We start from the raw sequence: 112,485 nt of genomic DNA on the forward strand, positions 1-112,485 counted from the left end.
TGCACGCGGCGGCCGTGCAGGCCATGCAACTGCCGGTGCCGCCAGAACGCCTGGAGCCAGTGGCCCATGCCGCGCATGAACATGCGCTGGCCGTGGAGTCCGGCGACCTGATCGCCATCCACCGCACCAACATGGCCTTCCACCGATTGTTCTACGGCCTGTGCGACAACCCTTATCTGGAAGAGTCGATACGCCTGCACGACTGGCTGAGCTTTCCCGCACGCGCCTATGCGATTGCCGACCAGGAGGCGCTGGTCGTGGCGCGGCAGGAGCATGCGTTGATGGTCGAGGCGCTGGAGGCTGGCGACAGGAATTTGCTGTGCGACCTGGCCCTGCGCCATATGGGGCGCGCCCGGCAGATCTATGCGGAGCGCTATCTGCTGCGCTAGCGGTATGCCACTGTGTGGCTCAATGGCGCCCTACAAGGGCCCGGTGCACGCCAGCCGAACCCGCACCTCCTTGTTGGCGACCAGGGCCGGGTCGGTCGCAAGGACGAGTTTTCTCTCCCCTCCGCTGCCCAGGTCGGTCAGGCCTTCCTGCAGTTCCTGCCGGACGCCCCCTCGGTTCACGCTGCTCGTGTAGGTCGCCAGAGCCGAAAGGCATCCGCACTCGCCAATCGATTTGCGCAGTTGAACACGGGTGTTCGCCCACACCACGTTGGACTCTGTGGAAGTCTTCGTCGCCGTGATCGACACGCAGGCTGAAAGATCGTTCTGAAACGTTATCTGGTCGGCAGGGGCGGCAAAGGCGGACCCAGCCAAAAGAGCGGCCGATATTGCGTATCTGTTCATGCCGTACAAGTGTGCCTCCGTTCGGTTGGATGCCCGATGCCGTGCCCAAAAAACAAGGCGCACGAGGCGCCTTGTCATGGGTCAGCGGGATGGGAGTTTCAGAGACCGATTTCCTTGTTGTACGCCTTGCGCGCCGTCACGGCCGTGTCCGTGAAGTCGGTGAACACGCCGTCGATGCCCAGGCGGTAGTAGGCCAGGTATTCCTGCACGGGGTCGCCCTTGTACAGGCCGGCCAGGCGGCCCGGCTCGTTGCGGAAGGTGAAGCTGTGCACGATCAGGCCGGCCTTGTGGGCGTCGCGGATCAGGCCCGTGTCCTTGACGGTGTTCACGTCCTTGAGGCCGGCGCCGTCCTTGTAGGGCACGACGGAGTGGGCCAGGACCTGGGGCTTCCAGGGGCCGATGCCGTCGGCATAGGTCTTGATCTCGGCCAGGCCTGCGGGCGTGAGCATGGTGGCGAAGGTGCGCGCGTCGCCGGCCAGGGTCCAGCTGTAGGGGCGGCCGCTGATGAAGGTCCACTCATCGTTGGTGATGTAGACCATGGAGCCGTCGCGCAGATTGAAGTCGTTGCCGTCGATCAGCTGCACGCCCTTGGCCTTCATGCCGGCCTGGCGCAGGTACTTGAGGCTGGCCGGGTCGAAGCTCTGGATGTAGATGGGCGAATCCTTGGCGTTGAGCTTGTTCTGGTCCAGCAGCTTGATCACCGCGTCTTCAAACGGGCGCGAGCCGGGCGCGCCGCAGCCGTTGGCGATCGCCTGCTGGTTGTTCCAGTACGGGTTCTTGGTTTCGGCGTAGACGGGGATGGTGCGGCCCAGGGCCTTGCCCTTGGCGGCGGCGATGTCCAGCACGTCCTGGGCGCTGATCAGGGGCAGCTTGCCGTTCCACTCGGTGGGGCGCTCGCTGCGGTTGTCCAGGATCGTGCCGCCCAGCCAGGTGCGCAGCTCCTGCATCGTGAAGTCGCTGATGGACCAGTCGTTGCGGTGGTCCTCGCCATCGACCACCAGGGCCTTGAGCACGGACTTGGGATCGTTGGCATCGAGCTGGTCGCTCAGGTATTGCGAGGGGCCGTTGGCAGGCACGGCGGGGTACTTCACGTTGACCAGCACGCCGGCCGCAGTGCGCTGGCGGCGCGCCACTTCGGCATTGGTCTTGGCCACGTCGGCCACGTTGGTGCTGTCGCTGAGCCAGGCGTTGTGGCGGGCGACCAGCTGGCAGTCCTTCGTCAGGTGCATGTCGAGTTCGAGCATGTCCGCGCCCGCGTCGGCGGCGGCCTCGTAGGCCATGCGCGTCTGCTCCGGGAACTTGCCCGAGAAGCCGCGGTGGGCGATCACCTGGGGCTGCTTTCCGTCGAGCGTGAGGTAGAACGAGCCGCCGTCGCCGCCGCAGGCCGTGAGGACTGCAGCCGCGCACAGGGACGCGAGCAGGGGAGTGCGGGAAAAGGACATAGGACGTTGGGTCATATCCGAAGCAGTGGTGGGTTGATGAACGGCGCGCAATGCGCCAGCTCAGCAGCGTATGCAGTCAGCCGTGTCGGCACCATGACAGTGCGCCCCGTAGGGCCCGGATTGGCGTTTTAGCGACGGTCGGTGGAAATTTGCCGACCCTCCGACACAGGGTTATCCCCCGAACAGGGGCGCCAGCGTGGCACGCAGGCGGTCGCCGGCGTCGGGCGCCTCGCTCGGGCGGATCTCCAGCGAACGCTCCACCGTGCCGATGTGCTCCAGCAGCAGGGCCTTGGCGCCCTCGGTGTCGCCGCGCTCCAGGGCCTCGACGATGCGCTCGTGCTCGGCGCAGGACTGGCTGGCGCTGTGCGTGGACTGGAACAAGGTGGCCGCCAGCGTGGTGCGGGCCGTGAGGTCGCGCAGGGTGAGCGCCAGCAGGCGGTGGCCCATCTGCTCGGCCAGGCAGACGTGGAAGTCGGCCAGCAGGAAGGCGCGCGTGGCGGCGTCGGCGCCCGCAATGGCCTCCTGCTCCTGGGCGATGTGGCGGCGCAGCTGGCCGATCACGCTTTGCAGGGGGCGCCCGGCCTCGCCCAGGATGCCGGTCTCGATGATGCGGCGCGCCGCGAAGGCGTCCTGCGCCTCCTCGGCCGAGGGCTGGACCACGTACCAGCCGCGCCGGGGCTGCACCTGCACGAAGCCGCGCGCCTGCAGCTGCATCAGCGCCTCGCGCACCATGGTGCGGCTGACCTCGAAGTTGTCGGCCAGTTCCTGCTCCCCCAGCCGTTCGCCGGGCGCCAGTTTCTGGGCCAGGATGGCTTCGACGACGCGCTCGGCGATGTGCTGGGGGCTTACAGGTGTCATTGCGTTGCAGGGTGGGCAGGAGTCACGGTTGCGGGGACGGCGGCGGCGCCGGAGGGCTCGGCGTCGGGCCCCTGATTGTCGGCCAGGCCGTTGAGCACGGCATGGGCGCGCTCGCGGTCGATGTCACCTTCCCAGGCCGCGATGGCCACCGTGGCCACGCAGTTGCCGATCAGGTTGCCCAGCGCGCGGGCAATGCCCATGAACCAGTCCACCGACAGCACCAGCACCAGGCCGATGGCGGGGATGGCCGGAATCGCATGCAGCGTGGCCGCCAGCACCACGATGGCCGAGCCCGGCACGCCGTGGGCGCCCTTGGAGGTCACCAGCGCAATCGCCAGGATGGTCAGCAGGTCGGCCATGCCGATGGGCGTGTTCGTGGCCTGGGCGATGAACACGGCCGCCAGCGTGATGTAGATGGAGAAGGCGTCCAGGTTGAACGAGTAGCCCGTGGGAATCACCAGACCCACGGTGGAGTCGCGCACGCCCAGGTTGCGCAGCTTGGCCATGATCTGGGGCAGCACGCTGTCCGAGGAGGTGGTGGCGAAGACCACCATCAGCTCCTCGCGCAGGTAGCGCAGCAGCTTGATCAGGCTGAAGCCCGAAAAGCGCATCACCAGGCCCAGCACCACGAAGACGAAGAAGATCACGGCCACGTAGAACAGCAGCACCAGCATGCCCAGCTGCTTGAGCGAGCCTATGCCGTACTGGCCCACGGTGAAGGCGATGGCGCCCAGCACGCCCAGCGGCGCCAGCTTGATGAGGATGCCCATGATCTTGAACAGCACGTTCGACAGCGTGTCGATCAGCGCATGCACGGGCGCGCCGCGCTCGCCCAGCATGGTCAGTGCGCAGCCGAACAGCACGGCGAACAGCAGCACCTGCAGCACGTCGCCCGTGGCAAAGGCCTGCACCACGGTGGTGGGGATGAGCTTCATCAGGAAGTCCACCGTGCCGCCGCTGGTCAGCTTGTCGGCGTTGCTGGCATAGGCGCTCATGGCCGAGGCGTCGAGCTTGCTCGGGTCCACGTTCATGCCCGCGCCGGGCTGGAACACGAAGGCCAGCACCAGGCCCAGCACCAGGGCGATGGTGGTCAGCACCTCGAAGTAGATCAGCGACTTGACGCCGACCCGGCCCACGCGCTTGAGGTCGCCCGCGCCCGCGATGCCGTGCACCACCACGCAGAACACCAGCACGGGAATGATCATCTTGATGAGCTTGATGAAGCCATCGCCCAGGGGCTTGAGTTTCACGGCCCATTCAGGGGCCAATATTCCGGCGAGCACACCCAGGATGAGTGCGATCACCACCTGTCCGAACAGTGATCTGGCAAAGCGGCGCATAGTCGTCTTTCGCAAGTTGTGGAATCTTGTATGCAAGTGGCTCTGCAACTTGCATGCAAGAATGTAGACAAGCGAAACGCGTGCCAGCAGAGGGTATTCCCTGCGGATTTGCGGCACTCCAGAGAAGTTCAGCCCTGACTTTTTCTGCATGAAATCGGCAGATGCGGGCGGGCCTCCCCGCCGTGGTGCAGGGCGGGGGCCGGCATGCCCGCGCATGGTGCGCGCGGCGTGCGGCAAGGCTGTGCAGGCCCCGTGCCGGGGCATGCGCGAGGGCGGCGCAGGGCGCGCCGCCCGGGGGGGATCAGCGCAGGTTGCGCTCCATCGCGCGGTCCTTGATGAAGAAGGCCGCCAGCAGGCCCAGCGTCACGCCGAACATCACATAGAAGGCCGGCGCCATGGGCGAGCCCGTGGAGCGGATCAGCCAGGTCACGATGAACTGCGCGAAGCCGCCGAAGATCATCACCGCCACGTTGTAGGCCATGGACATGCCGGCCGAACGCACCTGGGGCGGGAACAGCTCGGCCATCACCGTGCTGAACACGCCGAAGAACACGGCCACGAACACGCAGACCACCAGCTGGGTGATCAGCAGCTTCTGCACCGTGGGGCCGTCGGTCAGCCAGGCATACAGCGGGTAGAGCACCACCAGGTAGCCGATCAGCGAGCCGATGGTCAGCATGCGGCGGCCCACGCGGTCCGACAGGGCGCCGAAGAACGGCATGATCACCACCATCAGCGCGGCGCCGGCCATCTGCACCATGAAGGCATCGCGCATGGGCAGCTTCAGCGTCACCGTGGCATAGGTCACCAGATAGGTGAAGGTGATGTAGATGGACACCGTGGCCGTGACCACCAGGCCCATGCCCACCAGCGTCTCGCGCGCATGCGTGCGCAGCATCTCCATGATGCCGATCTGGCGCGCCTTGCCGCTGGCCTGCGCGGCCTGCATTTCCTTGAAGACCTCGGGCTCCTCCACATGGCGGCGGATGTACAGCGCCACGGGAACGATCAGCAGGCCCACGGCGAAGGGCACGCGCCAGGCCCAGGCCATCAGCTCTTCCTCGGTGAAGATCTCGGTGATCAGCGTGCCCGTGGCCGCGCCGATCAGCAGGGCCAGCATCTGGCCGGCCATCTGCCAGGAACCATAGAAGCCGCGCTTGCCGGGCGGTGCCAGCTCGATCAGCAGTGCCGTGGACGTGCCGAACTCGCCGCCGGCCGCAAAGCCCTGCAGCAGCCGCGCCAGCACGATGAACAGCGGCGCCAGGATGCCCACCGCCGCATACGTGGGCGCCAGCGTGATCAGCGCGATGGCCACGGCCATCAGGCCGGTCACCATCACCATGGCCGCCTTGCGACCCTTGCGGTCCCCGTACAGGCCCAGCAGGACGCCGCCCACGGGCCGCATGAAAAAGCCCACGCCGAACACGGCCGTGGTCATCAGGATGCGGTTGATGTTGTCGTCCGGATTGTCGGGATTGCTGGGGAAGAACAGCTTGGCGACGATGGGTGTCATGAAGGCGAACACCAGGAAGTCATACCACTCCAGCGCGTTGCCGATGACGGCAGCCACGATGTTGCGGGTCGAGACGGTTTGCTTGGTCAAAGCAGGGTCCATTTCCGAAAAGGGATTGAAAAGACGGCAGTCACGCCCGGGGCATGGGTCGGCGTGCCTGCCCGGGCCGCAACCCGGGCGTACACTGCTTCGCCATATGCAATGCCTATGCCATGGCCTGCGTCGTCCACGAAGGGCGGCGCAGGCCATGGCGCAGATGGAACCACATGACTACCTGGAAAAACACCCGCGACTGGCTGGAAACACTGGTCGCATTCGACACCACCAGCCGCAACTCCAACCTGGCGCTGATCGAGTGTGTACGCGATGAGTTGGCCACGCTGGGCGTGAGTGCCCGATTGTTCCACTCTCCGGACGGCGCCAAGGCCAATCTCTTCGCCACTTTGCCGGCCAGCAATGGCGAAACGCAGGGTGGCATCGTGCTGTCCGGCCATACCGACGTGGTGCCGGTCGATGGCCAGCAGTGGAGCACCAACCCCTTTGCGCTCACCGAAAAGGGCGGGCGCCTCTATGGTCGCGGCAGCTGCGACATGAAGGGCTTCATCGCCGCCTCGCTGGCGCTGGTGCCCGAATTCCTGGCCACGCAGCGCGCCAGGCCCGTGCACCTGGCCTTCTCGTACGACGAGGAAATCGGCTGCGCGGGCGCGCCCGTGATGATCAACCAGCTCAAGGCCGAGGGCGCGCGCTTCGACGGCTGCGTGGTCGGCGAGCCCACCAGCATGCAGGTCGTGGTGGCGCACAAGGGCATCAACCTCTACCGCTGCCGCGTGCACGGCAAGGCCGCGCATTCGTCGCTCACGCCGCGCGGCAGCAATGCCATCGAGTACGCGGCGCGGTTGATCTGTCGCATCCGGGACATCGCCGACCACTTCAAGGCGCACGGCCCCTACGACGAATTCTTCGACGTGCCCTTCACCACCATGACCACCAACCAGATCCAGGGCGGCATCGCGGTCAACACCATCCCCGAGCTGTGCGAATTCGCCTATGAATTCCGCAACCTGCCCGGCATGTCGGTGGATGGCATCCAGGCCCAGGTCGAGTCCTATGTGCGCGACGAACTGCTGCCGCGCATGCGCGCCGAATTCGCCGACGCGCGCATCGAGATCGAGGCCGGCGCCAGCGCGCCTGCGCTGGAAGCCTCGGAAGAAGCCGCCATCACCCAGCTGGTGCGCGCGCTGACCGCCGACCAGGAAAAGCGCAAGGTGGCCTACGGCACCGAGGCCGGCCTGTTCCACAACGCCGGCATTCCCACCGTGGTCTGCGGCCCCGGCTCCATCGAGCAGGCGCACAAGCCCGACGAGTTCGTCGAGCTGGCCCAGCTCGACGCCTGCGAGCGCTTCCTCAGCAAAATGGGCACGAGTCTGTGATCACCCCCTGAGTCGCTTCGCGCCTTCCCCCTCTCTTCGGAGGGGGGCGTACGGGCAGCCGGCGACACCCTTGCTGCGGGGCGGCGCGGCCGGCGTAGGCCCTTGCTCGGTGTCCCTCGCCTTGGGGGCGCGGGAGTTTCGAGGTCAAGCTCAAGAAATCTCGTCTTGCCCCGCTCAGCGCACCGGGATGGCGATGGGCCGCAGCGGCGCGGCGTCGCCGCCGCGGATCTTGAGCGGGCCGCCGATGAAGGCGAACTCGTAGACCTTGTCGCGCGACAGGTCGTCCAGCGCCACCAGCTCCATGATGGGCACGCCCTTTTGCGCCAGCAGGTAGCTGTGCAGCGGTACGTAGTCGTCGTCCACCTCGGACGGGAACGTCTCCAGGCTCAGGTTGTCGGCGCCCACGATCATGGCGCCGCCTTCCTCCACCAGGAAGCGCGCGGCATCCAGGCCCAGGCCCGGCGGCTTGGCCATGTAGGCCTGGGGCTGGCCGTACAGCTTCATGCGGCCCGTGCGCACCAGCACGATGTCGCCCTCCTGCAGCGTCACCTTCTGGCGTGCCAGCGCATCCTTGAGGTCCTGGCGCGTGATGCGGTACTGGTCGGGCAGCATCTCCAGGCCCTTGGCGGCCGCCACGTCGATCAGCACGCCGCGCGCCACCAGCGGCGGGAATTTCTCTATGCCCGTGCGCTGCCAGCCCCGGTCGCCCAGGTGCTGGTCTGCGCTGAAGCCGTTCCAGATCCTGCCGCGGATGCCGAAGTGGTTGAGCGCATCGATGTGCGTGCCCGTGTGGCTGTACATGGAAAACGCCGTGCCCGTGTAGCTGCGCGTGGCGTTCATGTCCTTGCCCACGTTCATCGGGTCGTCCACCACGGTGCCGCGCGGCGTGTGCGTCATCCAGAACTGGTAGTGCGGATCGCCCGCGTCCTGCCAGCTGGGCATGCCCACGTAGTACTCGGTGGCCAGGTCATAGACCTGCCCACCCGTGATGCGCTGCAGGATGGCCGCGCGCGAGGCCGGCGTGATCAGGTTCAGGCGGCCGATCTCGTCGGCCGGCCCCCAGGGGCTGGTGCCCACGTCCTGGCGTGCGCCGGCCGGGGGCTCGTGGCCGCCATGAGCCTGGGCCGCGGTGCCCGCGAAGGCGGCGGCCAGGGCGATCACGAGAGAGGGCAGCGCCATGCGGCGAGCGAAGCGTTGGAGAGTCATGCAAGAGTCCTTGGTCTGCTGAAAGAGGGCGCGCATGCCGCGCGCGAGGGAAGGCGGAAAACGCCGATGAAAAAAAGCAAAGACGGGGGCGCTCAGGCCGCCAGGAAGTGCAGCCGTTCGCGCAGCGCAGCCAGCGACTGGGTCTGCAGCGGAGGCAGGCCCGGCGCGATCAGCGTGGGAATGGAGCGCAGGCCCATGCGCTGCGCCAGAGCGCGGTCCTGGCGCACCTGCTCCAGCGCCTGGGCGCCTTCCATGCAGCCTGCGAAGGCGTTGCGCTCGAAGCCCGTGCGCGTGGCGATGTCCAGCAGCACTTCGGCGTCGCCGATGTTGCGGTGCTCGCTCATGTGGGCATGCTGGATGGCGTCGAACAGATCCCAGTGCGCGTCATCGCCGCCCAGGATCTGGGCCGCCTGGCAGGCCAGTGCGCCGGCCATGCCGCTGGGGTACTCGAAGGCCTCGCGGCGCATGCCCTCGATGTCGATGCGGTCCTCGTCGTCATGCTCCGCGCAGGCCTGCCAGTGCTCCAGGATGACCTGCTTGGCGCGCTCCATGGAGCCGAAGGCCGCCACCATCTCGGCGCGCGAGGCCTGCAGCACGAAGCTGCGGTGGCGCACGCGCAGGCCCAGCTCGCGCGCCACCTGGCGCAGGCGTGGCGACATCACGTAGCACCAGCCGCAGACCACGTCATGGAAGAAGTCGATGGCGGGGGCGACCGCAGGCGCCGCTGCGGGCGCCGCCTGCAGGGCCTGCTGCGGCGAGGCGGCCGCCGCATCCTGCGCGGGCAGGGCGCAGGAAAAATCATTGCATTGCGTCATGCTTGTGTCCTTCATGGCTGTGATGGACGGCAAGCGTAGGCCGCAGGCCCGGCGCGAAAAAGGGGCGCGCGCTTGAGGAACTCTTAACGCGGCGTCAACAATCCTCGCCCATGGCGGCGGGCAGCTCCTCGGCCAGGAAGTCCACGAAGGCGCGCACCTTGGGCAGCAGGTGGCGCTGCGTGGGATAGACCGCGTAGACATGGCGGGCCTGCGCGGCCTGGTCCGCAAGGTCCAGTGCGACCAGCTGGCCTGCCGCAATCGCCGGCCGCGCCAGGAACGAGGGCAGGGCGCCAATGCCCAGGCCCGCCACCAGCAGGTCGCGCAGCATCAGGCTGTTGTTGACGTTGGCGCGCGCCTCGGATGGCGCCTGGGGGCTCTCGCCCGCTTCGCGGGGCGCATGCGCCAGGCTGTAGTTCAGCAGCGCATGGTCGCGCAGCCCGGCGGCACTGGCCGGGCGGCCATGCGCCTGCAGATAGGACGGGGCCGCGCACAGCATCTGCGACAGCGAGGCCAGGCGCCGCGCGATCAGCGAGGAGTCCGCCAGCTCCGCGCTCAGGCGGATGGATACATCGAAGCCCTGGCCCACCGCATCCACCAGCCGGTCTTCCATGGACAGGTCGATCTGCAGCTGCGGATGGCGCTGCATGAAGCGCGCCAGCAGCGGCGACAGCGTGCTCAGCGCAAACGACAGCGGCGCATTCACGCGCAGCCGGCCGGCCACCTGCTGCGACTGCGCGCGCACCGACTGCTCCAGCGCATCGAATTCATCGAGCAGGCGGCAGCACTCGGCGTAGTAGGCCTGGCCCGTGTCGGTCAGGCTCATGCGGCGCGTGGTGCGCTGCAGCAGCACGGCGCCCAGATGGGCTTCGAGCGCGCGCAGCTGCTTGCTCAGCGCGGCCGAGGACAGGTTCAGCGCGTCGGCCGCCTTGGCGATGGAGCCCAGTTCTACGATGCGCCGGAAGGCGCGCAAGGGGGTCAGCGTATCCATGGGGAAAAAGCAAAGAGTGGCGCGCAGCGTAGCAGGCCGCTCGGGTTTGCCGGGGCATGCCTGCGGGGGCAGGGGCGACAATCGCCAGGTACGGCGCGCCCGCCGCGCCTCTTTGTCTTCACCGAATCTGTTCAATCCCATGCCCCAGACCACTCCCGCCTGCCCCCAGTGCGGCCTTGAAAACACCTATCCCGACGCCGCCAGCTACATCTGCCCCGACTGCGCCTTCGAATGGCCCATGCAGGCCGAAGAAGAGGCCGGCGAAGCCGCCGCTGGCGACGGCATCGTGCGCGACGCCAACGGCAATGCGCTGGCCGACGGCGATGCCGTGATCCTGGTGAAGGACCTCAAGGTCAAGGGCTCGTCCACCGTGCTCAAGAAGGGCAGCAAGATCAAGGGCATCCGCCTGGTCGATGGCGCCGACGGCCACAACGTGGACTGCAAGACCGAACTGGGCTCCATGCTGCTCAAGTCGGAGTTCCTGAAGAAGGCCTGAGCATGCTGGCGCTGTCGCTTGCGGTATCGGCGGTCCTCGGGCTGCTGGCGCTGTGGGTGTTTGCGCCCCTGTTCATTGCGCTGACCGCTGGCGCGGTGGTGGCCCTCATGCTGCTTGCGGTGGCGGGGCGCATAGGCCACACAGAGCGCACCGAGCGCACCGCGCGCACCCTGCCCGTGGCGGGCTGGTGGGCCGTTGCGCTGTGCGCCGGCGCGGCCTGCGTGGCCATGCTGGTGCTGCTGCCCGACCGGCTCGATGGCGCGCCCTTCCTTGCCTTCGGCATGGGCCTGCTGGCAGCCACCTGCGCCGGGGCGCTGGTCTGGTTGACGGGCTGGCTGATCGCCGGGCGGCAGCCTGTGCAGGTGTCCTGGTGGACCGGATCGGCCCTGGCCGGCCTGGGCGCCTTCCTCGCCCTGCTGCTGGGCGGCCCCGACACGGCGGGCTGGATGGCCTGGCGCGACCAGCTGCGCGGCTACGAGGCCGTGCCGCTGCGCATCACGCTGGCCGAAGCGCCTACGGCGCAGCGCGAGCAGGCCCTGGCCGAACTGCTGCAGCCCTTGCTGGAGCAGGGCAGTCGTGCCGTCCGCCATCGCCAGTCCACGCGCTTCGGCAACTCGGTAGAGCACGCCGTGGTGCCCGCCCGCTGGCGCATCGAGGGCACTCTGCTGGAGGTCATGCTGGCCGAGAAACCACCCGCGCCCCTGCTCAGCGCCCATGTCGCTTTGCTGGAGCAGTTCGCCGCCAGCGGCCCCGCCCAGGCGGGCCAGGCACCGTCCTGGCTGATGCTGGCCAGCGCCCAATGCCTGCCGCCGCCGCGCCTGCGCGAGCTGTCGCGCCTGCTGGGCCAGGGCAGCGAGCTGCTGGCCCGCGCGCGGCGCTGCACGCAGCAGCGCTCGGCGCAATTGCAGCGCCTGTGGCCGCTGCTGGCCGGCAGCGTCGAGCGCGTGGAGGTGGGCGAGGCGCGGCGCTTTCATCCGTGGCTCGGCCTGCAGCGCTGGAAGGCTGTGGCACCTACCGACAATCCGGAACCCTAGGCGGGCTCCACGTCCTTCCACTGGCCGGGCTCCAGGCCGTCCAGCGTGTAGGGCCCGATGGCCGCGCGCACCAGCCGCAGCGTGGGGTGGCCAATGGCCGCCGTCATGCGGCGCACCTGGCGGTTGCGGCCTTCGCGGATGACCAGTTCGATCCAGCAGTCGGGAATGTTCTGGCGCACGCGGATGGGCGGGTCGCGCTGCCACAGCACGGGCGGCGGCTCCAGCCGGCGGGCCTGCGCGGGCAGCGTCATGCCGTCGTTGAGCTGCACGCCCTGGCGCAGGGCCTGCAGCGCGGCCTCGTCGGGCAGTCCCTCGACCTGTACCCAGTAGGTCTTCTCCATCTTGAAGCGCGGATCGGCGATGCGCGCCTGCAGCGGGCCGTCATTGGTCAGCAGCAGCAGTCCTTCGCTGTCGGCGTCGAGCCGGCCTGCCGCATGCACGCCCGGCACGTCGATGTACTCCTTGAGGCCACGCCAGCGGCCCTCGGGGGTGAACTGGCTGAGTACGCCGTAGGGCTTGTTGAAGCACAGCAGGCGTGAGGGGCCGGTGTCGGGCCGGTCGGCGAAGGTGGGCCGGGCGCGCAGGGCCGGGCGTGGAGGGGGGCGGTTTCTGGGGTGCATGGGCTTGGTGATTGTCGTTGGTGTGGGCGCTTCAGGCAGGTCGGCGATGTGCACGGGCTGGGATGATTTTTTGCCCCTGCCGGGTGGTTGTTTTTCGAGGCCGGGTCTCGGCCCGGCAGCCGACTGCCCTTTCTTGATTCGCCAAGAAAGGTCAGATCAAAGAAGGCGACCCGGATGTCCGCGACCCCTTCGCTGCGCTGCGGGGCAACCTGCGCCGTGGCGGTTGCGGGGTTCGCTGCGGAACTCGCTGCGTTCACTGCGTGAACTCCGCTCAGACAACCGCAGCGAGTCAGATGACGAAGCAGTCCTGTCCTGCGGCAGGACTGCAACCCCGCAACCGCCACGGCGCAGGCGCGGACATACGGGGAGTGGGTGCGGGCCTTCGCTGCGCTCGGCCTGGGGCTTCGGGGCGCTTGCGGTCCTGAATGCCTCTATCATTGCGGCGGCCCCCTGTTCAGGGGCTGGTGCGTAAGAACACCTTTAGAGTAAGCGGCGCTGCCTCCCCGTTAGCGAGGCCTTGTCACGTCTGATCACTCGGAAAGAGTGGGCATAGCGCCCGCTCGTCCATGCGGTTTTGGGCGGGATGGGGCTACCCGCAAGGGCGTCCGCACGGCTTGCTCTGTGTTCTTAACATCCCGTCCACCTGTCTGTGCGTAAGAACACGGGTCGGTGGGTTCGATCTCAGCAAGGAGCACGAAACCATGTACGCCGTTTTTCTCTCGGCCTTCTCCATCCAGTGTGCGCGCCGTCCAGGCGTCCCTGCCATGGGAGGGGTCGCGCCATGAGTACCGCTTCCACAACCCTGACCCAGCCCACGCCGCAGCAGTTGAGCCATGCCGTGACCGAAATCGGCCGGCTGACGCTGCAGGGCAGCAGCGAGGTGTACTCGCTGGGCCAGCTGGCGCTGGCCTGGCTGGAGCGGCCCGAGGGCTACCGCAATCTGGAGGTGGTGGCCAATGCGCTGCAGGCCATTTGCGGGGCTGCGCAGCGGATGGAGGAACTGGTGGAGGACGAGGTCAACCACGTGCATTGCCTGCAGGAAGACCCGGCGTATCTGCGGCGAATGGCGGCTGCTGCGGCGGCGTTTCAGCGCTGATTCAGGCTTTCTTGTGACAGGCCTGCCGGGGCATTGCGCCCCGGGTTTCTGCAAATCAATCCAGGTCAGTTAGTTTCTTGAACCTTCCTGATTTATCCCATCCCCGGCCCTTCTCGCAGGAGACCTGTGCATATCCAAGATCCTTTCTTAGGATGATGTCTTCGCTGATGGCACATATTTCTCCTTTTTCCAACACGAAGGCGACAATCAATGGATGATTGTTGTTTTTATAAATATCCACGGTATCCATTGCCTCCCATTGGCCCGTTGGCTCATAACTGCAGGCGGTCAATGCTATTGCGGAGATGATTCTGGTAGTGTTGGTGATTATTCTCATTAAATAGTCTCCCTAAGGTTGGTTCTATTGTTTTGACTATTCAATTTCGAACTGACTTCATGCACTTTTGTCTGATTTTTGAGTGACCGCTATATTTTTTGATGGCTGCTCAGGTATATAATTTTATTTACTCAATTTCTTGAATTTTCCTGTTATCTCCCATCCGCTCCCCTTTGCGCATGAGACCTGTAAATAGCCCAAGTCTTTTCTGATAACGGGTTTTTTACTTACAGCGCAAATCTCACCTTTTTCTATAACGAATGCAATTTTCAACGGATGGTCATTTGTAGTGTAGACATACAAATCTTCTGTTGCTTCCCATTGCCCTGCGGGCATGTATTCGTCGGAGTTGCTGCATGCGCTCATTATGGTGGCAATGAAGGCTGTTGCATATGCTGCGAAAGCTCTTGATTTCATGGATTCTTCTGGTAATTGATTCTTCTCAAAATTCTATTGGATCTTGAGATTATGATCAATAACTCCTTTGGTGAAACCAAGCGCGAAGTAGATGGCGACATTTGAAACCGCGGGTCGTGTGCCAGAATCCCAACTGACTCCAATACCTCTGCAACATTGGTTGAGCAACTATTTTCGGTAAGGCTGTACGGTTTTTGAGCAGCAACCCGCTTTTCAAGTTCTGCTTTGATTTTCGTCTTTTCCTCGCGAGACACTCTCAGCACCAAGCCAGTGACATCTCTTTTGACGGTTGCCAAATTCGATGAAAGATATTGCTCGCGCTCCAGTACAGCATATCTTGTTGGAGCCTGACTGTAGGTCTTCCCATCAATATCGATTGCAGCATGTCCCCACTGTGATCCCGGCCTGGTGAGAAGTGCGTCGTAAATGAACACCTCGATCGTAGGCTCCTCGATCATCGGCTCCGGCCCCATGAATTGCGCCATGCGCCGTTCGTAGCCAAAGATTGCCGGAGGCTGGGCCAGCAGTTCGAACATGCGGGTCGCTGGTGCAATCCGGCCCTGGGTCATGACAGGCGAGCCGGACAGTTGCTGAAAGGTGGCGATTGAGCGCTCCAGTGCCCTGGACCATCTGCCGTCCTCGCGCAGCAGTTTGCGGCAGGGATCGCGCTGCATATGTCCGTTGAGCAATTGCTGGACAGTGAACACGTCTTTGGGATGATTCATTGCCGCCCGCCCCACGGGGCCGGAAATTCTTGCAGTTGTTGCCATGGTCTCCCTCCGGTATGGACGCCGGCCGGCTGAAGCCGGCTCTCACGTTGAGGAAGATGCTATGCAAGGCCCTGGTGCAATGGAAGGGGCGGTTTGCACTTTCGCGCACGGGATTTGACTGTGGGCGCAACGACGAATGAAAAAACGCCATCCGCATCGTTTTGTTGCGGATGGCGTCAGGGATGAAAGCAGTCGCCAGGTCCTGGCGGCTGCTTTGGGGCCTGCCTCAGGCCAGCGTGTAGGCGGTCTTCACCGTCGTATAGAACTCCTGCGCATAGCGGCCCTGTTCGCGCGGGCCGTAGCTGCTGCCCTTGCGGCCGCCGAAGGGCACGTGGTAGTCCACGCCGGCCGTGGGCAGGTTGACCATGACCATGCCGGCCTGGCTGTGGCGCTTGAAGTGGGTGGCGTGCTTGAGGCTGGTGGTGGCAATGCCTGCGGCCAGGCCGAAGGGCGTGTCGTTGGCCACGGCCAGGGCTTCCTCGTAGTCCTTCACGCGGATGACGCTGGCCACGGGGCCGAAGACTTCCTCGCGGTTGATGCGCATGGCGGCCTGGGTGTCCACGAACAGGGTGGGCGCCATGTAGTAGCCCTTGTTGCCGCTGCCGGTGTGGCAGGCGGCGGCTGCGCCGCCGGCAGCCAGCACGGCGCCTTCGGCCTTGGCGATTTCCACGTAGCTCAGGTCCTGCTCCAGCTGGGCCTGGCTGACCACGGGGCCCATGTCGGTGCCTGCGGCGCGGGCGTCGCCCACCTTGATCCTGGCCATGCGGGCCTGCAGGGCCTCGATGAAGGCGGGGTAGATCCTGTCGGTGACGATGAGGCGGCTCGATGCCGTGCAGCGCTGGCCCGTGGAGTAGAAGCCGCTTTGCGCGGACAGCTCCACGGCCTGGGTGAGGTCGGCGTCGTCCAGCACGATCTGCGGGTTCTTGCCGCCCATCTCCAGCTGCACCTTCTTGCCGCTTTCCACGCAGGCGCGGGCAATGCCGCGGCCCACGCCGACGGAGCCGGTGAAGCTGATGGCGGCCACGTCGCTATGGCGCACCAGGGCATCACCGATGACACGGCCCGGGCCCATGACGAGGTTGAAGACACCGGCCGGAATGCCCGAGCGGTGAATGATGTCGGCCAGCGCCCAGGCGCTGCCGGGCACCAGGTCGGCGGGCTTCAGGACCACGCAGTTGCCGAAGGCCAGGGCCGGGGCGATCTTCCAGGCGGGAATGGCGATGGGGAAGTTCCACGGCGTGATCAGGCCCACCACGCCGACGGGCTCGCGCGTGATTTCCACGCCGATGCCGGGGCGCACGGAGGGCAGGGTTTCGCCGGCCAGGCGCAGGCATTCACCCGCGAAGAACTTGAAGATCTGGCCTGCGCGGCCGACTTCGCCAATGGCTTCGGGGCGGGTCTTGCCTTCCTCGCGCGCCAGCAGGTCGCCCAGCTCTTCCTTGCGGGCCAGGATTTCGTTGCCGATCCTGTCCAGGGCGTCGTGGCGGGCCTGGATGCCCGAGGTGCTCCAGGCGGGAAAGGCCGCGGCCGCCGCGGCGATGGCGGCTTCCACATCGGCGGCATTGCCCTGGGCGTACTCGCCGATCACATCGGACAGGTCGCTGGGGTTGGTGTTGGCGCTGTAGCCGTCGGCGGCCTTCCATTGGCCGTTGATGAGGTTGTCGTAGCGGGACATGAGGTGCTCCGGGAAAGGGGTAACGGAAGGAAGGGGTCAGCGGACCATGCAGGGGCGCTTGTTGTCGAAGGTCCAGCCCGGGATCAGGTACTGCATGGCCATGGCGTCATTGCGGGCGCCCAGGCCGTGCTCCAGGTACAGGGCGTTGGCGCGCTGCAGCGCGGCGCGGTCCACGGTGACGCCCAGGCCCGGGGTCTTGGGCACTTCGACGAAGCCGCCCTTGATCTGCAGCGGGTTCTGGGTGAGGTACTGGCCGTCCTGCCAGATCCAGTGCGTGTCGATGGCCGTGACCTTGCCGGGCACGGCGGCGGCCACGTGGGTGAACATGGCCAGCGAGATGTCGAAGTGGTTGTTGGAGTGCGAGCCCCAGGTCAGGCCCCAGTCGCGGCAGGTCTGGCCCACGCGCACGGAGCCGGCCATGGTCCAGAAATGCGGGTCGGCCAGCGGGATGTCCACGGACTGCAGCGACAGCGCATGCACCATCTGGCGCCAGTCGGTGGCGATCATGTTGGTGGCCGTGGGCAGGCCGGTGGCGCGGCGGAATTCGGCCATGACTTCGCGGCCCGAGAAGCCGTTCTCGGCGCCGCAGGGGTCTTCGGCATAGGCGAGCACGCCGTGCATGTCGCGCATGAGGCGGATGGCGTCCTTGAGCAGCCAGCCGCCGTTGGGGTCCAGCGTGACGCGCGCCTGGGGGAAGCGCCTGGCCAGCGTGGTGACGGCCTCCACTTCCTGCTCGCCGGCCAGCACGCCGCCCTTGAGCTTGAAGTCGTTGAAGCCGTAGCGCGCATGCGCCGCCTCGGCCTGGCGCACGATGGCGGCCGGGTCCATGGCGGTCATGTGGCGCACCTGCGTCCAGTCGTCGCTGCCGCTTTGGTCTTCGCCGGGCCTGACGTAGGGCAGGTCGGTCCTGTCGGTGGGGCCGGTGAAGAACAGGTAGCCCAGCATCTCCACGCGGTCGCGCTGCTGGCCTTCGCCCAGCAGGGCCGCCACGGGCACGCCCAGGTGCTGGCCCAGCAGGTCCAGCAGGGCCGACTCCACGGCGGTGACGGCATGCACGGCAATGCGCAGATCGAAGGTCTGCAGGCCGCGCCCGCCCGTGTCGCGGCCGGCCAGGGCCTGCTGCACGTTTTGCAGCAGCTTGAGGTGGTTGCCCACGGACTGGCCGATGAGCAGCGCCTTGCTGTCCTCCAGCGCCTGGCGTATGCCTTCGCCGCCAGGCACCTCGCCCACACCGGTGTGGCCCGTGCTGTCGTGGATGAGCACGATGTTGCGCGTGAAGTAGGGCGCATGCGCGCCGCTGAGGTTCATGAGCATGCCGTCGCGGCCGGCGACGGGAATGACTTCGATCTCGGTGATGGTCGGGGTGGAGGACATGGCGTGCTCTTGGATCGTTTGGATCGGTCTCTGGGAAAAAAAGGGCTATGCGGTGGCGGCGGTGGCCGGCTGCTGCGCGGCCGACCAGGGCACCTCGGCCTCGGGCCGGCCCGTGGCGATGAACTGCGCCAGGTTGCGCAGCACAAGGTCGGCCATGGCGCGGCGGGTTTCGTGCGTGCCGCTGGCGATGTGGGGCGCAAGCACCACGTTGTCCTGCGACAGCAGCTCGGCATGGGGGCGTGGCTCGTCCTCGAACACATCCAGGCCCGCGCCCGCGATGCGGCCCTGCTGCAGGGCCTGGACCAGTGCGGCCTCGTCGACCACGCTGCCGCGCGCCACGTTGATCAGAAAGCCCTGCGGACCCAGAGCGTCCAGCACCTCGGCGTTGACCAGGTGCTGCGTGCCGTCGCCGCCTGCGGCCGTGATGACGAGGAAGTCGGCCCAGCGCGCCAGCTCCAGCAGCGAGGGCTGGTAGAGGTGGGGCGACCCCTCGACCGGGCGGCGGTTGTGGTAGGCCACCTCCATGTCGAAGCCGGCCGCGCGGCGCGCCACGGTGGAGCCGATGCGGCCCATGCCGAAGATGCCCAGGCGCTTGCCGCTGGCACGCGTGCGGATGCCGAAGCGGTCCTGGCTCCAGTCGCCCCGGCGCACGAAGCGGTCGGACTCGCTCAGGCCACGCGCGGCGTCCAGCAGCAGGGCGAAGGCCATGTCGGCCACGCAGTCGTCGAGCACGCCGGGCGTGTAGCCCACGCGGGCTCCCTGGCGCAGCAGGGACTCGCGGTCCAGCGCGTTGAAGCCCACGCCGAAGCTGCTCACGAAGCGCAGCTGGGGCAGGGCCTGCACCACGCTCGCGGGCACGCCCATGGCGGCCGAGGTGACCAGGTATTCGAACTGCGCGCCGTGCTCGGCGAGAAAGCGCTCGCGGTCGGGCTGCTCGGACAGCAGCGTCACCTCATAGGCCTGGGCCAGCTCGGCATCGAGCTGGGGCAGCGGCATCTTGCCGAACTGGAGAACGCGTGGACGGGAGGTCGCCATGCCTTGGAATCCTTGGAACTTGCAGGGGCTGCAAGCCCCGGTGAAAAGGGCCTGCGGTGCGCAGGCCAGCGGGCAAAGGCCGGCGGGCAAAGGCCCCGGGGCCGGCTCGTTGTTTCCAGCTCAATCAGCGGTGATCTTTCTTGTCTGGATGAGCTGCCTCCAGCGCTCCGATTCCTGGGCCTGGTAGCGCGTGAATTCCTCGGGCGTGTTGCCCACGATCTCCAGGCCCTGCTCCACGAAGCGCTTGCGGATGTCGGGCTGCTGCACGGAGGCGATGGCGGCCTTGGCCAGCTTGGCCTTCACATCGGCGGGCAGGCCCTTGGGTGCGGCCAGTCCTTGCCAGGAATAGACCTCGGCGCCCTTGACGCCGGCCTCGGCCAGCGTGGGCACATCGGGCAGCACGGGCGAGCGCTGGCTGCCGGTCACGGCGATCGCATGCAGCTTGCCGCTGCGCAGATGGGGCAGCACGGCGTTGACGTTCTGGAACGAGAAGTCCACCTGGCCGCCGATCAGGTCGGTGATGGCCGGGGCGCCGCCCTTGTAGGGAACGTGCATGCCTTCGGTGCCGCTTTGCTGCCAGAACAGCTCGGCCGACAGATGGTCCGAGGAGCCGTTGCCCGAGCTCGCGAAACTGATCTTGCCGGGGTTGGCCTTGAGCGCGGCGATGACCTCGGCCACGGTGCGGGCCTTCTGCGCGGGGCTGGCCACGAGCACGTTGGGCGCCTGCACGGGGATGGTGATGTAGTCGAAGTCCTTGCCTGCGTCATAGGGCACGTTCTTGACCAGGTGCGGTGTGACCACGAAGGGGCCCAGCGAGGCCACCAGCAGGGTGTAGCCATCGGCCGGTGCGCGCTTGACGGCGCCTGCGCCGATGGTGCCCGTGGCGCCGGGGCGGTTTTCCACCACGAAGGGCTTGCCCAGCTGCTCGCCCATGCTCAGGGCCATGGCGCGGGCCACGGTGTCGGTGGAGCCGCCAGCCGGGAAGGGCACGATGATGTTGACGGCCTTGTCCGGGAAGCTGCCGGCCGCCTGCGCCGTGAGGGCCAGTGCGGCACCCAGCGCGATCAGAATCTTTTTCATGTTCTTGTCTCCTGGGGGGCGCAAGGGCCGGACTGGCCCCTGCGCCCGGTCTTGTGGCTTATTGGGGGCCGAGCTTGTCGATCAGGGCCTTGAGCTCTTCCAGCTCGGAGGGCTTGAGATCCGTCAGCGGGGCGCGCACGGGGCCGGCGTCGTGGCCCACCAGCTTGGCGCCGGCCTTGATGATGCTCACGCCGTAGCCTTCGACGCGGTTGCGGATCTTCAGGTAGGGCATGAAGAATTCCTTGAGCAGCTTGTGCTGCGTGGCCATGTCGTCGGTGCGCACGGCTTCGTAGAACGCCATCGCCGTCCTGGGGATGAAGTTGAAGACGGCCGAGGAGTACACCGGCGTGCCCAGGGCCTTGTAGGCGGCCGCATAGACCTCGGCCGTGGGCAGGCCGCCCAGGTAGGCGAAGCGGTCGCCCATCGTCATGAAGATGGAGGACATGGTCTCGATGTTGCCCATGCCGTCCTTGAAGCCCACCAGGTTGGGGCAGCGCTCGGCCAGGATGGCCAGCGATTCGGGCGTGAAGCGGGTGCGGTCGCGGTTGTAGACGATGACGCCGAACTTCACGCTCTTGCAGACCTGCTCCACATGGGCGATCAGGCCTTCCTGGCCGGCTTCGGTCAGGTAGTGGGGCAGCAGCAGGACGCCGTGGGCGCCCAGGCGCTCGGCCTCCTGGGCGTGTGCGATGGCCGTGCGCGTGGGGCCGCCGGCGCCCGCGATGATGGGCACCTTGCCGCGGCAGGTGCCCACGGCGGTCTTGATGATCTGGCCGTATTCCTCGCCGTACAGCGAGAAGTACTCGCCCGTGCCGCCGGCCGCGAACAGCGCGCTGGCGCCGTAGGGGGCCAGCCATTCGAGGCGGGCCGCATAGCCCTTGGCATTGAAGTTGCCGTTGCTGTCGAAGTCCGTCACGGGGAAGGACAGCAGGCCGGAACTCATCACGTCTTTGAGGTCTTGGGGGGTCATGGTGCTCTCGGGAATAAGGTGGGGAAGAAAGAAAAAAGGGTGGAATCAGTCGAGCTTCAAACCGGCTGTTTGAACCACTTTTTGCCAGCGCTGGCGTTCGGTGGTCAGGAAGCGCGCGGTCTCGGCGGGGTTCATGGTCACGACCTCGGCGCCCTGGCCCGTGAGGCGGGCGCGCACCTCGGGCGAGCGGATGGCGGTGATCAGGGCCTCATGCAGGCGCTGGACCACGGCCTCGGGCGTCTTGGCGGGAACGACCACGCCTTGCCAGGTGCCGGTCTCGAAGCCGGGCACGCCCTGCTCGGCGATGGTGGGCACGTTGGCGGCCAGCGGCATGCGCGTGCCCTTGGACAGGCCCAGCAGCTTGAGCTTGCCGCTTTGCACATGGGGGTAGGTGGCCAGCATGCCGTTCATCAGCACCTGGGTCTGGCCTGCCACCGTGTCCTGGATGGACTGCACGCCGCCCTTGTAGGGCACGTATTCCCAGCGGGCGCCCGTGGCGCGCGCCAGTTCCACGCCGGCCAGGTGCGGGGCGCTGCCCGTGGCGGTGACGGCAAAGCTCAGGTCTTCCTTCTTGGACAGGGCCACCAGCTCCTGCAGGTTGTTGGCCGGCACCGAGGGGTGGACCACCAGCAGATGGGGCGAGTAGGCCAGCATGGCGGTGCCGCGCAGGTCCCGGGACAGGTCGAAGGACAGCTTGGTGTAGAGCGAGGGCGAGATGGCCAGCGCACCCAGGTCGCACAGCATCAGCGTGTGGCCGTCGGGCTGGGCCTTGGCCACCATGTCGGCGCCCAGGTTGCCGTTGGCGCCAGGCTTGTTCTCGATGACCACGGGCTGCTTGAGTTCCGCCGACAGCAGCGGGCCGATGGCGCGCGCAATGATGTCCGAGCTGCCGCCCGGCGGGTAGGGCACCACCAGGCGCAGCGGCCGCGTGGGCCAGTTGCTCTGGGCCAGCGCACCGGCGCCGGTGGCCACGAGGGCGGTGGCGCCAGCGGCGCGCAGGAATTGCTTTCGGCTCAGGGTCATGCTCTTGTCTCCGGGTTTTGTGTTGTCAGTTGTCGTACAACTGGAGCGAATTTTCAACCGAGACATGCATGCCGTGATAAAGGGTTTTCCCTTGGTTGTCTGAATTCCTGTGCCGGCGCCATCTGCCCCGCAGGGCGCGGGGCGGTCCAGGATGCACAGAAGGCGTCAGAAGACGTCAGGCGGCGCTGGTCTTTTGCGCCAGGCGCAGGCGTTCGCGGCTGTTGGTCAGGTGGATGCGCATGGCCGCGCGGGCCGAGTCGGCGTCCTGGCGCTCGATGGCGGCGAGGATTTCCTCATGCTCGCGGTTGACGCGGCGCAGGTAGTCGGGGTCGCGCTGGGGCTGGTGGATGGAGGCGATGCGCGTGCGCGGAATCAGCTGGGCGCCGAAGTGGCGCAGGATGTCGCCGAAGTAGCGGTTGCCCGTGGCCTCGGCGATCTGGGTGTGGAAGGCCAGGTCATGGGCCACCGTGTCCTCGCCGCGCGCAAAGGCGATCTCGAAGGCCTGCAGCGCCGTGCGTATGCCCTGCAGCTGCTCGGGGCTGCGGCGCAGCGCGGCCAGGCCGGCGCTTTCGGTCTCCAGGCTGATGCGCAGCTCCAGCACGGCCATCACGTCCACGGCGGCCGTCAGCTCGTCGGCATTGAGCATCAGCGTGGACGCGGGCTGGGCGGCGCGCACGAAGGTGCCTATGCCATGGCGCGTCTCCACCAGGCCCGAGGCCTGCAGGCGCGACAGCGCCTCGCGCACCACGGTGCGGCTGACTTCGTAGGTCTGCACCAGCGACGATTCCGTGGGCAGCTTCTCGCCTTCGGCCAGCAGGCCGTTGCGGATCTTGCTCGCGAACTCGTCGAACAGCAGGGCGGCCAGATTGCGGCCGCTGCGACCGGACTTTCCTCGCAGGGGAAGCTCGATCGTTGGGGGTGATGCGGGAAATCCCTTTGCCGAACTTTCCATGGTGCTGATCATAATCGCTCCAAGTTGTACGACAACGTATCACAAGACGTCAACGCTTTCGCAGATTTTTCCGATTTTCCGACCCCGTCCGCAGTCCAGATGAGCACCTCCCAAGCGACCCACGCGATCCGCCACGTCCGCATCACGCCCATTGCCTTCCGTGATCCGCCGCTGCTCAATGCGGCCGGCATCCACGAGCCCTGGGCGCTGCGCTCCATCATCGAGATCGAGACGGCCTCGGGCCTGGTCGGCATCAACGAAAGCTACGGCGACCAGCCCATGCTCGATGCGCTGGCCAAGGCCGCGCCCGCGCTGGTGGGGCTGTCGCCCTGGGCGCTCAACGAGATGGAGGCCCGCGTCGCGGCCCTGGTGGCGCCGCCTGCGCTGACGGCGTCGGAGTTCCTGGGCCAGCAGGTGTCGCTGGCGCCGGGCACGCATGTGTCCAAGACCGTGGCCAAGGTGGTCAGCGCCTTCGAGGTCGCCATGCTGGACCTGCAGGGCCAGATGGCCGGGGCGCCCATCGTGGACCTGCTGGGCGGGGCGGCGCGCGACAGCGTGCCGTTCTCGGCCTACCTGTTCTACAAGTACGCCGAGCACATCGACAGGCCCTATGGGCCAGATTCTTCGCCCGACGCCTGGGGCGAGGCCCTGGCGCCGCAGCAGCTGGTGGAGCAGGCGCGGCGCATGATTGCGCAGTACGGCTTCCAGAGCATCAAGCTCAAGGCCGGCGCGCTGCCGCCCGAGCAGGAGGCGGCCGGCATCCTGGCGCTGGCCGATGCCTTTCCAGGCACGCCGCTGCGCATCGATCCCAATGGCAACTGGACGGTGGAGACCAGCCTGAAGATCGTGCAGCAGCTGCAGGGCGTGCTCGAGTACTACGAGGACCCGGCGCCCGGCCTGGACGGCATGGCCGCCGTGGCACGCGAGTGCGATGTGCCGCTGGCCACCAACATGGTGGTGACGGACTTTGCCGAGTTCCGCCGCAATGCCGAGATGGGCTGCCCCGTGAAGATCGTGCTCAGCGACCACCACTACTGGGGCGGGCTGCGCGCCACGCAGCGCCTGTCCACGCTGTGCCGCACCTTCGACCTGGGCCTGTCCATGCACAGCAACTCGCACCTTGGCGTGAGCCTTGTGGCCATGACGCACCTGTGCGCCAGCGTGCCCCTGCTGACCTATGCCTGCGACACGCACTACCCCTGGCAGGACGAGGAAGTGGTCGAGGGCGGCCGGCTGCAGTTCGAGCAGGGCAGCCTGCGCGTGCCCACGGCGCCCGGCCTGGGTGTGCGGCTGGACCGCGAGGCCCTGGCCCGCCTGCACGACAACTACCTGCACTGCGGCATCCGCAACCGCGACGACCTGGGGCAGATGCGCAAGTACGACCCCGCGTTCACCGGCCACCAGCCGCGCTTCTGAACCCGCTTTCACACGATTCCAACGACACAAACCCGGAGACAAGCACCATGCAACGCCGCACACTCATCCAACATTCCCTCGCCAGCGCCCTGCTGCTGGGCACGGCCCTGGCCGCCATGCCGGCCGCAGCGCAGGGCAACTGGCCCACGGGCAAGCCCATCACCTACCTGGTGCCGTTCCCGCCCGGCGGCAATACCGATACGCTGGCGCGCGTGATCGCCCAGCCGCTGAGCAAGGCCCTGGGCACGCCCGTGGTGATCGAGAACAAGGGCGGCGCGGGCGGCAGCGTGGGCTCGGCCATTGCGGCGCGCGCACCGGCCGATGGCTACACCATCCTGGGCGGCACCATCAGCTCGCACGCCATCAATGTGAGCCTGTACGCCAAGCTGGACTACGACCCGGTCAAGTCCTTCACGCCGGTGGCCATGCTGGGCTCGGGCCCGCTGGTGCTGGTGGTGCCGGCCTCCAGCCCCTACAGGACGCTGGCCGACGTGCTGGCCGCCAGCAAGGCCAAGGCAGCGGCGGGCGGCCTGACCTCGGCCTCGCCGGGCAGCGGCACCTCCAACCACATGGCGCTGGAGCTGCTGGGCTACCAGACGGGCGTGAAGTTCACCCATGTGCCCTACAAGGGCAGCGGCCCGGCCGTGCAGGACGTGATCGGCGGGCAGGTGGACATGATGTTCGACACCGCCCTGGTCGTCGGCCCCCATGTGCAGGCCGGCAAGCTGCGCCCCATCGCCGTGACCAGCTCCAAGCGCCTGGAATCCCTGCCCGATGTGCCCACCATTGCCGAGGCCGGCGAGAAGGGCTTCGACATGGGATCGTGGCAGGCCGTGTTCGCGCCCGCAGGCACGCCGGGCCCCATCGTGGAGCGGCTGCATGCGGAGATCATGAAGATCGTCGCCACGCCCGAGGTGCAGGCGCGCCTGAAGAACTTCGGCATGCTGCCTTCGCAGATGGCACCGGCCGAGCTGGGCGAGTTCCAGAAGGCCGAGGTGGTCAAGTGGGGGAAGGTGATCAAGGCTGCTGGAATAAAAGCAGAGTGACCCCCTGAGGCGCTTCGCGCCTTCCCCCTTCTCGCTTCGCGGAGGGGGACGACACCCTCGCTGCGGGGCGGCGCGGCCGGCGTAGGCCCTTGCTTGGTGTCCCTCGCTTTGGGCCGCGCCGGTTGCGAGGGCTGTGCCAGCTGCTTTACTGCTGTAGTGCCAGCCCTTTAGAAAATTGAGACATTGCCATGAGTACCCCACTTCCTCTTTCCATCCGCATGCATCCGGCCGACAACGTGGCCATCGTGGCCAATGACGGGGGGTTGCCTGCAGGCACGGTGATGCCCGGGGGGCTGGTGCTGGTCGACAAGGTGCCGCAGGCGCACAAGGTGGCGCTGGTGGACATTGCCGAGGGCGGCGAGGTGCGCCGCTACAACGTGGTGATCGGCTATGCGCTGCAGGCCATTGCCGCGGGCAGCTGGGTGCATGAGCGGCTGCTGCGCATGCCGGGGGCGCTGTCTCTTAAGGGGTTGCCGATCGCCGCGGTGCAGCCGCCCGAGCTGCCGCCGCTGACGGGCTACACCTTCGAGGGCTACCGCAATGCCGATGGCACGGTGGGCACGCGCAACATCCTGGCCATCACCACCACGGTGCAGTGCGTGGCCGGGGTGCTGGATTTCGCGGTGGGCCGCATCAAGGCCGAGCTGCTGCCGCGCTATCCGAACGTGGACGATGTGGTGGGCCTGGAGCACAGCTATGGCTGCGGCGTGGCCATCGATGCCGTGGGCGCCGAGATTCCGCAGCGCACGCTGCGCAACATCAGCCACAACCCGAATTTCGGCGGCGAGGTGATGGTGGTGAGCCTGGGCTGCGAGAAGCTGCAGCCCGAGCGGCTGCTGCCGCCGGGGTCCTTCCCCATCGTCGATGAGCGCGAGCCCGCGCTGGACGTGGTCTGCCTGCAGGACGAGGCGCATGTGGGCTTCATGTCCATGGTGGACTCCATCATGGGCCGCGCCAGGGTGCATCTGGAGCGGCTGAACGCGCGCCGGCGCGAGACCGTGCCGGCCAGCGCCCTGGTGGTGGGCGTGCAGTGCGGCGGCAGCGATGCGTTCAGCGGCGTCACGGCCAATCCGGCCGTGGGCTTTTGCACCGATTTGCTGGTGCGCGCAGGCGCCACCGTGATGTTCAGCGAGGTGACCGAGGTGCGCGACGGCATCGACCAGCTCACCTCGCGCGCCTCCAGCCCCGAGGTGGCCCAGGCCATGATCGAGGAGATGGCCTGGTACGACGCCTACCTGGACAAGGGCCGCGTGGACCGCAGCGCCAACACCACGCCGGGCAACAAGAAGGGCGGCCTGTCCAACATCGTCGAGAAGGCCATGGGCTCCATCATCAAGAGCGGCACGGCGCCCATCACCGGCGTGCTGTCGCCGGGCCAGCGTCTGGCCGACCGGGGCATCCAAAGCGGCCTGGTCTATGCAGCCACGCCGGCCAGCGACTTCATCTGCGGCACGCTGCAGCTGGCCGCCGGCATGAACCTGCATGTGTTCACCACGGGCCGGGGCACGCCCTACGGCCTGGCCCAGGTGCCCGTGATCAAGGTGGCCACGCGCAGCGACCTGGCGCGGCGCTGGCATGACCTGATGGACGTGAACGCGGGCCGCATTGCCGAGGGCCAGGCCAGCATCGAGGACGTGGGCTGGGAGATGTTCCGCCTGATGCTGGACGTGGCCAGCGGCCGCAGGAAGACCTGGGCCGAGCAGTGGAAGCTGCACAACGCCCTGGTGCTGTTCAATCCAGCGCCCGTGACCTGAGCCGCGCGCACAGGCCCCTGTCGGCACAGGCTGACAGGGCGCCGGTGCGCCGCTGCGCACAATGGGGGCCATGCCCTCAGATACCCCGGAAACTCCCCCCGCCTCGTCCTGGTCCGCACGCCTGGACCGGCTGCTGGAACTGAACCCGCTGCGCGCCATGTGGAACGCCGTGCAGCTGTGGCTGGACGCCGATGGCCTGCGCATGAGCGCCGCCATGTCCTTCTACGGCATCCTGAGCCTGGCCCCGCTGCTGCTGCTGCTGGTCGGCGTGCTGGGCTGGTGGGTGGACCGCAGCTATGTGGAGCACCAGCTCATCGACCAGGTGCAGGACGTGATCGGCGAGCGCGGCGCCCAGGTGGTGCGCGGCGCGCTGGAAAGCGCCCAGCGGCCCGACGAGGGGCGGCTGGCTTCGCTGTTCGGCTTCATCCTGCTGATGTCGGGCGCCACCGGTGTCTTCGTGGAGCTGCAGTCCGCGCTGGAAAGGCTCTGGACCTCCAACGGCGAGCCGCCGCCGCCCAAGGCCGTGTGGTGGCGCATGGCCGCGCTGCGGCTGCGCGGCCTGACCTATGTGCTGGCGCTGGGCTTCTTGCTGCTGGTGTCCATGGCCCTGTCCACGGCCATCCAGCTGATCACCAACTGGGCCGGCACCAAGCTGCAGATGCAGCCGCTGGGGCCGCTGGTCAGCCTGATCAACGAGTGCGTGTCCTTCGGCATCACCGTGCTGCTCTTCGTGGGGCTGATGCGCATAGGCGGCGGCCCCAAGCCCCGGCTGCGCTATCTGATCTTCGGTGCCATCATCGGCGCCCTGCTGTTCACGCTGGGCAAGCAGGCCCTGGCCTGGTACCTGGCCACGGCGGCCGTGGTCTCGGCCTATGGCGCGGCGGGCTCGCTGGTGGTGCTGCTGATGTGGATCTACTTTTCCTCGGCCATCCTGCTGCTGTCGGCCGCCACGGCCAAGGCCTTCAGCGATGCCGGCGTGCGCTTCACCCACCCCATCCGCTGGGCGCCGCCCGCCGAGGCGGCCAGCGCCGGGGACACTCCGGGCGGCAAGGGCTGAGTTCCCGCATTTCGACGAAGATGAACGCCTGCGCCGCGGCCCGCAAAGCCGCGGCGCAGGCGTTTGGGCAATGGAACAATGCAGCAAAGTCCCCTGGCACCAAGGCCGGGGGCCAAGGACAAGATGGACCGATTGCAGACCATGCGGGTATTCCAGACCGTGGCCGACGAGGCCGGGTTTTCGGCGGCGGCGCGGCGCCTGGACATGTCCGTGCCCACGGTCACGCGCCTGGTGGCCGACCTGGAGCAGCACCTGGGCACGCGGCTGCTGCAGCGCACCACGCGAAGCGTCTCGCTGACCGAGGCTGGCGAGGCCTACCTGGAGCGCGTGCGCGGCATCCTGGCCGATGTGGAGGACGCCTTCAGCCTGGCCCAGGCGCACACGCTGGAGCTGTCTGGCGCCGTGCGCGTGCTCACGCCGCCCGTGTTCGCCGAGCATGTGCTGGCGCCGCTGGTGGCGGACTTCCACCGCCTGCACCCGCGCATCTGCATCGAGGTCTTCGTGGAGTCGGCCAGCGAGGCGGCCGTGGGCGAATACGACATCACCTTCGTCAATGCCGAGGAGGGCTACGACGGCAACGTGGTGGCCCGGCCCATCGTCACCACCTGCGGCCTGGCCTGCGCCGCGCCCGAGTACCTGGACGCCCATGGCGTGCCTGTCGTGCCCGAGGACCTGGCCGGCCACCAGTGCCTGCTGCGCCGGCGCATCCAGGGCCGCTCCGACATGCTGCGCATGCGCCGGCTCGACGGCAACGCGGGCGAGGTCGAGGTGGCCGTGCGCCCCGTGCTGGTGGCCAACCACACGGGCACGCTGCTGCGCGCCACGCTGGACGGTGCGGGCATCAGCACCCAGCCGCTGGACCTGATCGCGCGCCACCTGCGCTCGGGCCGGCTGCGCCATGTGCTGCCCGAATGGACCACGGGCCGATTCACGCTCTACGCCACCCTGCCCACGCGCAAGTTCATGCCGGCGCGCGTGCGCAGCTTCCTGGACTTCGTGGCCGAGCACACGCAGCGCTCCATGCAGGGCCTGCCCGAGAACCTGCCGGCGCTGTCCATCTAGCGTTCCCCGCTCCTGCCGGCCTGCGCCTGTCATCTAGGTTACTGCCGCAGCGGTTTGCGCCTCGGGGTTTCCCAGGTGAATTCCGCTGTGCGGAATCTTCGGGTTGATGGTGCACGGCACCGCCTCCTAAGCTGGTTCACAGCAAACAAGGAGGCAAGGCAATGCGAGAACAGACCCTGGTCCGGTGGCGGCCACCGGCGGCGGCAGGCGGGAGGCGGTGATGGACGTCTTCCTGCAGCAAGTGCTCAACGGACTGACCCTGGGCGGCATCTATGGCCTCGTGGCCCTGGGCCTGACCCTGGTCTACGGCATCCTGCACGTGCCCAACTTCGCGCACGGGGGCTTCTACATGATCGGCGCCTTCGTGGCCTTCCAGGCCATGGTGGCCTGGAGCTGGGGCTACTGGGCGGCCATGCTGGTGGCGGCGGTGGCGGTGGCGGTGCTGGGCATCGTCAGCGAGCGGCTGATCTTCCATCCGCTGCGCAAGGCCTCGCCCCTGCATCCCAAGATCGCCTCCATCGGCCTGCTGCTGTTTCTGGAAGCGGGCGCCCAGGCGCTGTGGGGCGCGGACTTCCAGCGCATGCCCACGCCCTATACCTCCATCGTCGAGATGGGCGGCATCACGGCGCCTGCGCAGCGCCTGCTGATCATAGTCGCGGCCTTTGCGCTGATGGTGGCGCTGCACCTGTTCCTGACGCGCACCACCACGGGCTCGACCATCATCGCCATGGCCCAGAACCGCGAGGGCGCATCGATGGTGGGCATCGATGCCAACCGCGTGTCCATGCTGACCTTTGCCATCTCGGGCGTGCTCGCGGCCGTGGCGGCCACGCTGTATGCGCCCATCAACCTGGTCTATCCGGCCATGGGTCACCTGGTCATCACCAAGGCCTTCGTGATCATCATCCTGGGCGGCATGGGCAGCATCCCGGGCGCCGTGCTGGGCGGGCTGATCATCGGCTTCGCCGAGAGCTTCGGCGCCTACTACATCTCCACCGACTACAAGGACATCATCGCCTTCGTGCTGCTGGTGGTGATCCTGTCGCTGCGCCCTCAGGGCCTGTTCGCCAAGAGGAGTCATTGAATGAACGGATTCATCGACTCCCGCATCGCCTGGGGCCTGCTGCTGGCCGCCGGCATCGCCTTTCCCTGGCTGGCGGGCAACGACTACCACCTCACGGTGATGAGCACGGCCTACATCTTCGCCATCGCCACGCTGGGCCTGAACCTGATCACGGGCTACACGGGCCAGCTCAATCTGGCGCATGCGGGCTTCATGGCCGCGGGCGCCTATACCGTGGGCATCCTCACGGTGGACCATGGCTGGCCGTTCTGGGGCGGGCTGGTGATGTCGGGCGTGGTGTGCGCGGTGCTGGGCTACCTGATCGGCATCGTCTCGCTGCGGCTCAAGGGCCACTACTTCTCCATCTTCACGCTGTGCGTGGGCTACATCATGTTCCTCGTCATCGAGAAGTGGGAGGGCCTGACCCACGGCACGGTGGGCATCATGGGCATCCCCGCGCCCGAGGCCCTGGGTGCGCTGAGCTTCGAGTCGCCGCTGGCGCTGTACTACCTGGTGCTGGCCTTCCTCGTGGCCTCGGTCTGGGTGATGCGGCGCATCGTCCGGTCGCTGCTGGGCCGCACCTTCATGGCCATCCGCAACAGCGACGAGCTGGCCGAGGCCCTGGGCATCAACCTCATGCGCAACAAGGTGCTGGCCTTCATGCTGAGCGTGGTCTACGCGGGCGTGGCGGGCGGCCTGTATGCGGGCTTCGTGCGCTTCATCGGGCCGGACATGGCGGGCGTGCACCACACCTTCGACATGATGATCTTCGCCATGGTCGGCGGCATGGGCACGGTGCTGGGGCCGCTGCTGGGCGCCATCGGCATGCCCTGGATCACGCAGTACCTGCAGTTCCTGCAGGAGTACCGCTTCATCGTCTTCGGCCCCATTCTCGTGATGCTGGTGATCTTCATGCCCTACGGCGTAGTGGGCAGCGTCACCGCCTGGCGCGCGCGCCGCAATGCCAAGGAGGGCAAGCCGCATGCTCAAGATTGACCACCTGACCAAGCGGTTCGGCGGACTGGCCGCCGTGAGCGATGTCAGCACCGTGATCGAGGAAGGCCGCATCAACGCCATCATCGGCCCCAACGGCGCGGGCAAGACCACGTTCTTCAACCTGATCAGCTGCGTGCACAAGCCCACCTCGGGCACCATCACCTTCAATGGCCAGGACGTGACCTCGCTTCGCACCGACCAGGTGGCGAAACTGGGCGTGGCGCGCACCTTCCAGACCACGGCGCTGTTCGACCGCGCCACGGTGCTGGACAACCTCATCGTGGGCCACCGGCTGCGCACGCGCTCAGGCCTGTGGGACGTGCTGCGCGGCTCCAGCCGCCTGCGCGAGGAAGAGCGCGTGTGCCGCGAAAAGGCGCGCGACGCGCTGGACTTCGTGGGCCTGTCGCACGTGGCCGGCCGCATTGCGGGCGACATCACGCAGGAGGAGCGCAAGCGCGTGGCCTTCGCGCTGGCCCTGGCCACCGACCCCAAGCTGATGCTGCTCGACGAGCCCGCTGGCGGCGTCAACCCCGAGGAGACCGAGGGCCTGGCCGAGCTGATCCGCAAGCTGGTGCGCCACGGCATCACGGTGGCGCTGATCGAGCACAAGATGGGCATGATCATGAGCCTGGCCGACAAGATCCTGGTGCTCAGCTACGGCGAGAAGATCGCCGAGGGCACGCCCGAGGAGATACGCCGCAACCCCGCCGTCATCGATGCCTACCTGGGGAGCGAGCATGCTGAAGTTTGAGAACGTGTCGCTGCGCTACGGCAGCTTCCTGGCGCTGGACGGCGTGAGCCTGCATGCCGACCGGGGCGAGCTGGTGGTGCTGCTGGGCGCCAACGGCGCGGGCAAGAGTTCGCTGTTCCTCACGGCCAGCGGCATCCACAAGGCCGCGGGTGGCTCCATCGTCTGGAATGGCAAGGAGCTGGCTGGCAGCAAGCCCTCGGCCATCGTGCAGTCCGGCGTGGTGCAGTGCCCCGAAGGGCGCAAGCTGTTCCCCCAGATGTCGGTGCTGCGCAACCTGCAGCTGGGCGCCTACGTGCACCGCCGCGACCCCGGTCCCAGCCAGAAGACGCTGCAGGAGGTGATGGAGCTGTTTCCCATCCTGCGCGAGAAGCAGCACGACCCGGCCGGCTCGCTGTCGGGCGGCCAGCAGCAGATGGTGGCCATCGGCCGCGCCATGATGGGCCGGCCCCAGGCCCTGCTGCTGGACGAGCCCTCGCTGGGCCTGGCGCCCCTGGTCATCAAGCAGATGTTCGAGGCCATACAGCGCATCAACGCGGCCGGCACCACCGTGCTGCTGGCCGAGCAGAACGCCTATGCGGCGCTGAAGATCGCGCACCGCGCCTATGTGATGGAAAGCGGCCGCATCGTGCGCGAGGGCAGGCCCGCCGAATTGCTGGCCGACGACTCCATCCGCAAGGCCTACATCGGCGCATGACATGACACTGCACCCCCTGAGCCGCTGCGCGGCTTCCCCCTCTCTCTCGCTTCGCGAGGGAGGGGGACGACGCCCTCGCTGCGGGGCGGCCCTTGCTCGGCGTCCCTGGTCTGGGCTGCGCCGGATTTATGCGTTGCGTCAGCAGCGATTCGTTCTTCACTATCCAAGGAGACAGACATGACAGCATTCGCACCATTGACCCGCCGCAGGGTGGGCACGCTGGCCCTGGCCTGCGCCGCCGTGGCCGCCGCCGGCCCCGCGCTGGCGCAGGAGGTGGTCAAGATCGGCTACTCCGGCCCGCTGTCGGGCGGCGCTGCCCAGTACGGCAAGAACGTGCTCGACGGCATGCAGATGGCCGTCTCCGAGATCAATGCCGCAGCGCCCGAGATCGGTGGCAAGAAGGTCAAGATCGAGATCGTTCCGCTGGACGACAAGTACAACCCGTCCGAGACCGCGATCAACGCCCAGCGCCTGGTGCAGCAGCACAAGACGGCGGCCATCCTGGTGCCGCATTCGGGCGGCATCTTCGCGCTGCAGACCACCAACGAGCGCAGCAACTTCATCGTGCTGGCCTACAGCTCGGTGCCGCAGATCACCAACCGGGGCAACAAGCTGACCCTGCGCATCCCGCCCGAGTTCACCTCGTACATCGACCCGTTCTCCAAGTACGTGATGGGCCGCTTCGGCAAGAAGGTGGCCCTGGTGGGCGCCGACCACGACTACGCCAAGGCCTGGGTCGCCGCCTTCAAGCCCGGCTGGGAAAAGCTGGGCGGCACCGTGGTGGCCGAGAACGCCATGAGCTACAACCGCGCCACCGATTTCTACAGCGGCGTGAGCAAGGCACTGGCCGAAAAGCCCGATGTGCTCTTCGTGGGCGGAGCCTCCGAGCCCACGGCCCTGGTCGTCAAGCAGGCGCGCGAGCTGGGTTTCAAGGGCGGCTTCGTGGTCATGGACCAGGCCAAGCTCGACGAAATGGCCCGCGTGGTCGGCGGCTATGCGCCGCTGGAAGGCGCCATCGGCGTCATGCCGGTCTCCGAGGACACCAAGCCCGAGAACAAGGCCTTCGTCGAACGCTTCGGCAAGGTCTACCCGGGCCGCATCCCGGGCTCGGAGGCGCAGTGGAACTACACGGCCGTGCACGCCACCGTCAAGGCCATGCAGCTGGCCGGCTCTGCCTCGGACACCAAGGCCATCCACGCCAAGCTCGACGAGGCCTACAAATCCCTGCGCCCCGACGTGAACCCCGGCGGCGTCAAGGGCGTGGATGATCGCGGCGGCACGTTGACCACAGAGCGCGGTGCGGCCGTGCGCGACGGCAAGATCGAGGCGGTGATGACGGTGGCGAACAAGTAGAGCGCCGCTCAGTTTTTCGACCGAAAGCGCCTGGTGCCAGCTTGATCTGGCCCAGGCGCTTTCTTGTGGACTCAGTGGCCCGGTACTTACGTTTGACGTTACTGACGCAATGCGTTATTATTTGCTTCCATGACGATCCAGTCATTCAAGTGCCCCGACACCGAGCAACTGTTCCAGCAGAGGAGGGTGCGTCGGTGGAGCAGCATTGAAGTGGTTGCGCTGCGCAAGCTTCGGATGCTGCATGCCGCTCATGTGCTTCAGGACTTGAGGGTCCCGCCCGGAAACCGGCTGGAGGCGCTGCACGGAGATCGCAAGGGGCAGCACAGCATCCGCATCAATGACCAGTGGCGCGTGTGCTTTGTGTGGACCCATGAAGGCCCGAGTGAGCTGGAGATCGTCGATTACCACTGAAGCGAAAGCGTTGATCCTGGATCTGGCGCAGGAGTGCTGACCATGAACAAACCTTTGAACCTCCCCACGCCAGGCGAAATCCTGGCCACTGAATTCCTGGAGCCCATGGGCCTGACGCAATACCGCCTGGCCCAGGCCATCCATGTCCCGCAGACACGCATCGCGGCCATCGTCAAGAACGGGCGCTCCATCACGGCGGATACGGCGCTGCGCCTTGCGCGCTTCTTTGGCACGTCCGTGGAGTTCTGGATGAATCTGCAAAGCCAGTACGACGCCGACATGGCACGCAAGTCCATTGGCGACGATCTGGAGTCCATCGAGCCCTTTGCTCTGCAGGCTTGAAGAAGACATGCTGAGTCGCTGCGCAGCGGCTCACGTAAGAAAGGCCCCTGCACCGCGGTACAGGGGCCTTTTTCATTGCAGGGCTGCGTTGTTTACAACAAGCTCGCTCCACCATCCAGCACCAACGCCTGCCCTGTCATGTGCCGCGATGCATCGGACGCCAGGTAGACCACGGCGCCCTTGAGGTCCTCCTCGCCGCCGATGCGTCGCAGCGGGGCGCGGGCGATGAGCTGGTCGCCGAGCTTGTCGATGAGGCCGTTGGCCAGCTTGCTGGGGAAAAAGCCCGGGCAGATGGAGTTGACGCGGATGCCGTAGTGGCCCCATTCCGAGGCCAGGGTGCGCGCCAGGTGCACGGCGGCCGCCTTGGAGGTGTTGTAGGCCACGGTGTTCATGCCGGGCGGCGTGCCCTTGAAGGCCGCGACCGAGGCCGTGATGATCACGTTGCCCCGGCCCTTGGGGATCATCACGCGCCTGGCCACTTCGCGGGTGAGGAAGAAGGGCGCGGAGACGTTGAGGTTCATGACCTTGTTCCAGGCCTCGTCCGGGTATTCCTCGGCCTTGGCGCCCCAGGTGGCGCCGGCGTTGTTGACGAGGATGTCGATGTCGCCGCAGCGCGCCAGCACGTCATCGACCAGGGCGGGGATGGTGTCGAACTTCTGCAGGTCGTTGGTGAAGGTCTCGACCTGGTAGCCAAGGCCCTGCAGGTGGGCCTTGGCCTCGGCCAGCTCGTCGGACTTGCGCGCCGTGATGGCGAGGCGGGCGCCCATCTCGCCCAGCGCCTCGGCCATCTGCAGGCCCAGGCCGCGCGAGCCTCCGGTGATCAGGGCGGTCTTGCCGGTGAGGTTGAACAGTGCTTTCACGCTCATGCTGGGTGTCTCCTGCCTTGGTTTCCTGATGGTTGAGCAACGCCCTCCATGCTAGGGCGGCAGGGCGGCGCACGCTGTCGTCTTGGCTACTGTGCGGGCGCCTGCGGGACAGCCGGCCAGACCCGGTCTGCGGTCAGGCGCGGTCTATGTCCTGCTGCAGCCGCCGCACCATGCGCTGCAGCGCGGGCACGCCGTCCTGGCGCAGCGCGTCGGCCGTGACGAAGCGCGAGGGCCCGCCCAGGCTGACGGCCATCAGCGGCAGGCCGCGCCCCGGTGAGAAGGCCAGGGCAATGGCGTTGACCTCGGGCTGCCAGTCGCCGAACGAGCGCGACAGCCAGGGCTGGGGCTGGTTGCCTGCCTCCGGCCACAGCGGCAGCTGGGCCTGTGCGGCGGCCCATTGCTCGGGCGCGTGAGACTGCAGATAGTCCAGCGCGCGCTGGCGCTCGGACGCGGGGCTGGCGGCCAGCCAGGCACGGCCCACGGCCGTGGTGGCCAGGGGAATGCGCGAGCCCATGTCCAGGTCGCGGTGCATGAAGCGCGCGCTGGGGCAGTGCTCGATGTAGACCATGTTGTGCCGGTCGCGCGTGGCCAGGGCCACCTCGGCATCGGTGGCGGCCGCCAGCTTGCGCATCAGCGGGCGCGCGATCTGGCGCACGTCCAGGCGCGAGAGCATGGCACTGCCCAGCGCCAGCGTGGCCGTGCCCAGGCGGTATTTGCCCTCTTCGGGCACATGGATGAGGTAACCCAGCGTGGTCAGCGTGTGCGTCAGGCGCGAGACCGTGGACTTGGGCAGTCCGCAGCGCCTGGCGATGTCCTGGTTGCCCAGCAGCTTCTCACCGGAGCGAAAGCACGACAGCACGTCCAGCCCGCGCGCCAGTGCGACGATGAAGTTGCGGTCTTCGTCGCCTGGCGGGGCTGAAGGAAGGGAGGAGGGCGGCATGCGCCGATTATCGGCAGCCGCCCCGCCACGGGGTGTCGTGGGCTTTACTTCTCGACGAAGGCGCGCTCGACCACGAAGTCGCCGGGCGTGGTGGTGTTGCCTTCCTTGAAGCCGCGGTGCTCCAGCAGCTCCTTGAGTTCGTTCAGCATGGCGGGGCTGCCGCACAGCATGACGCGGTCGGTCTCGGGGTTGAGCTCGGGCAGGCCGATGTTCTGCGGGAAGGTTCCGGCCGTGATCTGGTTGGAGATGCGGCCCTGGTTGCGGAAGGGCTCGCGCGTCACCGTGGGGTAGTAGATGAGCTTGTCCTTGACGATCTCGCCGAGGAACTCGTGCTCGGGCAGTTCCTTCTCGAACAGCTCCTGGTAGGCCAGCTCGTTGGCATGGCGCACGCCGTGCACCACGACCACCTTCTCGTAGCGCTCGTAGGTCTCGGGGTCGCGCGCCACGGCCAGCCAGGGGGCCAGGCCCGTGCCGGTGCCGATCAGGTACAGGTTCTTGCCGGGCAGCAGGTAGTCGATCAGCAGCGTGCCCGTGGGCTTCTTGCCGACGATGATGGTGTCGCCCACCTTGATGTTCTGCAGGCGCGAGGTCAGCGGGCCGTCGGGCACCTTGATGGACAGGAACTCCAGGTGCTCCTCGTAATTGGGGCTGGCAATGGAGTAGGCGCGCAGCAGGTTCTTGCCGTCGACCTTCAGGCCGATCATCGTGAAATGGCCGTTGGAAAAGCGCAGCGCAGTGTCACGGGTGGTGGTGAAGGAGAAAAGGCGGTCGGTCCAGTGGTGGACGGACAGCACGCGTTCTTCAAGAAAAGCACTCATGTTGGCAATACGGTGAATTCGGGGCGGACAGTGCCCGCCGGGACGTTGCAATGAGAGGTCAGTGCCATGCAGGCACGCGGTGGCGGGAAGCGCAGGGGGCAGGCGCGGTGTGCGCGTTGCCGCTGCTTCGTGGCGGCCGGTGACCGGGGCAAGGTCGCTATTGTCCGGTAAATGGCGTCAAAAGGGGCAGGCGCGAACCTTTGTCTTGATACGGATTAGTGATAAGCAAAATGACGCTGGCCGAGTCCGGCGGGCCATCGCCTATTGCTTTTCGGGCAGGCCAGCGTCGAGTGTCCAGGGCTGTATGGCCTGTGCCAGCCAGTCCATGAGCACGCGCACGCGGCGTGGCAATTGGCGGCGGTGGGCATAGATCAGGTGCAAGGGCATGGGCGGGGGCGGATGGCGGGGCAACACCTCGATCAGCTCCCCGGCATCCAGCAGCGGCTGCACGGCCAGGCGCGGAACCTGGATCAGGCCCAGGCCGGCCTGGCAGGCCGAGAGATAGGCCTCGGCGTTGTTCACGGTGAGCGCGCCCGCCATGGGCAGGCTGAGTGCCTGGCCGTTCTTTTCGTACTCGAAGCCCAGCGGCCGCGCGCCCAGCGTGCGCTGGTAGTGCACCAGCCGGTGTCCGCCCAGGTCGGCCAGCGTGGCCGGCAGGCCGTGGGCCTGCGCATAGCCGGGGCTGGCGCAGGTGACCAGCGCCAGCCGGCCCAGCGGGCGGGCGACCAGCCCGGGCTCGTCCACTGGGCCCAGGCGCAGCACGCAATCAAAGCCTTCGCGCACCAGGTCCACGCGGCGCTCGGTGCAGCTCAGTTCCAGCTCCAGCGCCGGATGGCTTTGCAGCAGTTGCGGCAGCAAGGGCATGACGACGTGGCGCGCCAGGCCCGTGGTCATGTCCAGCCGCACCTTGCCCTGCAGCGGTGCGTCGCCGGCCTGCTGGAACTGGCCCTGGAATTCGTCCACGTCGGCCAGCAGGTCCTGACAGCGCTCGTAGCAGGCCTGGCCGTCCTGGGTGAGCTGCACGCGCCGCGTGGTCCGGTGCAGCAGCCGCGTGCCCAGCCGCGCCTCCAGTTGCTGCACGGCCTGGGAGACGCTGGCCTTGGGCAGTCCCATGCTGTCGGCCGCACGCGTGAAGCTGGCCATCTCGGCCACGCGGCTGAAGATCTGCATCTGCTCCAGAAGCTTGATTGTTTGCATGGGACGAACAAATAAATCAGAAACAGCCAATTTATCCAAAAATAGACCTTCAATACAGTCGCTGTCATTGCAAACCACCTAACGAGGTCCGCCATGACAGCTTCTCCTTCGACCGCTTCTTCCCCTGCCGCCCGCCGCATCGTCCTCGTCACGGGCGGCAGCCGCGGCCTGGGCCGCAATACGGCCGAGCACCTGGCGCGCCAGGGCCTGGACGTGGTGCTGACCTACCGTGAGCGTGCCGACGAGGCCCAGGCCGCCGTGGCCGCCATCGAGGCGCTGGGCGGGCGGGCCGCCGCCCAGCAGCTGGACGTGGCGCGCAGCGCGGGCTTTGCGGACTTTGCGGCCCGCGTGCGCCGGGCCCTGGCCGAGACCTGGCAGGCCGACCGCCTCGATGCGCTGGTGCACAACGCCGGCATCGGCATCAACGCGCCATTCGCCACCACCACCGAGGCGCAGTTCGACGAGCTGGTCGCCATCCACTTGAAGGCGCCGTTCTTCCTGAGCCAGCACCTGCTGCCCCTGCTGCGCGACGGCGGCAGCATCATCCACCTGTCCAGCGGGCTCACGCGCTTCACCCAGCCCGGTTATGCGGCCTATGCGGCCATGAAGGGCGGCGTGGAGGTGCTGACGCGCTACCTGGCGCGCGAGCTGGGGGCGCGCGGCATTCGCGTCAACACGGTGGCGCCGGGGGCGATTGCCACGGATTTTGGCGGCGGCCGTGTGCGCGACGATGCACAGGTAGGCGCGGCCCTGGCCAGCCAGACGGCGCTGGGCCGCGTGGGCCAACCCGACGACATCGGCCCCGTGATGGCCGCCCTGCTGCAGCCCGGCATGGGCTGGGTGCAGGGTCAGCGCATCGAGGCCTCGGGCGGCATGTTTCTCTGAAGGCGCCGGGAGGGCCGTCAGCGCAGCCGCTCGCGCGCCACCATGGACAGCAGCACGATGGCGGCGGCTGCGCTGATGTGGCCGAACCAGGCCACCAGCCCCAGCGACCAGGGCTCCACCTGCAGCGCCGCCCACAGCGACAGCGCCAGCAGCACCCAGCCGGCCGCGCGCAGGCGCCGTGTGTGGGCAGATGGCAGTTCCTTGCCGAACAGGTCGCTCTGGTGGCGGTCCATGGCCAGGGCCAGGCAGGCGAAGGCGCCCAGGGCCAGCAGCTGACAGAACAGATGGGCCATGCTCATGCGCTGGTCTCCGCTGCGGCGGCCGCTGCTGTGGCGGCGACTGCAGTGGCGGCTGCTGCAGTGGCGGCTGACTTGGGCGCGGGCCGGGCGGCGCGCACCGGTTTGGCCTTGGGCTGGTGGCGCTGGGTGCGCAGGGCCAGATGGGCATGCAGTGCGGCCAGGGCCAGCAGCATGAGGTCCATGCCCGCGAATACCCAGTCGCCCGCGCGCAGGCTGGCCAAGAGGCCGCGATCCGTGGTCAGCGCGTTGACCACGGGCAGCAGGGCCAGAACGGCGGCGCCGGCCCACAGCAACTCGATCCAGGCCCGCCTGGCGGGCCGGCCCATCGCCCAGAACAGGGTGGCCCCCCAGGCGATGAACATGGCGTGCACCTCCCACTCGGCGCGCTGCGCCATCTCCACCGGCAGCAGGCGGTTGGCCCAGAGCATGCCGGCCATGCCGATGGACAGGCCGGCAATGGTGGCGATGTTCAGCCGTTCCACGAGCCGGAAGCCGAAATGCGGCCTTTCCGGGTCGGGCAGCTTGCTGCGCCGCTTCACGTTCCACAGCACCAGTCCTGTTCCCACCATGGCCGTGCCCGCAAGGCTGACGATGAAGTACAGCCAGCGCGTGGGCAGGTCGCCGAAGCGGCCCATGTGCAGCGCATAGAGCACGCCGCGCGTCTCGGCGGCGGCGCCCACGCTGTCCTGGGCCTGCAGCAGTTGGCCGCTGACGCCGTCGAACGTCATGAACTGCGGGCTGATGGAGACGCGGCCGTTGTCGCCGCGCACCACGACCACGCTGGCCTTGGCATCGCCGGGCAGGTTGACGTTCAGGCGCTCCACCTGGCCCGCGCCCCAGCGCTGCTCGGCCTGGCGCACCATGTCGGCCAGCGGTGCCAGGGGCGCGGCCTGCCCCGAGGGCTTGCCAGCCGGAACGAAGGCGCTGAGCTGCTGGCCTGCCACCACGCGCTGCTCGGGCGTCATGGTCGTGGCCAGGCTGGCCCAGGGCATGTACATCAGGGCCAGCGTCACCAGGCCGGTGTACGTGATCATCAGGTGGAAGGGCAGGCCCAGCACGGACAGCGCGTTGTGCGCGTCCAGCCAGGAGCGCTGGCCCTTGCCCCAGCGGAAGGTGAAGAAGTCGGCAAAGATCTTCTTGTGCGTGATCACCCCGCTGACGATGGCCACCAGCATGAACATGGCGCACAGCCCCGCCAGATAGCGGCCCCAGAGCACGGGCATGTAGTGGAACTGGAAGTGGAAGCGGTAGAAGAACTCGCCGCCGCGCGTCTCGCGCACCGGGCCTTCGAGGCGCGTGCCGGTGGCCGGGTCGAAGCGGCCGTTCTCGAAGCGGCGCCTGGCGCCCTTTTCGGTCTGCGGCGGGCTCCAGAACACCGTGGCCACCGTGCTGCGCGCATCGGGCAGGTTGATCAGCCATTGCGGGCTTTGCGGCGCCACATGCGCCATGGCGTCGCCGATCCGCTGGGCCACGAGCGCGGGCTCGCTCGCCTGGCTCTGGTGCGGCTGCTCGGGCTGCATCCACTGCGTGATCTCGTTCCTGAAATAGCTCACCGTGCCCGTGAGGAACATGGCGTAGAGGAACCAGCCCAGCAGCAGGCCGACCCAGGTGTGCAGGTCGGACATGGTCTGGCGGATGCCGGGCGCCTTGGCCGCTTTCGCGGGCTTGGCGGGCTTGCCTGCCGTGTTCGTGGTGTCCGGGGTGTTCGTGGTGTTCGTGTTCATGCGCCCAGCCCCTTGCCCCAGGTCCACCACGCGGCAGGCGCCAGTACCAGTGCGGCGACCAGCAGGCCGGCCCAGGCGCGCGTGGCGCTGCGCACGGCAAACACCCAGATCACCGCGCCCGCGTAGACGGCAAAGCTCAGCAAGGTGCCCGAGATCGCCGCCTGCGTGCGGTCTGCGGGCAGGGCCACAACGGCCACGCTGGCCAGGGCGGCCACGGCATAGCCGCCGAACAGCGCGGCGAGGATGCGGGAGATCAGCGGCCCGTAGTCACGGAACCAGTCACGGAACCAGTCATGGGTGCGGGCAAGAGTGGGAGATGGCATGGCACGGGGCCTGGAAAGGCTCGAAAAACGCCGGCCGGAGGGGGCGGCGGTGGCGCGGATGTTATTTGAGAATAAGTCCCATTACAAGCGGTGCAGTCAAGTGCGCCGCCACATCCAGCGCCGCCACATCCAGCGCTGCTGCGTGCCAAGCGCCCCGGCGCTCAGCCCGCCGGCTGGCGCATGCGGGCCTGAAGGTTCTCGAAGATCTGGCGTGTCACGGGGCTGATCACATGGCTGCGGATGTACAGGCGGTAGGCCAGGTCCGGCAGCGGCGGCATGCCGTCGCCCGCGCCCAGCACGCGCAGGCCCGGGTCCAGTTGCTCCACGCCGCGCGCCGTCACGCCCAGGCCCGCGCGCAGGGCCGCGCGTATGCCCACCAGGCTGGTGCAGGTGTGGCGCGGTGTCCAGGCGATGCCTGCCGCATCCAGCGCGTCGCAGCCCAGGCGGCGGAAGATGCTGGGCCCGTCGGCCATGACCAGGGGCACGGGCTTGCCCGGGTCATGGGCATAGCCCGCGCCGCACAGCCAGACCGTGGGTGTGGAGCGCAGGGCAAAGCCCTCGAAGCCTTCGTCATCGCGGTTGGAGATGGCCAGGTCCAGCTCGCCCTGCTTGAGCGACTCCATCAGGAAAGGGCTGCGCCCCACATGGATGTCGATCTGCATGCCCGGAAAGTTCAGCGCGATCTCCTGCAGCACGGGCGGCAGCATGTTGTCGGCCGCGTCGTGCGGTGCGCCAATGCGCACCAGGCCCTGCACCTGGCGGTGCTGCAGGTTGCGCAGCGCCTCGTCGTGGATGGCCAGCATGTGGCGCGCATAGCCCAGCAGGCGCTGGCCGTGGTCGGTGAGGCGTTTTTGCCGGCCCTGCTTCTCGAACAGCGCGTGGCCGATCTTCTCCTCCAGCCGCTGCATCTGCTGGGTGATGGCCGATTGCGTGCGGCCCATCTGCACGGCGGCGGCGGCAAAGCTGTCGTGGCTGGCAATGGCGGCCAGGGTGCGCAGCAGGTCCAGGTCAAGCGTCTCCATACTTCAATTTTATTGAAGTATTTGTTGAGGGTGCGTGGATTGTTGCGGGCCGGACGCCTCACTACAGTGGGCTTCAACGACGACAAGGAGTCCCCTTTGAACAACACCACCACCACCATCACCGAACAGCGCAGCGCCGCCGTGACAGCGGCCATCGACCACATGAAGCAGGCCATTGGCGAAGGCGCTGCCACGCGCGCCAGCCTGTACGCCGTGCTCCAGCAGCTGCTGGGCCTGGCCGCGCGCCGAGACTTCTGGCAGCAGGCCGACTACGCAGCGCCCGAGCAGGGCGAGCACCAGGCGCGCTACCTGATCGCCGAGGACGCGGACCAGAGCTATGCGCTGTACCTCAACGTCATGCGCCCGGGCAAGCGCATCGTGCCGCACAACCACACGACCTGGGCCTGCATTGCCGCCGTGGAAGGCACGGAGCACAACCGCGTCTACGAGCGCACCGACGACGGCTCCGTCCCCGGCAAGGGCACGCTGCGCGAGACGGATCTCGTGGTGGTGGCGCCAGGCCAGGGCATCGCCCTCATGCCCGAGGACATCCACTCCGTGGAGATCCAGGGCGAGCAGGTCATCCGCCACCTGCACATGTACGGCCGCGCGCTGGAGACGCTCAACGAGCGCACCAGCTACGACCTGGCCGCCGGCACCTGCCAGACCATGGCCATCGGCGTGCAGACGCGCCGCTGAGCCCCGGCCTTCCGGCCGCTGCCTTCCGCCTCCTGCCTTTTCACTGTCCATGCCGCAGCGCGCCCCACGGGGCGCGCGTGGCAGGGCTTTGCCCGAAATTCCTTGCCGATCTTTTTCCCGGACCGCATGCAATGACCGCATCCATTGACGCCCACACCCTCAAATCCTGGCTGCACGACGGCCAGGAGATCGCGCTGCTCGACGTGCGCGAGCACGGCCAGTACGGCGAGTCGCACCTGTTCTACGCCACGCCCCTGCCCTACAGCCGGCTGGAGCTGGATGTGCCCCGCCTGGTGCCGCGCAGGCAGGTGCGCGCCGTCACCTACGACGGTGGCGAGGGCGATGCCAGCGCGGGCGTGGCCGAGCGTGCCGCGCGCCGCCTCGAAGCCCTGGGCTACACCAGGGTCGCCGTGCTCGAAGGCGGTGCCAAGGCCTGGAGCGCTGCGGGCTACACGCTGTTCGCCGGCGTGAACCTGCCCTCCAAGACCTTTGGCGAACTGGCCGAACACGCCTACGGCACGCCGCGCATCACGGCCCAGCAGCTGGCGGCGCGCCAGGCGGCGGGCCTGCCCCTGGTGGTGCTGGACGGCCGGCCCGTCTCCGAGTTCCACAAGATGAACATCCCCGGCGCCATCTGCTGCCCCAATGGCGAGCTGGCGCTGCGCGTGAGCCGCCTGGTGCCCGATGCGGCCACGCCCATCGTGGTCAATTGCGCGGGCCGCACGCGCTCCATCATCGGCGCGCAGACCTTGATCAACCTGGGCATTCCCAACCCCGTCTACGCGCTGGAGAACGGCACCCAGGGCTGGTACCTGGCCGACCTGCCGCTGGAGCACGGCGGAACGCAGCGCTATGGCGACGACTCGGCCAGCAGCGCGCTGCAAGCACAGGCCCGCGCCCTGGCCGAACGCTTCGACGTGCCCGAGGTCGATGCCGACACCGTGCGCGCCTGGAGCCAGGATGCTGCGCGCACGCTGTTCCTGTGCGATGTGCGCACGCCCGAGGAATTCAAGGCCGGTTCGCTGCCCGGCGCCCAGCACACGCCCGGTGGCCAGCTCATGCAGGCCGGCGACCAGTACGTGGGCGTGCGCGGTGCGCGCCTGGTGCTGTTCGACAGCGATGGCGTGCGCGCCCCCGTGGTGGCCAGCTGGCTGCGCCAGCTCGGCCATGACGCCTGCGTGCTGCGGGGCGGCCTGCAAAGCGGCCTGGACCTCGCACCGGCCCAGCCGTCCCAGGTCCCCGCACTGGCAGGCATCACGGCGCAGGCCCTGCACGAGCGCATGCACCAGGGCGAGGTGGCCGTGGTCGATCTGCGCGCGGGCATGAAGTACCGCGCAGGCCACATCGCCGGGGCCCGCTGGTCCATCCGCCCGTGCTTGGCCAGCGATCTGGCCGGCGAGACGCGCCAGATCGTGCTGGTGGCCGACGAGCCCGGCATGGCGCAATGGGCCGCGCTGGAGCTGCAGGGCGCCGCGCCGCTGCTGCTCGAAGGCGGCCTGGCCGCATGGCAGCAGGCCGGCCTGCCCGTCGAGGCTACGCCCGACAGCCCCACCGACGCCGAGTGCATCGACTACCTGTTCTTCGTGCACGACCGCCACGACGGCAACAAGGAAGCGGCACGCCGCTACCTGGCCTGGGAGACGGGCCTGGTGCCGCAGCTCGATGCCCAGGAACTGGCCGCCTTCCGCCTGCCGAGTGCATGAAGCTCCCCCTGAGCGGCTTCGCCGCTTCCCCCTCTCTCGCTGCGCGGGAGGGGGACGGCACCCTCGCTGCGGGGGCGGCGCGGCCGGCGTAGGCCCTTGCTTGGTGCCCCTGGCCAAAGTCACGTCAGTTGCAAAGGCAGCGCCATATATCGCTGACTTGCCGTAGAGCGACATAAATCAGATCACATAACGACAGGAGACAAGACATGTTCGCAATCCCCACCCTGGCCAGGATGCTGGCCGCCAGCCTCGCGGCCCTGGTCATGCTCTCGCAGGCCACGGCCGAGCCGCTGGCCGCACGCAACGGCTATCCGGCCCAGCCGATCCGCTTCATCTCGCCCTTCCCGCCGGGCGGCGGCAACGACGCCAGCACGCGCTGGGTCACCACGCGGCTGACCGAGGCCACGGGCCAGCCCTCCGTGGTGGAAAACCGGGGCGGCGCGGGCGGCAACATCGGCGCCAAGGCCGTGGCCGAGGCCAAGCCCGATGGCTACACCGTGCTCACGGGCCAGGTCTCGCTGATGGCGGTGAACCCCGCGCTCTACAGCGCGCCGGGCTTCGATCCGCTCAAGAACTTCGTGCCCATCACGCAGATCAACGCGGCGCCGCTGGCCATCGTGGTGGCCTCGGCCTCGCCCCTCAAGAGCTTTGCCGACCTGGTGGCGCGCAGCAAGGGCGAGCCGGGCCGCGTCACCTATGCCACGCCCGGCAACGGCACGCTGTCGCACCTGGTGGGCGTGGTGCTGTCCAAGGAAAACGGCGTGCCCATGACCCATGTGCCCTACAAGGGCGCGGGGCCGGCCATCAACGATCTGCTGGGCCAGCAGGTCGATGTGCTGATCACCTCCACCTCGTCCGTGGCCGGCATGATCCAGGCGGGCCAGGTGCGCGCGCTGGCCGTCACCAGCCCGCGCCGCATCGGCGTGTTCGGCAAGGTGCCCACGCTGGAGGAACTGGGCCTGCGCAATGCGCGCTTCGAGGACTGGTACGGCTTCTTTGCTCCCGCCGGCACGCCGCCCGAGCGCGTTGCCTTCTTGCACGACGCCATCGTGCGCACCCTGCAACTGCCGGAAGTGACCAAGCTGGTCGTCGATGGCGGCAGCGAAGTCGTGGCCAGCACGCCCGAGGCCTTTGCCGCCCAGCTGCGCCAGGACATGGAGCGCTGGTCGCGCGTGGTCAAGCTCTCGGGCGCGAAGATCGACTGATGGCTGCCGAACACGCCCCCGTGCCTGGCGCATCCGCCCCTGGCGCCCCCGCCCTGGACCTGCAGACCCGGCTGCTGCATGCGGGCAAGCGCCCGGCCTATGCGGGCGGCACGGCCGTCAACCCGCCCCTGGTGCGCGCCAGCACCGTGCTGTTCGAGAGCACGGCACAGCAGCGCGAGATGCGCGAGCGCCGCGCCGGCGAGCGCATCTTCAGCTACGGCGCGCGCGGCACGCCCACCGGCTTTGCGCTGGAAGACGCCGTCAGCGAGCTGGAAGGCGCCCACCGCACGCGGCTGCTGCCCACCGGCCTGGCGGCCATCGGCATGGCCCTGCTCAGCTACCTGCGCCCCGGCGACCATGTGCTGCTGACCGACAGCGCCTACCAGCCCGTGCGCCACCTGGCCGGGCAATGGCTGCGGCCCTACGGCATCGAGTACGACTTCTTCGCGGCCGATGGCAGCGACGCCCAGGCGCGCATGCGCCCCAACACCCGCATGGTCTATGCCGAATGCCCGGGCTCCCTGGTCTACGAGATGTGCGACCTGCCCGCGCTGGCGGCCATGGCCCATGCGCGCGGCGCCCTGGTCGTGGCCGACAACACCTGGGGGTCGGGCTGCCAGTACCGGCCGCTGGCGCTGGGGGCCGATGTCTCGGTGATGGCAGCCACCAAGTACCTGTCGGGCCACTCCGACGTGATGATGGGCACCGTGGCCACCACCGAGGCCGCCTGGGAGCCACTGGCCGCGCGCTGCGATGCCTTCGGCATGGTGGTCAGCCCCGACGATGCCTGGCTGGTACTGCGCGGCATGCGCTCGCTGGCCGCACGGCTGCAGATGCACGAGGCGCATGCGCTGGAGGTGGCGCACTGGCTGCAGCAGCACCCGGCCGTGGCCACCGTGTTCTGCCCCGCGCTGCCCACGCACCCCGGCCATGCGCTGTGGCTGCGCGACTGCCAGGGCACCAACGGCCTGGTGTCGCTGGAGCTGCAGCCCGGTACCGCCGAGGCCGCCGTGGACCGCTTCATCGACGCCCTGCGCCTCTTCGGTATCGGCGCCTCCTGGGGCGGCTACGAAAGCCTGGCGACGGCCGCGCACATGGCGCAGGCGCGCAGCGTCACCGACTGGAGTGCGCGCGGGCCCGTGGTGCGCCTGCACATCGGCCTGGAGTCGCCGCGCGACCTCATCGCCGACCTGGAGCAGGGGCTGGCGGCACTTTAGTGGATAACACGCTCTAGCGGCCTGCCTGAGCGCTCGCCAGTTCGCCGGCCAGCGTCTGCACCAGCGCGGCGGCCGGCATCTCGCGCGCCAGCGGCGCACCCTGGCCGGCCCAGTGGGCTGCGTAGTCGGAGCTGCCCTGCGCCGAGGCCGCCTGGTGCAGCGCCTTGCCTGCGTCGTAGACGCGCGGATAGTCGGGCAGGGGCTGGCCATGGCTGGCGCCCAGCGCATGCAGCCGGTTGACCATGCCGCGCGCCGGCCGGCCCGAGATGGCGGCGGTGATGCCCGTGTGGTGGGCGCGTTCGCTGCGCAGCTCGGCACGGTAGGCCGGGCTGGCGGACGATTCAGGGCAGAGGATGAAGGCCGTGCCCAGCTGCGCCGCACAGGCGCCCAGGCCCAGCGCGGCCGCAATGCCTTCGCCATCCATGATGCCGCCCGCCGCGATCACCGGCAGGGCCGTGTTGCGCGCCAGCACGCGCACCAGGGCGAAGGTGCCCATCATGCGGTCCTGCGCGGGATCGAACGTGCCGCGGTGCCCCCCGGCCTCCACGCCCTGGGCCACGATGGCATCGACACCGGCCTGCTCCACCTGGCGCGCCTCGTCCAGCGACGTGGCGCTGGCCAGGGTCACGACGCCGGCCGCGCGCAGCGCGTCGATGAAGCCCTGCTCCGGCAGCCCGAAATGAAAGCTCACCACGGCGGGCCGCTCCTGCAGCAGCATGGCCTGCAGCGCCGCGTTGCCGACGGCGGTGGCGTAGATCTCGTTGAGCGTGGCAGGCGGCGCGGCGCCGAAGCGCGCGAACTCGGGCGCCAGATGGGCCAGCCAGGCGGCCTCGCGCTGCGCATCGGCCCGGGCCGGCCGGTGGCAGAACAGGTTGACGTTGAAGGCGCCCGATGTCAGCGCGCGCGCCTGCACGATCTGCTGGCGCGCCTGCTCCGTGCCGCTGGCGCCAATGCCCAGCGAGCCCAGGCCGCCCGCATCGGTGACGGCGGCCGCCAGCGCGGGCGTGGACGTTCCGGCCATGGGGGCCTGGATGATGGGATGGCGCACGCCAAGGCGGGCCATCCACGCGGTCTTTGCGGTGCTCATACGACTCCTTGTTTCCTGTCTCGAATCCGCGCACTCATGCGGCGGCCTGGCGGCGCGCGCTGGCGCGGCTGGCGGCGATCATGAGCGTGCCCAGCAGCAGCGACACGCTGCCGATGACGAACAGGCGCTGGTACGAGCCCAGGCCCGCATAGCTCCAGGCCATGAAATACCCCGACACGGCCTGCATCAGCGCAAAGGCCGCCGTGGCATAGCCCCACATGCGCTTGTGCTGCACGGGGCCGATCAGCTGCATCAGGTAGCCCGAGGTGATGGCCGCCATGCCCGGCGACAGCGCGCCCACCAGGAAGGACGAGGTCGCATGCCCCGCAAATCCTACCCAGAACAGCGGCATGGCAATGGCCAGGGTCTTGACCGCATAGGCGCCCGTGGTCGTGCCCCACCAGCCAAAGCGCGTGGCGCACAGCGAGGCCACCAGCGGCCCGGCAATGGCGCCCAGGCCGAACACGGCCCACTGCGTGGAGGCATAGGCATCGCCCAACTGCAACTCGCGCGCCAGGTAGTCCACCCAGAACACCGTGTGCGGCACAAAGCCGAAGGCGTCCGTCATATAGGCCAGCATCACCAGCACCACGGGCAGCGTCCACAGGGGCGCGGCGGGCACGGGCCGGGCATGGGGCGTGATGGCGATGGGCGCAGGCACCGGCAGCCGCCGCACATGGCGCCAGCCCAGCCAGCCGGCCCAGGCGCAGACCGCCGCCAGCGCCCACCAGACGGCGCCCAGGCTCTGGCACGCCAGCAGCGGTATCAGCGTGGCCGACAGCAGGGCGCCGGCACCTATGCCGCAGAACATCAGCGGCCCCAGGGCCGCACGCCGCTGCACGGGCGTGGCCGCCAGGGCCACGGAGGGGCCCAGCACCATCAGGATGGCGCCGCCAATGCCCGAGATGCAGCGCCAGGCAAAGAACCAGGGCATGGGCAGCGGCCAGGCGCAGGCCGCAAAGCTCAGCGCCAGGGCCACCCAGCACCACAGCAGCACGCGCAGCGCGCCCAGGCGTTCGGCCAGCGGCGCGGCCGCCAGCGCCCCGATCAGATAGCCCAGCAGATTGGCCGCGCCCAGATAGGCCACCTGCTCGCCGCTGAACCAGCCGGCATGCACCATCTGCGGCATCAGCGCCGTGTAGGCAAAGCGCGCCAGGCCGACGCCGCTGAGCGTGGCCATGAAGCCGGTCAGCAGCAGGGAAGTTTCGTTGCGTTGGATCACGGGAGTGGGCGCCATGCGGGGAGGATGGGCATACATTAGGCGCTGCCGCCCATCATGTCCAATGATTCAAAATGATGGCGTCGATCTCGATTGAAGATGGATGTCACTGGAGCCGCGATGCAATTGAAGTCCCTGCGCATGTTCCTGGCCGTCTGCGACAGCGGCAGCTTCGGCGCTGCCGCGCAGCAACTGCACACCGTGCAGTCCAACGTGACGGCCCATGTGAAAAAGCTCGAGGACGAGGCCGGCGTGCAGTTGCTGGAGCGCAGCGCGCCCGTGCACGCAACGCCTGCCGGCCGCCTGCTGGAGCAATACGCGCGGCGCATGCTGGCCGACCATGACGAGGCGCTGGCGCTGCTGCAGGGCAGCGCCCGGGCCGCAGGCGCGCTGCGCATAGGCTCCATGGAAACCACGGCTGCGCTGCGCCTGCCGCCGCTGCTGGCGCGCCTGCACCAGGCCCGGCCCGGCCTGGACCTGGAGCTGCGCACGGCCACTACGGCCGAGCTGCTGGCCGACCTGCTGGCAGGGCGGCTGGACTGCGCCTTCGTCTCGGGCATGCCGCCCCAGTCGCGGCTGCAGGGCTGGAAGGTTTTCGAGGAGGAACTGGTGCTGGTCACCGCATTCGCGCTGCCGCGCTTTCCCGATGCCGCCCAGCTCAGCGCCGTGCCCTTCCTGGCCTTCCGCCAGGGCTGCAGCTACCGCCAGCGCATCGAACTGCTGCTGGCCACGCGCGGCGTGGCCGCACGCATCATGGAAATGGGATCGCTGGACGCCATCCTCGGCTGCGTGGCCGCCGGCATGGGCTACGGCCTGCTGCCGCGCAGCGTGGTCCAGGCCCAGCAGCACCGCTTCGGCGTGCACATCACGGCCCTGCCCGGCGCACTCGCCCAGGAAGTCGCCCGCGTGGAAACCTGGTTCGTCGTGCCCGCGCGCCAGGGCTGGTCGCCTGCGCTGCATGCGTGCGTGGAGGTGTTGGGGATCGAGGGTGTGCAGGGCGAAGAGGCCCTGTGCGTGGAAGCCGTCCCGGCAGCGTCTGCCTGAGACTCAGAACAGGTCGGAAGGCAAGGCTGCTGCCTTTTGGGCGATGTCCACCAGTCTTTGGGCCTGGGTGGTCGCATAGGCGGCGATGCGCTGGGCGAAGACGTGCTCTTCTGGCGTGTAAGGCGATTCGCGCAGAACCTTGGCCGCCGCACCGGGGGCTGCCCTGGCCATGCGCTGGGCTTCACGTGCGAGCAGCCTGCGGTCTATCGCACACAGGTGCGCGAAATGCGCAAACTCGAAGGGTGTGAGTTCCTCCAGCGCAAAGCAGTCGCCGAAGGCCATCGCCAGTTCCTGGGACACATCGGAATACTGGGCCACGCTGACGAGGTCGTACCAGGGCGCGGTCGCCAGGCCCTGCGGCAGCACGTGGAAGGAGAAGTTCTTGCCATGTGCGTCGCCATTGCCGATCAGTATCTGGAACAACGCCCATCGGATCATTGCCAGCTTGTCCGCAGCCTTCGCCACCGAGTGCTCCAGTAGACCGAACAGCCGGGGAAAGCTCATGCCGTCGCGGTATAGCCGGGCATCGCCCACGCTGCCGATGTGGTGCTCGTACTTGTAGCTGACGGGAAGATCGCCCGCTTGGCATGCATCGATGATGTGTGTGCGCAGGACCCGCCTTTGCGGCGCCTGCCGCACACGGTCAAAGCGCCTGACTGCCAGCACCGGCTGTGGCACGTGCAGCATCTGCACCTCGGCTGCAGGCAAGCGCATGGCCGCTGCCAGGCGCATGCAGAAATGCTCGTTCACCACCATGTGCGGCACCGCGCTGTCGCGCGGCTGGGGTTTGAGGATGTGGGTGGACGGAACGTTGTCGGGAAGGAAGATGGAGCCCTCCTGCGCGCTCTCGCCTTCCACGTGCACGGGCAGCTTGTCCTGGTAGCCGGCCACCGACATGCGCACTTTGCCATCCCACTCGATGAAAGGGCGTGTGTCTCGGTCTGCAATGCGTTGGGAGAGTTCTGCGGTCGATATGGTGCGAGCGGCATTGGCGGCCTGAGGATCGGGCTTGCTGCCGTCGGCCTGAAACCGGAAAGCCCCGGTGGTCTCGGCGCCGAGGGCGCGTATCAGACCGAAGATGTTGCCCTTGCCTATGCCCTGACTTCTGGCCACCAAATCCAGCGCCGCGCCTTCGGGCAGCAGGTTCTCGATGAAACGCCGGATGGAGCGCGAGTCGTAGCCCCCTTCGGGAGCGGCCAGCGGCAGGCAGGGCGCCAAGTAGAAAGGCCGTCCATGCTCCAGCCATGCAGGCGCATACCGCAGTCCCCAAAGATCGTTGTGCGGGTCATGGGTCACATCGGCCACGTGCGTGCCGACATCGTTCCACAGCGAAAGCGAAAGCGACGGCGGCGTGGCCATGTGCGCTTCAGGCCCGTGGAAGCCGTGCCATCAGGGCGTCCTGCTTGGGCGCGATGACCATGGCCAGGCCCAGCCCGTCGAGTACGGCCAGCAGCTTGTCGGAGCCCACGCCGCCCTTGCCGTTCTCCAGACGGGAGAGCAGATCCAGCGACACGCCGCACAGGGCTGCCGTGTCATCGATGCGCAGTTGCTGGGCCTTGCGCATGGCGCGGATCTGGGCGCCGAGCCCGGACAGGTCAGCGATGACCACGGCCCCGGGCTGCAGGGGATCCTGCTGCGGGCCGTTCATGGGCGTGGAAGACGGCATGGATGGATTGGCTTTATTTCTGATATTCCGAAATTCTAGGATTTCTTAGGGAATTTTCAAAACAATTTCCAATATTCCGAAATTCAGGAGTACTTCGTCTCATTCAGGAGGAAATTTCGGAATATCAGAAATAAGTCCGATAACCAGGCAACCGCGTCCAATGCAGATCCTCATGAAGGCAACCGCAACACCCTCCGATACTGCATGGCCTCCGCCACATGCCCCGTCTCCACTGCCGCGCTGCCCGCCAGATCCGCAATGGTGCGCGCCACCTTGAGCGCGCGGTGGGTGCTGCGGGCCGACCAGCCCAGGCGTGCGGCGGCCTTGTGGGCGAAGGTCAGGGCCTCGGGCGAGAGGCCCAGGTGGTCGTCCAGGGCCTGGCCCTGGAGCTGGTGGTTGGCACTACCCTGGCGCTGCAGGGCCAGCGCGCGGGCCTGGACCACGCGCTCGCGCACGGTGTCGCTGGCCTCGCCAGAGCGCGCGGCCAGCAGCTCCTGCGGGGGCAGGGCACCGACTTCCACATGCAGGTCGATGCGATCCAGCAGCGGGCCGCTGATGCGCGCCTGGTAGCGCGCCACCTTGTCGGGCGTGCAGCGGCAGCGCTGCACCGTCGATCCCCAATGGCCGCAGGGGCAGGGATTCATGGCCGCGACGAGCTGGAAGCGCGCGGGGAATTCGCAGCGCTGGGCGGCTCTGGCGATGGTGATCTGGCCGGTCTCCAGCGGCTCGCGCAGCGCCTCCAGCGCGCTGCGTGCGAACTCGGGGAATTCGTCCAGAAACAGTACTCCGTGATGGGACTGCGAGATCTCGCCAGGGCGCGGCGGCGAGCCTCTGTCGATTACAACGAAAAGCTTAACCACGGCGTCACATCTTGCTACACAATGGTCTATCAGGTCTGTCGAATGGGTTGATTCAATACATTGAATTAGTTAACTGATATGAAAATTACAATAATTGACGTTACTGAAAGCGATCTTGGTGTTCGGCAGGTCCCTATGAACTACCGTTCGGTCACCGGGCGGGTGCAAACCTTGGATGGGCAGACGGTGTCATTCGAGAGCACCTTGGAGCGCGATCTGGTCTTGTTGATGGACTTCGATCCTCGGATAGCACGCATCACCCACCAACCGATGAAGATCCGGTACCGTCTCGAATCTGGCGAGGAGCGCACATACACGCCTGACTACTTGGCTACTTCTCGGGGCAGTCCGCTCAGGAAGCCTGCACGGCCCCTGCTTTTTGAGGTCAAGTATCTGGATGAACTTCGGGATCGATGGAGCGACCTCGAAGCGGGTTTCCGGGCCGCCCGTATGGTTTGCGCGCAGCGGCGTTGGGGGTTTCAGGTTGTCGATGAACGCTACATCCGCGACGACTATCTGAAAAATGTCACCTTTCTGCGTGACTACCGCTCGTATCCCTCCGATGGCAAGTCGGCTCTGATGCTCCTACAGACTCTGCAAGAGCTTCAAGTCTCCACACCTTCGGAACTGTTGGCTGCAACCTTCATGGACCTGACCAACCGCATGCAAGCTGTGGGCGCCATGTGGCGAATGGTGGCGAATGGCTCCATCGGCGCGAATCTCCGGCAAAGGCTAACGATGAAGTCAGAAATTTGGTACGAGGAACCTACGCTGTATGGCAAATGAACTGCATGCTTCTGGCTTCGCTGTCAGCCCTGGAGCCCCGGTGGTGTTCAAGCAGAAAGCTTGCATCGTGCGCCGTGTTCTCTCCACCGATCGGGTGATCATCGAAGACATTGATACCGGCCGCTCAGAGGTCGCGTTCATCAACCAGCTGTCTTCGATCACCACGCTCGTGCCCGAACATGAAGCTGGGGCTACAGGGGAGATGGTTGCTGGACCGTCAGCCCTGCCACCAGCGCTGCTGGCCTTTACTGCTGCCGAGATTGCGAAGGCTGAAAAGCGTCTGGACGTGATCGCCCCGTTGTTGGCAATGCGCAAGCGCTCTCGCAAAGATGTCGAGGACCATGCCAGGCAGTCCGGGGTTTCCGCTGTCACGCTCTACAAGTGGATCAAGAACTACAACGGCTGTGGCTCTCTCGTGGGCCTCATGGATGGCAAGCGAGGCGCCCCCAGCATCACGAAGCTTGATGAGCGTGTGGAGCAGTTCATTCAGGAGGCGATAGACCAGCTGTACCTGTCGTCGCAGCAGCTGACGCCTCGGGATATCTATCAGACCGTGAAAGACCGTTGCGAGCTCGAGCACAAGCCCGTCCCCCACGAAAACACCGTGCGTAACAGGATCGCTGCACTCCCTCTAAACCGGGTTCGGCGCAAGCGAGGTCAAGTTGCACTGGCAGACAAGGACATGCCTACTCCCGGTGTGTTCCCCGAACCCGTCAGTCCTCTCAATCCGGTGCAGATCGACCATGTCCAACTCGACATGATCGTGGTCTTCTCTGACACACGGATGCCATGGGGACGGCCTTGGCTGACCCTGGTCATTGACTGCCTGACACGCGTGATCATCGGCTTCTATCTGAGTATGGACCGCCCTTCAGCAGTGGCTGCCGGCATGGCCCTGGCGATGGGCATGCTGCCAAAACAGGATTACCTCGCATCCCTCGGTTTGCCGGGCCGTTGGCCTGTGCACGGCAAGATTCGCAAGGTGCTGTGTGACAACGCCAAGGAATTTCGCGGGGAGGCCCTTAAGTTCGGCTGCAAGGAGAACGCTATCGGTTTGGAACTTCGGCCTGTCAAGCAGCCACGCTACGGGGCCTACATCGAGCGCCTCGTGGGCAATGTCAACATGATGCTGCGCAAGAAGCCTGGCACGACGTTCTCCAACCCTCAGCAGCGGGGAACCTATGACTCCAAGAAAAAGTCTGCATACACCTTGCATGAGCTGGAGATCGAAATTGCAGACTGGGTTGTAAACCACTACCACGTTCACAAACACGGTGCCCTGATGAAGCCGCCATTGATCGTTTGGGAGGAGAAGATTCTGGGCACGGATGGCGCAATGGCAGCCGGACTTCCGATCCAGATCGCGGATCCAGAAAAGCTCAAGTTGGACTTTCTCCCGCTGGAGTCGCGTGTGGTGTCGCCCTCGGGCGTCCGAATGAACAAGGCTGACTACTATCACGAGGCTCTCAATCGATGGATCAATGCAAGCGATCCCGACCATCCTTCGGAGAAGCGCAAATTCACCGTCAAGTACCATCCTCGGCGCCGGCGTGAGGTGTGGTTTCTCGACCCCGAGGTCAAGCAGTACGTGAAGCTCGATCGCTATCCATTTCAAGCTCCCGGAGATGACGAGGTTGACGGCTACGTGGGCGTGGAAGAGCACATTGCGATTGAGGCCCGCAGGCAGCACGAAGGAAGCCAGCTGGAGGACAAGAAGGCCAAGGCAGGTTACCGCTTGCGTAGCGCCCACAGAGAGGCCAATGCTGTGGCAGACACGAAGAGAGTGAGGCGAAAGCCTCCATCCTCGTCGCCTCGAAGTGGTGGCGCAGACCGGTCGGTTGTCGAAACGCAAATGCAGCCTGCGCGGGAGCCTGTGGGATCGGGGGCCAATCCCTTTGAAGCATTCTTGAGCAAGAAAATTACGGGCTTCAATGCGTAGCGTGACGATGAATCAATTTCCTCATCTACACGAAGCTACGGCTCAAATGCTGGAGGCTTCACTGCCCGAAAAGCTGGAGTTCGTTCGCTCGAACCACCTGTTCGGCTACCCCGCCTACGACCATATTTTGCGAGACCTGCAGGATCTGGTGGCGTTCCCTCGTTCGCTTAAACCTGAGTGTCGCGCTGTCATCGCAGACAGCGACAATGGCAAGACCACGTTGACGCGGCAGTTCATTGCCAACAACCCCATCGTGCTGGATGAGGCCGGTTATCCGATCACCAAGGTGTTGTGGGTCGAGACACCTGCGAGTGCTGATGAACGACGGCTGTACAGCGCGATCCTGAGTGCCTTGAACGTGACGCATCGGCCCGACGCCCCCCCAGCACGGCTGGAAGCGCTTGCGCATGAAGAATTGGCCGTGCAGCGCACTTCTGTACTGGTCCTCGATGAGTTGCACGCCATGCTCAACAGCCCCGCGCGTCAGCAAAAGCAGTTCATGGCCTCGCTCAAGAGGCTCTCTAACATGCGTCAGTTAAGCATCGTGGCGTGCGGGACTGTCGACGTCTCAAGGGCCTTGGCTATCGATACTCAGTTCGTCAGTCGTTTCACTCGATTGGCGTTGCCCCGTTGGCAGGCAGATGAGAGTTTTCTCAAGCTGCTCGCATCTTTTGAGCGACTGATGCCGCTCGCCAGGCCGTCGAATCTGACCGCCCCCAAGATGGCGCTTGAGGTGTTCAAAAGCTGCGATGGCACCATCGGGTCCGTACGAAAGATCACGCTCCAAGCTGTCGAGCGCGTGCTCAAAGATGGTGGCGAGCGGGTGACGTTCGAGATTCTGCAAGGCGCCTGCCAGTCTTTTACAAGGAGCCGCTTGGTCACGGCGCCGCGGCCGAGCTGAACAATCATGCAGCCATATTCCCAAGAGACGCTGGGCTCGTTCTTGGTGCGCTGGGCATGGGCTCGGGGGGAGCAGCCTGCAGTCTTGTCTCATCGACTGGGCCTGGGCTACTTCGTTTGGACCAGGGATCTGGACCGCAGCTTGTCCGAGGAGATGTTGCAAGCCATTGCAGCGGCCAGTGGCTGCAGGCTGGAGCAGGTTCGTTGTATGACCTATTGCAGTCAGCTGGCTGCAGCAGCAGTACCTGTGCACCGCAGCGGCTTTCTGCCTTGGCTGCTGCCTTTAGGGATCTACCATCGGCGCAGGCTTCGTTTTGGGCAGCTGTTCTGCCCTGCTTGCCTAAGGGAAGATATGCCGCGCCATTTGCATATGCACTGGCGCTTAGCTTCATCGTGGATTTGCCTCAGGCACGGCGTCAGTCTCATGGATGCGTGTCCGCACTGTGGCGCCCCGTTCGCTCCATATCGAAACGACTCTCTTGTTTTGGGGCGCTGCGAGTGTTGCGCCTTTGCTTTGTACAGCGCACATCCATCTACCTGTTCTGCGCGGCAGCAGGCGCAGCAAGAGCGTGTCGATGCGTTGTGGAGGCAGGCGTTTCTCGGGCACCCGCTGCCTTTGGCGTTGGCCTATCGGTTGATCACTCAGAGGGCGAAAAAGGCTCCTGATTTTTCAGGCGCAGGAGAACCGTGGAGCTACTGGCGAATCTTTGCTCGCAGCCACCTGCTGGAGAACGCCTTGGCCAGGTTTGACGAGGATATGGAGTGCTACACAAGAGAAGTTGGAGTCCACGAGTGTTACGTTCGTGCTTTGCCGCAGGCACGTACGACGCCAAGGTCGTGCTGGGAAGTGCCGCGTGATCCTCAGCTGCGTGCCCGCAGGATCCTTCAGATTGCATTGCGTTTGTCGGTCAGGCGCTCCACTGCATCGCGTGTGAGGGCACGGCTATGACCCAATCCAAAGCTGATGGGTCGCCGGGACAATATTTCGCACATGCACTGCGTTCAGCGTGCGGCAACTGTGGGCGATCGATGGACAAGGCCCACCGCATCCATCATGGAGTGAAGTACTGCAGCAATTGCTACCCAGCAGTTTTTCCTCCGCGAACCTGCCAGATCTGCGGCGAGACGGCCAGAGCCCACAAGCATGCAACCTCGCCGGTATGTGGGAAATGTGCACGGCAGGACCGCACATGTCTGCGTTGCGGCCGTTTGACTCCCCAAGCCGCTTTGCGGGTCGGAGACCGCGTTGCATGCGCATCATGTGCGCCTTACTACCGCACTTCAAGACCTTGCGATACGTGTGGAACGCCGAGCGCGAGGCTGAGCAGGTCGCGCGGCTTTCCTGAGCGTGGCCAGATGTGTGAGCGTTGTCTGCGCAAAGTTACTCAGGCTACCTGCAGCCACTGTCACAAGCACCGCACTCAGTACTTTATGACGCTCGCTGGTTGCCATCTTTGCAGCAAGTGCTGCGAACTGGATGGTCCCAGTCATGACTGTCCAGATTGCGGCTCGCGCGTGCAGGGAACGGGCTTCTCGCCTTGTTTCAGCTGTTCCATCAAGCGCGGGAATGTGAAACGGCAGCAGTCAGCCCAGCACATGCTAGTGACTCAACAGGCGAAGCAGCTGTACGCGGACTTCACGCAGTGGGGCAATTCATCGCAGCGGGCAAGCAAGTTGGCGGCGCATGCTTCGCGCTACTTGCAGTTCATCACTCGCATAGACATCGCGCTGCAGCAGGCATCCGTCCCGTTGGACCAGGCAGTGTTGCTGGAGACCTTCACAACGCAGGAGCTGCGGCAAATGGGGTTGCTAATGCAGTTTTTGGTGGAACAAGGCGCTTTCCTCCAAGACGCTGCAGCGCGCCGCCAAAACTCGGATGAGGCCTTGGTGCAAAGCAAGCTCAAGGGCGCTACTGGCAAGCCCTGGGCCGCCGATCTCCAAGCCTTTGATACGGCGTTGGCCCAACGGCAAAAGCCGCTGAATGTGCGAAGTCGCAAGTCCTATCTTTCTGCTGCCATTGCCCTGTTGACTGCCGCCAAGGTGGGACGCGCAACGCAACTCAAGCAGGAAGCAGTCGATGCACTCTTACGAAGCAAGCCAGGCCTGCGCGCATCACTGACCCCCTACTTGTCGCACTTGGCGAGCCGGCACGGGATGCGCCTGAAGGTGCCCGGCAAGCGCACGGCACCCAGACAATCTCTGCTGCCGCAAGCGCGGTACGCAAGGCTATTGATGGATGCCATTGCGGGCAAACCTCCTCGCTCAACTGAGTTGTCGTTGACCGCTACGTTACTTGCGCACCTACTGAACGTGCCACTGACGCAAATACTTCAGCTGAGACACCAGGACGTTGACTGGGCGACAGGGTTGCAGATGCGCCTGAAGGATCGCTGGATGGAGGTGCCGCAAGAAGTGGGCGCGTTTGTCCGGGCGCTGCAGTCACCAGAACATTTGGGTGGGTCAGACTTCAACCCTTGGGTGTTCCCGGGCCGACTGATAAGTGACTGCCTCAGCACATCTGCTGTTTCCTACCATCTGAGAAAGTACGAAATCCCGACGAACCGAAAGCAAGCACGCCACTGAACCGAAGATGCCCAAGGCATCTACAGGCTCTGGCGAACTTCAGCAATCAGATGCGCTACGGAATACGTCAACTGTTTCTGAGGCTTGACCGGAGAACTGTATTTATATACAGTATTCCTATGCGCCTCTCACCCACCCCTAACCCGCGACAGAAGCCTGCGTGTGTGGAGCGGAGCAACCCTGGGTTCAGGCCATTGTCCAATCGTGTATGTACACACAAGGCCATAGTTCGCGAAGGCACGCACATCTTTCGCCTCCCATCTTTCACGCATTGCAAGTCGATGCCCATGGTTTTATTGGCTGCAGCTATACGTAACAGCTTTGATACAGTCCTGCCCATCAATTTAACCAGGTGGAGCGTTGACTGCATGGAAACCAAAAAGCTCAGTATCGAGTTGCTTTCGAAGCGCCAAGATGTCCTGCCATTCGTCGCCAAAGTTGTGCAAGCCGCTGAAAGTGACCGCGATGCCTTGGGCTGGTTTCCCTTCAGTGTTTACAACGAGGCTGCAACCGGTGAACGGCTTATCGTTGCAGTTGCTCACCGAGCTGGCCAGGCCTGTTATGCAGGCCACTTGCTGTTTGCTACGCGGTTTCCACGGGGCTACGTGAGTCAGATCCATGTCGATCCGCAATTGCGCCGTCACAACGTTGCAAAAACGATGCTCGACGCGCTCAAGGCACATTTGAGTGCGTTGAACTACATCGCCATTGGTGCTCGAGTCGCTGAAGACCTGCGCTTATCCCAGGAGTTTTGGCAAAGCCAGGACTTCTATGCTTATCGCACCACCCCTGGGGGCAAGACACGGGGTCGCACCTTGGTGCTGCGCAGCCACGAACTACCAACTCGACAGCTCTTTGCAACCAGCGGGCTTAATCACCGAGATCCACTGGGCCTTGCGGCAGAGCCCCCTGCTGCCACCAAGCTTTATCTGCTGGACCTCAATGTGATGTTCGATCTGGGGCCGCGAAGAGCGCGTCACCAAGATGTCGTCGACCTGTTTGCTCTCGAACGTTTGGGCGTGTGCCGTCTTGCGTTGAGCACAGAGTTTGATGTCGAGCTTAAGCGATCTGCGACGAGAGGGAAGACCGACCCCATGCAGGGCCTGGGGCAAGTTTTCCCGAAATTCGCGGCCCCTCCTGACGATGTGATGGCGCAACTCACCAACGAACTCGCTCCTATGATTTTTGCGGAGCGGTTCGCAGCAGATGCCCTGACAAGCAACGACCTGTCTGACCTGCGGCACCTGGGCACCGTGATACATCACAAGCTAGCAGGCTTGGTGACCAGTGACGGCGCCATTTGTGATGCAGCTGCCATGCTGCGCTCACGGTACGGCATCGAAGTGCTCTCCCCATCTGCTTTCCAGGTTCTGGGGGAGATTGATCCTGAGCTTGGAGCCATCACTGCCAGCACACGTGACACACTTGAACTCAAGGAGCTCACCTGCGGCAACGAAATGGCGGTTCGTGAGCTCCTTGGACGCCTGGGGGTCGGTCTGGTGGAGCAGTCCACTGCATGGGCTGCCGATGATGGCAACAGCCGCGCTCGCCATCGTTACATCGTTGCACAAGGCTCTGAAGTCATCGGATATCTGATGTGGCCCAGCGGCCTCAGGGGGGGCACTTGCGATGCCTACTTGGCAGTCGATGAACGCGTTACGTGTGCTCCGGATGCGGCACGCCTGATGCTCGTTCATCTGATGGGAAGGACACAGGAAGACGTTCAACGCGTCCGACTGAACCTCGCACCCCAGCAGGCATCGGTCCGGGAAGTCGCCCTGGAGATCGGTTTCACCGGCACAGACAAGGCGCAGGAGTTGCACAAGGTATCCCTCTACAGCGTGGTCCTCCCCCATAACTGGTCGACACATCGTTCGAAACTTCAAAGTGCGAGCGAAATCGGTCTACCTTTGTCGATGCCGATTTTCCGGGATGCCGACCAATACATCGAGCTGACCCGCCCCGACGGCCAACGCACACAGCTCACAGCTTTTGCCTTGGAAACCTTGCTGTCGCCAGCGCTGATATGCATGCCTGGCAGACCGGGTGTGCTCGTGCCCATCCAGCGGGACTATGCAGAGCACTTACTGGGTCATCTCGATCAGATGCAGCTGCTCCCGCGTGCCAAAGCCTTGCTTTACCAGCAACGCCACTATCTGAGTTCTCCGAGAACCTTGAAGTCTTTCCAGCGTGGCAGCCTGATGTTCTTCTACGAGTCCACGCGCAACAAAGGGCTCAAAGCCGTGGTGGCCATGGCAAGGGTGACAAATGCCTACTTGAGTGCCCAGGGGCTGGTCGACAAAGGGGACCTGGACCGGTCCGCGCTTGAGGCCATCGATCTCGCAGCCATCGGAAAGTCCGAGATCAAGACCGTCGTGGCCTTCAGCAACCTGCAGAACCTGCCGAAGCCTGTGCCTCTGGAGAGCCTTAAAAGGTTCGGTTGTGGCGAGCCCACCCAGCTGCTGACCAGCCGAATGCTCACATCCGAGCAGATCGAAAATATTCTTCTTGAAGGATTTCCAAATGAACGCCGCGCACCACTTCTTGATCTCTCTTGAAGAAAGGCATGCGAGCAGGATTCTTCAAGGCACCAAGACCGTCGAGCTTCGTCGTCGTCCCATGCATGTCGCCCTTGGATCGACGGTCTGGATCTACGTAAAGATGCCGGTGGGCAGCATCGTCGGGTGCGCCACGGTCACAGGCCTGCACACACTCGCCCCCAGTACTCTATGGAGGCGATTCGGTACTGTATCCGGCCTCAAGCGCCAGGAGTTCTTTGAGTATTTTTCGGGCCTGCCAAAAGCCTTTGCACTGGGGCTGAGCGAACCGACACAACTCGCATCTCCCATCCCGCTGAGCAAGCTACGCGATATGGCGGGTGGCTTTCATCCACCGCAGTTCTTCGCCAATGTCGCCAGCGATGGGCCTTTGCTGCACGTGATGAGCCAGGCTCTTCACGGCAGACCTCACAAGTCGCCCAACCTGCAGCGAGAGCTGGAACTGGCGTGAGGCGTTCTCGGAAAACGCCGGGACCGAGATTAGGCTCTACGGCGATCTGCCGCAGCAGCCATCTCTGCCAGGAACGGCCCTTCATGTTGGGCAGGTTGAGCGATGAGAAAGGCGTTGCGATCTTGGCCGACGATCCACGCAGGAGGCTTGCCCCGTCCTGTCCATGTGGCGCCAGTAGTTGGATTTTGGTACTTGGCCACGCCTTGCTTTTTGCTTTTGGCGGGCAGCAACGGAAAGACTTGTTGAGAGGTGAGGCCAAACTCGGTGACGAGCTCTTGTACGCGACGAAGTGCGGCTGTGGCTTCAGTTTTCTTTGCCTTGGCGATTTCTGCATCCAGAGCAGCTTTCGCGGCCAGTAGTTCGGTCAAATTCATAGTCATACCTTGGTCCATGGGCGTTCGCCATCACGTGTGGCGCCAACAATTATCGGGCTTACTTGGAACTGACTGAGCCTCGCCGCCAGTAAAGATCAGGTCGGTGGGGATGGTGAACGGCAAAGAGCATCCGTCCCTGCTGCCGTCAGATTCATTGCCCACGGGTATCCAGGGCCGTGGCGATCTGCAACTCCCTCGTAGCGTCGATAGTCAAACGCAGTGCACGGCGCACAGGGTCCACTTCAGCTACGGGGGAGCGCGACTGTGCTGCTATCGCACCGAGGCAGTGGTTGATGACGGATGTCGGGGCACCGAGTTGCTCGCGCTCGTACCGCGACAAACAAGAACGATCTACGCCAAGGAGCTTCGCGAATTCGGCTTGGGTGCGCTGTCCTCGTGCCTGTCTGATCAGTTCACTTTGTCGTGTAGGGATCGTTTGAATACTCATCGATGTGCTATTGATACACCATATGTGCAACAATAGCACAATTTGATAGTAGCCTCACCTACAATCAAAATTGGAAACAACATGGCAAGAGCAGACCAAATCAAAGCGCTTTTCAGAGCCTACGCAGGCAACGAAGACGCACAGTTCATCTCCGTGGCACTTCAAGTCGCTGCGGATGAAGCTCGCCGTGGTCACTCAAAACTTGCAGGGGAGCTGCGAGAGCTCATTGAAAAGGCGCGAGCACCTGCTGCCCCCCGTGCGCGCGCACGGACATTGCCTCTTGTACAGCCTCGCGGCGAACTGGCTGAGCTGCTGACAGCGCAGTACCCCCAGCACCCTTTGAAGCACATGGTCCTGTCCAGGGAGGTGGAGCAGAAGCTGCAACGCGTGCTCCTGGAGCAGCGTCAGCATGAGCGCCTCAGTGAACATGGATTGACGGCTCGCCGCAAGCTCTTGTTGGTAGGGCCTCCCGGCACAGGCAAAACGATGACGGCTGCCGTGCTCGCTACTGAGCTGAAGCTGCCGCTTTTCACCGCGCGGTTTGACAGCCTCATCACCAAGTTCATGGGGGAAAGCGCCTCTAAGCTTCGCTTGGTCTTCGAAGCTCTCAAGATCACCCGCGGTGTGTACTTTTTTGACGAGTTCGACTCGCTGGGCATGCAGCGGGGGGGGCAGCATGACGTTGCAGAGATGCGCCGCACGCTGAACATGTTCTTGCAGCTGATCGAGCAGGACACCTCGGACAGCATCATCGTGGCGGCAACGAACCACGGAGCTTCGCTTGATACTGCGCTCTTTCGCCGCTTCGATGATGTGATTCGATATGCCACCCCAGACGAAGCGCAAGTCGATGAACTGCTGCGCAATCGTTTGACGATGATGGCTCCTGCAGACTTGAACTGGTCAAATCTGGTCCCCCGTGCAGTGGGGCTTTCCCACTCCGAGATCACCAAGGCTTGTGAGGACGCCATCAAGGACGCCATCCTTGAAGAACGATCGAGCATTTCAGAAAAAAGCGTTCTCACCCACCTGCAGGAGCGAGCTGCAAGCCAGCTGCACAACTGATCGGCCGGCCGGCCGTCCGGCCGGCCGGTCTGGTACATTGAGGTAACAAAATGAATCGTTGCCCTCACCATGCCAGATCTCGATCATTTGTCAGTTACGGGGTTCACTACCGACCGAAGCTTCCAGTCGACTCACTCGTTTCCCAAGCCATCTGAGCTTCAGCGGGACCGGGAGCAGCATGGCAGCGCATTGCTGCGTCAACTCGCGAAACTACGGTTAGACGCTGAAGCTCTTTCCTTAGAGCGTGCAAAGCGCGGGCTGACTACGTCCACTGGAATGATCATTGCGATCGAGTTTTCGGCTCAGGCGAAATTTGATGTCAAAGCCCTCGAGTGGCGCAAAGACGAAATAGAGGTTTTAACTGTTGCCCAGTCCGGTGGCGGAGCCCAAGTCGTTGCGCTTTATGTTCCGGAAGGCAAGCTGAGTGCGCTTGAGACTCGGGTAAGGAAGTACCTGAGCGGCCCTATGACAAAGCATGGGAAGCCTCCCCATACACAGCTCGTCAATGCAATAGAGAAAATTCGTGGAGCGGCCTTTGCAGAGTTGTGGACAGAGGAAGCGGCACCACCAGCGCCTGAGAAAGCAACTTGGCTGCAAATCTGGTTGCGCAACGGTGCCCGGACCGCGAGCGCAACAGCAAAGGCATTCCAAGCAGCTGCCGTGCAGTTCGGTATTCAGGTCGAAACGAGTTACCTCAGCTTCCCAGGTCGCGTTGTAGTTGCAGCATGGACGACTCGCAAAGCATTGGAGGGCGCACTCAGACTGTTGGATCTGATCGCCGAGATACGGTACGTTCAACCACACGCAGAGTTCTTTCTTTCAGATCTTGCGCCTCGTGAGCAGGCCCCTTGGGTGCAAGAGCTGCTGCAACGATGCACATTCGCCGAGCCAGGCACAAGCCCCTATGTCACCTTGCTCGACACAGGTGTGAACCGAGCCCATCCTCTGCTGGAGAAGGCTGTAGCCCATGAGGACGTGATGGCGGTGGATTCGGAGTGGGGTCCAGGTACGGATGTAGATGGACATGGAACCGAGATGGCAGGCGTCATCTGTCACGGCGACCTGGTGGCACCTTTGGCGCATGCTCAGAAGCTCGAGGTGCCTCATCGAATGGAGTCGGTGAAAATCTTCCCGCCTGCAGGAGCTAATCCACCACATCTGTACGGCTGGATCATGGCAAAAGCAGTGGACAAGGTCGAACAGAAGAATCCGGCACGCTCACGCATTTTTGTGACCATGACTACAGCGATCGGTCCTGGAGCAGGGATGCCTACGGAATGGTCAGCGTGCGTAGATCAATTGGCTTTTGGCTTGAACGGCCTTGACCCTTACATCAAGGGCATCAGCTGGGGCACGGACTTTGCGCTCAAACAGCGGCTGTTTGTGATGTCCGCAGGAAACGTGCCCTGGCAGGGTTGGACTCAGTACCCCGATATCAACCACTCTACTTCCATCGAGGACCCTGGCCAGTCCTGGAATGGCCTCACCGTAGGTGCCTGCACTGACCTGACCTATTTGGACATTCATCGCTGGCCGACGTATGCCCTCATCGCACAGGGTGGTGCTCTCTCCCCGGCATCGACTACATCGCGCTTGTGGCGAAATTCATGGCCCTTGAAGCCAGACGTTGTAGCGGAAGGGGGAAATGCGACGATTGATGACACCAATGTTCCTGCAGTGGGGCCTAGCAGCTTACGAATATTGACGACATCCCACAGAATGCACCAGGGGCCTTTTGCCGAAACAGGGGATACTAGTGCAGCGGCCGCAGAAGTGGCAAGAATTTGCGCCCACATAAGAGCTAGGTATCCAAACTATTGGGAAGAAACTGTTCGTGCCTTGGTAATACACGGCGCACGCTTCACTCCCCAAATGCTGGCTCAGCTGCCGAGAGGCGCGAAAAAAAGGGACATGAGGGAACTCTTGCGCACCTATGGCTTCGGCAAAGTCTCTCTGCAAAATTCCTTGGCTTCGGCCGAAGACGCTCCTACTCTCATCGTTCAGGACACAATCGTTCCGTATCAGCTTGAAAAGAGCAAGGTCAAACTCAAAGAGCTGAAATTGCACAAATTACCTTGGCCAGCCGATGAGCTAGAGGCCTTAGGTGAAGTTGCTGTGGAAATGAGGGTAACTCTATCCTTCTTTGTAGAGCCGAATCCCAGCCGCAGAGGGTGGCAGAGCAAATTCCGATATCAGTCTCATGGGCTTCGATTTGCTGTCAAAGGCGCCAGCGAAGATGAGGTGCGCTTCAATCAACGAATCAACAAGCTTGATCGCCTTGAAGATTTTGACGAAGACGAAAGCCTGTCGGACCCCGATAAGAACGAGTGGCAAATCGGGGCAGTGCTACGCGCTAGAGGCTCTGTGCATAGCGATGTCTGGAGGGGGACTGCGGCACAGCTGCGTGAGAAGTCGCACATCGCAGTGTTCCCCATAGGCGGCTGGTGGAAGGACTGGCCAGGAGCCGAACGCGCCGGCAAGTCTACTAGGTATTCGTTGGTCGTTTCACTGCGCCCCATCCAGGAGGTTGACGTGCCAATAGATCTCTACACGCCGATCGCCACGGAAATCGCAATCGTCAACGCTGTTGACATTACTACTTAGGCAGTTCAGAAGAACGTTATGCACTAGCTGTACTTGGCTGTCGGTGCCAAGCACTAGTCTTGCGTGCAGTCTGTCGTGCACTTCCCCAGCCCAGCATGTCCTCCGTTTCAGATCCCCAATTCTCCCAACTGCCCCTGAATGACACCTTGTACCGTTTAGTCGGTGCCGCCAAGATACTCCCCAAAAACGATGAAATGGAGACGCCACGTGTGCAGCTGTGGTTTGCGGAGATTGATAACCGGGTTCCTGAACGTCTTGCCTATGCCAGAAGGGCCAGCGGAGCTTGTAGTCTGTTGTCGGTAATTGAGGCAGCAGGTTCTTTGCCAACATTCCCCTTGGGCTCATTTTGGCACGATAAGACCATGCAACATGGGTTGATCATGGGCGATCAAATCAAGATTGAAAACCTACGTATTCCCCCACAGAGTTGGATACTTGTTCCTCCAAAAGACTACATCCGTACCCACGGGAATTACGGTATGCAAGAATTTCCCCTGGGCGGCGAAGACATTGCTGGGCAACTCCACGACTTTAGGGATGCACCCTATTATCGATGCTATAGCGACACGGGGCTGGAGCTCATTATTCCAGCGTACGAGGTATTCAGGAGATTTTACGGCGTATGTTCCTTTCTTGCAAATGCATTACTTTCCAATCATTGGAGCAAAGAGTTGCGGAATTTGATTGTAGAAAGTGAAACGGGGTTCACGCCGGAGGGCGATGCCTATAGGATCCTAACCAAGCATAAATTATCTTCCCTTAGCTGCCGTGCCATTGCACATTTCGAGACTTCTGAATATGCCAGCATGCAGGCGCAGGGCATATTTTTGGGCATACAAAACTCCCGGAGGGCGGGAATACCCCATCCGTGGATTCAAGCTCATCCGCACTGGACTGCAGACAAGGAAAAAGACGATATGACACTGTCATTCCTCGGTCAACAGCTTTCAAGCGGCGCAATTCTAGTGATGTGGATTTATAACTCTGAATTTCCGCCTCCTCCCGTGCCTCTCGTTCGTGTTCTGGCCAACCAAAAAATACCGATAAATTTGCAGCAATCTTCACAAGCATTTTCTGGGCCTGAAGGACAACCCAAAGGCTTAAACAGAGACCCTGTGGTTATCCATCCGCCAGCAGATACCAGGCTGGGAAATTATGTATCTCACCTGGCGATCAACGAGATGTGGTCTGATTTGCCTGACATGAGGATTGAGTATAAAAAGGTTATTTTTACAGATCAGGCCCTAAAATCTGACGAAAAATCAAACAAACGCAAAAAAAACCATGGTACCGGGCATAAATCCTCGTCGGGAAGTCTCAGCAGCGCTTCCCTTAGCGCCCACGCACAAAGCGGGATAAAGAACAGATTCAGCGCTCTGGCCGCCTGTTTCATGCAGCTTGAGAAAGAAAAAGTCATTAAACAGAGATTGGACTATGGATTAATAAATCCTGTCGCTGTTGGGAGTGCGGTATATTGCATGCTCCCTACTCAACTTGGAACGACAGATATTCCCTGGGCCATTGTGGGTAGAGGAGACGATGCCAGAGGACGGCTGTGCTGGGTGAGTGAAATTGAGCTGCCTGATGGCTCATTACAGTATTTCTTTGAACTTGAAGTTCTGGATGAAGAAGCCTTCTATGCTCTGATAGTCAAGCCAATTGAAAACGATGCGAGGCTTCCAGAAGAAACCCTGGTCGAAATCCTGAAGCTTGCCGTTTCGACAAAGGGTCGTTGGAATAATGGGGACTGGCGAAATCTGGAAAATTCAATAATAAGGGGGCTTATTAAACACAAGTTCGAAAATGGTGTGCTTAGTGCTGACTACGTCAGACGAAAACTACTGTGAATTCCGCATTATCTCTACAGGCTTAATAACCGCTCCGTAAGTTCTTCCGCTGTGACAGCAGTCAAACCAGTCGTTCCATCCACAAGGAATACGGATCTATTGAAGGGACGAAAGAGCCAGGATCTATCGTCGATCGCAAGCCAGGGGAACACCATACGATCGTTGTTCCGAAGCCAAGCATTGCACTCGGCCTCACGTTCATAGGCAAGAAGTGAATTTGGAACGTCATGCAGTTCCGCAAAGCGAGGTGTCACATCAAGAACGCGTGAAGCAACATCATCGGAAAAAAGTGAGCGCAGGCTCTCAAGCGAGCGTTGAAGGCGCCATGTACTTGTGATGACCACGTCCCAATCCGTGCAACGTCGCAGCACGTTCTCGAACACAGGCAAGCAGCACAAGTGCTTTGACTCGTGGCAGAACTCGGGATGGATCACTCCATCAAAGTCCAAGAATATTGTGTTCACGCTGCAATTGTAGTGTTGGCGGGTGCCCAAAGGCTTACACCCATCATCGTCATGGTCTAGTCGAGCTTTAACGAACCAAGGAGTTAACCAGTTATGCAGAGTTACCCGCAACGCGTTCGAGATAATATCCTTCCCTTATCTGTGGGTTCAACCCTTCCCGAAGCATTTGAAGAATGGTTATTCACCGATGAAGTAATTGATCATGACCATAAAGATGAGATCTGTGAACTGTGCGAGCAAGACGGCCTTCGCTATCATTTCCGCATAAAGAATCAGCTAACGCATCACCATTTATGGGTCGGATCACATTGTATCTTGCGATTCAATGTCTCTGTTTTCGAACAAGGACGCAGGCTTTCACCAGAGGAAGCCAAACGTAGACTGAATCGTCTCGAAGAACAAATGCGCATGGAATCTTGTATCAATGCACTGGAGAGGGTGGCTGCGACTGAGAACAACGACATTCTAAAAAATGCACTTACCTATCTCAGGAAGAATAAAAATCTAACGCCGAAATATGCATTCGTCGTTTTGTGGCGTCTCAAGATTAATCAAATAGATCATAATCCCGGATTTTTTAAAGTTACTCTAAGGACCGCGAAGCAAAGAACGGATTTGCTATCAATGGACAAGAGTAGGGTGCATTTAATATGGCCGGCATTGACGTCCACCCAGCGCGACATCGCCATCCGCTTAGGACATACACCTCCCGGGTTGTGATGATAGAAATGTGAGCTTTACCGCCTAGCTCGCTCAACGGTGAGGCAGCAACCCGATTTCTGAGTGCGCGCGGACTAGGGCCGGCGAGGCGCCTTGCGCAGCAGCAGAGCGGCTTGTGCAATGACGCGAGGTGCACAGTTGACGTTGATTTTTGGAAGTTCTGTGGGTCAATGCGTTTGACGATGACCCTGTTTCAATGGTTGCCGACTAACGCTGCATCACATTTCTGAAGCATATTTCTAAGCGCCATGCGCGTCTGCGGATCAGACAGTCCTGTCTTGCCATCACACGCAACCAAGCGATCCAGGATAGCGGGGGGCCAGTCCTCGATGTCGTCGTCCAAGGCCAGCCATTGCCTGGGCTTTCTGCGCGTCACGTCCTCCAGGATCTGCTGGCCACGCGAAGTGTCCCGAAAGCTCGCCAGAAGCGATGGATCCGCTCCGTGGACACGTTTGTGAAAAGTGCCACCGATGAAGCGGGCACGCAACTCCTTCGGCAACAACTGCAGCGTCTTGGCATAGCCGGGGCGTATGCACCATGTACTGCTGAGCACAATGGCTACTTGGGGGTACGGGGCGAGCTCTTCTTGCAAAAGGGGAAGCCACTCAAACAAGGAGTGCTCAGAGGCTTGGTATGGGCTCATGTAGATGCCACGTCTGGGATGCCAAAGCACAGCTTCATGGTGAACCACGCCGTCAAGATCAAGATACAAAACCACGTCAGCGCTTCGAGGCGAAGACGCAGGGATGTAGGGGGTCGAGCTGCCTGCGGACATGCTTGTCATGTCGGCATTTTCACGCCATGCGATGTGATCCTGGTCGGTGACCATGGGGGGCAAGGGGCATCCGCCTACGGCGTGCCACTGCCTGCACCACAACACTGATGCCAGTAGCCCACACGCCAGCGGTCCTTGCGACAACCCGACCATTCTGGAGCTTCGAACTGCCGCGAATATGCCGGCAGAGGTCCTGCCAGAACTCAATCTTGACCGGATACTGCCCCTTGGCCACCCGTGCATCGGTCAGGTCCTGCACTTCCCGCAGGTGCACCACATCACTCATGGCAGTGGTAGCGACGATGAGGCGGACGATTGGGGCGTTCGCCTTGTCGGCTTCTGAGACCTCGTGCTCTACGTGCTTGAACTTCAGGGCACCGTCTGCGTACTTCTTGCATTGAACGCCTAGCCGGCCTTCTGGTGCATCGACGAACACATCGATGCCGCCTTGTTTCTGACCCCGGCGCCCGTTCGTCTGCGGCAATGGGTCATTGAAGACAGTCACGTAGATGCGGGCACACATGTCTTCGAAGGCCCCATCTTCGGTGGGCTTCGAAATCTCGAACTGCACGTTGTGCATCTTCCTCCCCGCGGGTGTGAAAACGGATCCAGCCAGGCCCGAGCAGCCAAGGCTGGTGGGAATCATACGTGCGCAAGTCGCCTGTAGCCCCCGAGTTGTTCGAGTCTGCCAACGGCGACACTCCTTGAGTGTGAGACGGTTTGGCAGACTTCCTTGATGCATTCTTTGGTAGGCGTCCGCTCTTGGCTGGTTCCGGTCGTTCACTGACGATGCTTCGAGTGGCTGCTGCTTTCGATAGCGGGAGGTGACTTCCGGCACCATGTCAGGAACCTTCCTTGCCTGCCTGACAATTCAAGCTCCTAACACTCGAACCGTGTCGCCATGACGTTAACGATCCCACCAATCAACGCTGCGGATGTGCAATTTGAAGAGCTCTGGAGGAGTTGCGCGAGTGCAGGCCTGCGCATCGGTCGTGGAACCACCCGCGATGTCTACGAAATTCCGGAGCATCCCGACAAGGTCCTCAAGGTTTGCGTCGTGCCGTCCAATCAGACTAACTGGATCGAGTCGGTGATCTACCATGCTGCTGGGGACTATCAACAGTCTTTCGCCGCGGTCCACAGCATCAGCTGGTCGGGCAGGTTTTTGGTGATGGAGCGCCTTACTACGGGTGTGGTGACAGCCGCGGAGTTGAATGCCATGCGCTCAAGCTTTCCTCCGTTCGTCAACGACAGGAAACCGGAGAACTATGGGAAGGACGTGAACGGAAAGATCAAGATGTTGGACTACGGCATGTTGGATCTGGACACTGCGTCATCAAGTATATTTGTGTGAAGCTGACGGATATACGATTAGCTGCAGTTCGTATAAAAGCATTGCTGCTAAGCAATAAGATTTCTCGATTGGCGTGTCAGGGAGAGCAATACATGATCAACTTTGGTTCGCTGGCGAAGGCTGCAGGGGGCGATGTCCCAGCAACGCTCGAAGAGCTGTTCAAGCAGTTGGACCGAAAGGCGACACATACGGGGCTGCGGACAGCCCAGCTCGCTGCGCTGGCCGCACTGGACCAGCAGATCGAGCATAAAGATGTCATCATGAAGCTGAGCACTGGGTCCGGCAAAACGGTGCTAGGGCTGCTCTATGCAGAGATGATGCGGCGCAAGTACAAGGGCGAGCCCGTGGTTTATCTGTGCCCGACCAATCAATTAGCCGACCAAGTCGTCGAGACCGGCAGGCTCATCGGTGTAAAGGTCAGTACGTTCCCAAGCAAGGGACTGCCCTATGAAGCGTTGAGTGGCGATGCAGTCCTCGCCTGCACCTACGACCGACTTTTCAACGCGAACTCGGTTTTCGAGAACAAATCGATCCGGCCTTCAGCCATAGTCATGGACGATGTTCACGCTGGCGCCGAACGGATTCGAAAAGCTTACACCGTCCAAGTTCCTGCGGCTGTCTTTCCTGCGCTACGGGCTTTGCTGGAGCCTTTGTGCAATGCCACTGATGCCGCCACGTGGGCGGGCATCGTCAGAGGCGATGCCGGTTCGACGTATGAAGTACCGTACTGGGTGTGGTCACAGGTCTGCGGCGCTGTCGCAAGATTGATGGCGGACTTGATCGACCAGCCGCCGCTGCTGTTCACTTGGAGCAACATCGCCCGTTATCTGGAGCTAACGCGATGCTGCATTTCTGGTGTGGCGGCGGAGATTGCGCTGCAGATACCTCCGGTGGAGGAGGTGGCGGCATATGCCGGGGCCAAGCACCGGTTGTTCATGTCGGCCAGCATCAAGGACAGCTCCGGGATGATCGCCGCGCTAGGGTGCTCGCCTGAGGCCTACCAACACCTGATCGAGCCCAAGGAGGACGAGGGCGCGGGTGAGCGCATGATTCTACCCACGTCCCTCATAAATTCGGAAAGTGAAAAGCGTGAGATCGCAGCCGCGTGTGCGGTATTGGCCACGAAGACCAACGTCGTCGTACTGACGACATCGGCATCCCAGGCAGCGGTGTGGACGGCGGCGGGCGCGGTTTTTTCGCAAGGCTCTGACTTCGACGGCATGCTCGAAAAGTTGCGGACCACGACTGGCAACTATGTCGTATTCGCTCAGCGGTTCGACGGAGTCGACCTGCCCGACGATGCTTGTCGCGTCCTCGTAATCGACGGCGTGCCGGGTGGAGACCGCATCATCGACCGAATCGATGCGTACCGACAGAAGGACAGCCCTGAATACGAGGTGCGCACGGTTAACAAGTTCGAGCAGGCGCTGGGTAGAGCGGTCCGCTCAAGCGCCGACTTTGCCACTGTGTTGCTGGTAGGTGCGGACATCGCGGCGTTCATCGGCCGCAAGAACGTCGCGGGCCTGCTTGAAGAGCGCACCCGACGACAAGTGGAGCTTGGGCAGGAGCTGGCTCGTCTTCCGGATCATGCGGGCAAGTCGATAGGCGTAGTCATCCAGGACCTTGCGCAAGCATTGCTGGATCGCAACGAGGGCTGGCGGCACGCGCACAAGACGCGCGTCGCTGTGACCGACAAACAAGTGCGCGATACGGCACTGACACCCTATGAGGCCGGCGCGCTCGCTATGCGAGAGGCCTGGAACATGGCGAAGGCCAAGAACTCGCAAGGTGCGGTGGCGCGCCTTAGGGACGCTGCCGGCGACAATCTTTTGCATCCGATCCAGAAGGCAGAACTGCTGTACTGGCTTGCGTCGTATCAAAACCAGTTCGATCCCGGTCAGGCGGTGGAGGTTTACAAAGCTGTCTTCGGCTTGAACACCAAGTTCCCTAGGCCGCAGCAGACGCCCGACAAGCGATTCGCAAGAATGACTGATCAGGCTGTGGCCTTGTGCGGGGTGTTTGGCGTCTTCGGATCTCCGAATGCTGCCCTGGCACGCGTCGACGAGGTTAAGGCAAAGCTGGCCTTCGCAAACGAGGCGGAGATGGTGGAGCGCGGCCTGCATGAACTAGGCGAATTGCTGGGCGCCGCCAGCAGCCGGCCCGAGAAGGAGACCGGGCGAGGTCCGGACGTGCTTTGGTTGTTTGATGACTGCGGGACCTGTATCGAGGCGAAGAGCGAGAAAACGGCGCCGATTCACAAGACCGATGCCGCCCAATTGCTCCTGAGCGGCACATGGTGCGATGAGCAAATAGTGGCCGGCACGCCGAAGCCGGTCCTTGTCTTTGCGACCAACGTAACGGCCGCAGATCGCCCCGAGGACATCGCGTTTGGCCCCAGACTGATGCCTGAAGCTGTGCTCATGGACCTTGTCGATCGGCTTCGCAAGGTGCTGATGAGCCTCACCTACGACGGGCCCTTGTTCACTGACCCGGGGACCGTTGCCGCCAAGCTGCGCGAGCAAGGTATCACCGGCGCGGCGATCGTTGCTCGACTCGCTGTTATGAAGAGCTGACGCCACCTCTAAGGGTAGGCCCGGCGAAGAGATTGTTCGACCTGCAAACCTTGGGTCCTCTCCGAGCCGAGGCCATGACGGCATCTGGGCGTTTTCGACACGGGCTCAAATGGCCGCCGATGGCGGGATCGTCGTCCATACCGGACACTCAGGTTGTACCTCTGACTGACAGCAATCGGCCAGAAGCGGAATTCCGACCGGCCGACGCCAGCGTCGGCTTTAGGTTGTGGTTGCCGACCTTTGCCAGCGGCTGCTTTCCAGCGGATCAGTCTCGGGGCGGGAGCTCACGGCGCTTCCTACCGCGCCGCCAACTACCTTGAGAGCTCGGGTGTAGTTCTAGGCTGTTGGCGCATCCGCATACCCTAGGACTTCCTGCACAGCTCGAATGCCGCAGTAGTCGGGGAAGCCGGGGCAATGCAGCCTTTGGCTTGGCTGATCGACATGAAGAGCTACATGTGGTTGTCGCGCTCAGAGCGCTTTCTGGTGACTGGCTATCGTTACAGCGCCTTAACTTCGCGGTCTGACCGTGGGTCTTTGTAGCCCGGCGCCAAGCGTGCGTTGCTTGCGCCGTACAGGACGAGAGGGTCACGCAGGCCCAGTGCGTACTCCATACCTCGCAGCTGATGATCTAAAGAACAGTCCACGGACCAGCGACGCAGCATGTAGCCTGCGTTGGCCGCACGGACACGAACCCGAAGCACACCATCTTCGGCGAAGGGGTAGTCCATGAGGACAACCTCAGGCCGCGTGTGCTGAGGGTGCGGCACAAGCTCCAGCTCAATGATGCGGCTCCACTGCAGGTCGAACTCAGCAGTCTCCTCGCGTTGTACGAGGCTGTCCTCTAGAACCATCGGTTCCTCCATCCGGGTCAGCACGAAGTCGCGGAACTGCAGATTCCTGCGGTCAAAGGCTCGCACGTGCCAGCGGAGACCGCTGTCTACAAGGGCTACAGGGACGAGCTCACGCTCGGTGCGGCCACTGTCGATGGACGTGTAGCGAAGTCTGACAGCCTTGCCGCGATGGATCGCGCGGGTGATTGGCGCCAGCACCGACGTCTTCGGCAGGCTCAACGCAGACGGTACTTCACATCGCAGCATCGGGTGTACCTCGTCACCCAACAGCTCACCTAGACCTTCACCGTAGCCCTGGGTAAGGGCGGTCAAGACGCGGTGTGCACTGTGCTCGAACACAGGTTCAAAAGCGTGAGTGGGTCGGTAGACTTTGTCAGAGTTGTCCAGCTCTAGGTTTTCCGGCGCCAGCTCTCGATACAGAGCGATATCGCGGGTGGCTCCAGCAGGACCCGTCCCGAAGCGGTCGACGACGTCAGCCCGTCGCAGCTCTCCAAGGAAGTACAGCTTGAAGTCAATGTGGGACAGCCGTTCGCGCTGTGTTTTCGTAAGGCTCGCCAGTGCTTGCGAGCGCTTCTCTGCACGTTTCATGTAACGCATCATATCTGTCGGCGCAGCATGTGACTGTAAAAAATGGCATCTATGCTAATCAAAATGATTGGATATACTAATCATCATTCCGTCACCGCACTGCGGTCTATTCAACCGGCCACCTCGTCAAGTACATGCACCCCCTGATCGCCATCGGGTTGTTCGCAGGTATCGCGTCCTGGCTTCTCTCGAAAGAAAAGGAGGCCAAGATGCCTGCAGTCCAGCGTCAGTTCGAAAACTTCCACAGCGCCATCTGCTTCGATGAAGACGATGAGAAGGCCAAACTGCGTGAGAAGCGCGACACCATCATCAAGGCGCTGAAGGCCAACCTGGGTGATGACGTCCCCACGTTCACGAACTTCAACCAGGGCAGCTACTCCATGCACACGGGCGTGGTGCCGCTTGATGGCAACTTCGACATCGACGTTGGCATCATCTTCGACTGTGACCAGAACAAGTATCCCGACCCGGTGGTGCTCAAGAAGAAGGTGCGAGATGCCGTCAACACGAATTTCCGCACGGTGCTCATCCGCCGTCCGTGTGTCACCGTGAATTACTTGAGCGATGGCAAGGTCGCATACCACGTCGACCTGGCCATCTACTCCCGTGACGCCAACGGGACGTTGTACTTGGCTAAAGGCAAGGAAAACTCGGCGGAGGAGCACCGTATCTGGGAGATATCCGGCCCCAAGGAGTTGACCAAGCTCGTCTGCGGCGCCTTCAGCGACTCCGATGAACTGGCTCAGTACCGTCGCTGCATCCGCTACCTGAAACGCTGGCGCCAGTGGCAGTTCACCGGCTCGGGAGCTCCGCTGAGCATCGCACTGACGGTGGCGGCCCTGAAGTGGTTCAAGCCGAACTTCAACACCTCCGGCAAACCCGTCGACCTGCTGGCGATGTTGGACTGGGTCAAGGCGATGCTCAACCAGTTCACCTACGAGTACAGCCAGGCCGACGGCACGCACCAACGGCTGAAGGTCATGCTGCCGGTCGCGCCGTACTCCGACCTGATGGCTAAGCGCACGGCTGCGCAGATGAAGACCTTCAAGGAGAAGCTCGAGTCGCTGCGCGACGCTCTCAGCGATGCCTACGACGAGGAACTGCCCGAGGAAGCCTGCAAGCTGCTGAAGAAGCAGTTTGGCGACGACTTCAAGGTCCCCGAGAAGGCTCAGACAGCCAAGACAGTCTCGGCTGCAGTCATCAGCACTGGGAACTCAGCTTGACCGAGGCCGCAGTTCAGGTCGACGGCGCGAAGATCGACGCGGCCTTCGAGGCGGTTGAGGCAGCGTTCGCGCTGCGGGGCGTCCCTGTTGCGCCTCTGCCCAGCGAAGCTCCAAACGTATTGGCCATTGAGGTCACCGGCACGCGCCGGTGGACGGTCTACGTCGACTGCGCGGAGGAGCACTTGCAGCTGCCAAGGGTTACCACAGACCCGCCGACCGCTCTGCTTGCCCATGTCAGCTATAGCGGCTATGTCTGCATCGACGATGAGCAGGGCCTTTCGCTGGACCCAAAGCGTCCCGCAGACATCGTCGCGCACGCTGTGATGAAGGCGTACGACCTGCTGGAAAACTCCGCAGCGGATGCGGCTTCTGGCTACGAGGAGTTTTTCAACGAACTGGAGGGCTACTGGCAGGGCCTTCCAGGGGCGCTTCGCGGGCGGTCGTACTTCGAAGTTGACGGCGCGTCGCGCCTGCTCAAGGGGTTCTCCAACTTCGGCCTCAAGAAGCCAACCTGGTACTTCCTGGAGCGAGACGCCAGCATTCCTTGGGAGGTGGAAAGCAAGAAGCTTGAGGCCCACCGCGCCCTTTACGTCCACCTGGACCAGGTGGGCTTCCCGCCCGTGCAGCCGGACAAGTTGACCCCGGCCTTCATCGACGATGTTCTGCAGCGCATGTCGCAGGATCAACTGGCGCTCTGGGACAAGCTGGTCGGACCATCGAAAAACTCCCCGAAGCGGTTGGCGCTACTGGTGTCAGTGCCGCGTCAAGCGGGTGGGCGCTCCCTGGTGGCAGCCTCATTCACGGCAAGCCGCGGTGCAGTCGACAACAAGGGGATAGTGACTCCTCTGACCATGCGGCGACACACGCCGACATACATGCGCGAGCGGGGAGGTGCGTCGCTTGACTTGCTCAACAAGCACATCGCTGTGCTCGGCGCGGGGGCCGTGGGGTCGGTGGTCGTGGACACGCTGGCTGCTGCAGGCGTTGGCAAGCTGACGGTCGTCGACCACGATGAATACTCTGAGGACAACGTTTTCCGTCACGTCCTTCAGCCGCTGTACATCGACATGGAGAAGCCGTTGGGCATGAAGTTGGCGTTGGAACGACGCTACCCAGGCTTGAAGATCACCCCAGTGGCCACGACAGGGCAGAAGTGGCTCAAGACGGCTGATCTCAGCCAGTACGACGGCATCGTGCTGGCCTTCGGTTCTCCGTCCATCGAGCGGTCATTTTCGAAGGCGTTCAGGGCAGGTAGTCATGACCTCCCCGTGGTATTTACCTGGCTTGAGGCGCTCGATCTCGGCGGCCACTCGATGCTAATGTGGACTAGAGGCGAGGGGTGCCTCAACTGCGCCTACCGCGACGACGAAGGACAGCCGTCCCTGGCTTCGCGTACCGCCTTTTTGGAACCCAACCAGCCGGTCACGCGCAATCTCACTGGATGCGCGGGTGCATTTGTGCCCTACGGCCCGGTTCAGTCCCGGCGCACAGGCTTGATGGCAGCGGAGCACATCCTGTCGGCAGTAAGTGCCGTTGCCGCGGGCGATGCCGAGCGCCGGCCTTCCTACAAGTTCTGGGTGGGCGAAGGGAAGGTCGCCGCCAAGCAGGGGCTGCGCACGACTCCCTGGTTCCAGCTCGCGCGGACCACTTCCGAGGAGGTTGCTACCAAACAGGTATTCGGGCGCCCGTGCCCGCATTGCCGGGCGCCAAAGGAGCCGGCGCCGTGAAGCTCGTCTATCGCGTAACGCCGAAGCAGCGGCTCATCATCGTCGAGCACGCACTCAAGCAGATGCAGGCGTTCGCCCAACATCGCTCGGACGACCGTGAAGCAGGTGGAGTCCTTCTTGGCCGGCACCTGTTGGACTCGCGCGACGTGGTCGTCGATGAGGTGTCGACGCCGCAGAGCAGTGACCGTCGCAGCAGGTACGGATTCTTCCGTTCTTCCAAGCACCAGGCGCTGGCGCGACAGCGATGGCTGGAAGAGAACAGCACCTCCGCCTACCTTGGGCTCTGGCACACGCATCCCGAGCGCGACCCCACACCGTCGGGAGTTGACCAGCGCGACTGGCAGCAGGCTGTCGCTGGCGACACCTATGAGGGCGACCGCTTGTTTTTTCCCATCGTCGGCACTCACTGCATCCGGATTTGGACGCTGAGCCGCCGAGGCACGTATCGCGAATTGAAGTTGGAGAACAAGAATGCCTAAACCAAAAGCAACGCCTGTTCCGAGCACCTCCACAACTGGTGCTCCCGTGACCAGGTCTGTCGCGCGAGCCTACATTTCCGCGCCGGTCCGGCGAGACCTCTGGATCGCTGCGGCTGGTCGTTGTGAATTCCGCGGCTGCTGCAAGCCTGTAGACCGCGACTTTCTTACTAAGAAGGCCAAGAGCGTAGTCGGCGAATTCGCTCATATCATTGCCGACAGCCCAGCAGGCGCTCGAGGCGTTCCGGGGCTGTCGGAAAAGCTGGCGGCAGACCCCAGCAACCTCATGCTGGCCTGCTTCGACTGCCACTCACGAATAGACCGCCACGGCCAGAGCAACGAATTCACTGCTGAGCAACTTCGAGCCATGAAGCGCGACCACGAGGCTCGCATCGAGTTCATGTACTCGGCCACTGGTGTTGAGGACAGCATGCCCGTCGTGATGTCGTTCCCTGTCGGCGCCCACGTGCCTGTGATCGACGTGCGCCACATCCAGCACGCGATGCTGACGAACAGCGGCTTTAAACGCTTCCCCACGGCCGGCTCGGTACACATCGACCAGAGCAACTTCTTCTTGCAGGACAACGAACCTGACTTCTGGGGCAACGCCCAGCGGGCTCTTACCCAGCAGTATGAGCAGCGCATCCTGCCCGAGCTCGTTGCAAGGAAAGGAGCCGTGCACCTCACTATCGCCGGCTTCGCTCCTATCCCAATGCTGATGAAGCTGGGGGCGCTGGTGGGCGACAAGACGCCTGCGGCCGTCATGGACCTGCCGAACGAGAAGTGGCTCTGGGACACGCGGGACGCTTGCCCCGAGCCCAGCTACACATTCACGGTACCGCCTACGCTTCCTCGCGAAATATCGGTCGTCGTCAGCATCTCGGGCAGGGCGCAGCACCCCGTTGGTCGCGACGTCGTCGAGTTTCATGCCGTTGCGCCTGACCGCGGCATCATCCGCAAGGAGTCCCATGTGCAGCAGTTCCGCACGAGCTTCAACGCCTTCCTGCAGCAGCTGTTTGCCGCCGGCGCTCGGGTCCTGCACCTGCATCCGGCGACGCCGCTGTCAGCGAGCATCGAGATCGGTAGGACCCTGCTGCCCAAGGCGTTCGAAGAGGTTCATATCTGGGAGTGGCAGGCACCTGAGTGGAAGCCGGCTCTGAGGCTTAAGTAGTAACGTATGCAGGTCGCACGGCCCAGCTCCGCGTCAAGGCTTGGCGAGCACTAGCAAGTGCGTTGAACACCCAGTGGGGTCAGGAGTCGCCAGAGATGCCTAGCCACAGACATCGCCTTGGCGTGAGACATGCAGAGCGCGGCGCTCAGCGAAATCGTTGAACGGCAGCTATCGGGCGCTGAGCTTGGAAACTCCAAGGACCGCAGCCGCTGCTCACCGGTCATTGGACCTTTCGAGCGCTAGGTGACTCCTGCACCCCACGGAGCCACCCACTCAAGAGACAGATACCTTTCTCGCAGCGCTGTTCTTAAGAAGTCGCTCGCGCGCAGGCTCGAGTCCGTAGCGAGCAATCACCGCTTCAAGTGCGCCAGCACGCCCAAGCAGGTCGAGCGAACAAAGGATCCGCTCAAACACTCTTGTCTTGGACAGCATGTTCCTGACAGACTTGCGGTATTCCTCGGGATGAATTCGATACTGTGCGGCCTCTTGCTGGCAAGTACCCAGCACGAGCTCAAAGGCCTCGGAGACCGGCGCCTCGCTGTCGAAATAGAAGAGCGCCTTGATTGCGGCGAAATCTTCCGGCTTGATCTCATTGGCAAGTTCATTTCCAAGCTCTAGGCGATGCAACCCGTCCTGAATCGCTTCCATGATTTCTATCGCGGAGACGATCCGAGCTAGAGGCGGATCAATAACCAAATGAAGGTCGTTGGCCTTGCACCATTGGTCAAAAAAGCGCTCTAAAGCGCCCAAGGAGAACCCCGGTATCGGCACTTCAATTCCGATACGGGCGGCCATCTCATGCCGCGCTTTGATGATGTTGATCGCTTTGCACAGCTCTGCAGACCCGATGCTGTACTTGGCCTTAAGGTTGGCCTTTACCTCGTCGAAGGACGGTTCTGTCCATCTACCGTACTCGGGAAGCTCAGCGGCAATCCGATGCAACTGCAGGCGCGAGAGGTGTTTGGTACAGGCTCCCCAGGCGTACTCCTCAACCAACTGGGTGATGGTCCGGTTCAAAAGCTTGAGCAACAGCTCTGCCTCGTTGAATCGACGCTTCAGCACCATGAAGTTGATAACCCTGATGTTGGTGAGGTGCTTCTGGTTCGCTAGGTCAAACGGGTATCTGAATACCTGACCAGTTGCATCCATATCAGCAACGTCGGCGACGTACTCCTCTAACTTGCTTATCACCTCCCCTAGTCGCTCATCGGTCATAAGGGCGTGCGTCTTGACAAATGTCCAGAGAAGTCCGAGGTCATGCGAGTCCACCAGTTTGAACTCGGGCAACGGTACGCCTCGTTTGTCTCCGATTGCAGTGAGGTGCTTGGTTGCCTCCTTCAAGTACAGTTCCATAGCGTGACGCATGGTGAAGCACACTGGGTAGACAAGGGTGTCGACAGGCAGGCGTGTGTTGCGATCAGCAATCGCCGCATCCAGCAGCGCGTTGGCCGCCGTGGCGAAACCTTCGGCGTAGTCGACCCTTCCTGGGTTGCCATTGTCGCCGACGCACGCGTTCGCCCAAGTCGGATCTTCGCCTCTGAAGGTCTTGTTAGCAAAGGGCATGTTCATGTTTTTCCTCCCTACTTCAGGCTGGGAACGTAGTGCGAACTAGAAAGACTATGCTGAGCGCCTGCGCCTCCGAGCTGCTTTAGCGACCGTCCGGTGCAGCGGGTTCAATCTTTGGGATCTCGGCCAAGGTCGTCTTCAAAGAACTCTGCCTGCCCCCAATAGTGGCTGAGGAGGGCCAGTTGACCGGCTTCCGCCAAGGCCTTCAGGTACTCGCGAGTCGCCTCGCCAGCAGCAATCTGAGCGGTGCTGAACCGGTAGGTGACGCGCGGCGGCAGCCACCCACCGACCCTGTACACAACATAGCCGTCGTCGTCCATCGCGATGGACGTCACGCTGCACGGGTTCATGGAGTCTCTGTCGATCTTGAAGACATGCGCCTTCACGCGCAGCACCAGGTGCCGAAGGCGCGTGAATTCCGCTTTGCTCCAGATTACAGAAGCGCGTTCCGCTTGAAGCTCGATCGCGGTGTTCCGCGCGTCGGGCTTCACCGGGTAGCGCGCGTCGTATAAAACCATCTCGTGCAGAGTGTTCAGATCCTGCTTGTCTTGAACAGTGGCTTCGAAAGCCAACGCCTTGGCGAGCTTCTTGAAGTTATGGCTGTACCGCCGCAGGTCGCGGTCGAATAGCGTTTCAGGGCAACCCGCATAGGCCTTGGAAAGTCCAGCCTTCAGGAACATCTCTATCGCATAGCCAAGCAGCAGCACAGAAGCCTTCGGCAGGCCTTCAAGTTCTGCCCAAGCCCGTGCGCTGGGCGTTTTGCGAGAGATGTTTCTGCTTAGCTTCTTGCGCCTTACCGTCCAGCTCGCCCGAACAACTTTGGCCGAAGCAAAGAGATGCTCTCCCTCCTTGATCCAAGCCGCAGGGTTGAACTGGCCCTCGCTACGGTGGGTCAGAACGCGAGTTCGGGCTGGGGGTGTCGCGGTGTTGGTTACTTGGTGTGCCATAGGCGGATTTTTCGCCTGCTCCGCGCTACGTCTGCAGCGCAAAAGAGTCATTGTCGGGGAGGCTTGGAGGGCAGCGAATCATTTTTCGAAGGCAGACATCGACGATACCAACGTCGGCAGGTTCTTTGCTTCGATCTAGTCGTGCGCGAGACAGTGTTCATAAGTACACAGTCCTCAGCTGACTTTCGCAGTCACTGTGCAGAGACAAAGCGATCCCCTGGGATAGCTTCGTGATCTTCGTTAATGTAGCTCTTGTCAGAGCTCGCACGACTTCGATGCGATCAGAAATATTGGCAGAACGCGTCATTCCTCCAGCCCATTGGAATGCTCCAGATCTAGTAGGCGCTCAGGACCGATGCGCGTCGGCGTCGCGGCTTGCCATGGGCTATCATGTGGCTTTATCGACCCATTGAAGGCTTTCACTCACACTTGGGTTAATCGCGTGGTAGCCAGCCATTGTTGATCTCGCACCATTCGTGAAGAATGATTAATTGCTCAAGTTCGTAGAGGGCGCGAAACAGATCGCCGTAAAGCTTAAGGTCGCTGAAGTTGACGAGGGAGCGGGTTATCTCAGTGTTGACAAGGAACTCGTGAGCCACGTTGTTTCGGTGATCTACGACGCTCTCCAATAATCGGATGAAATCTGGTCGGACTCCTCTATCCCTGAGCTCGTTCTTGGTTTTGCCAAGTGGCCAGCGCTCCATTTTTTCATGTGAGACATTGAACGTTCGAGCGAGCAATCCCTTCAGGCCAAACTCCAGTATCTGGGCCTTTCCCATGAATATTGCGTACTGCTCAAGCGCGCTCCGATCTTTGTACTGATCAAGCCTGGCAAGAACCTCTGCCTTGATCTGCTCCCCTGACATTTCAGCAAATTCGATCATTCTAGAATCTCCGCAATAGCAATAAGTTTTTAACGAAAACACTAAGCCGACCGCCGCAGGCCGGTCAGCTTTAGCGAAAGTGGAATGGCCGCTCCTTGCCGACTTACGTCTGGCGCAGGCCGACACATGGCAGATGGTAGCTGCCCCCATCTCACTGTGGGACTGAACATCTAAAGACGGGCCCTATCCTTAAACCTCTCACGATGATGTGTGAGATACGCCTTCAGTGCAGTATTGGGCTTGGTCCGGAGGTTTTTGGGAAGACCAAGACGATTGCGCTCGGTCGCATCCAGCTCCTCGGAAACGAGCATGGATCCGTCATCGGCAAAAGAGATGAGATAGGCATCGAAAAGTGCATCGAGGTTGGCACATAGGAGGAGCCCGTTATTGGGGTCAAGTCGCTGCCTGTTGTCTGAGTTGCGCCAGGGCTTCACATGAGAAGCGATTAGGACTTGGCTATTGGTGACTCCGGTGACGGCACACGCACCACCCCATATCCGAAGAAGTTCCATACGAAACTTGCCTTGGCCAATGCGAGCGAGCGCCAGGGTCAGGCGCGCGGTGACTTCTTTGGGCTCCGGCTCCCCGTTCTCGCGAACTATCGGCGGCACAGGGACCGTGGGAGCAACTCGCATGGCTTGAACCAGGCGTTTCCATTCGGCGCCGCGCTGTATGGCAGGAACCATGCTCATAATGGCCTCGGCGCGTCGAAGCTCCATGTCCATGTGCATAGAGTACATCGTCGGCAACTTCTCCTTGCCCGTGATTCTGGAGGCTTGGAGAGTGATTGGCTTCGCCGGCCACCAGAAGAATTCCTCCGGACAGATCCAGTTGCAGGTCCAGGGATATTCTTCTCTCCAGTGACGGTTGAATTCGGCCCTGCTATTGGAATGGGCTTGTTTCACCCGGGGCAGCGCCCAGGCGTCCTCGCCGAAACTCTTTACCTCCAGTAGCCTGGCTATACGTTCGCGCTCGACCTTGTATGGAGCAGTTCCGTGTTTGGGCGCCCAGCCAAGGTAGTGAGCGTTACCCGCAATGCCAACTAGCTGCTGTACCCCATCGTGGGAGGCAATCATGAACACGAAGGTTTGCCCACGGTTTTCCTCGGTAGGTGCTTTGCCGACGCGCTCGGTATGGAAGGTCCTGTATCGTTGGCCATTCTCGGTGAAGGTAAGACGCGGGGAGGCATTCCATTCCTCGTGACCATAGCCATGTTTCGACGGATAGCTTTCGCCCCCGGACACCTTGTAGCCAGAAGGCCGCATGTAGCCGGCAGTATTCCAGAGAATTGGTTTCAGCAGAAATAGAGCCATAGTGAATTTCTTTAAGTTTTCACGACACGCGTACTTTACTCGGCGCAACGTGAGAGTTGTATTGGTGGCAATGGCGCATTTCACATCGTTCGGTGCCAGAGATCGACGATTTTCTGGCTGCGACCGAGACTTTAAGCTGGCACGCACCTTAGCCATGAACACCGCTGATGGGTACCTCAGGTTTGTCCCGCCGTTCCATCAAGTCCGCCGTCCGGCGTAAGACCGCTCACAGCCTGAAGCTGTCGGTCAGGCGGGAGCGGTGACCGAGCGCTCCTGGCCGACAGCCGCCTCTACGTGAGGACCAGCCTTTTCAAGGCCGTACCGCCATCCTGCCGAGCGCCGTAGATGGCTCGCATAAAAATGCACTGTAGCGGGTGGTGTGGCCGCCGCGAAGGCCCAGGGCGCTTCACCCGCGCCCGAATTCTAGGCATCCAAACGATGCTCACCCCTTCATCGCGCCGGTGCGCCAGTGCGGTAGGGCTGGCAGAGCACTCGAACCCACTCCGCATAGGTCAACGTCCGAGCCTTCGATCCTCGTTCGCGCCCGACCCAGCGCATTCGCCCTGTACGGCCAGCTCAGCGTGGATGCCTTCGACGCCGAGGCCTCGGGTGGTCTCGATGCGTGGGACCCACTCACGCTAGGCAGCCCCTGGTGACCCAGCTCAGACCTACCGCCGCGAGTTCTATGTGCCTGCAGGCCACGCTTCGCCGCTGGCCAGCGCGGATGCGCTCCGAAAAAATTAAAGATCAGTGGCGGAAAAACGAATGTGTAGTGGCGTTCCGCAGTCCATCGCGGCTGCGCCCCGCAAAAACAGCAGGTCAGTGTGGAAAACTAATGTGCTGTGGGCTTCCACCCGAGTTAAGAATTTTATTGTGCAGTTCAGTCTTTCGGTGGAATCCACACCCTCCTCCGACCAGGGCCACGGCACTGGCCGTGTGATGCGGACTGGCCGTGGGGCGCTGGCGCCAGCGCTCGGGCGTGAAGCGGCCGGCCAGGCTGGCGATGGCGGCGGCCTCCAGCGCCTCGTCATCGCTCATGGGCGGAAGCAGGTCGGCAAAGCGCTGGGCCAGCATGGATTTGCCCGAACCCGGCGGCCCCACCAGCAGCAGGCCGTGGCCTCCGGCCGCAGCGATTTCCAGCGCGCGCCGCGCCTGTGCCTGGCCGCGCACCTCGGCCAGGTCCAGGCTGCTGCGCACGGCGACGGCGGGCTGCGGCTGCACCGCATGCCAGCCCGGGCCGGGGCATGTATGGGTGTCGCCTGCTGCCGGCAAGGCGTCGGTTTCGTCGGTCTCTTCGGTGTCCTCGCTTTCGTCGCTGCAGCAGGCATCGTCCGGTTCCTGCTCCGCCTGCACCAGGGCATTGGCCGAGCGTGTGATGAAGCGGCGCACCACGTCCAGCAGGTGGTGCGCGCAGAACACCTGGGCCGATGGCACGAAGGCCGCCTCCTGCGCGCTGCCCGGCGGCAGCACCAGGCGGGCGCCGTCCTGCTGGCGGTGCAGGGCCAGGGCCGTGGCCAGCGCGCCGCGCACGGGCCGCAGCGCGCCCGACAGCGACAGCTCGCCCGCGAATTCGTAGTCGGCCAGCGCATCGCCATTGATCTGGCCGCTGGCCGCGAGAATGCCCAGCGCAATGGGCAGGTCGAAGCGCCCCGAATCCTTGGGCAGGTCGGCGGGCGCCAGGTTGACGATGATGCGTTTGTTGCTCGGGAACTCCAGCCCGGAGTTCAGCAGCGCCGAGCGCACGCGTTCACGCGCTTCCTTGACCTCGACATCGGCCAGACCCACCAGCGTGAACGACGGCAGGCCGTTGGCCAGATGCACTTCCACGGTGACACGCGGGGCGGCCAGCCCCAGCAGCGCACGACTTTGAACCAGGGCCAGACCCATGGGCACCTCGCAGGAACGACAGACACAAAGCCACACAAAGGAAGAAGCCGCCAGCGGTGCGGCGGCCTCGGTGACCCAGTATGGCAACGGCCTTGGGCCTTGTGGACGGCGGGCGCGGCGCTGAACCCAAATCTCAGAATGTTCTGACCCTTGCAGCGCAAAAATCAGAACAGCTTCACCAGCGCCGGAACGCTCAGCACGGCCGTGTAGTAGCCCATGAACTGCACGCCGGTGTTGAAGCCCAGGCCGCGTGACAGCAGGCCGCCGAGCAGGCCCGGCAACTGCCGTTCCCCTGCGCCATGCGAGATTGCAGGTCGAAACGCGAGCGGTGCTGGCTCAGCCGGCCTGAGCCAGCCCCCGGGCCTGCGCGCGCAGCAGCGCGATGAAGCGCTGCTGCTCCTGCGTGGGCGCGTCGTCGGTGCGGGTGAGGATGCCGAAGGGCGCCATGGGCACGTCGATGCAGACCGGCAGCGCCCTGACCAGGCCCATGCGCAGATAGTCCTTGAGCGCGGATTCGGACAGCAGCATCACGGCATCGGTCAGCTGCACAAGTTGCTGCATGGAGTACACCGAGCTGCATTCGATGATGTCGGCCGGCGCGGGCAGCTCCAGGCGCTGCAGCAGCTGGTCGAGCGCGATGCGCGCGGGGCTGGTGGCCGGCTGCAGGATCCAGGGCCAGTCGCGCACCAGTTCCTCCCAGTCGAGCTTGCGCCGGCGCGCCAGCGCATGGCCGCTGCGCACGACGAGCAGCAGCCGCTCGTTGCCCAGTTCCTCGAAGCCATAGCCGCTGCTGTCTGCCGTGGGGCTGCGCCGTGCAATGGCCAGGTCGATGCGCCGCTGGTCCAGCAGGCGCAGGATCTGGTCGCTGGTGTCGCCCATGATGCGCAGGCGCAACTGCGGGCTTTGCGCCTTCATGCGGGCCACGGCAGTCATCACCAGGTCGGGTGCTGCGCCCATGATGGTGCCGATGGACAGGTAGCCGTAGCCGCCCTGGCGGCGCGCGGCCAGGTCCTCGGCGCAGCGGTCCAGGCTGTTGAGCGAGGCCTCGGCAAAGCGCACCAGCTGCGCGCCCAGGGCTGTGGGCCGCATGCCGCGCGGCAGGCGCTCGAAGAGCTGGCAGCCGAACATGTCCTCGATCTCGCGCAGCATGCGCGTGGCCGCAGGCTGGGACATGGCCAGGCTCAGCGATGCGCGGTGCAGGTTCAGGCTCGATCCCAGCGCCACCAGCATGTGCAGGTGCTTGTAGCGCAGACGGTTGAGCAGGCTGCGGTGCAGCACGGGCGGGGCGGATTCGGGCGGCTTGTCAGGCATAAGCGCAAGGTATCGGATGTGACCGAAATTCGATTTGTTGAGCATCGATCATGCGCCGTACATTGGCCCTGCGACAAGAAAAAACAGACCCAATCCAGGAGACAAGACATGCACAGCCCATCGCCTGTTTCATGACGCGCTGACGCGGCCGGCACCAACGCCGCGGCCGCGCTCGCACCTTCACCAAAGCACGCCTTCAGCGCTCCGGGCGACCGGGCGTGACGGCCTCTCATTGCCTGCAAGGAAAGTCATGAAAAAACTCCCCGCTCCCCTGCTCGCCAGGATCTCCTGGCGCCTGCTGCCCTTTTTGCTGCTCATGTACATCATGGCCTTCCTGGACCGGGCCAACGTGGGCTTTGCCAAGGTGGCCTTCCAGGCCGATACCGGCATCAGCGATGCGGCCTTCGCCTTTGGCGCGGGTGTGTTCTTCGCGGGCTATGCGCTGCTGGAGGTGCCCAGCAACCTGATCATGCACCGCGTGGGTGCACGCATGTGGATGTGCCGGATCATGGTCACCTGGGGCCTGGTGTCGGCGGCCATGATGTTCGCCCACGACCAGACCACGTTCTACGTGCTGCGCTTTTTGCTGGGCGTGGCCGAGGCGGGGTTCTTCCCCGGCGTCATCCTGTACCTGACCTACTGGTTCCCGGCAGCGCACCGCGCGCAGGCCATGGGCTTTTTCTACTTCGGCGCGCCGCTGGCCTTCATCTTCGGCAGCCCGCTGTCGGGCCTGCTGCTGGAGCTGGACGGCATCGGTGGCTGGCACGGCTGGCAGTGGCTGTTCGCGGTGGAGGGGCTGATGGCCGTGGCCGTGGGCATCTGGGCGTATTTCCACCTGGACAGCCGCCCCGCCGACGCCACCTGGCTCAGCCGCGAGGACAAGGCGCTGCTGCAGGACATCCTCGACAGCGAAGAGCGCGCCAAGGGCGGCCACGGCCACAGCCTGCTGGCCGCGCTGTGCCAGCCGCGCGTGCTCTACCTGGCGCTGATCTACCTGCTGATCCAGGCCAGCGTCTATGGCGTGGTGTTCTACCTGCCCAGCCAGGTGGCGGGCCTGCTGGGCACCAAGGTGGGCCTGCTGGTGGGCGTGGTCTCGGCCATTCCCTGGCTGTGCGCGCTGCTGGCCGCCTGGTGGATTCCGGGCCATGCCGAGCGGACAGGCCAGCCGCGCGGCATCGCCAGCCTGACGCTGGTGATGGCTGCCGTGGGCATGGCTGCATCGGTGAGTTTCTCCAGCCCCCTGCTGGGTGTGGCCGCGCTGTGCCTGGCGGCGGCCGGTTTCATCGCCGTGCAGCCCGTGTTCTGGACCTTTCCCGCCAACACGCTGGCCGGCGCTGCGGCCGCTGGCGGCATCGCCTTCATCAACTCCCTCGGCGCCGTGGGGGGCTTCATCGCCCCCATCGTCAAGAACTGGGCCGAGGGCTTTTTCCACTCCCCGGCGGCCGGCCTGTACCTGCTGGCCGGCACCACGCTGCTGGCTGCGGCCCTGGTGCTGGGCGTGCGCGCACGCCTGGCGCCGGCCCTGGCCGCACCGTCGGCCGCCTGAACCACTTGCACACGGAGCACAACCATCCCATGACACAGATCCCCACCATCAAGCAGGTGCGCGCCTTCACGCTCAAGGGCGGCGGCGCCGACTACCACGACCAGTCCGAAGGCCACTGGATCGACGACCACATCGCCACGCCCATGGCCAAGTACCCCGAGTATCGGCAAAGCCGCCGCAGCTTCGGCATCAACGTGCTGGGCACGCTGGTGGTGGAGATCGAGGACAGCGCCGGACGCGTGGGCTTTGCCGTGACCACGGGCGGCGAGCCTGCGGCCTACATCGTCGAAAAGCACCTGGCGCGTTTCCTCGAAGGCGCCCGGGTGACTGACATCGAGCGCATCTGGGACCAGATGTACCTGTCCACGCTGTACTACGGCCGCAAGGGCATCGTCATCAACACCATCTCGGGCGTGGACCTGGCGCTGTGGGACCTGCTGGGCAAGGTGCGCGGCGAGCCCGTGCACCAGCTGCTGGGCGGCGCCGTGCGCGACGAGCTGCAGTTCTACGCCACGGGCGCGCGGCCCGACCTGGCGCAGAAGATGGGCTTCATCGGCGGCAAGATGCCGCTGCACCACGGCCCGGCCGAGGGCGAGGAAGGGCTGCGCCGCAACCTGCAGGAGCTGGCCACCATGCGCGAGCGCGTGGGCCCGGACTTCTGGCTCATGCTGGACTGCTGGATGAGCCTGGATGTGAACTACGCCACGCGCCTGGCCCAGGGTGCGCAGGCCCATGGCCTCAAGTGGATCGAGGAGGCCCTGCCGCCCGACGATTACTGGGGCTACGCGGCCCTGCGCAAGAACGTGCCCACCGGCATGCTGGTGACCACGGGCGAGCACGAGGCCACGCGCTGGGGCTTTCGCCAGCTGCTGGAGATGGGCTGCTGCGACATCATCCAGCCCGACGTGGGCTGGTGCGGCGGCATCACCGAGCTGCTCAAGATATCGGCCCTGGCCGATGCCCACCAGGCCCTGGTCATCCCGCATGGCTCCAGCGTCTACAGCTACCACTTCGTGGCCACGCGCCACAACAGCCCGTTTGCCGAGTTCCTGATGATGGCCCCCAAGGCCGACGAGGTCGTGCCCATGTTCCATCCGCAGCTGCTGGGCGAGCCCGTGCCCGTCAACGGCCGCATGCGCCTGTCGGCGCTGGACAGGCCTGGCTTCGGCGTGGAGCTCAATCCCGAGTGCGCTTTGCACCGCCCGTACACGCACTGAAGGAGCCCGCCATGCAACTGCCTGCCAACCCCTTCAAGGCCGCGCTGCGGCGCGCCGAGCCGCTGTACGGCATCTGGGCCGGCCTTGCCACGCCCTATGCGGCCGAGATCATCGCCACCACGGGCTACGACTGGATGCTGGTCGATGGCGAGCATGCCCCCAACACCGTGCCCACGCTGCTGGGCCAGCTGCAGGCCGTGGCGCCCTATGCCACGCACCCGGTGGTGCGCGCCGTGCAGGGCGACACCGTGCTCATCAAGCAACTGCTGGACGTGGGCGTGCAGACGCTGATGGTGCCCATGGTGGAGACGGCCGAACAGGCGCGCGAGCTGGTGCGCGCCATGCGCTACCCGCCCCATGGCGTGCGCGGCGTGGGCGGCGGCCTGACGCGGGCCACGCGCTGGGATGCCGTGCCCGACTACATCCGCACGGCGCATGAACAGCTGTGCCTGATCGTGCAGATCGAGTCGCCCCGGGGCGTGGCCAATGCCGCCGAGATTGCGGCCGTCGATGGCGTGGACGCCGTCTTCATCGGCCCGGCCGACCTGTCCACGGGCATGGGCCATGCGGGCGACGCCAGCCAGGGCGAGGTGCAGGACGCCATACGCCGCACCGTCCAGGCCACGCTGGCTGCCGGCAAGGCCTGCGGCATCCTCGCGCCGCGCGAGGAAGATGCGCGCCGCTATGCGGACTGGGGCTGCCGCTTCATCGCCGTGGGCATAGACATCAGCCTGCTGCGCCAGGCCGCGCTGGCCAATCTGGGGCGCTATCGCGCCACGCACGCCAGGGACCAGGCGGCCCCTGCATCCCGCACCTACTGAACCCAAGGAGAACTCCATGGCATCCCTTCCCGTGCTGCGCAATTTCATCGCCGGCAGCTTCACCGACAGCGCCGAACTGCATGAGGTGACCAACCCCGCCACGGGCGCGGTGCTGGCGCGCTCGCCCCTGTCCAGCCAGGCCGATGTGGACCGCGCCATCGCCGCCGCGCGTGGCGCCCACAAGGCCTGGGCGCGCCGCCCGGCCGTGGAGCGCGCGCAGTACCTGCGCCGCGTGGCGGCCCGCATCCGCGACAACGCCGCGCGCATTGCGCGCACCATCACCGAGGAGCAGGGCAAGACCCTGGGCCTGGCCGAGGTGGAGGTGAACTTCACCGCCGACTACCTGGACTACATGGCCGAATGGGCGCGCCGCATCGAGGGCGAGGTCATCACCAGCGACCGGGCCAACGAGCAGATCTTTTTGCTGCGCAAGCCGCTGGGCGTGGTCGCGGGCATCCTGCCCTGGAACTTTCCCTTCTTCCTGATCGCCCGCAAGATGGCGCCGGCCCTGCTCACGGGCAACACCATCGTCATCAAGCCCAGCGAGGAAACGCCCATCAACTGCCACGCCTTCACCGAGCTGCTGGCCCAGTGCGAGCTGCCGGCCGGCGTGTTCAACGTGGTCTATGGCCAGGGCGGCACGGGCGCTGCGCTGGCCGGCCATGCGGGCGTGGACATGGTCAGCTTCACGGGCAGCGTGGCCACTGGCGAGCGCATCGCCGCTGCCGCCGCGCCCCACATCACCAAGCTCAACCTGGAGCTGGGCGGCAAGGCCCCGGCCATCGTGCTGGCCGATGCCGACCTGGACCTGGCCGTGCGCGCCATCCGCGACTCGCGCATCATCAACACCGGCCAGGTCTGCAACTGCGCCGAACGCGTCTACGTGCAGCGCCAGGTGGCCGACGAGTTCACGGCCCGCATCGCCCAGGCCATGGCAGCCACGCGCTACGGCGACCCGATTGCGCGGCCCGACGTGGAAATGGGCCCGCTGATCAACCAAAAGGGCCTGGACAGCGTGCAGGCCAAGGTGCGCCAGGCCATCGCCGACGGCGCGCAACTGGTCACGGGCGGGCAGGCCGCAGACCTGGGCGCGGGCTTTCACTTCCAGCCCACGGTGCTGGCCGGCTGCCATGCCGGCATGGAGATCATGCGCAAGGAAATCTTCGGCCCCGTGCTGCCCATCCAGGTGGTGGAGGACCTGGACGAGGCCATCGCCCTGGCCAACGACTGCGAATACGGGCTGACCTCGTCGCTGTACACGCGCGACCTGTCCAAGGCCATGCAGGCCATGCGCGAGATCGACTTCGGCGAGACCTACATCAACCGCGAGAACTTCGAGGCCATGCAGGGCTTCCATGCGGGCGTGCGCAAGTCGGGCGTGGGCGGGGCTGATGGCAAGCACGGCCTGTACGAGTACACGCACACGCACGTGGTGTACCTGCAGGGGTGAGCCAACGGCTCGCCTATCGCTTCACGGTGGCTGACGTTATGAACCGGGCAATGGTGCTGGAAACCCCGGGCACTAGCGGCAGCCCCTCCTTGTCATAGGTTGCAAGATTGGCAGCGCGATCGTTGGTCTCCACCTTCTTGAGCACATGGTTGGTGGCGGGCAACAGCACAAGCTTGGCGTTCGGTGCAGCCTTGGCCAGACGCTGAGCATCCTTTGGCTTGATCTGCAGGTCGCGCTCACCTTGAATGATGAGCACGGGTTTGGAATAGCCCGCTATCAGGCGAGCGGGTTCCAGCGCGAAGGTGTTGATGAGAAAGCCTTGTACGCTGGCATGGAACATGGTGTTGAGCGGCCTGTCCATCTGGCGGGTATCCACGCGCCTGCCTGCTTCCAGAGCATCGATGACCGGTAACGCCTGGTCCAGGATCGGTGCATTGGCGGGGTCTTCCTTGAGCTGTTCCCGAAGCGTCTGCCCCATTGGGCGACCAGGAGCTGCTACCAATATCAGTCCGCAGATATCGGAGCGGCCCTGGCCAGCCTCCAGAGCGACCAGTCCACCTTCACTGTGCCCCAGCACCCAGACGCATTGGGCACCGGTCTCGCTGCGGATGGCGTCCACCCAGTGGTGCACATCTTCGGCATAGGCCTGGATGGTCACTGCATTGGGGTCCTCCACGGCCTTGTAGCTTTCGAACATGCCACGTTTGTCGATGCGTACGGTGGCAATACCCTGGGTGGCCAGTTCCTGTGCGAGCAGTTGGTAGGTCGAGGCTTTGAGGCCGAACGGGCTGTTGCCGTTGCGGTCGGTGGGGCCTGAGCCGGGGACGATCAGTACGACCGGCGGCGCGCTTTGGCTCGGCGTCAGCAGAACACCCCGCAGTGGGTCAAGTGGACCCGTTGCCTGCAGCGGCTTTTCGCCAAGGACGGCCGTGGCCGGTGCGGCCATGGTGGTGCTTGCGCAGATGGCGGCCGCCAGGCCGAGGAGTAGAGCTTTCATGGGAAAGGCCGCAGAGTTGATCTGCGTGCCATTGGAGCATGCTTGTCTGTCGGCCCTGTCAGGTCGAGGCCGCGCGCTTGCGGTTGCGCGGCGCCTTGGGCGGCGGGCTGCTGGCCTCCAGCTCCCGCGCCCGGGCGCGGATGCGCGCAAAGGCGCTGGCCATGGCCTGCAGCTCGGGCTCGGGCACGGCGTCCATGAGCTCGCGGTTGATGGCCTGCACCTGCGGGAACAGCTCGGCATGCAGGGCGCGGCCCGTGTCGCTCAGGCGCAGCAGTGCGCGGCGCGCATCGCCCACCTGGCTCTCTTTCCACACCAGGCCCTTGGCCAGCAGCGCCGTGACCGCGCGCGAGGTGCGCGTGCGGTCCAGCTGCGCCTGCTCGGCCAGCTGCGAGGGCTGCAGCTGCCCGGCCTCGGCCAGCAGGCAGAGCATGCGCCACTCGCGCCGCGTGATGCCGTAGCGGCCCTCGCACAGGCGCACCACGCGGCTGCCAGCGGCCGCCTGCAGCCGCGCCAGGTGGTAGAGGAACATGTCTTCGAGCACGGCGGGGTGGCGCCAGCGGTGGAGGTCGGTCATGGACTCGCGGGCCGGTTTCGGGTTTACGCTAGGGATGATGGATTAGATGCATTGTCGGCGGCCTGCGTACATTGGCCGCAAGACAACGACAAGGAGACAAGTATGCCCAGCCCCCTCGCAGCCCTGGCGCGTGCCGCCCTGGCTTTGGTCGCCGCCGGCCTGTGCGCGGCGCCCGCCCTGGCCCAGGAATGGCCCAAGGCCAAGCCCATCCGCATCGTCGTGCCCAATCCGCCGGCCGGCCCGTCCGACATCTCGCTGCGCCCCGTGGCCGCCGCCATGCAGGCGGCGCTGGGCCAGGCCGTGGTCGTGGACAACAAGCCGGGCGCCAACGGCAACATCGGCGCGGCCGAGGTCGCGCGCTCCGCGCCCGATGGCTACACCTGGCTGTGGGCCATGGACCCCGTGCTCACCGTCAACCCCCATGTCTACAAGAACATGGGCTACAAGGCCGACGCGCTGGAAACCCTGGTCGTGGCCGCGCGCTTCTCGCAGACCCTGGTCTGCGGCCCGGGCACGGGCTTCAAGTCCGTCAAGGACATGGTGGCCGCCAGCAAGACGCGCGAGCTGACCTATGCCTCGGGCGGCGCGGGCTCGCCGGGCCACCTGGTCATGGAATCGCTGCTGGCTACCTCGGGCGCCAAGATGGTCCATGTGCCCTACAAGGGCCCCGCGCCGGCCATGCAGGACCTGCTGGGCGGCCAGGTGGACTGCGGCTTCCTGGCCGGCCCCACGGTCTTGCCCCAGGTCCAGAGCGGCAAGCTGATCGCCCTGGCCACCTCGGGCAAGACGCGCTCGGCGCTGGCGCCCGAGCTGCCGACCATTGCCGAGTCGGGCTTTCCCGAGTTCGACGGCACCTTCTGGATTCTGCTGGCCGCACCCAAGGGCGTGCCGCCTGCCGTGCAAAAACGCTTTGTCGACGCCATGAACGAGGCCATCCGCGCGCCCGAGCAAAAGGAGCGCGCCAAAGCCCTGGACATCGAGATGGTCGGCTCCACCGTGGCCGAGGCCCAGGCGCGCGCCAAGGGCCAGTCCGCGCAGTGGGCCGCCCTGGTCAAGCGCATCCACCTGACCAACGACTGAAGCCGCCACCAGGGCCTGTGGCCCTGAGGCACCGCCGTTTTGGCGATACTCCCTTTCCCAACGCATCCACTGTCTCCTGGCTCCCATGGCAACCCAGCGCCCCAATCTGATCTTCATCCTGGCCGATGACCTCGGCTATGCCGACCTCGGCTGCACGGGCGCGCGCGATGCGCACAGCCGCGCCACCGATGTCTCGCCTCGCCTGGACGCCATGGCCGCGCAGGGCATGCGCTTCACGCGCGGCTATTCCAACTCGGCCGTGTGCTCGCCCACACGCTTTGCCCTGGCCACGGGCCGCTGGCAGTACCGCCTGCGCGGCGCGGCCGAGGAGCCGATCGCCAGCGTCCACGGCGACAAGGTGCTGGGCCTGCCGCCCGACCATCCCACCGTGGCCTCGCTGCTGCGCGACGCCGGCTACGCCACCGCCCTGGTCGGCAAATGGCACCTGGGCTACCCGCCGCATTTCGGCCCGCGCATGTCGGGCTACGAGGAGTTCTACGGCTTTCACGCAGGCGGCGCCGACTACTTCGCCCACTGCGACCCGCGTGGCCGCCCCGACTTCTGGATCAACGAGGAGCCGCACGAGGAAGAGGGCTATCTCACCGACTTGCTGAGCCGCCGCGCCGTGGACTTCGTCGAGCGCCAGACGGCCGACAAGCCCTTCTACCTGTCCCTGCACTACAGCGCTCCGCACTGGCCCTGGCTCACGCGCGACGACCTGGAGGAATCGCGGCGCATCGGCGGCTTCGGCAAGCACACCGACGGCGGCACCATCGAGACCTACCAGCGCATGATCCACCACATGGACGAAGGCATTGGCTGGGTGCTGGACGCGCTCGAGAAAAAGGGCATGGCCGAGAACACGCTCATCGTCTTCACCAGCGACAACGGCGGCGAACGTTTCTCCAACAACTGGCCCTTCATCGGCCAGAAGATGGACCTGCTCGAAGGCGGCATCCGTGTGCCCCTGGTGGCGCGCTGGCCCGAGCGCATGCCGGCAGGCGCCGTCAGCGACACGCCCAACCTGACCATGGACTGGTCGGCCACCTTCCTGGCCGCCGCGGGCGTGGACGGCCACGCCGACTACCCGCTGGACGGCGTCAGCCTGCTGCCCCTGATGGAAGACGGTACCTGGAACCCCGAGCGCGACCTGTGCTGGCGCATGAAGCACCGCGCCCAGCGCGCCCTGGTGCGCGGCGACTGGAAATACCTGCAGATCGAAGGCGTGGAATACCTGTTCAACGTGGCCCAGGACCCGCGCGAACGCGCCAACCTGCGCGACCGCGAGCCCCAGCGCCTGGCCGAGCTACGCGCGGCCTGGCAGCAATGGGATGCTTCACTGCCGCCCATTCCGGAAGAAGCCAAGGTGTCGCTGGTGTTCAGTCGGCAGGATCTGCCTTCGGCGACGTTTTGAGGGTGTGTGTGCCCGCAGGCTGTGGGCGATAAAACAAGGCAGGCCTTTGGGCCTGCCTTGTTTCCTGATTACTGGTACGTCCTGACCATGCCCGCCCGTGCGGCCTCCGAGTTGTCGCACATGTCCTTGGCCTGTTTGTAGAGGGCCTGGGCCTTGCTCTTGTCCTTCTCGACGACTTCGTAATGGCTGGCCTTGGCAAGCACCAGGTTGTATTGGAGATAGCCGGCGCTGGCCGATGGCAGCGACTTCACGGCCTGTGACACCATTTGGTCCAGGCCCTCCAAGGACCCGCCCCAGCGCGGGCTCAGGTAATTGAGGGCATTGACGCGGTCGGCCAGGTTCTTGGGATCGGCCTGATCGGCCGCCTGCAGCCACTGCGCCGCAGTACGTCCACCCACCTGGTTTTCCATCGCGGCCAATCCAATCAGCATCGTCTGCGGCAAGGCCGAGCGGGCATCCAGCGCCATGGCCTTTTGCAGATACGGCTGAGCCTTCGCGCTGAGCTGCTTGACACTGTTCCACTGGCTGCCCGTCACACTGGAAGCCGGCGCGTTGCCGCGGGCGCCAAATGCCTTGTTGCCGTAATAGAGGCCCGCATTGAGCTGGGCAAAGAACGACTTGGGCTGCTGATCCGCCCACATGCGCATCACGTTCTCTTCCTGCAGGCTCAGTTGCTGCAGTCCCAGCAGATCCCGCATGGTCAACAAGTCCCCGCCCGAGGAAGAAAGATTCTTCTTGTGCTTGCGGGCCAGTTCCTTGTCCAGCGCCTCGAACTTGAACTCGCTGAGCAGTGCGGCCCTCTCGGACTCTTCCAGAGTGGCATTGCCATCGGGAATCAGCGGGCACTGCGCGGCATAGGTGGCAGTGGCTGCGGAGAGAGACAGGGTGGCGAGCAGGATGCGGATCAGGGTTTGGGTGGTTTTTGCGGTCATGTGTCCCTCTTGGAAATGGTTGTGTTATTTAATGATTTAAAACTAATAAGCCAATATTTATTTCTCCAAGCTCCTGTTTAAATCAAAGTGCTATGAGAAATAGAAGCAGAACAATAAAAAATGGAAGAAGATATGCTGTAAGGAACATTATTGCATCGCCATTCTTCCAGAAGAGCTTGTAGCCATGCTCGTACAAGAATGCTAAGAAAACTGCAGTCTGAAATAAATTCCCAATAAGACTGAACTTGGAATTGTATAAGTTAGAAGATATAAGAAGAAATAGCGTGATGTAAAATAATATTGCAAATACCCTAGTCATTATTCCGTAAAACCAGTTATGGAATTAGATTGATTCATGAATAGATAATCGGAAAGCAATCGCTGAAGCAATGAAGGGTTCAAGAGCTATTTGCAATATTAATTAAATCCCATGGATCAATTAATCGCCACCGAATATGCTTTTGGCGTTTGTTGAAAAATGAATAATCAACCCAAAAATTCCAAGAATAGCTCCAATCAAACCAACAACGGCACCGCCTCGCGGCAACCATAAAAAAGCCAGAATACCACCGACGACAGCCGTTAAAACACCTATTATCATAACTAACATTCTATATTCATTTTTGTATATTTTCATCACAATTGATTCTTCGTGCATGTAGTTGAACATGTGCATGTTTGATATCCGATGGATGTTCCCCCCCCCCCCCCCCCCCCCATCAACATCGTCTGTGCCTTTACCGTAGAGTAATGCTTCCATCTGCCCTTTCATCACCAGGCAGACCCTGTAATAACGCTGTCGTTGCCCAAAAGGCGCTCATATGTCGCTCTCAGAAGTTGATCCCAGGGAATTTCATATTGTTTTTAATATTCAACTTTTACCAATCGGCCCGAAGAGAAAATAAATCTAACATCACCATACCATATTAGATCATTTTCCATTTTTATTTGAGGGTTAACTGCTTTTTTATTGATGGATGAATTCTTTAACTTATATGCAATCTGCTCCATATTCATTCCTCTCCATTCGCGCTCGATGAGTGAAATTACATTATCAATATCTGCACGCGATGATTCACACCCTTGATTTGAGTAAGATAATGTTATTGATTTATCGACAACCGAGTATGCTAAATAAATAATCACCAAAATTAGCGCAATTATCAAGATAAATGATTTGTTTATTTTCATAAAATTATTGACCTGCTTTGGCGGCATCTCTTGCAAAAGTGCGGCAGTGATTGGAATTGAATGGATTCCAATTATATTTTTCTCTATCTTTATTTTCTGAAATTTCTTTTGCGTAGTCAGCAACTTTTTTAGGATCGGCAGAACTACAGGTTAACTTTGCCGGTGTCCCTTTGCCTGATCTCTTTGAAAGCTGCTCCTCCAGATTTCTCATGGACTCATCTGTTGGAACACCATCTTTGCCTATTTTTAGATTAGGCATTGGAGTTTGCCGAACGTTTCCGTCGTCTTGGGGTAGCTTAGAGCCCATAATTCCTTTTGCATTTGGGTTGTATCTACCGTATTCGAAGTATTGTGTCTTCCCTGAAGTATCATATGTCAACACACCACTATGCCCACCAAGCCATGTGCTTGTTTTACCTTCGGCGTACTCAACCGGATAATCTGGAAAATTAACAACGCAGGCTTGCTGTAAGCCTAACGAATCTATCCACCCCGTGGGATTTACAGGGTAGATATAGTGATTATTGCCTCCCATCAACCCAATCGGGTCCTGATTGATATAACTCCCCACCACCGGATCGTAATACCGATGCCGGTTGTAATACAGCCCCGTTTCCCTGTCATGGTGCTGTCCCGGCAGCCGGATCGCCTGGTGGATGCCTTGCGGGTTGTATTCCTGCAGCACATTGCCCCAGGGGTCCAGCTTGGCCGCCCAGGTGACTAGCCCCCGTTGGTCGGTCAGGGCCATGGGTGTGCCCAGGTGGTCGCAGTGGTAGTGGTGGATGGCGATGCGGGCTTGTTGTTCTTTTTCCTGTTCCTGCAGCTTTGCCTGCATGCCGCTGAGCAGGCGCGTGGTGCTGTCTGCCTGTTCGCCCAGCATGGCCTGGGCGCCGGGCGGCAGGCCGTGGTCCAGGGTGTGGCGCAGGTGGCGGGCCGCGTCTTGCTGCATGTCGCGCGGCATGGCGTCGAGCATGGTTTGCATCAGGGCCAGGGCCGGCGCGTGGTTGGGGTCGTCCGGGTCGGGCAGGCCTGCGGTGATGGCTTGCACCAGCAGGTGGGGTTGGTCTTGGGGGTCGCCGCTGGCCGTGGTGCTCAGGCGCACCAGGGGGGTGAAGCTGCCGGGTTCGTAGATGGTGTGCTCTATGTGGCGCGTGTCGCTGCCGTGCTGCAGGCGTTCGGTGTGGATGAGGCGGTCGCCGTCCCAGCCGTAGTAGTGGGTGCGGGTGGATTCTGTGGAGTCCGCGCTTTCGACCTGCTGCTTCAGGCGCCTGCCCAGGGCGTCGTAGGTGTAGCGGCTGTGGTGGCGCAACTGCTCGGCGTTGCCCTGGATCTGGCTGCTGCGCACGGCGATGAGTTGGTGTGCTCCGTCGTAGTGCAGTTGCTGCTGGCTGTGGTCTGCATGCATTTGCGCGATGCGGTTGCCGCAGGGGTCGTAGCGCCAGACGCGGTCTTCGGTGAAGCCGATGCGGTTGTCTTCCCAGCGCTGCACGGGGCCTTGCCGCTGGCCTGCAAGGTGGCCCAGGCCCATGAGGTTGAAGTCGGTGTGCCGCCAGTGGGCATGGACCTGGGCGGCCCAGCTGTCCTGGGTGTTCGTCTGGCCCGGTGCACCGGGTGCACCGAGTGCTGGCAGGCGGTTGCCGGCAGGGTCGATCTGCCAGCGGGCGGTGGTCTGGGGGTCCTGGCTGTCGGTGGCCGCTCTGAGGCGCCCGGCGCTGTCGTAGCCGTAGCGCAGCAGTTGTGCGGCCTGGCCCGGGGCGCCGGCCTGTTCGATGGCAACGAGCTGGCCCAGGCTGTCGTAGTGGTAGCGGCGGCCAAGGATCTGGCCGATGAGGGGCTGGACGAGGTGATCCCTGCCTTCCGTGCTTTGCAGGCCTGTGGTGCCCAGGGCCGTGAGGCGGCCCATGCTGTCCCATTGGCGTTGCACCTGCAGGGGGGGGTGTGCGTCTGCATCTGCTTCTGCTGCGGGAGTGGGTGGGTGCAGGCTGCGGCGGACTTCGCGGTGCAGGGCGTCGCGTTCGAAGTCGATGAGGCCGGCGCCGTTGAGCTGCAGTCCGTGCACATGGCCTGAGCCGTAGGTGAGCCAGGCGATCTTTCCCAGGCCTTGCAGCTGGCTGTGCTGGCGTGCGCCCAGCGCGTCCAGGCTGTGGGCGATGCGGTGTTCGTATTCGATCTGGTCTGCGCCGCCGCCCCCGTTGCTGTGCTTGCCGGGCCGGTACAGCTGCTGCACTTCTGCGGTGATGCGGCCCAGGGCATCGCGTTCCAGTGCTATGCGGCTTTGCAGTTGGGTGGTGTTCTCCGCGGTGTTCTCGACGGTGTGCTGCCAGACGCTGGCGACCATGAGGCGTCCGGCCGCATCCCATTCGTAGCGGTGGGTCTGGGCCGGCGCATGGGCCGTGGCGGGCAGCTGACGTTCGACCAATCTGCCGCCTTCGTCCCAGCGGTAGTGGCTGCTGCTTTGCCGTGCAGCGTTGCCGTCCGTGGCTTCCATGAGCTGGCCTGCCGCATCCCAGCGGTAGCGCTGCAGCCGCTGGTCAAACCCTTCTTCCTGCACGAGCCTGTCCAGCGTGTCCCAGGCAAAGCGGCTTTGGGCTCCGTTTTCGTTGACGAGACGCGTGAGGCGGCCGGCGCTGTCGTATTCGAAGGCCAGGGTGAGGCCACCATGTGTTCGCTGGACCAGCCTGCCCCAGAGGTCGTAGCGCAGGTGGATGCTGGGGTCGGCGGCCGGTGCAGCAGGGCTTTGCCCCCCCATGAGAGGGGTGAGCGGGGGCTGGGCCGGTTCGATGCGCGTGAGGTGGCCTGCGCTGTCGTAGTGGTAGCGCTCGATCTGGCCGTTGGGCAGTTCGCTGGCCACGATGCGGCCCTGGCCGTCGCGCTGGTGGCGTTGGCGCTGGCCCAGGGCGTTGCCCACTTCGATGAGCGCACCCCAGCGGTCGTAGTGGTAGTGCGTGCTGTGGCCCGAGCAGTCGGTGTAGCTGAGCAGTTGGCCCGCGTCGCTCCAGGCCAGCTGTTTGCTGCCGCCCTGGGCGTCTTCGATGCGCCGGGGGCTGTCGCAGGTGAGCGGCGCTTCCTGGGGGTCGGGGTAGTGGTAGCGCTCGGTGCTGCCGTCGGCCTGGGTGATCTGGGTGAGACGGCCCCAGGCGTCGTATTGGTAGCCGGTGGTGGCCCCTGCCGGGTCGGTGGAGGCGAGCAGGCGGCCCGTGGCTTCGTCGTGTTCCTGCTGGGTGCTGCGCCCATCGGGCAGTTGCACGCCGATGAGCCGGCCCTGTCCATCACGCCTGAGGTGGACGCTGCGGCCCAGCGGGTCGGTGCGCGAGGCAAGGCGGCCGAAGCTGTCGTAGCTTTGCAGCCAGCGGCTGCCGTCGGCCTTGTGGTGGGCGATGAGGCGCGACAGGCCCGCCGCACCTTCGAAGTAGTAGGTCTCGATGCGATCCAGGCTGTCGCTGACGCGGGTGGCCGCGCGCGGCTGGCCGTCCGGGCCCGGCGGTTGGCTGAGGTAGTCGAAGCGGTAGGACAGCCCTTCCTGGTTGCTGTGTTCGATGACGCGGGCGCCGGGCTGGGCGCTCTCGTAGCGGTAGCGGTGCCAGGGTCCGCTGGCATGGCGGTGGGCGCTGATGCGGTGGTGGTCCCATTCGAATTCGCGCACGAGCTGGCCTGCGCGGTCGTGGACGGTGATGAGATCGCCTGCACTGCTGTAGCCGTAGCGCACGAGCGTGATGGGGGTGGACAGGGGATGCAACGGGTCCTGCGTGAGGTCGACCCCGATGAGGCGCCAGCCATCGTCGGCGCCCCACAGTCCGTTCAGGCCCTGCGCGTCCTTGCCGCCGTGGATGCGCTGGTGCAGCAGGCGGTAGCGCCGGCCTGTGCCGTCGCTCAGCGAGACCAGGCGGCCTGCGGGCAGCGGTTCCGGACTGCCGTTGACGTCCGGGGCCGTGGTCTTGCCGTCGCTGTAGTGGTAGAGCTGGCGGCGTCCGAAGCGGTCGATCTGGGCCATGAGGCGCCAAGGGCCATCGACAGGTTCACCGGGCGCAGGACCAAAGCCCCAGAGGGTGTCGCCATCGCCGCTGAAGGCCAGGATGGCCTCGGGATTGCACGCCAGCGCCGCCTCCACATGCGACCAGCGCGGGTTCGCAGCCCAGGGCGCTGTGCCGCCGTCCGGCTCCGGGCTGCCGCCGCGCAGCAGCCAGATGTCTTCGCTGGCACTGTGCAGCTGGCCGCCCGGGGCCAGGGGCTGGTCGAAGGTGATGACGCGGCCGCTGGCGTCCAGCAGCAAGGTGGCCTCTTCCTGCAGGCGGATGCTGAGCTCCTGCAGCAGGTGCCAGCCATGGCCCAGCAGGCCGCAGGCCGCGCCGTGCTCGGGGTTGACGTAGCTGCTGTACTGGCGCTGCCAGGCCACGGGCAGCGCAGCCGATGGCAGGGCGAAGTCCAGGTCTTGTGCGCCCAGCAGGACCTTGGCGCCGAGCTGGGGGTTGACGGGGGAGCTGACGGTGATACCGCCCGGGCAGACGGAGCAGGCCAGGCCCCCCTGGCTGCCGATGAGCACGGTGCGCGAGCCGGTGACGATCTTGCCCTTGACGACGCTGTCGGTGATGCGGGCTGCGGGTTGGCCACTCATGCGAGGCTGCTCCTGGAGAGGTGAGAGAGAACGGGACGGCGGATGCAGAAGATGCGGGGAATGCAGGGGCTGCAGGACATGCGGGCCTCAGCAGTTGAGCCGGTCCATGGGCGAGAGGATCTGGATGTCGCCGGGCGTGATGCGGATGGTGCTTTCGCCGCAGGTCAGCAGGATTTCCTGCTGGGCTTCGAGCCGGATCTTGGCGGCATTGAGCTGGATGCTTTGTCCATCCATGGTGAGCTGCGAGGCCTTGCCACCTTCGCCTGCACCCCCACCACCGCCGCCATCGCCCCCACCGGGCGCCGTGATGTTCATGGCCATGCCGCCACCGGCGCCACCTCCCGCGCCACCGCCACCTCCGCCACCACCGCCCACGGTCAGCGAGTACTGCGAGCCCACTTCGGTGCTTTGCTTGCTGCCGACCTTGACCTGGCGCTCCTGCCCCACGGTGAGGCTCTGGTTCATGCCCACATGGGTCTGCATGGCCACGCCGATGTTTTCCATGTAGTTGACGCCGATGTTCATCATCTTCATCCCACCCACGTTCTGCATGTAGGCCATGCCTATGGTCTGGGTCTTGAGCAGGCCGACCGTGACGTGCCAGTTCTGGCCTATCTTGTCGGTCTCGGTCTTGCCGATGGTCTTGCTGCGGTTCTTGCCGATGGAGATGTTCTCGTCGATGCCAACGTCTTCATTGCGGTTGTCGCCGATGCTGATCTTCTCGTCGTGGTCCACCCGCTCCGTGCGGTTGTTGTGCACGGTGATGGTCTCGTCGCGGTCCACGGTCTCGGTGCGGTCGCGGTGGATGACGCTGGTCTCGTCCCGGTCCACCGTCTTGCGCCGGTCGTTGCCCACCCATTTGTCCTCGTCGTTCTCGACCTCGGTGAGCTGGTCCTTTTGCGCATGCAGCCACAGCTGTTCTTGCCCGGCCTTGTCCTCGAAGCGGATGGCGTTGGCGTCGCCCGGGCCGTTCTTCATGCCCGCGCCTGCGGCACCGCCCTTGCTCGACCGGGTCTTGATGCCCGATTGCGTGGCGTTGGCCGGCAGCGCCCAGGGCGGCATGTTGGCCGCGTTGTAGACGCAGCCCGTGACGATGGGATAGTCCGGGTCGCCGTTGAGGAAGTCCACCACCACCTCGTGCCCTATGCGCGGGATGGAGATGGCGCCAAAGCCTGGTCCTGCCCAGTTGGTGGCCACGCGGATCCAGCAGCTGGAGTTCTGGTCCTTGCTGCCCAGCCGGTCCCAGTGGAACTGCACCTTGATGCGGCCGTATTCGTCGGTCCAGATTTCTTCTCCGGCCGGACCCACGACGACAGCGGTCTGCGGTCCCGTGGTGCGCGGCTTGGGCGTGGTGCGCGGCGGCGTGAAGGCCAGGCTGGTGGGCTGGGCCTGCAGTTCGTAGCGCTGGAAGGAGCCGTCTTCGGCGGCGCTGCCCTTGGCGCCCGGGGCCACAGCGCTGACGCGGGGGTTCTCCTTGAGGTGGTAGCTCAGGCCCGTGATCAGGTACTGCCGGTTCTGGTCCCCGCGCGGGTAGTTGTAGAGGCTGAAGGTGTAGCCCGTGGCCAGCGCCCGGTGGCAGGACTGGCCCCGCACCCGGCTGTGGCCCGTGAGGCCTTGCTTCAGGCGCACGCGGATGTAGGCATCTCCGTCGCCGTACTCCGTGTAGCCGCCCGGCCATTCGTAGGTTTCATGGCCGTCGTGCGCATGGCCCGGTGGATCGCGGCGCATGTGGGACAGTTCGGCCCGGGGCTTTTTGAAGTCGTAGTCGTCGATGTAATGGCGGCCCGGCTTGATTTCCTGCTCCAACTGCCAGGCGTGGATGTTTTCCTGATCGCCTGCGGCGGCTTTTTCCGGGGGATAGAAGGGAATGGATTCACCACCGGGCAATGCGCCGTGCGAGGCAATGATGTCGTCGCACAGCACCAGGGTGTGTTCTCCCATGGCATGCGCGAAGTGGTAGTAGATGCCTTCGTGCTCCATCAATCGCGAGACGAAGTCGCAATCGCTTTCGTTGTATTGCACGCAGTAATCCCAACTGCGATAGGCGCGGGTGAGTTTCCTTTGCATTGGATGGCCATAGACGCCCAATACCTGCTCGACGATGTCGGGCACGTTGAGGTTCTGGAAGATGCGAAAGTCGCTCTTGCGCGTGGCCAGCCACAGCCAGGGGCTCAGGCGCGCCTTGTAGGCGTAGTGGCGGTGGTCCTGGCCCTGCATGCCGAAGCGGGTGACGATGCCGTCGATGAAGCGCCTGCCGCCGCCCTGGGTTTCTATTTCTATGGTGGCGTTTTTGCCCAATAGGACCTTGGGATCGATGCTTTCGTTTTCGCTGAGCATTTCCACATCGAGGCTGAAGAGCTGGCTGATGTTTTCCTGGCCGCGCAATTCACGTAAATGCAGTTCATCGCCCAATGGCGTATGGATGGTGACTCGGCGTGTCATTGTATGAACCGCCCTGGGGGCGGCCTCCCGTCTCTTGGTGAGCGGGGATCATAGACAAGCCGATGGCTATAGGGCAATCAAATGCAGGGTCAGATACATCCTGTAAATGTAAGCAATTTCCCATCTTGGATACAGGCATGTATTTGAATGGCAGGCTATCCAATCAGGCATGTTCCAGAATCAGGCAATCCAGACTTGGCTGATCATGTGCTGTGGCAGGCGACCTGGGAATGCGCTGTACTGGGCATGAAAGCATTTGCACTTTTTTGGTGCATTTTTGGTGAGATACCATGTGAGCGACCGCTATCACCGTAACGGTGCAGAACTTCTGCACAAAGCCGGTGCATGGGAGGATGCTGCGGTGCTGCATTGGTAGGTCGGAAGGCGCCCCACCCAGCAGAAAAGACTGGCACGGTCCGTGCTTAACCCGGTTGTCACGAAATTTTTCAAACCGGAGGATCCCATGTCCCGTGCCAGCCTCAAGTCGCTCGCCATCGCCTGTGTCGCCATCGCTCCGCTCTGGGCCCACGCCCAGCTCACGGCCAATGTGTCCCTGACGACGAACTACAAGTTCCGCGGACAGGACCAGGACACGGGACGCAACAAGGCCGTCAAGCCTGCCCTGCAAGGCGGCTTCGACTACACCTTCGGCGACAGCGGCTGGTACATCGGCAACTGGAACTCCAGCGTGGACTGGCTGCCGGGAAACTCCCTGGAAACCGACTTCTACGGTGGCTACAAGTTCAAGGCCGGCGAGGTGGACCTGGACTTCGGGGCCCTGCAATACCTGTACTCGGGCAACTCCAGTGGCAACACCACCGAGCTGTATGGCGCGGCCACGTACGGCCCGTTCACGGCCAAGTATTCGCACACCGTATCCAAGGACTACTTCGGCTGGGCGGGCGAGAAAGCCGGCTCGGGCCTGTCGGGCCGCAATACCGGCTACCTGTGGCTGGGCTTCAGCAAGGAAGTCATGCCCAAGGTGACCGTGAAGGCCTCGCTGGGCTTCACGCGCTTTGCCAGCGACATCAAGGGCCTGGGCGTGCCCAACTATATGGACTACAGCGTGGGCGGTGCCTACGATTTCGGCGACGGCGTGTCGCTGGGCGCGGCCGTCACGGGTGCGAACAAGAAGTCTTACTTTGGTGACGTCAACAAGGCCCGCCTGATCGTGACGCTGACCAAGACCCTGTAACCGGACCTGAGGAGCTAAGCATCATGAAACTGGTGACCGCCATCATCAAGCCCTTCAAGCTGGACGAGGTGCGCGAGGCGCTCTCCGACATCGGCGTGCAGGGCATCACCGTGACCGAAGTCAAGGGCTTCGGCCGCCAAAAGGGCCATACCGAGCTGTACCGCGGCGCGGAATACGTGGTCGATTTCCTGCCCAAGCTGCGCCTGGAGGCCGCCGTGCCCGACGCGCTGGTGGACCAGGTGATCGATGCCATCGAGGCCGCTGCGCGCACCGGCAAGATCGGTGACGGCAAGATCTTCGTGCTGCCCATCGAGCAGGCCGTCCGCATCCGTACCGGCGAGACCGGCGACAGCGCACTGTGAGTTTCAACCCCACGTTTCCCGAAAGACTGCCATGACCAAACGACTTCTTTCCATGGGCCTGGGGCTGGGCCTGCTGGCCGCAGGCGCCGCTGCCCTGGCACAGGAGCCCGCCGCCGCTGCAGCCGTTGCCGATGCGGCCGCTGCAGCAGCCCCCGCCGCCGCGGCCGCAGCCGAGGCGCCGGCCCCCGCGCTCAGCGCCGGTGACACGGCCTGGATGCTGACCTCGACCATGCTGGTGATCCTGATGGTGATCCCGGGCCTGGCACTGTTCTACGGCGGCCTGGTGCGCACCAAGAACATGCTGTCCGTGCTGTGCCAGGTGTTCGTGATCTTCTCGCTGATCACGCTGCTGTGGGCCGTCTACGGCTACTCGCTGACCTTTGCGGGCGAAGGCAACTTCTTCGGCGGCTTCGGCAAGATCTTCCTCAAGGGCATTGCGCCCGACACGCTGGCCGGCGCACTGCCGACCATTCCCGAGTACGTGTTCGTGGCCTTCCAGTCCACGTTCGCCGCCATCACCGTGGCCCTGATCGTCGGCGCCTTCGCCGAGCGCATCAAGTTCTCTGCCGTGATCCTGTTCTCGGTGCTGTGGTTCACCTTCAGCTACATCCCCATGGCCCACATGGTCTGGGGCGGCGGCCTGCTGGGCAAGGACGGCGCGCTGGACTTCGCAGGCGGCACCGTGGTGCACATCAACGCCGGTATCGCTGGACTGGTGGGTTCCTACATGCTGGGCAAGCGCATCGGCTTCGGCCGTGAGGCCCTGCCTCCGCACAGCCTGACGCTGACCATGGTCGGTGCCTCGCTGCTGTGGGTGGGCTGGTTCGGCTTCAACGCCGGCTCGGCAGGTGCTGCCAACGGCATCGCCGGCCTGGCCTTCATCAACACCATCGTCGCCACGGGCGCCGCCACCATCTCCTGGCTGGCTGCCGAAGCCCTGCACAAGGGCAAGGCCTCGATGCTGGGTGCCGCCTCGGGCGCCGTGGGCGGCCTGGTGGTCATCACCCCGGCGGCCGGCCTCGTGGGCCCCATGGGCGCCATCGTCATGGGTCTGATTGCCGGTCCCGTCTGCCTGTGGGGTGTGTCCGGCCTCAAGAAGCTGCTCAAGGTCGATGACGTCTGCGACGTGTTCGGCGTGCACGGCGTGGGCGGCATCCTGGGCGCCATCCTGACCGGCGTGTTCTGCGCCTCCAGCCTGGGCGGCATCGAGCCGGCAAACTTCAACATGGGCCATCAAGTGTGGGTGCAAGTCAAGAGCGTGCTGCTGACCATCGTCTGGTCCGGCGTGGTGGCTGGCATCTCCTACAAGATCTGCGACCTGGTCGTCGGCCTGCGCGTCAGCGAAGAGTCCGAGCGCCAGGGCCTGGACATCACCACGCACGGCGAGGTGGCGTACTACCGCTGATCGGTTTCCAGGGAGTTCATTGCGGATTGGCCTCGGTGCTTGCACCGGGGCCTTTTTTGCTTTGGAGCCGCTGCAGAGATGGCGTCTTTGCCTTTTCGTCCCTGCTGTTTTGCGCCGCCCGCAGAACTTCAAGCGCGCCGTTCAAAAAATTCACGGGCCCGCACCGAGGCGCAAAAGGGCCCAGCCGCTACCATGCAGGCCATGGATTCAGCCCAAAGCCAACTCATCCAGATCGCCGAGCGCGTGCGCGCCGCGGCGGCCGACGCCACGCCGCTGCGCATACGCGGTGGCGGCACCAAGGATTTTCACGGCCTGGCCCTGCAGGGCGAGCTGCTGGACACGCGGGCGCTGGCCGGCGTGGTCAGCTATGAGCCCAGCGAGCTGGTCGTGACCGTACGCGCCGGCACGCCGCTGGCCGAGGTCGAGGCCCTGCTGGCCGCACAGGGCCAGTGCCTGGCCTTCGAGCCTCCGCATTTCGAGGGAGCGGATGGCCGCGCCACCGTGGGCGGCATGGTGGCCTCCGGCTTGTCGGGCCCCTCACGCGCCAGCGTGGGCGCCGTGCGCGACTTCATGCTGGGGCTGGAGATGATCAACGGCCAGGGCGAGCTGCTGCGCTATGGCGGCCAAGTCATGAAGAACGTGGCGGGCTACGACGTCTCGCGGCTGATGGCGGGCTCCTGGGGCACGCTGGGCCTGATCACCGAGGTCAGCCTCAAGGTGCTGCCCGTGGCGCCTGCCGAGGCCACGCTGCGCTTCGAATGCACGCAGCAGCAGGCGCTGGACTGGCTCAATGCCTGGGGCGGACAGCCGCTGCCGCTCAATGCCAGCTGCTGGCTGCAGGAAGACAGCGCGGCCCAGGGCGTGCTGTACCTGCGCCTGCGCGGTGCGCGTGCCGCCGTGCAGGCGGCCTGCGGGCGCCTGGGGGGCGAGCGCATGCACAGCGCTGCGGCCGACTGGCAGGCCTGCCGGGAGCACCAGCTGCCCTGGTTCACCGCACGCGCACCGGGCCATGCGCTGTGGCGCCTGTCCGTGCCGCAGACGGCTCCGGCCCTGGCGCTGCCTGACGGCTGCACGGGGCCCCTGGTCGAATGGCACGGCGCACTGCGCTGGGTACAGGCGCCGCGTGCGCTGGGCCATGCGCTGCGCACGCTGGCAAAAGCAGCGGGCGGATCGGCCACCTTGTTCCGCTCCGAGGCCGCAGACCAGCCCGGCGCCGAGCCCGATTTCGACGCCCAGGCGGCCGATGCCACGGCCGCGCTGCATGCACGGCTCAAGCAGGCCTTCGATCCTGCGGGCATCTTCAACCGCGGCCGGCTGGCCGCCGCCTGGTAGGCCGGGCCAACGCCTGGCTCCGCCCATGCGCATGCGCCACCACCTGCACCTGCTCACGGACCGGCACCGCACGGTGGCCAGCAACCGCACGCTGGGCCTGCTGCTGGCCTTCAACGCGGGTGCGGTGAATGCGGGCGGCTTTTTGCTGGTGCACTCCTATACCTCGCACATGACGGGCTTCGTCTCGCTGCTGGCCGACAACCTGGTGCTGGGCAATACGGCGCTGGTGCTCAGTGCCTGCGGCGCGCTGCTGGCCTTTCTGTGCGGCGCGGCCGCGACGTCGCTGCTGGTCAACTGGGCGCGCCACCACCGGCTGCGCAGCAGCTATGCGCTGCCGCTGCTGCTGGAAGCCGCGCTGATGCTGCTCTTCGGCGTGCTGGGCGCGGCCATGCTGGCCTGGCCCACGCCGTTCGCCGTGCCGCTGGCCGTGCTGCTGCTGTCCTTCATCATGGGATTGCAGAACGCCACGGTGACCAAGATGTCGTCCTCGCAGATCCGCACCACGCACATGACGGGCGTGATCACCGACCTGGGCATGGAGCTGGGTCG

Annotated in this window: 100 protein-coding genes and 2 pseudogenes (2 of these 102 only partly in view); 51 read left to right on the plus strand and 51 right to left on the minus strand. The window is 64.2% G+C overall.

Annotation, left to right across the window (positions count from 1 at the left end):
• Positions 1 to 389 carry the 3' portion of a GntR family transcriptional regulator gene (locus G4D77_RS17495; RefSeq protein ID WP_061287479.1) on the plus strand. 307 nt of this gene lie to the left of the window's left edge, so 389 of the gene's 696 nt are visible here — the last part of the coding sequence; its start codon lies off the left edge, out of view; it ends in the stop codon at positions 387 to 389.
• Positions 390 to 419: 30 nt separating this feature from the next.
• Here G4D77_RS17495 and G4D77_RS17500 read toward each other — a convergent pair whose 3' ends face one another.
• From G4D77_RS17500 to G4D77_RS17520, 5 genes are all read right to left on the minus strand, one after another.
• The gene (locus G4D77_RS17500; protein ID WP_061287494.1) at positions 420 to 791 is read right to left on the minus strand and encodes a DUF2195 family protein; all 372 of its coding nucleotides are present in this window, start codon (positions 789 to 791) and stop codon (positions 420 to 422) included.
• A 98-nt stretch (positions 792 to 889) separates the two neighbouring features.
• A complete protein-coding gene (locus tag G4D77_RS17505; RefSeq protein WP_034368583.1) occupies positions 890 to 2,233 on the minus strand; it encodes a glycerophosphodiester phosphodiesterase family protein in 1,344 nt (447 codons plus the stop codon).
• Between the two features lie 171 nt (positions 2,234 to 2,404).
• The gene (locus G4D77_RS17510; RefSeq protein ID WP_016448699.1) at positions 2,405 to 3,091 is read right to left on the minus strand and encodes a GntR family transcriptional regulator; all 687 of its coding nucleotides are present in this window, start codon (positions 3,089 to 3,091) and stop codon (positions 2,405 to 2,407) included.
• Entirely contained in the window at positions 3,088 to 4,431 is a 1,344-nt protein-coding gene (locus G4D77_RS17515) for a C4-dicarboxylate transporter DctA (RefSeq protein WP_016448698.1), read from the minus strand. Before G4D77_RS17515 ends, G4D77_RS17510 begins: the two co-directional genes overlap by 4 nt.
• Before the next feature lie 301 nt (positions 4,432 to 4,732).
• Positions 4,733 to 6,046 carry an MFS transporter gene (locus G4D77_RS17520; protein ID WP_154833104.1) on the minus strand — a complete coding sequence of 438 codons (1,314 nt, stop codon included), beginning with the start codon at positions 6,044 to 6,046 and terminating at the stop codon, positions 4,733 to 4,735.
• A 164-nt stretch (positions 6,047 to 6,210) separates the two neighbouring features.
• On the opposite strand from G4D77_RS17520, the gene argE reads away from it, so the two are divergent.
• Positions 6,211 to 7,374, plus strand: a complete 1,164-nt coding sequence (gene argE, locus G4D77_RS17525) for an acetylornithine deacetylase (protein WP_154833106.1) — start codon at positions 6,211 to 6,213, stop codon at positions 7,372 to 7,374.
• A gap of 174 nt (positions 7,375 to 7,548) precedes the next feature.
• On the opposite strand, the gene G4D77_RS17530 is transcribed toward argE, so the two are convergent.
• From G4D77_RS17530 to G4D77_RS17540, 3 genes are all read right to left on the minus strand, one after another.
• Entirely contained in the window at positions 7,549 to 8,580 is a 1,032-nt protein-coding gene (locus G4D77_RS17530; RefSeq protein ID WP_016448695.1) for a cyclase family protein, read from the minus strand.
• Positions 8,581 to 8,672: 92 nt separating this feature from the next.
• A complete protein-coding gene (locus tag G4D77_RS17535) occupies positions 8,673 to 9,395 on the minus strand; it encodes a DsbA family oxidoreductase (protein ID WP_154833108.1) in 723 nt (240 codons plus the stop codon).
• Positions 9,396 to 9,489: 94 nt separating this feature from the next.
• Positions 9,490 to 10,383 (minus strand): LysR family transcriptional regulator, encoded by an 894-nt coding sequence (locus G4D77_RS17540; protein WP_154833110.1) that lies wholly within the window; start codon positions 10,381 to 10,383, stop codon positions 9,490 to 9,492.
• A 139-nt stretch (positions 10,384 to 10,522) separates the two neighbouring features.
• Between G4D77_RS17540 and G4D77_RS17545 the strand changes: the two genes are divergently transcribed.
• Complete coding sequence (locus G4D77_RS17545; RefSeq protein ID WP_016452161.1) at positions 10,523 to 10,879, plus strand: zinc ribbon domain-containing protein YjdM; 357 nt, start codon at positions 10,523 to 10,525, stop codon at positions 10,877 to 10,879.
• A gap of 2 nt (positions 10,880 to 10,881) precedes the next feature.
• The gene (locus G4D77_RS17550) at positions 10,882 to 11,913 is read left to right on the plus strand and encodes a hypothetical protein (RefSeq protein WP_154833112.1); all 1,032 of its coding nucleotides are present in this window, start codon (positions 10,882 to 10,884) and stop codon (positions 11,911 to 11,913) included.
• On the opposite strand, the gene G4D77_RS17555 is transcribed toward G4D77_RS17550, so the two are convergent.
• The gene (locus G4D77_RS17555) at positions 11,910 to 12,533 is read right to left on the minus strand and encodes a pseudouridine synthase (RefSeq protein WP_154833114.1); all 624 of its coding nucleotides are present in this window, start codon (positions 12,531 to 12,533) and stop codon (positions 11,910 to 11,912) included. The genes G4D77_RS17550 and G4D77_RS17555 overlap by 4 nt on opposite strands.
• 781 nt (positions 12,534 to 13,314) lie before the next feature.
• Between G4D77_RS17555 and G4D77_RS17560 the strand changes: the two genes are divergently transcribed.
• Entirely contained in the window at positions 13,315 to 13,629 is a 315-nt protein-coding gene (locus G4D77_RS17560; RefSeq protein ID WP_012202185.1) for a hypothetical protein, read from the plus strand.
• 55 nt (positions 13,630 to 13,684) lie between these two features.
• Here G4D77_RS17560 and G4D77_RS17565 read toward each other — a convergent pair whose 3' ends face one another.
• The 10 genes from G4D77_RS17565 to G4D77_RS17610 form a co-directional block, all read right to left on the minus strand.
• Positions 13,685 to 13,966 carry a hypothetical protein gene (locus tag G4D77_RS17565; protein WP_133073283.1) on the minus strand — a complete coding sequence of 94 codons (282 nt, stop codon included), beginning with the start codon at positions 13,964 to 13,966 and terminating at the stop codon, positions 13,685 to 13,687.
• 123 nt (positions 13,967 to 14,089) lie between these two features.
• Positions 14,090 to 14,383: a hypothetical protein gene (locus G4D77_RS17570; RefSeq protein WP_133073284.1), complete on the minus strand. Its 294-nt coding sequence runs from the start codon at positions 14,381 to 14,383 to the stop codon at positions 14,090 to 14,092.
• Entirely contained in the window at positions 14,380 to 15,153 is a 774-nt protein-coding gene (locus tag G4D77_RS17575; protein ID WP_133073285.1) for a hypothetical protein, read from the minus strand. Before G4D77_RS17575 ends, G4D77_RS17570 begins: the two co-directional genes overlap by 4 nt.
• A gap of 226 nt (positions 15,154 to 15,379) precedes the next feature.
• Positions 15,380 to 16,828 (minus strand): aldehyde dehydrogenase family protein, encoded by a 1,449-nt coding sequence (locus G4D77_RS17580; protein ID WP_017405270.1) that lies wholly within the window; start codon positions 16,826 to 16,828, stop codon positions 15,380 to 15,382.
• A 36-nt stretch (positions 16,829 to 16,864) separates the two neighbouring features.
• Positions 16,865 to 18,202, minus strand: a complete 1,338-nt coding sequence (locus G4D77_RS17585) for an enolase C-terminal domain-like protein (RefSeq protein WP_133073286.1) — start codon at positions 18,200 to 18,202, stop codon at positions 16,865 to 16,867.
• Positions 18,203 to 18,247: 45 nt separating this feature from the next.
• Complete coding sequence (locus G4D77_RS17590; RefSeq protein WP_154833116.1) at positions 18,248 to 19,237, minus strand: 2-hydroxyacid dehydrogenase; 990 nt, start codon at positions 19,235 to 19,237, stop codon at positions 18,248 to 18,250.
• A gap of 120 nt (positions 19,238 to 19,357) precedes the next feature.
• Positions 19,358 to 20,317 (minus strand): Bug family tripartite tricarboxylate transporter substrate binding protein, encoded by a 960-nt coding sequence (locus tag G4D77_RS17595; RefSeq protein ID WP_047218561.1) that lies wholly within the window; start codon positions 20,315 to 20,317, stop codon positions 19,358 to 19,360.
• A 58-nt stretch (positions 20,318 to 20,375) separates the two neighbouring features.
• A complete protein-coding gene (kdgD, locus tag G4D77_RS17600; RefSeq protein ID WP_016452153.1) occupies positions 20,376 to 21,287 on the minus strand; it encodes a 5-dehydro-4-deoxyglucarate dehydratase in 912 nt (303 codons plus the stop codon).
• 45 nt (positions 21,288 to 21,332) lie between these two features.
• Positions 21,333 to 22,310, minus strand: a complete 978-nt coding sequence (locus G4D77_RS17605; protein ID WP_013800130.1) for a Bug family tripartite tricarboxylate transporter substrate binding protein — start codon at positions 22,308 to 22,310, stop codon at positions 21,333 to 21,335.
• 175 nt (positions 22,311 to 22,485) lie between these two features.
• Positions 22,486 to 23,274, minus strand: coding sequence for a FadR/GntR family transcriptional regulator (locus G4D77_RS17610; RefSeq protein WP_034366548.1), 789 nt, complete (start codon positions 23,272 to 23,274; stop codon positions 22,486 to 22,488).
• A gap of 87 nt (positions 23,275 to 23,361) precedes the next feature.
• On the opposite strand from G4D77_RS17610, the gene G4D77_RS17615 reads away from it, so the two are divergent.
• From G4D77_RS17615 to G4D77_RS17670, 12 genes are all read left to right on the plus strand, one after another.
• Positions 23,362 to 24,678 carry a glucarate dehydratase family protein gene (locus G4D77_RS17615; protein ID WP_047218563.1) on the plus strand — a complete coding sequence of 439 codons (1,317 nt, stop codon included), beginning with the start codon at positions 23,362 to 23,364 and terminating at the stop codon, positions 24,676 to 24,678.
• A 47-nt stretch (positions 24,679 to 24,725) separates the two neighbouring features.
• Positions 24,726 to 25,724, plus strand: coding sequence for a Bug family tripartite tricarboxylate transporter substrate binding protein (locus G4D77_RS17620; RefSeq protein WP_213757701.1), 999 nt, complete (start codon positions 24,726 to 24,728; stop codon positions 25,722 to 25,724).
• A 188-nt stretch (positions 25,725 to 25,912) separates the two neighbouring features.
• Positions 25,913 to 27,478 (plus strand): galactarate dehydratase, encoded by a 1,566-nt coding sequence (gene garD / locus G4D77_RS17625; RefSeq protein WP_213757702.1) that lies wholly within the window; start codon positions 25,913 to 25,915, stop codon positions 27,476 to 27,478.
• 70 nt (positions 27,479 to 27,548) lie between these two features.
• Positions 27,549 to 28,535 carry a YihY/virulence factor BrkB family protein gene (locus G4D77_RS17630; protein WP_046238973.1) on the plus strand — a complete coding sequence of 329 codons (987 nt, stop codon included), beginning with the start codon at positions 27,549 to 27,551 and terminating at the stop codon, positions 28,533 to 28,535.
• Between the two features lie 123 nt (positions 28,536 to 28,658).
• Positions 28,659 to 29,597, plus strand: coding sequence for a LysR family transcriptional regulator (locus G4D77_RS17635; RefSeq protein WP_016448675.1), 939 nt, complete (start codon positions 28,659 to 28,661; stop codon positions 29,595 to 29,597).
• 220 nt (positions 29,598 to 29,817) lie between these two features.
• Positions 29,818 to 30,681, plus strand: a complete 864-nt coding sequence (locus G4D77_RS17640) for a branched-chain amino acid ABC transporter permease (protein WP_016448674.1) — start codon at positions 29,818 to 29,820, stop codon at positions 30,679 to 30,681.
• Positions 30,682 to 31,656 (plus strand): branched-chain amino acid ABC transporter permease, encoded by a 975-nt coding sequence (locus tag G4D77_RS17645; RefSeq protein ID WP_046238969.1) that lies wholly within the window; start codon positions 30,682 to 30,684, stop codon positions 31,654 to 31,656.
• Positions 31,643 to 32,407, plus strand: coding sequence for an ABC transporter ATP-binding protein (locus G4D77_RS17650; RefSeq protein WP_016452146.1), 765 nt, complete (start codon positions 31,643 to 31,645; stop codon positions 32,405 to 32,407). The genes G4D77_RS17645 and G4D77_RS17650 overlap by 14 nt, the downstream gene beginning before the upstream one ends.
• On the plus strand, positions 32,394 to 33,101 hold the full coding sequence (locus G4D77_RS17655) for an ABC transporter ATP-binding protein (RefSeq protein ID WP_013800138.1): 708 nt from the start codon (positions 32,394 to 32,396) through the stop codon (positions 33,099 to 33,101). Before G4D77_RS17650 ends, G4D77_RS17655 begins: the two co-directional genes overlap by 14 nt.
• Before the next feature lie 177 nt (positions 33,102 to 33,278).
• A complete protein-coding gene (locus G4D77_RS17660; protein ID WP_016452145.1) occupies positions 33,279 to 34,454 on the plus strand; it encodes an ABC transporter substrate-binding protein in 1,176 nt (391 codons plus the stop codon).
• A gap of 129 nt (positions 34,455 to 34,583) precedes the next feature.
• Positions 34,584 to 34,865 (plus strand): type II toxin-antitoxin system RelE/ParE family toxin, encoded by a 282-nt coding sequence (locus G4D77_RS17665; RefSeq protein ID WP_013800140.1) that lies wholly within the window; start codon positions 34,584 to 34,586, stop codon positions 34,863 to 34,865.
• Positions 34,866 to 34,907: 42 nt separating this feature from the next.
• On the plus strand, positions 34,908 to 35,207 hold the full coding sequence (locus G4D77_RS17670; protein ID WP_034399070.1) for a HigA family addiction module antitoxin: 300 nt from the start codon (positions 34,908 to 34,910) through the stop codon (positions 35,205 to 35,207).
• Positions 35,208 to 35,299: 92 nt separating this feature from the next.
• Here the strand turns inward: G4D77_RS17670 and G4D77_RS17675 are convergent, their stop codons facing one another.
• The 4 genes from G4D77_RS17675 to G4D77_RS17690 all read right to left on the minus strand — a co-directional run bounded on the left by G4D77_RS17675 (position 35,300) and on the right by G4D77_RS17690 (position 39,028).
• Positions 35,300 to 36,073: an SDR family oxidoreductase gene (locus G4D77_RS17675; RefSeq protein WP_154833118.1), complete on the minus strand. Its 774-nt coding sequence runs from the start codon at positions 36,071 to 36,073 to the stop codon at positions 35,300 to 35,302.
• Between the two features lie 133 nt (positions 36,074 to 36,206).
• The gene (locus G4D77_RS17680) at positions 36,207 to 37,013 is read right to left on the minus strand and encodes an IclR family transcriptional regulator (protein WP_016448668.1); all 807 of its coding nucleotides are present in this window, start codon (positions 37,011 to 37,013) and stop codon (positions 36,207 to 36,209) included.
• A 44-nt stretch (positions 37,014 to 37,057) separates the two neighbouring features.
• Positions 37,058 to 37,831: a ferredoxin--NADP reductase gene (locus tag G4D77_RS17685; RefSeq protein ID WP_016448667.1), complete on the minus strand. Its 774-nt coding sequence runs from the start codon at positions 37,829 to 37,831 to the stop codon at positions 37,058 to 37,060.
• Positions 37,832 to 38,092: 261 nt separating this feature from the next.
• On the minus strand, positions 38,093 to 39,028 hold the full coding sequence (locus G4D77_RS17690) for a LysR family transcriptional regulator (RefSeq protein WP_154833120.1): 936 nt from the start codon (positions 39,026 to 39,028) through the stop codon (positions 38,093 to 38,095).
• Between the two features lie 93 nt (positions 39,029 to 39,121).
• Here G4D77_RS17690 and G4D77_RS17695 point away from each other — a divergent pair, with 93 nt between their 5' ends.
• Entirely contained in the window at positions 39,122 to 39,913 is a 792-nt protein-coding gene (locus tag G4D77_RS17695) for an SDR family NAD(P)-dependent oxidoreductase (protein WP_154833122.1), read from the plus strand.
• Between the two features lie 17 nt (positions 39,914 to 39,930).
• Here the strand turns inward: G4D77_RS17695 and G4D77_RS17700 are convergent, their stop codons facing one another.
• The 4 genes from G4D77_RS17700 to G4D77_RS17715 form a co-directional block, all read right to left on the minus strand.
• Positions 39,931 to 40,212, minus strand: coding sequence for a DUF3325 domain-containing protein (locus tag G4D77_RS17700; RefSeq protein WP_017405289.1), 282 nt, complete (start codon positions 40,210 to 40,212; stop codon positions 39,931 to 39,933).
• On the minus strand, positions 40,209 to 41,936 hold the full coding sequence (locus G4D77_RS17705) for a PepSY-associated TM helix domain-containing protein (RefSeq protein ID WP_154833124.1): 1,728 nt from the start codon (positions 41,934 to 41,936) through the stop codon (positions 40,209 to 40,211). The genes G4D77_RS17700 and G4D77_RS17705 overlap by 4 nt, the downstream gene beginning before the upstream one ends.
• Positions 41,933 to 42,259, minus strand: a complete 327-nt coding sequence (locus G4D77_RS17710) for a DUF3649 domain-containing protein (protein ID WP_016452138.1) — start codon at positions 42,257 to 42,259, stop codon at positions 41,933 to 41,935. The genes G4D77_RS17705 and G4D77_RS17710 overlap by 4 nt, the downstream gene beginning before the upstream one ends.
• Before the next feature lie 161 nt (positions 42,260 to 42,420).
• On the minus strand, positions 42,421 to 43,281 hold the full coding sequence (locus tag G4D77_RS17715; protein WP_154833126.1) for a LysR substrate-binding domain-containing protein: 861 nt from the start codon (positions 43,279 to 43,281) through the stop codon (positions 42,421 to 42,423).
• Between the two features lie 162 nt (positions 43,282 to 43,443).
• Between G4D77_RS17715 and G4D77_RS17720 the strand changes: the two genes are divergently transcribed.
• The 4 genes from G4D77_RS17720 to metC all read left to right on the plus strand — a co-directional run bounded on the left by G4D77_RS17720 (position 43,444) and on the right by metC (position 48,105).
• Positions 43,444 to 43,980, plus strand: coding sequence for a cysteine dioxygenase family protein (locus G4D77_RS17720; RefSeq protein WP_154836305.1), 537 nt, complete (start codon positions 43,444 to 43,446; stop codon positions 43,978 to 43,980).
• 131 nt (positions 43,981 to 44,111) lie between these two features.
• A complete protein-coding gene (locus tag G4D77_RS17725) occupies positions 44,112 to 45,683 on the plus strand; it encodes a rhodanese-like domain-containing protein (protein ID WP_213757703.1) in 1,572 nt (523 codons plus the stop codon).
• Positions 45,684 to 45,889: 206 nt separating this feature from the next.
• Positions 45,890 to 46,888, plus strand: a complete 999-nt coding sequence (locus G4D77_RS17730) for a Bug family tripartite tricarboxylate transporter substrate binding protein (protein WP_154833130.1) — start codon at positions 45,890 to 45,892, stop codon at positions 46,886 to 46,888.
• Complete coding sequence (gene metC, locus G4D77_RS17735) at positions 46,888 to 48,105, plus strand: cystathionine beta-lyase (protein ID WP_154833132.1); 1,218 nt, start codon at positions 46,888 to 46,890, stop codon at positions 48,103 to 48,105. The genes G4D77_RS17730 and metC overlap by 1 nt, the downstream gene beginning before the upstream one ends.
• A 13-nt stretch (positions 48,106 to 48,118) precedes the next feature.
• On the opposite strand, the gene G4D77_RS17740 is transcribed toward metC, so the two are convergent.
• Both G4D77_RS17740 and G4D77_RS17745 read right to left on the minus strand, forming a co-directional pair.
• Positions 48,119 to 49,192 (minus strand): NAD(P)H-dependent flavin oxidoreductase, encoded by a 1,074-nt coding sequence (locus tag G4D77_RS17740; RefSeq protein WP_154833134.1) that lies wholly within the window; start codon positions 49,190 to 49,192, stop codon positions 48,119 to 48,121.
• A 34-nt stretch (positions 49,193 to 49,226) separates the two neighbouring features.
• On the minus strand, positions 49,227 to 50,429 hold the full coding sequence (locus G4D77_RS17745; RefSeq protein ID WP_154836306.1) for a YbfB/YjiJ family MFS transporter: 1,203 nt from the start codon (positions 50,427 to 50,429) through the stop codon (positions 49,227 to 49,229).
• A gap of 102 nt (positions 50,430 to 50,531) precedes the next feature.
• Between G4D77_RS17745 and G4D77_RS17750 the strand changes: the two genes are divergently transcribed.
• The gene (locus G4D77_RS17750; RefSeq protein ID WP_034366572.1) at positions 50,532 to 51,455 is read left to right on the plus strand and encodes a LysR family transcriptional regulator; all 924 of its coding nucleotides are present in this window, start codon (positions 50,532 to 50,534) and stop codon (positions 51,453 to 51,455) included.
• A gap of 3 nt (positions 51,456 to 51,458) precedes the next feature.
• Here the strand turns inward: G4D77_RS17750 and G4D77_RS17755 are convergent, their stop codons facing one another.
• The 3 genes and pseudogenes from G4D77_RS17755 to G4D77_RS17765 all read right to left on the minus strand — a co-directional run.
• The gene (locus tag G4D77_RS17755; protein WP_154833136.1) at positions 51,459 to 52,814 is read right to left on the minus strand and encodes a HipA domain-containing protein; all 1,356 of its coding nucleotides are present in this window, start codon (positions 52,812 to 52,814) and stop codon (positions 51,459 to 51,461) included.
• A 7-nt stretch (positions 52,815 to 52,821) separates the two neighbouring features.
• The gene (locus tag G4D77_RS17760; protein WP_065345438.1) at positions 52,822 to 53,121 is read right to left on the minus strand and encodes a helix-turn-helix domain-containing protein; all 300 of its coding nucleotides are present in this window, start codon (positions 53,119 to 53,121) and stop codon (positions 52,822 to 52,824) included.
• 170 nt (positions 53,122 to 53,291) lie between these two features.
• Positions 53,292 to 53,963 (minus strand): annotated as a pseudogene (locus G4D77_RS17765) (ATP-binding protein); the annotation flags it as partial.
• Positions 53,964 to 54,116: 153 nt separating this feature from the next.
• On the opposite strand from G4D77_RS17765, the gene G4D77_RS17770 reads away from it, so the two are divergent.
• The 7 genes from G4D77_RS17770 to G4D77_RS17800 all read left to right on the plus strand — a co-directional run bounded on the left by G4D77_RS17770 (position 54,117) and on the right by G4D77_RS17800 (position 63,198).
• Positions 54,117 to 54,767 carry a TnsA endonuclease N-terminal domain-containing protein gene (locus G4D77_RS17770; protein ID WP_213757704.1) on the plus strand — a complete coding sequence of 217 codons (651 nt, stop codon included), beginning with the start codon at positions 54,117 to 54,119 and terminating at the stop codon, positions 54,765 to 54,767.
• Entirely contained in the window at positions 54,757 to 56,706 is a 1,950-nt protein-coding gene (locus G4D77_RS17775; protein WP_250134227.1) for a TnsB C-terminal domain-containing protein, read from the plus strand. Before G4D77_RS17770 ends, G4D77_RS17775 begins: the two co-directional genes overlap by 11 nt.
• Before the next feature lie 7 nt (positions 56,707 to 56,713).
• Entirely contained in the window at positions 56,714 to 57,607 is an 894-nt protein-coding gene (locus G4D77_RS17780) for a TniB family NTP-binding protein (RefSeq protein ID WP_223275228.1), read from the plus strand.
• A 6-nt stretch (positions 57,608 to 57,613) separates the two neighbouring features.
• Positions 57,614 to 58,555: a TniQ family protein gene (locus tag G4D77_RS31085; protein WP_213757705.1), complete on the plus strand. Its 942-nt coding sequence runs from the start codon at positions 57,614 to 57,616 to the stop codon at positions 58,553 to 58,555.
• Positions 58,556 to 59,202: 647 nt separating this feature from the next.
• Entirely contained in the window at positions 59,203 to 60,189 is a 987-nt protein-coding gene (locus tag G4D77_RS17790; RefSeq protein ID WP_213757706.1) for a hypothetical protein, read from the plus strand.
• A 368-nt stretch (positions 60,190 to 60,557) separates the two neighbouring features.
• Positions 60,558 to 62,747, plus strand: coding sequence for a GNAT family N-acetyltransferase (locus G4D77_RS17795; RefSeq protein WP_047219911.1), 2,190 nt, complete (start codon positions 60,558 to 60,560; stop codon positions 62,745 to 62,747).
• A complete protein-coding gene (locus G4D77_RS17800; protein WP_026062362.1) occupies positions 62,713 to 63,198 on the plus strand; it encodes an ASCH domain-containing protein in 486 nt (161 codons plus the stop codon). Before G4D77_RS17795 ends, G4D77_RS17800 begins: the two co-directional genes overlap by 35 nt.
• A 29-nt stretch (positions 63,199 to 63,227) precedes the next feature.
• Here the strand turns inward: G4D77_RS17800 and G4D77_RS17805 are convergent, their stop codons facing one another.
• Positions 63,228 to 63,578: an H-NS histone family protein gene (locus G4D77_RS17805; RefSeq protein WP_082138195.1), complete on the minus strand. Its 351-nt coding sequence runs from the start codon at positions 63,576 to 63,578 to the stop codon at positions 63,228 to 63,230.
• 145 nt (positions 63,579 to 63,723) lie between these two features.
• A complete protein-coding gene (locus G4D77_RS31050) occupies positions 63,724 to 64,020 on the minus strand; it encodes a helix-turn-helix domain-containing protein (protein ID WP_349773705.1) in 297 nt (98 codons plus the stop codon).
• Between the two features lie 81 nt (positions 64,021 to 64,101).
• On the opposite strand from G4D77_RS31050, the gene G4D77_RS17810 reads away from it, so the two are divergent.
• From G4D77_RS17810 to G4D77_RS17820, 3 genes are all read left to right on the plus strand, one after another.
• Entirely contained in the window at positions 64,102 to 65,085 is a 984-nt protein-coding gene (locus G4D77_RS17810; RefSeq protein WP_213757707.1) for an AAA family ATPase, read from the plus strand.
• Positions 65,086 to 65,154: 69 nt separating this feature from the next.
• Positions 65,155 to 67,689 (plus strand): S8 family peptidase, encoded by a 2,535-nt coding sequence (locus G4D77_RS17815; RefSeq protein WP_213757708.1) that lies wholly within the window; start codon positions 65,155 to 65,157, stop codon positions 67,687 to 67,689.
• A 95-nt stretch (positions 67,690 to 67,784) separates the two neighbouring features.
• Positions 67,785 to 69,536 carry a hypothetical protein gene (locus tag G4D77_RS17820; RefSeq protein WP_213757709.1) on the plus strand — a complete coding sequence of 584 codons (1,752 nt, stop codon included), beginning with the start codon at positions 67,785 to 67,787 and terminating at the stop codon, positions 69,534 to 69,536.
• A gap of 14 nt (positions 69,537 to 69,550) precedes the next feature.
• Here the strand turns inward: G4D77_RS17820 and G4D77_RS17825 are convergent, their stop codons facing one another.
• Positions 69,551 to 70,000 (minus strand): HAD domain-containing protein, encoded by a 450-nt coding sequence (locus G4D77_RS17825; protein ID WP_213757710.1) that lies wholly within the window; start codon positions 69,998 to 70,000, stop codon positions 69,551 to 69,553.
• A gap of 93 nt (positions 70,001 to 70,093) precedes the next feature.
• Between G4D77_RS17825 and G4D77_RS17830 the strand changes: the two genes are divergently transcribed.
• A complete protein-coding gene (locus tag G4D77_RS17830) occupies positions 70,094 to 70,720 on the plus strand; it encodes a hypothetical protein (protein ID WP_213757711.1) in 627 nt (208 codons plus the stop codon).
• Between the two features lie 193 nt (positions 70,721 to 70,913).
• Here the strand turns inward: G4D77_RS17830 and G4D77_RS17835 are convergent, their stop codons facing one another.
• Both G4D77_RS17835 and G4D77_RS17840 read right to left on the minus strand, forming a co-directional pair.
• Entirely contained in the window at positions 70,914 to 71,549 is a 636-nt protein-coding gene (locus tag G4D77_RS17835) for an HAD domain-containing protein (RefSeq protein WP_349773706.1), read from the minus strand.
• Positions 71,515 to 72,075 carry a hypothetical protein gene (locus G4D77_RS17840; protein ID WP_213757712.1) on the minus strand — a complete coding sequence of 187 codons (561 nt, stop codon included), beginning with the start codon at positions 72,073 to 72,075 and terminating at the stop codon, positions 71,515 to 71,517. The genes G4D77_RS17835 and G4D77_RS17840 overlap by 35 nt, the downstream gene beginning before the upstream one ends.
• A gap of 321 nt (positions 72,076 to 72,396) precedes the next feature.
• Here G4D77_RS17840 and G4D77_RS17845 point away from each other — a divergent pair, with 321 nt between their 5' ends.
• Complete coding sequence (locus G4D77_RS17845; RefSeq protein ID WP_047219803.1) at positions 72,397 to 72,849, plus strand: hypothetical protein; 453 nt, start codon at positions 72,397 to 72,399, stop codon at positions 72,847 to 72,849.
• A 92-nt stretch (positions 72,850 to 72,941) separates the two neighbouring features.
• Positions 72,942 to 75,422 (plus strand): DEAD/DEAH box helicase, encoded by a 2,481-nt coding sequence (locus G4D77_RS17850; protein ID WP_156180110.1) that lies wholly within the window; start codon positions 72,942 to 72,944, stop codon positions 75,420 to 75,422.
• 497 nt (positions 75,423 to 75,919) lie between these two features.
• On the opposite strand, the gene G4D77_RS17855 is transcribed toward G4D77_RS17850, so the two are convergent.
• Positions 75,920 to 76,861 (minus strand): WYL domain-containing protein, encoded by a 942-nt coding sequence (locus G4D77_RS17855; protein WP_241150464.1) that lies wholly within the window; start codon positions 76,859 to 76,861, stop codon positions 75,920 to 75,922.
• A 134-nt stretch (positions 76,862 to 76,995) separates the two neighbouring features.
• On the opposite strand from G4D77_RS17855, the gene G4D77_RS17860 reads away from it, so the two are divergent.
• From G4D77_RS17860 to G4D77_RS17875, 4 genes are read left to right on the plus strand one after another with little or no spacing between them, the layout of a single operon-like run.
• Positions 76,996 to 78,084: a cyclic GMP-AMP synthase DncV-like nucleotidyltransferase gene (locus G4D77_RS17860; protein WP_156180112.1), complete on the plus strand. Its 1,089-nt coding sequence runs from the start codon at positions 76,996 to 76,998 to the stop codon at positions 78,082 to 78,084.
• Positions 78,081 to 79,811: a ThiF family adenylyltransferase gene (locus G4D77_RS17865; protein ID WP_047219806.1), complete on the plus strand. Its 1,731-nt coding sequence runs from the start codon at positions 78,081 to 78,083 to the stop codon at positions 79,809 to 79,811. The genes G4D77_RS17860 and G4D77_RS17865 overlap by 4 nt, the downstream gene beginning before the upstream one ends.
• Positions 79,808 to 80,290 carry a Mov34/MPN/PAD-1 family protein gene (locus G4D77_RS17870; RefSeq protein ID WP_206424564.1) on the plus strand — a complete coding sequence of 161 codons (483 nt, stop codon included), beginning with the start codon at positions 79,808 to 79,810 and terminating at the stop codon, positions 80,288 to 80,290. Before G4D77_RS17865 ends, G4D77_RS17870 begins: the two co-directional genes overlap by 4 nt.
• Positions 80,283 to 81,458: an SAVED domain-containing protein gene (locus tag G4D77_RS17875; RefSeq protein WP_156180114.1), complete on the plus strand. Its 1,176-nt coding sequence runs from the start codon at positions 80,283 to 80,285 to the stop codon at positions 81,456 to 81,458. The genes G4D77_RS17870 and G4D77_RS17875 overlap by 8 nt, the downstream gene beginning before the upstream one ends.
• Before the next feature lie 273 nt (positions 81,459 to 81,731).
• Here the strand turns inward: G4D77_RS17875 and G4D77_RS17880 are convergent, their stop codons facing one another.
• The 6 genes and pseudogenes from G4D77_RS17880 to G4D77_RS17905 form a co-directional block, all read right to left on the minus strand.
• Positions 81,732 to 83,027 carry a hypothetical protein gene (locus tag G4D77_RS17880; RefSeq protein ID WP_156180116.1) on the minus strand — a complete coding sequence of 432 codons (1,296 nt, stop codon included), beginning with the start codon at positions 83,025 to 83,027 and terminating at the stop codon, positions 81,732 to 81,734.
• Positions 83,028 to 83,131: 104 nt separating this feature from the next.
• Positions 83,132 to 83,971: a hypothetical protein gene (locus G4D77_RS17885; RefSeq protein ID WP_156180118.1), complete on the minus strand. Its 840-nt coding sequence runs from the start codon at positions 83,969 to 83,971 to the stop codon at positions 83,132 to 83,134.
• A gap of 434 nt (positions 83,972 to 84,405) precedes the next feature.
• Positions 84,406 to 84,855 (minus strand): hypothetical protein, encoded by a 450-nt coding sequence (locus tag G4D77_RS17890; RefSeq protein WP_047219808.1) that lies wholly within the window; start codon positions 84,853 to 84,855, stop codon positions 84,406 to 84,408.
• 170 nt (positions 84,856 to 85,025) lie between these two features.
• Positions 85,026 to 86,324 (minus strand): HNH endonuclease, encoded by a 1,299-nt coding sequence (locus G4D77_RS17895; protein ID WP_213757713.1) that lies wholly within the window; start codon positions 86,322 to 86,324, stop codon positions 85,026 to 85,028.
• A gap of 747 nt (positions 86,325 to 87,071) precedes the next feature.
• Positions 87,072 to 88,055, minus strand: a pseudogene (locus G4D77_RS17900) (YifB family Mg chelatase-like AAA ATPase); the annotation flags it as partial.
• Positions 88,056 to 88,391: 336 nt separating this feature from the next.
• Positions 88,392 to 89,411 carry a LysR family transcriptional regulator gene (locus G4D77_RS17905; RefSeq protein WP_047219373.1) on the minus strand — a complete coding sequence of 340 codons (1,020 nt, stop codon included), beginning with the start codon at positions 89,409 to 89,411 and terminating at the stop codon, positions 88,392 to 88,394.
• Positions 89,412 to 89,616: 205 nt separating this feature from the next.
• Between G4D77_RS17905 and G4D77_RS17910 the strand changes: the two genes are divergently transcribed.
• Genes G4D77_RS17910 through aldA form a run of 4 tightly spaced genes read left to right on the plus strand, consistent with a single transcriptional unit; the run spans position 89,617 to position 94,400 of the window.
• Positions 89,617 to 90,912 (plus strand): MFS transporter, encoded by a 1,296-nt coding sequence (locus G4D77_RS17910; protein WP_154833162.1) that lies wholly within the window; start codon positions 89,617 to 89,619, stop codon positions 90,910 to 90,912.
• 29 nt (positions 90,913 to 90,941) lie between these two features.
• Positions 90,942 to 92,129, plus strand: coding sequence for an L-rhamnonate dehydratase (gene rhmD, locus G4D77_RS17915; RefSeq protein WP_154833164.1), 1,188 nt, complete (start codon positions 90,942 to 90,944; stop codon positions 92,127 to 92,129).
• An 11-nt stretch (positions 92,130 to 92,140) separates the two neighbouring features.
• A complete protein-coding gene (locus tag G4D77_RS17920; protein ID WP_154833166.1) occupies positions 92,141 to 92,950 on the plus strand; it encodes an HpcH/HpaI aldolase family protein in 810 nt (269 codons plus the stop codon).
• Positions 92,951 to 92,966: 16 nt separating this feature from the next.
• Entirely contained in the window at positions 92,967 to 94,400 is a 1,434-nt protein-coding gene (gene aldA / locus G4D77_RS17925) for an aldehyde dehydrogenase (RefSeq protein ID WP_154833168.1), read from the plus strand.
• Between the two features lie 13 nt (positions 94,401 to 94,413).
• On the opposite strand, the gene G4D77_RS17930 is transcribed toward aldA, so the two are convergent.
• Positions 94,414 to 95,397, minus strand: a complete 984-nt coding sequence (locus tag G4D77_RS17930; protein ID WP_154833170.1) for an alpha/beta hydrolase — start codon at positions 95,395 to 95,397, stop codon at positions 94,414 to 94,416.
• A 58-nt stretch (positions 95,398 to 95,455) separates the two neighbouring features.
• Entirely contained in the window at positions 95,456 to 95,971 is a 516-nt protein-coding gene (locus tag G4D77_RS17935; RefSeq protein ID WP_154833172.1) for a MarR family winged helix-turn-helix transcriptional regulator, read from the minus strand.
• Between the two features lie 102 nt (positions 95,972 to 96,073).
• On the opposite strand from G4D77_RS17935, the gene G4D77_RS17940 reads away from it, so the two are divergent.
• Positions 96,074 to 97,051: a tripartite tricarboxylate transporter substrate binding protein gene (locus G4D77_RS17940; RefSeq protein WP_016448605.1), complete on the plus strand. Its 978-nt coding sequence runs from the start codon at positions 96,074 to 96,076 to the stop codon at positions 97,049 to 97,051.
• An 85-nt stretch (positions 97,052 to 97,136) separates the two neighbouring features.
• Entirely contained in the window at positions 97,137 to 98,465 is a 1,329-nt protein-coding gene (locus tag G4D77_RS17945; protein ID WP_034368742.1) for a sulfatase family protein, read from the plus strand.
• A 68-nt stretch (positions 98,466 to 98,533) separates the two neighbouring features.
• Here the strand turns inward: G4D77_RS17945 and G4D77_RS17950 are convergent, their stop codons facing one another.
• The 5 genes from G4D77_RS17950 to G4D77_RS17970 form a co-directional block, all read right to left on the minus strand.
• Positions 98,534 to 99,397 (minus strand): DUF4034 domain-containing protein, encoded by an 864-nt coding sequence (locus G4D77_RS17950; RefSeq protein WP_154833175.1) that lies wholly within the window; start codon positions 99,395 to 99,397, stop codon positions 98,534 to 98,536.
• A 439-nt stretch (positions 99,398 to 99,836) separates the two neighbouring features.
• Positions 99,837 to 100,157: a hypothetical protein gene (locus G4D77_RS17955; RefSeq protein ID WP_213757715.1), complete on the minus strand. Its 321-nt coding sequence runs from the start codon at positions 100,155 to 100,157 to the stop codon at positions 99,837 to 99,839.
• A 104-nt stretch (positions 100,158 to 100,261) separates the two neighbouring features.
• Positions 100,262 to 100,588 carry an Imm58 family immunity protein gene (locus G4D77_RS17960; RefSeq protein ID WP_074924007.1) on the minus strand — a complete coding sequence of 109 codons (327 nt, stop codon included), beginning with the start codon at positions 100,586 to 100,588 and terminating at the stop codon, positions 100,262 to 100,264.
• Between the two features lie 4 nt (positions 100,589 to 100,592).
• Positions 100,593 to 105,200, minus strand: coding sequence for an RHS repeat-associated core domain-containing protein (locus G4D77_RS17965; protein WP_213757716.1), 4,608 nt, complete (start codon positions 105,198 to 105,200; stop codon positions 100,593 to 100,595).
• Between the two features lie 87 nt (positions 105,201 to 105,287).
• Entirely contained in the window at positions 105,288 to 107,642 is a 2,355-nt protein-coding gene (locus tag G4D77_RS17970) for a type VI secretion system Vgr family protein (RefSeq protein ID WP_213757717.1), read from the minus strand.
• 463 nt (positions 107,643 to 108,105) lie between these two features.
• Here G4D77_RS17970 and G4D77_RS17975 point away from each other — a divergent pair, with 463 nt between their 5' ends.
• The 5 genes from G4D77_RS17975 to G4D77_RS17995 form a co-directional block, all read left to right on the plus strand.
• Complete coding sequence (locus tag G4D77_RS17975) at positions 108,106 to 108,837, plus strand: TorF family putative porin (protein WP_016448601.1); 732 nt, start codon at positions 108,106 to 108,108, stop codon at positions 108,835 to 108,837.
• Between the two features lie 23 nt (positions 108,838 to 108,860).
• Complete coding sequence (locus G4D77_RS17980) at positions 108,861 to 109,199, plus strand: P-II family nitrogen regulator (protein WP_012202241.1); 339 nt, start codon at positions 108,861 to 108,863, stop codon at positions 109,197 to 109,199.
• A 31-nt stretch (positions 109,200 to 109,230) separates the two neighbouring features.
• The gene (gene amt, locus G4D77_RS17985) at positions 109,231 to 110,604 is read left to right on the plus strand and encodes an ammonium transporter (RefSeq protein ID WP_026062912.1); all 1,374 of its coding nucleotides are present in this window, start codon (positions 109,231 to 109,233) and stop codon (positions 110,602 to 110,604) included.
• A gap of 192 nt (positions 110,605 to 110,796) precedes the next feature.
• The gene (glcE, locus tag G4D77_RS17990) at positions 110,797 to 111,936 is read left to right on the plus strand and encodes a glycolate oxidase subunit GlcE (protein ID WP_154833179.1); all 1,140 of its coding nucleotides are present in this window, start codon (positions 110,797 to 110,799) and stop codon (positions 111,934 to 111,936) included.
• A gap of 25 nt (positions 111,937 to 111,961) precedes the next feature.
• On the plus strand, positions 111,962 to 112,485 hold the 5' portion of the coding sequence (locus G4D77_RS17995; protein ID WP_012202244.1) for a YoaK family protein. 259 nt of this gene lie beyond the right edge of the window; the window shows 524 of its 783 coding nt (coding positions 1-524); it begins with the start codon at positions 111,962 to 111,964; its stop codon lies beyond the right edge, outside the window.

The sequence above is a fragment of the Delftia sp. WY8 genome, assembly GCF_018437695.1.
GTDB classification, from domain to species: Bacteria; Pseudomonadota; Gammaproteobacteria; order Burkholderiales; family Burkholderiaceae_C; genus Comamonas; species Comamonas tsuruhatensis.

What these genes read in the sequence shown, in the direction of transcription:
- G4D77_RS17695 (WP_154833122.1), top strand. Translation starts at nt 39,122, where the DNA reads ATGACAGCTTCTCCTTCGACCGCTTCTTCCCCTGCCGCCCGCCGCATC.
- G4D77_RS17615 (WP_047218563.1), top strand. Translation starts at nt 23,362, where the DNA reads ATGAGCACCTCCCAAGCGACCCACGCGATCCGCCACGTCCGCATCACG.
- G4D77_RS17580 (WP_017405270.1), bottom strand. Translation starts at nt 16,828, where the DNA reads ATGTCCCGCTACGACAACCTCATCAACGGCCAATGGAAGGCCGCCGAC.
- G4D77_RS17585 (WP_133073286.1), bottom strand. Translation starts at nt 18,202, where the DNA reads ATGTCCTCCACCCCGACCATCACCGAGATCGAAGTCATTCCCGTCGCC.
- G4D77_RS17875 (WP_156180114.1), top strand. Translation starts at nt 80,283, where the DNA reads ATGCCTAAACCAAAAGCAACGCCTGTTCCGAGCACCTCCACAACTGGT.
- G4D77_RS17710 (WP_016452138.1), bottom strand. Translation starts at nt 42,259, where the DNA reads ATGCCATCTCCCACTCTTGCCCGCACCCATGACTGGTTCCGTGACTGG.
- G4D77_RS17505 (WP_034368583.1), bottom strand. Translation starts at nt 2,233, where the DNA reads ATGTCCTTTTCCCGCACTCCCCTGCTCGCGTCCCTGTGCGCGGCTGCA.
- aldA (WP_154833168.1), top strand. Translation starts at nt 92,967, where the DNA reads ATGGCATCCCTTCCCGTGCTGCGCAATTTCATCGCCGGCAGCTTCACC.
- G4D77_RS17545 (WP_016452161.1), top strand. Translation starts at nt 10,523, where the DNA reads ATGCCCCAGACCACTCCCGCCTGCCCCCAGTGCGGCCTTGAAAACACC.
- G4D77_RS17860 (WP_156180112.1), top strand. Translation starts at nt 76,996, where the DNA reads ATGCACCCCCTGATCGCCATCGGGTTGTTCGCAGGTATCGCGTCCTGG.
- G4D77_RS17960 (WP_074924007.1), bottom strand. Translation starts at nt 100,588, where the DNA reads ATGAAAATAAACAAATCATTTATCTTGATAATTGCGCTAATTTTGGTG.
- G4D77_RS17895 (WP_213757713.1), bottom strand. Translation starts at nt 86,324, where the DNA reads ATGGCTAAGGTGCGTGCCAGCTTAAAGTCTCGGTCGCAGCCAGAAAAT.
- G4D77_RS17630 (WP_046238973.1), top strand. Translation starts at nt 27,549, where the DNA reads ATGCCCTCAGATACCCCGGAAACTCCCCCCGCCTCGTCCTGGTCCGCA.
- G4D77_RS17885 (WP_156180118.1), bottom strand. Translation starts at nt 83,971, where the DNA reads ATGGCACACCAAGTAACCAACACCGCGACACCCCCAGCCCGAACTCGC.
- G4D77_RS17725 (WP_213757703.1), top strand. Translation starts at nt 44,112, where the DNA reads ATGACCGCATCCATTGACGCCCACACCCTCAAATCCTGGCTGCACGAC.
- G4D77_RS17750 (WP_034366572.1), top strand. Translation starts at nt 50,532, where the DNA reads ATGCAATTGAAGTCCCTGCGCATGTTCCTGGCCGTCTGCGACAGCGGC.
- G4D77_RS17660 (WP_016452145.1), top strand. Translation starts at nt 33,279, where the DNA reads ATGACAGCATTCGCACCATTGACCCGCCGCAGGGTGGGCACGCTGGCC.
- G4D77_RS17715 (WP_154833126.1), bottom strand. Translation starts at nt 43,281, where the DNA reads ATGGAGACGCTTGACCTGGACCTGCTGCGCACCCTGGCCGCCATTGCC.
- G4D77_RS17930 (WP_154833170.1), bottom strand. Translation starts at nt 95,397, where the DNA reads ATGAAAGCTCTACTCCTCGGCCTGGCGGCCGCCATCTGCGCAAGCACC.
- G4D77_RS17560 (WP_012202185.1), top strand. Translation starts at nt 13,315, where the DNA reads ATGAGTACCGCTTCCACAACCCTGACCCAGCCCACGCCGCAGCAGTTG.
- garD (WP_213757702.1), top strand. Translation starts at nt 25,913, where the DNA reads ATGAGTACCCCACTTCCTCTTTCCATCCGCATGCATCCGGCCGACAAC.
- amt (WP_026062912.1), top strand. Translation starts at nt 109,231, where the DNA reads ATGACCAAACGACTTCTTTCCATGGGCCTGGGGCTGGGCCTGCTGGCC.
- G4D77_RS17700 (WP_017405289.1), bottom strand. Translation starts at nt 40,212, where the DNA reads ATGAGCATGGCCCATCTGTTCTGTCAGCTGCTGGCCCTGGGCGCCTTC.
- G4D77_RS17540 (WP_154833110.1), bottom strand. Translation starts at nt 10,383, where the DNA reads ATGGATACGCTGACCCCCTTGCGCGCCTTCCGGCGCATCGTAGAACTG.
- G4D77_RS17965 (WP_213757716.1), bottom strand. Translation starts at nt 105,200, where the DNA reads ATGAGTGGCCAACCCGCAGCCCGCATCACCGACAGCGTCGTCAAGGGC.
- G4D77_RS17675 (WP_154833118.1), bottom strand. Translation starts at nt 36,073, where the DNA reads ATGAGCGTGAAAGCACTGTTCAACCTCACCGGCAAGACCGCCCTGATC.
- G4D77_RS17605 (WP_013800130.1), bottom strand. Translation starts at nt 22,310, where the DNA reads ATGACCCTGAGCCGAAAGCAATTCCTGCGCGCCGCTGGCGCCACCGCC.
- G4D77_RS17745 (WP_154836306.1), bottom strand. Translation starts at nt 50,429, where the DNA reads ATGGCGCCCACTCCCGTGATCCAACGCAACGAAACTTCCCTGCTGCTG.
- G4D77_RS17840 (WP_213757712.1), bottom strand. Translation starts at nt 72,075, where the DNA reads ATGCACAACGTGCAGTTCGAGATTTCGAAGCCCACCGAAGATGGGGCC.
- G4D77_RS17880 (WP_156180116.1), bottom strand. Translation starts at nt 83,027, where the DNA reads ATGAACATGCCCTTTGCTAACAAGACCTTCAGAGGCGAAGATCCGACT.
- metC (WP_154833132.1), top strand. Translation starts at nt 46,888, where the DNA reads ATGGCTGCCGAACACGCCCCCGTGCCTGGCGCATCCGCCCCTGGCGCC.
- G4D77_RS17690 (WP_154833120.1), bottom strand. Translation starts at nt 39,028, where the DNA reads ATGCAAACAATCAAGCTTCTGGAGCAGATGCAGATCTTCAGCCGCGTG.
- G4D77_RS17755 (WP_154833136.1), bottom strand. Translation starts at nt 52,814, where the DNA reads ATGGCCACGCCGCCGTCGCTTTCGCTTTCGCTGTGGAACGATGTCGGC.
- G4D77_RS17730 (WP_154833130.1), top strand. Translation starts at nt 45,890, where the DNA reads ATGTTCGCAATCCCCACCCTGGCCAGGATGCTGGCCGCCAGCCTCGCG.
- G4D77_RS17940 (WP_016448605.1), top strand. Translation starts at nt 96,074, where the DNA reads ATGCCCAGCCCCCTCGCAGCCCTGGCGCGTGCCGCCCTGGCTTTGGTC.
- G4D77_RS17565 (WP_133073283.1), bottom strand. Translation starts at nt 13,966, where the DNA reads ATGAGAATAATCACCAACACTACCAGAATCATCTCCGCAATAGCATTG.
- G4D77_RS17570 (WP_133073284.1), bottom strand. Translation starts at nt 14,383, where the DNA reads ATGAAATCAAGAGCTTTCGCAGCATATGCAACAGCCTTCATTGCCACC.
- G4D77_RS17780 (WP_223275228.1), top strand. Translation starts at nt 56,714, where the DNA reads ATGAATCAATTTCCTCATCTACACGAAGCTACGGCTCAAATGCTGGAG.
- G4D77_RS17520 (WP_154833104.1), bottom strand. Translation starts at nt 6,046, where the DNA reads ATGGACCCTGCTTTGACCAAGCAAACCGTCTCGACCCGCAACATCGTG.
- G4D77_RS17855 (WP_241150464.1), bottom strand. Translation starts at nt 76,861, where the DNA reads ATGAAACGTGCAGAGAAGCGCTCGCAAGCACTGGCGAGCCTTACGAAA.
- G4D77_RS17575 (WP_133073285.1), bottom strand. Translation starts at nt 15,153, where the DNA reads ATGGCAACAACTGCAAGAATTTCCGGCCCCGTGGGGCGGGCGGCAATG.
- kdgD (WP_016452153.1), bottom strand. Translation starts at nt 21,287, where the DNA reads ATGACCCCCCAAGACCTCAAAGACGTGATGAGTTCCGGCCTGCTGTCC.
- G4D77_RS17670 (WP_034399070.1), top strand. Translation starts at nt 34,908, where the DNA reads ATGAACAAACCTTTGAACCTCCCCACGCCAGGCGAAATCCTGGCCACT.
- G4D77_RS17680 (WP_016448668.1), bottom strand. Translation starts at nt 37,013, where the DNA reads ATGCCGCCCTCCTCCCTTCCTTCAGCCCCGCCAGGCGACGAAGACCGC.
- G4D77_RS17795 (WP_047219911.1), top strand. Translation starts at nt 60,558, where the DNA reads ATGGAAACCAAAAAGCTCAGTATCGAGTTGCTTTCGAAGCGCCAAGAT.
- G4D77_RS17640 (WP_016448674.1), top strand. Translation starts at nt 29,818, where the DNA reads ATGGACGTCTTCCTGCAGCAAGTGCTCAACGGACTGACCCTGGGCGGC.
- G4D77_RS17620 (WP_213757701.1), top strand. Translation starts at nt 24,726, where the DNA reads ATGCAACGCCGCACACTCATCCAACATTCCCTCGCCAGCGCCCTGCTG.
- G4D77_RS17835 (WP_349773706.1), bottom strand. Translation starts at nt 71,549, where the DNA reads ATGGTCACCGACCAGGATCACATCGCATGGCGTGAAAATGCCGACATG.
- G4D77_RS17500 (WP_061287494.1), bottom strand. Translation starts at nt 791, where the DNA reads ATGAACAGATACGCAATATCGGCCGCTCTTTTGGCTGGGTCCGCCTTT.
- G4D77_RS17830 (WP_213757711.1), top strand. Translation starts at nt 70,094, where the DNA reads ATGCAGAGTTACCCGCAACGCGTTCGAGATAATATCCTTCCCTTATCT.
- G4D77_RS17740 (WP_154833134.1), bottom strand. Translation starts at nt 49,192, where the DNA reads ATGAGCACCGCAAAGACCGCGTGGATGGCCCGCCTTGGCGTGCGCCAT.
- G4D77_RS17890 (WP_047219808.1), bottom strand. Translation starts at nt 84,855, where the DNA reads ATGATCGAATTTGCTGAAATGTCAGGGGAGCAGATCAAGGCAGAGGTT.
- G4D77_RS17945 (WP_034368742.1), top strand. Translation starts at nt 97,137, where the DNA reads ATGGCAACCCAGCGCCCCAATCTGATCTTCATCCTGGCCGATGACCTC.
- G4D77_RS31085 (WP_213757705.1), top strand. Translation starts at nt 57,614, where the DNA reads ATGCAGCCATATTCCCAAGAGACGCTGGGCTCGTTCTTGGTGCGCTGG.
- G4D77_RS17975 (WP_016448601.1), top strand. Translation starts at nt 108,106, where the DNA reads ATGTCCCGTGCCAGCCTCAAGTCGCTCGCCATCGCCTGTGTCGCCATC.
- G4D77_RS17815 (WP_213757708.1), top strand. Translation starts at nt 65,155, where the DNA reads ATGCCAGATCTCGATCATTTGTCAGTTACGGGGTTCACTACCGACCGA.
- argE (WP_154833106.1), top strand. Translation starts at nt 6,211, where the DNA reads ATGACTACCTGGAAAAACACCCGCGACTGGCTGGAAACACTGGTCGCA.
- G4D77_RS17790 (WP_213757706.1), top strand. Translation starts at nt 59,203, where the DNA reads ATGCTAGTGACTCAACAGGCGAAGCAGCTGTACGCGGACTTCACGCAG.
- G4D77_RS17655 (WP_013800138.1), top strand. Translation starts at nt 32,394, where the DNA reads ATGCTGAAGTTTGAGAACGTGTCGCTGCGCTACGGCAGCTTCCTGGCG.
- G4D77_RS17555 (WP_154833114.1), bottom strand. Translation starts at nt 12,533, where the DNA reads ATGCACCCCAGAAACCGCCCCCCTCCACGCCCGGCCCTGCGCGCCCGG.
- G4D77_RS17510 (WP_016448699.1), bottom strand. Translation starts at nt 3,091, where the DNA reads ATGACACCTGTAAGCCCCCAGCACATCGCCGAGCGCGTCGTCGAAGCC.
- rhmD (WP_154833164.1), top strand. Translation starts at nt 90,942, where the DNA reads ATGACACAGATCCCCACCATCAAGCAGGTGCGCGCCTTCACGCTCAAG.
- G4D77_RS17610 (WP_034366548.1), bottom strand. Translation starts at nt 23,274, where the DNA reads ATGATCAGCACCATGGAAAGTTCGGCAAAGGGATTTCCCGCATCACCC.
- G4D77_RS17595 (WP_047218561.1), bottom strand. Translation starts at nt 20,317, where the DNA reads ATGAAAAAGATTCTGATCGCGCTGGGTGCCGCACTGGCCCTCACGGCG.
- G4D77_RS17535 (WP_154833108.1), bottom strand. Translation starts at nt 9,395, where the DNA reads ATGACGCAATGCAATGATTTTTCCTGCGCCCTGCCCGCGCAGGATGCG.
- G4D77_RS17845 (WP_047219803.1), top strand. Translation starts at nt 72,397, where the DNA reads ATGACGTTAACGATCCCACCAATCAACGCTGCGGATGTGCAATTTGAA.
- G4D77_RS17970 (WP_213757717.1), bottom strand. Translation starts at nt 107,642, where the DNA reads ATGACACGCCGAGTCACCATCCATACGCCATTGGGCGATGAACTGCAT.
- G4D77_RS17775 (WP_250134227.1), top strand. Translation starts at nt 54,757, where the DNA reads ATGGCAAATGAACTGCATGCTTCTGGCTTCGCTGTCAGCCCTGGAGCC.
- G4D77_RS17645 (WP_046238969.1), top strand. Translation starts at nt 30,682, where the DNA reads ATGAACGGATTCATCGACTCCCGCATCGCCTGGGGCCTGCTGCTGGCC.
- G4D77_RS17905 (WP_047219373.1), bottom strand. Translation starts at nt 89,411, where the DNA reads ATGCTCAACAAATCGAATTTCGGTCACATCCGATACCTTGCGCTTATG.
- G4D77_RS17705 (WP_154833124.1), bottom strand. Translation starts at nt 41,936, where the DNA reads ATGAACACGAACACCACGAACACCCCGGACACCACGAACACGGCAGGC.
- G4D77_RS17850 (WP_156180110.1), top strand. Translation starts at nt 72,942, where the DNA reads ATGATCAACTTTGGTTCGCTGGCGAAGGCTGCAGGGGGCGATGTCCCA.
- G4D77_RS17515 (WP_016448698.1), bottom strand. Translation starts at nt 4,431, where the DNA reads ATGCGCCGCTTTGCCAGATCACTGTTCGGACAGGTGGTGATCGCACTC.
- G4D77_RS17805 (WP_082138195.1), bottom strand. Translation starts at nt 63,578, where the DNA reads ATGACTATGAATTTGACCGAACTACTGGCCGCGAAAGCTGCTCTGGAT.
- G4D77_RS17935 (WP_154833172.1), bottom strand. Translation starts at nt 95,971, where the DNA reads ATGACCGACCTCCACCGCTGGCGCCACCCCGCCGTGCTCGAAGACATG.
- G4D77_RS17910 (WP_154833162.1), top strand. Translation starts at nt 89,617, where the DNA reads ATGAAAAAACTCCCCGCTCCCCTGCTCGCCAGGATCTCCTGGCGCCTG.
- G4D77_RS17530 (WP_016448695.1), bottom strand. Translation starts at nt 8,580, where the DNA reads ATGACTCTCCAACGCTTCGCTCGCCGCATGGCGCTGCCCTCTCTCGTG.
- G4D77_RS17800 (WP_026062362.1), top strand. Translation starts at nt 62,713, where the DNA reads ATGAACGCCGCGCACCACTTCTTGATCTCTCTTGAAGAAAGGCATGCG.
- G4D77_RS17650 (WP_016452146.1), top strand. Translation starts at nt 31,643, where the DNA reads ATGCTCAAGATTGACCACCTGACCAAGCGGTTCGGCGGACTGGCCGCC.
- G4D77_RS17665 (WP_013800140.1), top strand. Translation starts at nt 34,584, where the DNA reads ATGACGATCCAGTCATTCAAGTGCCCCGACACCGAGCAACTGTTCCAG.
- G4D77_RS17685 (WP_016448667.1), bottom strand. Translation starts at nt 37,831, where the DNA reads ATGAGTGCTTTTCTTGAAGAACGCGTGCTGTCCGTCCACCACTGGACC.
- G4D77_RS17820 (WP_213757709.1), top strand. Translation starts at nt 67,785, where the DNA reads ATGTCCTCCGTTTCAGATCCCCAATTCTCCCAACTGCCCCTGAATGAC.
- G4D77_RS17635 (WP_016448675.1), top strand. Translation starts at nt 28,659, where the DNA reads ATGGACCGATTGCAGACCATGCGGGTATTCCAGACCGTGGCCGACGAG.
- G4D77_RS17810 (WP_213757707.1), top strand. Translation starts at nt 64,102, where the DNA reads ATGGCAAGAGCAGACCAAATCAAAGCGCTTTTCAGAGCCTACGCAGGC.
- G4D77_RS17590 (WP_154833116.1), bottom strand. Translation starts at nt 19,237, where the DNA reads ATGGCGACCTCCCGTCCACGCGTTCTCCAGTTCGGCAAGATGCCGCTG.
- G4D77_RS17760 (WP_065345438.1), bottom strand. Translation starts at nt 53,121, where the DNA reads ATGCCGTCTTCCACGCCCATGAACGGCCCGCAGCAGGATCCCCTGCAG.
- G4D77_RS17550 (WP_154833112.1), top strand. Translation starts at nt 10,882, where the DNA reads ATGCTGGCGCTGTCGCTTGCGGTATCGGCGGTCCTCGGGCTGCTGGCG.
- G4D77_RS17950 (WP_154833175.1), bottom strand. Translation starts at nt 99,397, where the DNA reads ATGACCGCAAAAACCACCCAAACCCTGATCCGCATCCTGCTCGCCACC.
- G4D77_RS31050 (WP_349773705.1), bottom strand. Translation starts at nt 64,020, where the DNA reads ATGAGTATTCAAACGATCCCTACACGACAAAGTGAACTGATCAGACAG.
- G4D77_RS17955 (WP_213757715.1), bottom strand. Translation starts at nt 100,157, where the DNA reads ATGGAAGCATTACTCTACGGTAAAGGCACAGACGATGTTGATGGGGGG.
- G4D77_RS17980 (WP_012202241.1), top strand. Translation starts at nt 108,861, where the DNA reads ATGAAACTGGTGACCGCCATCATCAAGCCCTTCAAGCTGGACGAGGTG.
- glcE (WP_154833179.1), top strand. Translation starts at nt 110,797, where the DNA reads ATGCAGGCCATGGATTCAGCCCAAAGCCAACTCATCCAGATCGCCGAG.
- G4D77_RS17770 (WP_213757704.1), top strand. Translation starts at nt 54,117, where the DNA reads ATGAACTACCGTTCGGTCACCGGGCGGGTGCAAACCTTGGATGGGCAG.
- G4D77_RS17720 (WP_154836305.1), top strand. Translation starts at nt 43,444, where the DNA reads ATGAAGCAGGCCATTGGCGAAGGCGCTGCCACGCGCGCCAGCCTGTAC.
- G4D77_RS17920 (WP_154833166.1), top strand. Translation starts at nt 92,141, where the DNA reads ATGCAACTGCCTGCCAACCCCTTCAAGGCCGCGCTGCGGCGCGCCGAG.